The organism is Nocardia grenadensis NBRC 108939, assembly GCF_001613445.1.
Lineage (GTDB): Bacteria > Actinomycetota > Actinomycetes > Mycobacteriales > Mycobacteriaceae > Nocardia > Nocardia grenadensis.
This window is the reverse complement of the sequence record NZ_BDCJ01000003.1, coordinates 1-115,343: the sequence shown is the minus strand read 5'-3', so window position 1 is coordinate 115,343 and position 115,343 is coordinate 1. Positions and strand designations below refer to the sequence as shown.

The 115,343-nt window shown below is 68.0% G+C and carries 97 protein-coding genes and 6 pseudogenes (1 of these 103 running past the window's edge); 56 read left to right on the top strand and 47 right to left on the bottom strand.

The window, feature by feature from the left end; genetic code table 11:
- Positions 1 to 49 carry the 3' end of a cysteine--1-D-myo-inosityl 2-amino-2-deoxy-alpha-D-glucopyranoside ligase gene (gene mshC, locus NGR01S_RS02795; protein ID WP_063034588.1) on the top strand. The gene continues 1,193 nt to the left of window position 1, outside the view, so only the last 49 of its 1,242 coding nucleotides appear in the window; the start codon falls outside the window, past its left edge; it ends in the stop codon at positions 47 to 49.
- 164 nt (positions 50 to 213) lie between these two features.
- Complete coding sequence (locus NGR01S_RS02790) at positions 214 to 777, top strand: TetR/AcrR family transcriptional regulator (protein ID WP_063034587.1); 564 nt, start codon at positions 214 to 216, stop codon at positions 775 to 777.
- A gap of 34 nt (positions 778 to 811) precedes the next feature.
- Here the strand turns inward: NGR01S_RS02790 and NGR01S_RS02785 are convergent, their stop codons facing one another.
- A complete protein-coding gene (locus tag NGR01S_RS02785; RefSeq protein ID WP_063034586.1) occupies positions 812 to 1,390 on the bottom strand; it encodes a TetR/AcrR family transcriptional regulator in 579 nt (192 codons plus the stop codon).
- A gap of 184 nt (positions 1,391 to 1,574) precedes the next feature.
- Here NGR01S_RS02785 and NGR01S_RS02780 point away from each other — a divergent pair, with 184 nt between their 5' ends.
- The gene (locus NGR01S_RS02780) at positions 1,575 to 2,240 is read left to right on the top strand and encodes a class I SAM-dependent methyltransferase (protein ID WP_157107086.1); all 666 of its coding nucleotides are present in this window, start codon (positions 1,575 to 1,577) and stop codon (positions 2,238 to 2,240) included.
- A gap of 12 nt (positions 2,241 to 2,252) precedes the next feature.
- Here the strand turns inward: NGR01S_RS02780 and NGR01S_RS02775 are convergent, their stop codons facing one another.
- Both NGR01S_RS02775 and NGR01S_RS02770 read right to left on the bottom strand, forming a co-directional pair.
- Entirely contained in the window at positions 2,253 to 2,888 is a 636-nt protein-coding gene (locus NGR01S_RS02775) for a response regulator (protein ID WP_063034585.1), read from the bottom strand.
- A complete protein-coding gene (locus tag NGR01S_RS02770; protein WP_063034584.1) occupies positions 2,885 to 4,087 on the bottom strand; it encodes a sensor histidine kinase in 1,203 nt (400 codons plus the stop codon). The genes NGR01S_RS02775 and NGR01S_RS02770 overlap by 4 nt, the downstream gene beginning before the upstream one ends.
- A 213-nt stretch (positions 4,088 to 4,300) precedes the next feature.
- On the opposite strand from NGR01S_RS02770, the gene NGR01S_RS02765 reads away from it, so the two are divergent.
- Both NGR01S_RS02765 and NGR01S_RS02760 read left to right on the top strand, forming a co-directional pair.
- Positions 4,301 to 5,338 (top strand): ABC transporter permease, encoded by a 1,038-nt coding sequence (locus NGR01S_RS02765; protein WP_218020703.1) that lies wholly within the window; start codon positions 4,301 to 4,303, stop codon positions 5,336 to 5,338.
- Complete coding sequence (locus NGR01S_RS02760; RefSeq protein ID WP_063034582.1) at positions 5,335 to 6,021, top strand: ABC transporter ATP-binding protein; 687 nt, start codon at positions 5,335 to 5,337, stop codon at positions 6,019 to 6,021. The genes NGR01S_RS02765 and NGR01S_RS02760 overlap by 4 nt, the downstream gene beginning before the upstream one ends.
- 100 nt (positions 6,022 to 6,121) lie before the next feature.
- On the opposite strand, the gene NGR01S_RS02755 is transcribed toward NGR01S_RS02760, so the two are convergent.
- The 4 genes from NGR01S_RS02755 to NGR01S_RS02740 all read right to left on the bottom strand — a co-directional run bounded on the left by NGR01S_RS02755 (position 6,122) and on the right by NGR01S_RS02740 (position 9,928).
- Positions 6,122 to 7,723 (bottom strand): acyl-CoA synthetase, encoded by a 1,602-nt coding sequence (locus NGR01S_RS02755; RefSeq protein ID WP_063034581.1) that lies wholly within the window; start codon positions 7,721 to 7,723, stop codon positions 6,122 to 6,124.
- 41 nt (positions 7,724 to 7,764) lie between these two features.
- Positions 7,765 to 9,015, bottom strand: coding sequence for a hypothetical protein (locus NGR01S_RS02750; RefSeq protein WP_063034926.1), 1,251 nt, complete (start codon positions 9,013 to 9,015; stop codon positions 7,765 to 7,767).
- Between the two features lie 5 nt (positions 9,016 to 9,020).
- Positions 9,021 to 9,572 carry a nuclear transport factor 2-like protein gene (locus tag NGR01S_RS02745; RefSeq protein ID WP_063034580.1) on the bottom strand — a complete coding sequence of 184 codons (552 nt, stop codon included), beginning with the start codon at positions 9,570 to 9,572 and terminating at the stop codon, positions 9,021 to 9,023.
- 155 nt (positions 9,573 to 9,727) lie between these two features.
- Positions 9,728 to 9,928: a ferredoxin gene (locus NGR01S_RS02740; RefSeq protein WP_030519976.1), complete on the bottom strand. Its 201-nt coding sequence runs from the start codon at positions 9,926 to 9,928 to the stop codon at positions 9,728 to 9,730.
- Positions 9,929 to 10,104: 176 nt separating this feature from the next.
- Here NGR01S_RS02740 and NGR01S_RS30750 point away from each other — a divergent pair, with 176 nt between their 5' ends.
- The 6 genes from NGR01S_RS30750 to NGR01S_RS02715 all read left to right on the top strand — a co-directional run bounded on the left by NGR01S_RS30750 (position 10,105) and on the right by NGR01S_RS02715 (position 14,690).
- Entirely contained in the window at positions 10,105 to 10,311 is a 207-nt protein-coding gene (locus tag NGR01S_RS30750; RefSeq protein ID WP_157107085.1) for a hypothetical protein, read from the top strand.
- Entirely contained in the window at positions 10,308 to 10,709 is a 402-nt protein-coding gene (locus NGR01S_RS02735) for a carboxymuconolactone decarboxylase family protein (protein ID WP_063034579.1), read from the top strand. Before NGR01S_RS30750 ends, NGR01S_RS02735 begins: the two co-directional genes overlap by 4 nt.
- Positions 10,710 to 10,779: 70 nt before the next feature.
- Positions 10,780 to 11,664 (top strand): LLM class F420-dependent oxidoreductase, encoded by an 885-nt coding sequence (locus tag NGR01S_RS02730; protein WP_063034578.1) that lies wholly within the window; start codon positions 10,780 to 10,782, stop codon positions 11,662 to 11,664.
- Entirely contained in the window at positions 11,655 to 12,917 is a 1,263-nt protein-coding gene (locus NGR01S_RS02725; protein WP_063034577.1) for a glycosyltransferase family 4 protein, read from the top strand. Before NGR01S_RS02730 ends, NGR01S_RS02725 begins: the two co-directional genes overlap by 10 nt.
- The gene (locus NGR01S_RS02720) at positions 12,911 to 13,642 is read left to right on the top strand and encodes a class I SAM-dependent methyltransferase (RefSeq protein WP_063034576.1); all 732 of its coding nucleotides are present in this window, start codon (positions 12,911 to 12,913) and stop codon (positions 13,640 to 13,642) included. The genes NGR01S_RS02725 and NGR01S_RS02720 overlap by 7 nt, the downstream gene beginning before the upstream one ends.
- Positions 13,629 to 14,690: a glucosidase family protein gene (locus NGR01S_RS02715; RefSeq protein ID WP_063034575.1), complete on the top strand. Its 1,062-nt coding sequence runs from the start codon at positions 13,629 to 13,631 to the stop codon at positions 14,688 to 14,690. Before NGR01S_RS02720 ends, NGR01S_RS02715 begins: the two co-directional genes overlap by 14 nt.
- A gap of 21 nt (positions 14,691 to 14,711) precedes the next feature.
- Here NGR01S_RS02715 and NGR01S_RS02710 read toward each other — a convergent pair whose 3' ends face one another.
- A complete protein-coding gene (locus tag NGR01S_RS02710) occupies positions 14,712 to 15,578 on the bottom strand; it encodes an LLM class F420-dependent oxidoreductase (RefSeq protein WP_063034574.1) in 867 nt (288 codons plus the stop codon).
- Between the two features lie 366 nt (positions 15,579 to 15,944).
- Here NGR01S_RS02710 and NGR01S_RS02705 point away from each other — a divergent pair, with 366 nt between their 5' ends.
- From NGR01S_RS02705 to NGR01S_RS02680, 6 genes are read left to right on the top strand one after another with little or no spacing between them, the layout of a single operon-like run.
- Positions 15,945 to 16,727, top strand: coding sequence for a GntR family transcriptional regulator (locus NGR01S_RS02705; protein WP_063034573.1), 783 nt, complete (start codon positions 15,945 to 15,947; stop codon positions 16,725 to 16,727).
- Entirely contained in the window at positions 16,728 to 16,955 is a 228-nt protein-coding gene (locus NGR01S_RS02700) for a 4Fe-4S dicluster domain-containing protein (protein ID WP_033246130.1), read from the top strand.
- A 6-nt stretch (positions 16,956 to 16,961) separates the two neighbouring features.
- The gene (locus NGR01S_RS02695) at positions 16,962 to 18,338 is read left to right on the top strand and encodes an ABC transporter substrate-binding protein (protein WP_063034572.1); all 1,377 of its coding nucleotides are present in this window, start codon (positions 16,962 to 16,964) and stop codon (positions 18,336 to 18,338) included.
- Positions 18,335 to 19,186 carry an ABC transporter permease gene (locus NGR01S_RS02690; protein ID WP_063034571.1) on the top strand — a complete coding sequence of 284 codons (852 nt, stop codon included), beginning with the start codon at positions 18,335 to 18,337 and terminating at the stop codon, positions 19,184 to 19,186. The genes NGR01S_RS02695 and NGR01S_RS02690 overlap by 4 nt, the downstream gene beginning before the upstream one ends.
- On the top strand, positions 19,183 to 19,950 hold the full coding sequence (locus NGR01S_RS02685; protein WP_063034570.1) for an ABC transporter ATP-binding protein: 768 nt from the start codon (positions 19,183 to 19,185) through the stop codon (positions 19,948 to 19,950). Before NGR01S_RS02690 ends, NGR01S_RS02685 begins: the two co-directional genes overlap by 4 nt.
- A complete protein-coding gene (locus NGR01S_RS02680; protein ID WP_063034569.1) occupies positions 19,947 to 22,649 on the top strand; it encodes a fumarate reductase/succinate dehydrogenase flavoprotein subunit in 2,703 nt (900 codons plus the stop codon). Before NGR01S_RS02685 ends, NGR01S_RS02680 begins: the two co-directional genes overlap by 4 nt.
- Before the next feature lie 95 nt (positions 22,650 to 22,744).
- Here NGR01S_RS02680 and NGR01S_RS30745 read toward each other — a convergent pair whose 3' ends face one another.
- Both NGR01S_RS30745 and cyp51 read right to left on the bottom strand, forming a co-directional pair.
- Positions 22,745 to 22,912 carry a hypothetical protein gene (locus NGR01S_RS30745; RefSeq protein WP_174551650.1) on the bottom strand — a complete coding sequence of 56 codons (168 nt, stop codon included), beginning with the start codon at positions 22,910 to 22,912 and terminating at the stop codon, positions 22,745 to 22,747.
- Between the two features lie 123 nt (positions 22,913 to 23,035).
- On the bottom strand, positions 23,036 to 24,391 hold the full coding sequence (gene cyp51 / locus NGR01S_RS02675) for a lanosterol 14-alpha demethylase (protein WP_063034568.1): 1,356 nt from the start codon (positions 24,389 to 24,391) through the stop codon (positions 23,036 to 23,038).
- A 189-nt stretch (positions 24,392 to 24,580) separates the two neighbouring features.
- On the opposite strand from cyp51, the gene NGR01S_RS02670 reads away from it, so the two are divergent.
- The 11 genes from NGR01S_RS02670 (at position 24,581) to NGR01S_RS02620 (ending at position 35,683) form a co-directional block, all read left to right on the top strand.
- A complete protein-coding gene (locus NGR01S_RS02670) occupies positions 24,581 to 25,477 on the top strand; it encodes an SDR family NAD(P)-dependent oxidoreductase (RefSeq protein ID WP_063034567.1) in 897 nt (298 codons plus the stop codon).
- Entirely contained in the window at positions 25,474 to 26,559 is a 1,086-nt protein-coding gene (locus NGR01S_RS02665) for a TIGR03857 family LLM class F420-dependent oxidoreductase (RefSeq protein ID WP_063034566.1), read from the top strand. Before NGR01S_RS02670 ends, NGR01S_RS02665 begins: the two co-directional genes overlap by 4 nt.
- Positions 26,556 to 27,617 (top strand): phosphotransferase, encoded by a 1,062-nt coding sequence (locus tag NGR01S_RS02660; protein ID WP_063034565.1) that lies wholly within the window; start codon positions 26,556 to 26,558, stop codon positions 27,615 to 27,617. Before NGR01S_RS02665 ends, NGR01S_RS02660 begins: the two co-directional genes overlap by 4 nt.
- A 190-nt stretch (positions 27,618 to 27,807) precedes the next feature.
- Positions 27,808 to 28,983, top strand: a complete 1,176-nt coding sequence (locus NGR01S_RS02655) for an LLM class flavin-dependent oxidoreductase (RefSeq protein ID WP_063034564.1) — start codon at positions 27,808 to 27,810, stop codon at positions 28,981 to 28,983.
- The gene (locus NGR01S_RS02650; protein ID WP_063034563.1) at positions 28,980 to 29,432 is read left to right on the top strand and encodes a MarR family winged helix-turn-helix transcriptional regulator; all 453 of its coding nucleotides are present in this window, start codon (positions 28,980 to 28,982) and stop codon (positions 29,430 to 29,432) included. Before NGR01S_RS02655 ends, NGR01S_RS02650 begins: the two co-directional genes overlap by 4 nt.
- The gene (locus NGR01S_RS02645) at positions 29,429 to 30,133 is read left to right on the top strand and encodes a CE1759 family FMN reductase (protein ID WP_063034562.1); all 705 of its coding nucleotides are present in this window, start codon (positions 29,429 to 29,431) and stop codon (positions 30,131 to 30,133) included. Before NGR01S_RS02650 ends, NGR01S_RS02645 begins: the two co-directional genes overlap by 4 nt.
- Before the next feature lie 112 nt (positions 30,134 to 30,245).
- Positions 30,246 to 30,962, top strand: a complete 717-nt coding sequence (locus NGR01S_RS02640) for a trimeric intracellular cation channel family protein (protein WP_063034561.1) — start codon at positions 30,246 to 30,248, stop codon at positions 30,960 to 30,962.
- A 29-nt stretch (positions 30,963 to 30,991) separates the two neighbouring features.
- Positions 30,992 to 32,302, top strand: a complete 1,311-nt coding sequence (locus NGR01S_RS02635; protein WP_063034560.1) for an amidohydrolase — start codon at positions 30,992 to 30,994, stop codon at positions 32,300 to 32,302.
- Positions 32,299 to 32,748: a helix-turn-helix transcriptional regulator gene (locus NGR01S_RS02630; protein WP_063034559.1), complete on the top strand. Its 450-nt coding sequence runs from the start codon at positions 32,299 to 32,301 to the stop codon at positions 32,746 to 32,748. The genes NGR01S_RS02635 and NGR01S_RS02630 overlap by 4 nt, the downstream gene beginning before the upstream one ends.
- A gap of 5 nt (positions 32,749 to 32,753) precedes the next feature.
- Entirely contained in the window at positions 32,754 to 33,164 is a 411-nt protein-coding gene (locus NGR01S_RS02625; RefSeq protein WP_063034925.1) for a VOC family protein, read from the top strand.
- A gap of 128 nt (positions 33,165 to 33,292) precedes the next feature.
- Entirely contained in the window at positions 33,293 to 35,683 is a 2,391-nt protein-coding gene (locus NGR01S_RS02620) for an ATP-binding cassette domain-containing protein (RefSeq protein ID WP_063034558.1), read from the top strand.
- An 8-nt stretch (positions 35,684 to 35,691) separates the two neighbouring features.
- Here the strand turns inward: NGR01S_RS02620 and NGR01S_RS02615 are convergent, their stop codons facing one another.
- Complete coding sequence (locus tag NGR01S_RS02615; protein ID WP_063034557.1) at positions 35,692 to 37,290, bottom strand: serine hydrolase; 1,599 nt, start codon at positions 37,288 to 37,290, stop codon at positions 35,692 to 35,694.
- 1,035 nt (positions 37,291 to 38,325) lie between these two features.
- Between NGR01S_RS02615 and NGR01S_RS02610 the strand changes: the two genes are divergently transcribed.
- Positions 38,326 to 38,880, top strand: coding sequence for a dihydrofolate reductase family protein (locus NGR01S_RS02610; RefSeq protein WP_063034556.1), 555 nt, complete (start codon positions 38,326 to 38,328; stop codon positions 38,878 to 38,880).
- 66 nt (positions 38,881 to 38,946) lie between these two features.
- Here the strand turns inward: NGR01S_RS02610 and NGR01S_RS29905 are convergent, their stop codons facing one another.
- Together NGR01S_RS29905 and NGR01S_RS02605 are read right to left on the bottom strand one after the other, a co-directional pair.
- A complete protein-coding gene (locus NGR01S_RS29905; RefSeq protein WP_084480304.1) occupies positions 38,947 to 39,129 on the bottom strand; it encodes an RNHCP domain-containing protein in 183 nt (60 codons plus the stop codon).
- A 221-nt stretch (positions 39,130 to 39,350) separates the two neighbouring features.
- Positions 39,351 to 39,851: a hypothetical protein gene (locus NGR01S_RS02605; protein WP_063034555.1), complete on the bottom strand. Its 501-nt coding sequence runs from the start codon at positions 39,849 to 39,851 to the stop codon at positions 39,351 to 39,353.
- A gap of 115 nt (positions 39,852 to 39,966) precedes the next feature.
- On the opposite strand from NGR01S_RS02605, the pseudogene NGR01S_RS02600 reads away from it, so the two are divergent.
- Positions 39,967 to 40,245 (top strand): annotated as a pseudogene (locus NGR01S_RS02600) (Tn3 family transposase); the annotation flags it as partial.
- A gap of 9 nt (positions 40,246 to 40,254) precedes the next feature.
- Here NGR01S_RS02600 and NGR01S_RS02595 read toward each other — a convergent pair.
- Both NGR01S_RS02595 and NGR01S_RS02590 read right to left on the bottom strand, forming a co-directional pair.
- Positions 40,255 to 41,865, bottom strand: a complete 1,611-nt coding sequence (locus NGR01S_RS02595; RefSeq protein ID WP_169811854.1) for a hypothetical protein — start codon at positions 41,863 to 41,865, stop codon at positions 40,255 to 40,257.
- 143 nt (positions 41,866 to 42,008) lie between these two features.
- The gene (locus NGR01S_RS02590) at positions 42,009 to 42,272 is read right to left on the bottom strand and encodes a tyrosine-type recombinase/integrase (RefSeq protein ID WP_063034552.1); all 264 of its coding nucleotides are present in this window, start codon (positions 42,270 to 42,272) and stop codon (positions 42,009 to 42,011) included.
- A gap of 170 nt (positions 42,273 to 42,442) precedes the next feature.
- On the opposite strand from NGR01S_RS02590, the gene NGR01S_RS02585 reads away from it, so the two are divergent.
- Entirely contained in the window at positions 42,443 to 43,684 is a 1,242-nt protein-coding gene (locus NGR01S_RS02585; RefSeq protein WP_063034551.1) for a cytochrome P450, read from the top strand.
- On the opposite strand, the gene NGR01S_RS02580 is transcribed toward NGR01S_RS02585, so the two are convergent.
- The 6 genes from NGR01S_RS02580 to NGR01S_RS02555 all read right to left on the bottom strand — a co-directional run bounded on the left by NGR01S_RS02580 (position 43,674) and on the right by NGR01S_RS02555 (position 67,875).
- On the bottom strand, positions 43,674 to 44,951 hold the full coding sequence (locus NGR01S_RS02580; RefSeq protein WP_245664405.1) for a cytochrome P450 family protein: 1,278 nt from the start codon (positions 44,949 to 44,951) through the stop codon (positions 43,674 to 43,676). The genes NGR01S_RS02585 and NGR01S_RS02580 overlap by 11 nt on opposite strands.
- 297 nt (positions 44,952 to 45,248) lie before the next feature.
- The gene (locus NGR01S_RS02575; protein ID WP_063034550.1) at positions 45,249 to 47,033 is read right to left on the bottom strand and encodes an acyl-CoA dehydrogenase family protein; all 1,785 of its coding nucleotides are present in this window, start codon (positions 47,031 to 47,033) and stop codon (positions 45,249 to 45,251) included.
- A 631-nt stretch (positions 47,034 to 47,664) separates the two neighbouring features.
- Positions 47,665 to 65,859 carry a non-ribosomal peptide synthetase gene (locus tag NGR01S_RS02570; RefSeq protein WP_245664404.1) on the bottom strand — a complete coding sequence of 6,065 codons (18,195 nt, stop codon included), beginning with the start codon at positions 65,857 to 65,859 and terminating at the stop codon, positions 47,665 to 47,667.
- Between the two features lie 939 nt (positions 65,860 to 66,798).
- Positions 66,799 to 67,125 (bottom strand): hypothetical protein, encoded by a 327-nt coding sequence (locus NGR01S_RS02565; RefSeq protein ID WP_063034549.1) that lies wholly within the window; start codon positions 67,123 to 67,125, stop codon positions 66,799 to 66,801.
- Positions 67,118 to 67,417, bottom strand: a complete 300-nt coding sequence (locus tag NGR01S_RS02560) for a hypothetical protein (RefSeq protein ID WP_157107084.1) — start codon at positions 67,415 to 67,417, stop codon at positions 67,118 to 67,120. The genes NGR01S_RS02565 and NGR01S_RS02560 overlap by 8 nt, the downstream gene beginning before the upstream one ends.
- A 107-nt stretch (positions 67,418 to 67,524) precedes the next feature.
- On the bottom strand, positions 67,525 to 67,875 hold the full coding sequence (locus NGR01S_RS02555; RefSeq protein ID WP_063034922.1) for a hypothetical protein: 351 nt from the start codon (positions 67,873 to 67,875) through the stop codon (positions 67,525 to 67,527).
- A 174-nt stretch (positions 67,876 to 68,049) separates the two neighbouring features.
- Between NGR01S_RS02555 and NGR01S_RS02550 the strand changes: the two genes are divergently transcribed.
- Positions 68,050 to 68,457 (top strand): Fur family transcriptional regulator, encoded by a 408-nt coding sequence (locus NGR01S_RS02550; RefSeq protein WP_373861386.1) that lies wholly within the window; start codon positions 68,050 to 68,052, stop codon positions 68,455 to 68,457.
- 25 nt (positions 68,458 to 68,482) lie between these two features.
- On the top strand, positions 68,483 to 70,663 hold the full coding sequence (gene katG / locus NGR01S_RS02545; RefSeq protein WP_063034546.1) for a catalase/peroxidase HPI: 2,181 nt from the start codon (positions 68,483 to 68,485) through the stop codon (positions 70,661 to 70,663).
- A gap of 110 nt (positions 70,664 to 70,773) precedes the next feature.
- Here the strand turns inward: katG and NGR01S_RS02540 are convergent, their stop codons facing one another.
- The gene (locus NGR01S_RS02540) at positions 70,774 to 71,358 is read right to left on the bottom strand and encodes a TetR/AcrR family transcriptional regulator (protein ID WP_063034545.1); all 585 of its coding nucleotides are present in this window, start codon (positions 71,356 to 71,358) and stop codon (positions 70,774 to 70,776) included.
- Between the two features lie 105 nt (positions 71,359 to 71,463).
- Here NGR01S_RS02540 and NGR01S_RS02535 point away from each other — a divergent pair, with 105 nt between their 5' ends.
- The gene (locus NGR01S_RS02535; RefSeq protein ID WP_063034544.1) at positions 71,464 to 72,324 is read left to right on the top strand and encodes an SDR family NAD(P)-dependent oxidoreductase; all 861 of its coding nucleotides are present in this window, start codon (positions 71,464 to 71,466) and stop codon (positions 72,322 to 72,324) included.
- Positions 72,325 to 72,407: 83 nt separating this feature from the next.
- A pseudogene (locus NGR01S_RS33080) lies at positions 72,408 to 73,252 on the top strand (SCO6745 family protein).
- Between the two features lie 134 nt (positions 73,253 to 73,386).
- Here NGR01S_RS33080 and NGR01S_RS33075 read toward each other — a convergent pair.
- Positions 73,387 to 73,500: pseudogene (locus NGR01S_RS33075) on the bottom strand (CGNR zinc finger domain-containing protein); the annotation flags it as partial.
- Between the two features lie 71 nt (positions 73,501 to 73,571).
- Between NGR01S_RS33075 and NGR01S_RS29895 the strand changes: the two are divergent.
- Positions 73,572 to 73,829 carry a VOC family protein gene (locus NGR01S_RS29895; protein WP_307718760.1) on the top strand — a complete coding sequence of 86 codons (258 nt, stop codon included), beginning with the start codon at positions 73,572 to 73,574 and terminating at the stop codon, positions 73,827 to 73,829.
- Here the strand turns inward: NGR01S_RS29895 and NGR01S_RS02525 are convergent.
- The gene (locus tag NGR01S_RS02525) at positions 73,751 to 74,290 is read right to left on the bottom strand and encodes a hypothetical protein (protein ID WP_063034543.1); all 540 of its coding nucleotides are present in this window, start codon (positions 74,288 to 74,290) and stop codon (positions 73,751 to 73,753) included. The genes NGR01S_RS29895 and NGR01S_RS02525 overlap by 79 nt on opposite strands.
- Positions 74,291 to 74,328: 38 nt before the next feature.
- Positions 74,329 to 74,976, bottom strand: a complete 648-nt coding sequence (locus tag NGR01S_RS02520; RefSeq protein ID WP_063034542.1) for a DUF308 domain-containing protein — start codon at positions 74,974 to 74,976, stop codon at positions 74,329 to 74,331.
- Positions 74,977 to 75,503: 527 nt separating this feature from the next.
- On the opposite strand from NGR01S_RS02520, the gene NGR01S_RS02515 reads away from it, so the two are divergent.
- A complete protein-coding gene (locus NGR01S_RS02515) occupies positions 75,504 to 76,721 on the top strand; it encodes a TerC/Alx family metal homeostasis membrane protein (protein WP_063034541.1) in 1,218 nt (405 codons plus the stop codon).
- Positions 76,722 to 76,787: 66 nt separating this feature from the next.
- Here NGR01S_RS02515 and NGR01S_RS02510 read toward each other — a convergent pair whose 3' ends face one another.
- Positions 76,788 to 77,420, bottom strand: a complete 633-nt coding sequence (locus tag NGR01S_RS02510; protein ID WP_063034540.1) for a maltokinase N-terminal cap-like domain-containing protein — start codon at positions 77,418 to 77,420, stop codon at positions 76,788 to 76,790.
- 18 nt (positions 77,421 to 77,438) lie between these two features.
- Positions 77,439 to 78,395, bottom strand: a complete 957-nt coding sequence (locus NGR01S_RS02505) for a coiled-coil domain-containing protein (protein WP_084480303.1) — start codon at positions 78,393 to 78,395, stop codon at positions 77,439 to 77,441.
- A gap of 417 nt (positions 78,396 to 78,812) precedes the next feature.
- On the opposite strand from NGR01S_RS02505, the gene NGR01S_RS02500 reads away from it, so the two are divergent.
- Together NGR01S_RS02500 and NGR01S_RS29890 are read left to right on the top strand one after the other, a co-directional pair.
- The gene (locus tag NGR01S_RS02500) at positions 78,813 to 80,015 is read left to right on the top strand and encodes a tyrosine-type recombinase/integrase (protein WP_063034538.1); all 1,203 of its coding nucleotides are present in this window, start codon (positions 78,813 to 78,815) and stop codon (positions 80,013 to 80,015) included.
- 171 nt (positions 80,016 to 80,186) lie between these two features.
- Positions 80,187 to 80,804 (top strand): recombinase family protein, encoded by a 618-nt coding sequence (locus tag NGR01S_RS29890; RefSeq protein WP_373861378.1) that lies wholly within the window; start codon positions 80,187 to 80,189, stop codon positions 80,802 to 80,804.
- Between the two features lie 421 nt (positions 80,805 to 81,225).
- On the opposite strand, the gene NGR01S_RS32215 is transcribed toward NGR01S_RS29890, so the two are convergent.
- Both NGR01S_RS32215 and NGR01S_RS02490 read right to left on the bottom strand, forming a co-directional pair.
- Entirely contained in the window at positions 81,226 to 81,477 is a 252-nt protein-coding gene (locus NGR01S_RS32215; RefSeq protein WP_245664403.1) for a hypothetical protein, read from the bottom strand.
- A 104-nt stretch (positions 81,478 to 81,581) separates the two neighbouring features.
- On the bottom strand, positions 81,582 to 82,220 hold the full coding sequence (locus NGR01S_RS02490; RefSeq protein ID WP_245664402.1) for a TetR/AcrR family transcriptional regulator: 639 nt from the start codon (positions 82,218 to 82,220) through the stop codon (positions 81,582 to 81,584).
- Between the two features lie 67 nt (positions 82,221 to 82,287).
- Between NGR01S_RS02490 and NGR01S_RS02485 the strand changes: the two genes are divergently transcribed.
- A complete protein-coding gene (locus tag NGR01S_RS02485) occupies positions 82,288 to 83,685 on the top strand; it encodes an MFS transporter (protein ID WP_245664401.1) in 1,398 nt (465 codons plus the stop codon).
- A gap of 49 nt (positions 83,686 to 83,734) precedes the next feature.
- Here the strand turns inward: NGR01S_RS02485 and NGR01S_RS02480 are convergent, their stop codons facing one another.
- The 4 genes and pseudogenes from NGR01S_RS02480 to vph all read right to left on the bottom strand — a co-directional run bounded on the left by NGR01S_RS02480 (position 83,735) and on the right by vph (position 87,415).
- On the bottom strand, positions 83,735 to 84,142 hold the full coding sequence (locus NGR01S_RS02480; protein ID WP_063034537.1) for a MerR family transcriptional regulator: 408 nt from the start codon (positions 84,140 to 84,142) through the stop codon (positions 83,735 to 83,737).
- Between the two features lies 1 nt (position 84,143).
- Positions 84,144 to 84,808, bottom strand: a pseudogene (locus NGR01S_RS02475) (SulP family inorganic anion transporter); the annotation flags it as partial.
- A gap of 2 nt (positions 84,809 to 84,810) precedes the next feature.
- Positions 84,811 to 86,350 (bottom strand): annotated as a pseudogene (locus NGR01S_RS32975) (Tn3 family transposase); the annotation flags it as partial.
- Between the two features lie 210 nt (positions 86,351 to 86,560).
- Complete coding sequence (gene vph / locus NGR01S_RS02460) at positions 86,561 to 87,415, bottom strand: viomycin phosphotransferase (RefSeq protein ID WP_281179704.1); 855 nt, start codon at positions 87,413 to 87,415, stop codon at positions 86,561 to 86,563.
- Positions 87,416 to 88,257: 842 nt separating this feature from the next.
- On the opposite strand from vph, the gene NGR01S_RS02455 reads away from it, so the two are divergent.
- Positions 88,258 to 88,758, top strand: a complete 501-nt coding sequence (locus NGR01S_RS02455) for a hypothetical protein (RefSeq protein WP_063034533.1) — start codon at positions 88,258 to 88,260, stop codon at positions 88,756 to 88,758.
- A 169-nt stretch (positions 88,759 to 88,927) separates the two neighbouring features.
- Here the strand turns inward: NGR01S_RS02455 and NGR01S_RS02450 are convergent, their stop codons facing one another.
- The 5 genes and pseudogenes from NGR01S_RS02450 to NGR01S_RS02430 all read right to left on the bottom strand — a co-directional run bounded on the left by NGR01S_RS02450 (position 88,928) and on the right by NGR01S_RS02430 (position 92,771).
- Positions 88,928 to 90,547: a pyruvate, phosphate dikinase gene (locus tag NGR01S_RS02450; RefSeq protein WP_063034532.1), complete on the bottom strand. Its 1,620-nt coding sequence runs from the start codon at positions 90,545 to 90,547 to the stop codon at positions 88,928 to 88,930.
- A gap of 2 nt (positions 90,548 to 90,549) precedes the next feature.
- Positions 90,550 to 91,182, bottom strand: coding sequence for a helix-turn-helix domain-containing protein (locus NGR01S_RS02445; RefSeq protein ID WP_063034531.1), 633 nt, complete (start codon positions 91,180 to 91,182; stop codon positions 90,550 to 90,552).
- Positions 91,179 to 91,463 carry a hypothetical protein gene (locus NGR01S_RS02440; protein WP_063034530.1) on the bottom strand — a complete coding sequence of 95 codons (285 nt, stop codon included), beginning with the start codon at positions 91,461 to 91,463 and terminating at the stop codon, positions 91,179 to 91,181. Before NGR01S_RS02440 ends, NGR01S_RS02445 begins: the two co-directional genes overlap by 4 nt.
- 276 nt (positions 91,464 to 91,739) lie before the next feature.
- Positions 91,740 to 92,123: pseudogene (locus NGR01S_RS32970) on the bottom strand (Tn3 family transposase); the annotation flags it as partial.
- 159 nt (positions 92,124 to 92,282) lie between these two features.
- Positions 92,283 to 92,771 carry a GNAT family N-acetyltransferase gene (locus tag NGR01S_RS02430; RefSeq protein WP_063034528.1) on the bottom strand — a complete coding sequence of 163 codons (489 nt, stop codon included), beginning with the start codon at positions 92,769 to 92,771 and terminating at the stop codon, positions 92,283 to 92,285.
- Between the two features lie 281 nt (positions 92,772 to 93,052).
- Here NGR01S_RS02430 and NGR01S_RS02425 point away from each other — a divergent pair, with 281 nt between their 5' ends.
- The 3 genes from NGR01S_RS02425 (at position 93,053) to NGR01S_RS02415 (ending at position 94,975) form a co-directional block, all read left to right on the top strand.
- The gene (locus tag NGR01S_RS02425; RefSeq protein ID WP_157107083.1) at positions 93,053 to 93,433 is read left to right on the top strand and encodes a helix-turn-helix domain-containing protein; all 381 of its coding nucleotides are present in this window, start codon (positions 93,053 to 93,055) and stop codon (positions 93,431 to 93,433) included.
- 226 nt (positions 93,434 to 93,659) lie between these two features.
- The gene (locus NGR01S_RS02420; RefSeq protein WP_063034526.1) at positions 93,660 to 93,986 is read left to right on the top strand and encodes a hypothetical protein; all 327 of its coding nucleotides are present in this window, start codon (positions 93,660 to 93,662) and stop codon (positions 93,984 to 93,986) included.
- A 125-nt stretch (positions 93,987 to 94,111) separates the two neighbouring features.
- On the top strand, positions 94,112 to 94,975 hold the full coding sequence (locus NGR01S_RS02415; protein ID WP_169811852.1) for a protein kinase family protein: 864 nt from the start codon (positions 94,112 to 94,114) through the stop codon (positions 94,973 to 94,975).
- Between the two features lie 40 nt (positions 94,976 to 95,015).
- Here the strand turns inward: NGR01S_RS02415 and NGR01S_RS33070 are convergent, their stop codons facing one another.
- Positions 95,016 to 95,471 carry a hypothetical protein gene (locus NGR01S_RS33070; protein WP_373861385.1) on the bottom strand — a complete coding sequence of 152 codons (456 nt, stop codon included), beginning with the start codon at positions 95,469 to 95,471 and terminating at the stop codon, positions 95,016 to 95,018.
- Positions 95,472 to 95,877: 406 nt separating this feature from the next.
- Positions 95,878 to 96,315, bottom strand: coding sequence for a MarR family winged helix-turn-helix transcriptional regulator (locus tag NGR01S_RS02405; RefSeq protein ID WP_063034523.1), 438 nt, complete (start codon positions 96,313 to 96,315; stop codon positions 95,878 to 95,880).
- Between the two features lie 83 nt (positions 96,316 to 96,398).
- On the opposite strand from NGR01S_RS02405, the gene NGR01S_RS02400 reads away from it, so the two are divergent.
- Together NGR01S_RS02400 and NGR01S_RS02395 are read left to right on the top strand one after the other, a co-directional pair.
- On the top strand, positions 96,399 to 97,640 hold the full coding sequence (locus tag NGR01S_RS02400) for an epoxide hydrolase family protein (RefSeq protein WP_063034522.1): 1,242 nt from the start codon (positions 96,399 to 96,401) through the stop codon (positions 97,638 to 97,640).
- A gap of 452 nt (positions 97,641 to 98,092) precedes the next feature.
- Positions 98,093 to 99,418 carry a family 1 glycosylhydrolase gene (locus tag NGR01S_RS02395; protein WP_063034521.1) on the top strand — a complete coding sequence of 442 codons (1,326 nt, stop codon included), beginning with the start codon at positions 98,093 to 98,095 and terminating at the stop codon, positions 99,416 to 99,418.
- Positions 99,419 to 99,621: 203 nt separating this feature from the next.
- On the opposite strand, the gene NGR01S_RS02390 is transcribed toward NGR01S_RS02395, so the two are convergent.
- Positions 99,622 to 100,800 (bottom strand): serine hydrolase domain-containing protein, encoded by a 1,179-nt coding sequence (locus NGR01S_RS02390; protein ID WP_063034520.1) that lies wholly within the window; start codon positions 100,798 to 100,800, stop codon positions 99,622 to 99,624.
- Between the two features lie 297 nt (positions 100,801 to 101,097).
- On the opposite strand from NGR01S_RS02390, the gene NGR01S_RS32185 reads away from it, so the two are divergent.
- Genes NGR01S_RS32185 through NGR01S_RS02380 form a run of 3 tightly spaced genes read left to right on the top strand, consistent with a single transcriptional unit; the run spans position 101,098 to position 102,795 of the window.
- Complete coding sequence (locus NGR01S_RS32185; protein ID WP_245664397.1) at positions 101,098 to 101,331, top strand: FAD-binding protein; 234 nt, start codon at positions 101,098 to 101,100, stop codon at positions 101,329 to 101,331.
- Positions 101,226 to 101,531 (top strand): FAD-binding oxidoreductase, encoded by a 306-nt coding sequence (locus NGR01S_RS02385; RefSeq protein WP_063034519.1) that lies wholly within the window; start codon positions 101,226 to 101,228, stop codon positions 101,529 to 101,531. Before NGR01S_RS32185 ends, NGR01S_RS02385 begins: the two co-directional genes overlap by 106 nt.
- 58 nt (positions 101,532 to 101,589) lie before the next feature.
- Positions 101,590 to 102,795, top strand: a complete 1,206-nt coding sequence (locus NGR01S_RS02380) for an AI-2E family transporter (protein WP_063034919.1) — start codon at positions 101,590 to 101,592, stop codon at positions 102,793 to 102,795.
- Positions 102,796 to 102,825: 30 nt separating this feature from the next.
- Here NGR01S_RS02380 and NGR01S_RS02375 read toward each other — a convergent pair whose 3' ends face one another.
- Complete coding sequence (locus NGR01S_RS02375) at positions 102,826 to 103,521, bottom strand: TetR/AcrR family transcriptional regulator (protein WP_063034518.1); 696 nt, start codon at positions 103,519 to 103,521, stop codon at positions 102,826 to 102,828.
- 117 nt (positions 103,522 to 103,638) lie between these two features.
- Here NGR01S_RS02375 and NGR01S_RS02370 point away from each other — a divergent pair, with 117 nt between their 5' ends.
- Entirely contained in the window at positions 103,639 to 105,357 is a 1,719-nt protein-coding gene (locus NGR01S_RS02370) for a GMC family oxidoreductase N-terminal domain-containing protein (protein ID WP_063034517.1), read from the top strand.
- Between the two features lie 10 nt (positions 105,358 to 105,367).
- Here NGR01S_RS02370 and NGR01S_RS02365 read toward each other — a convergent pair whose 3' ends face one another.
- Positions 105,368 to 106,207, bottom strand: a complete 840-nt coding sequence (locus NGR01S_RS02365; RefSeq protein ID WP_063034516.1) for an acyl-CoA thioesterase — start codon at positions 106,205 to 106,207, stop codon at positions 105,368 to 105,370.
- Positions 106,208 to 106,297: 90 nt separating this feature from the next.
- On the opposite strand from NGR01S_RS02365, the gene NGR01S_RS02360 reads away from it, so the two are divergent.
- Positions 106,298 to 106,879, top strand: coding sequence for a TetR/AcrR family transcriptional regulator (locus NGR01S_RS02360; protein WP_063034515.1), 582 nt, complete (start codon positions 106,298 to 106,300; stop codon positions 106,877 to 106,879).
- 5 nt (positions 106,880 to 106,884) lie between these two features.
- Here the strand turns inward: NGR01S_RS02360 and NGR01S_RS02355 are convergent, their stop codons facing one another.
- On the bottom strand, positions 106,885 to 107,526 hold the full coding sequence (locus NGR01S_RS02355) for a hypothetical protein (protein WP_063034514.1): 642 nt from the start codon (positions 107,524 to 107,526) through the stop codon (positions 106,885 to 106,887).
- A 139-nt stretch (positions 107,527 to 107,665) separates the two neighbouring features.
- Here NGR01S_RS02355 and NGR01S_RS02350 point away from each other — a divergent pair, with 139 nt between their 5' ends.
- On the top strand, positions 107,666 to 109,252 hold the full coding sequence (locus NGR01S_RS02350) for a GMC family oxidoreductase (RefSeq protein WP_063034513.1): 1,587 nt from the start codon (positions 107,666 to 107,668) through the stop codon (positions 109,250 to 109,252).
- Positions 109,253 to 109,725: 473 nt separating this feature from the next.
- Here the strand turns inward: NGR01S_RS02350 and NGR01S_RS02345 are convergent, their stop codons facing one another.
- The 3 genes from NGR01S_RS02345 to NGR01S_RS02335 all read right to left on the bottom strand — a co-directional run bounded on the left by NGR01S_RS02345 (position 109,726) and on the right by NGR01S_RS02335 (position 112,975).
- Positions 109,726 to 110,763 (bottom strand): alpha/beta hydrolase, encoded by a 1,038-nt coding sequence (locus tag NGR01S_RS02345; protein ID WP_063034512.1) that lies wholly within the window; start codon positions 110,761 to 110,763, stop codon positions 109,726 to 109,728.
- A gap of 34 nt (positions 110,764 to 110,797) precedes the next feature.
- A complete protein-coding gene (locus NGR01S_RS02340; protein ID WP_063034511.1) occupies positions 110,798 to 111,820 on the bottom strand; it encodes an RsbRD N-terminal domain-containing protein in 1,023 nt (340 codons plus the stop codon).
- Between the two features lie 177 nt (positions 111,821 to 111,997).
- Positions 111,998 to 112,975 (bottom strand): Sco1979 family transcriptional regulator, encoded by a 978-nt coding sequence (locus tag NGR01S_RS02335; RefSeq protein WP_490885161.1) that lies wholly within the window; start codon positions 112,973 to 112,975, stop codon positions 111,998 to 112,000.
- A gap of 250 nt (positions 112,976 to 113,225) precedes the next feature.
- Here NGR01S_RS02335 and NGR01S_RS02330 point away from each other — a divergent pair, with 250 nt between their 5' ends.
- The 4 genes from NGR01S_RS02330 to NGR01S_RS32180 all read left to right on the top strand — a co-directional run bounded on the left by NGR01S_RS02330 (position 113,226) and on the right by NGR01S_RS32180 (position 115,324).
- Complete coding sequence (locus tag NGR01S_RS02330) at positions 113,226 to 113,519, top strand: hypothetical protein (RefSeq protein ID WP_245664396.1); 294 nt, start codon at positions 113,226 to 113,228, stop codon at positions 113,517 to 113,519.
- Positions 113,520 to 113,651: 132 nt separating this feature from the next.
- The gene (locus tag NGR01S_RS02325) at positions 113,652 to 114,158 is read left to right on the top strand and encodes a DUF2599 domain-containing protein (RefSeq protein ID WP_063034510.1); all 507 of its coding nucleotides are present in this window, start codon (positions 113,652 to 113,654) and stop codon (positions 114,156 to 114,158) included.
- Positions 114,159 to 114,176: 18 nt separating this feature from the next.
- Positions 114,177 to 114,836: an SDR family oxidoreductase gene (locus tag NGR01S_RS02320; protein ID WP_063034509.1), complete on the top strand. Its 660-nt coding sequence runs from the start codon at positions 114,177 to 114,179 to the stop codon at positions 114,834 to 114,836.
- Positions 114,837 to 114,958: 122 nt separating this feature from the next.
- Positions 114,959 to 115,324 (top strand): hypothetical protein, encoded by a 366-nt coding sequence (locus NGR01S_RS32180; protein ID WP_245664395.1) that lies wholly within the window; start codon positions 114,959 to 114,961, stop codon positions 115,322 to 115,324.
- Positions 115,325 to 115,343 lie beyond the last annotated feature (19 nt).

Below are 115,343 nucleotides of genomic sequence, written 5' to 3'. Positions count from 1 at the left end.
GGATATCGTCGCGGCGGTGGACGCGCTGCTCGGCATCCGCCTGCGCTGACCGGGCGCGGCGCGTCCTCGGCTTCGGGCACACGAGCTTTCGGACGACGGTGGTCCGGCCGCGTAGGTGGCGACGTTTCACCACTCCCGGCCGGACAGGGGCGCTCATGGGGTACTGTTCGATCCTCGAAATCCCCAACCGTTCACCGAAGAGATCGGCGCCGCATGTCTCGTATAGTCAGTAAGGACAACTATTTCGACACCGGCCTGGAGGTTCTGTCCGAGCTCGGTTTCCGGCACCTCAACATCGGCGTGCTGTGCCGGCGGCTCGGGGTGACCAGCGGATCGTTCTATCACCATTTCGGGAGCTGGCAATCGTATGTGGGTGCGCTGCTGGACCATTGGGAGAACCGGCAGGTGCTGATCCTGCGCACCTTGAATTTCGACCCGTCCACGCCCGATGAGGCGATCCGGGCCCTGTCGGATCTGACGCTGGGCCTGCACCATCGGGCGGAGGCAGCGATCCGGGCCTGGGCGGCAAACGACGAAGCGGTGGGTGTGGCGCTCAAGCGGGTCGACGAATCCAGGCGCCGCACCGTGCGCAAGACGATCACGGGTGTGGTGGGCGACGAGCGGATCGCCGCGGTCGATACCGAACTCGGGATGGCCCTGTTGATCGGGTACCAGCAGATGGTGGCCGCCGGTCAGCAGGTGTGCCTGGAGGAACTGCTCGGTGAGTACGCGCGGCTGGTCTACTCCCACGTCCGCCGGCCGGCCGTGAACGGCTAGCGCACCCCGGTACCGGTTTCCGGCTCGCCCGAGATCACTTCAGGACGAGCACTGCCGCCTTCTCCAACCGGTCGGCGATATCGGCGTAGGACTCGTAACCCATGCCCGCCCGCACCAGAGCCCCCGCGTACAGCAGTTCCAGCGATTCCACTGTTTCTGGATCGGCTTCGGGCGCCAGGGCCCGGGTGATGCGCTCCCGGATTTCCATACCGATCCGGGTCCGCAGATGCTGGACGTCGGGATCGCGGCCCAGCAGCGCGCTCGTCACCGCCCCCGACAGTTCTTGTTCGTCGGCCACCAGCAGGGCGATACCGCGCAGTTCGGCCAGAACCCGCACGGTGGGGTCGGCATCATGGCTGACCGGACTTTCCGAGGATCGGATCCGGCGCCAGAAGATCTCCGCGACCAGATGTTCCTTCGAGGAGAAATACGTGTAGGCGGTCGCGGTGCCCACACCGGCGGCGGTGGCGACCATGCGGATGGTGAGTCCGGCGAAACCTTCGCGGGACAGCACTTCCATCGCGGCTCTGGTGAGTCTGTCCACGGTGTCCGCCTGCTTGCCGCTCAAGCGCCGCCGAGTGGCCTCGAGAATTCTGGAATCGCCTTCGGACATGTGTCTAGATAGTAGTGTCGGTGTAGTGCCGGATCAACTTCCGCGCAGCCTGCAGCCCGTGAACTAATGTCGATCACCGCCGTACCCCGCGAACCGGAAGAGAGTCCCGACCTCCGATGATGCGAAATATTCGCCGATGCTCCGGCCTCCGCGGACCCTGTGTACCTGTATCGAAGGAGGCCTGATGGCCCTGTCGGCCCCCGCTCCGCAGCTGACCGACGAGCAACTGTTCGACCACGCCCGCCGGGCCACCGGTTTCATGCCGGAAGAGGAGGGCCGCGCGCTGCACGCAGCGGCCGTGAAGTACTGCCACGGCGGGGTGATCACCGAGATCGGCACCTACTGCGGGAAATCGACCATCCTGCTCGGCGCCGCCGCCCGCGCGCAGGACGGGGTCGTCTTCACTGTCGACCACCATCACGGTTCCGAGGAACACCAGCCCGGCTGGGAGTATCACGACACCTCCCTGGTCGACCCGGTCACCGGCCGGTTCGACACCCTGCCCCGGTTCCGGCACACCATCGACACCGCGGGCCTGTCCGATACCGTCATCGCGATAGTCGGCACCTCCGCGCGGGTGGCCGCCACCTGGCGGACCCCGATCGACTTCCTGTTCATCGACGGCGGCCACACCGAAGAGGCCGCCGACCGTGACTACCGCGGCTGGGCCAAATGGGTGATCCCCGGAGGCGGACTGGCCATCCACGATGTTTTTCCCGATCCGGCAGACGGCGGCCAGGCGCCCTACGGTATTTACCGGCGGGCGGTCGACAGCGGTGAATTCCGGGAAATATCGGTGACCGATTCGCTCCGTGTGCTGGAGCGGGTCCACCCGGGCACACCCTCCTGACGCCCGCGGCCTTCATCGCCGGATCAGGCCCGCTTCGGTGGCCGCCGCGACGGCGGCCGTGCGGGAATCTACACCGAGCTTGGTGTAGATCCGTGCCAGATGGGATTTGACGGTTCCCTCGGTGAGGTGAAGGTCCGCGCCGATCGCTCGGTTGGACAGGCCCGCGGCGACCAGGGTGAGGACCTCGGTTTCACGACGGGTCAGTGCGGCTCCCGGCGTGCGCAACCGGTTCAGCAGCCGGTCGGCGACAGCGGGGGCCAGTGCGGTGCGTCCGGCGGCGGCGGTCCGTACGGCGGCCGCCAGGTCTTCGGGCCGGGCGTCCTTGAGGACGTATCCGGTGGCTCCCGCTTCGATCGCCGGCAGGATATGGGCTTCGGAATCGAAGGTTGTCACGATGAGTACCCGCGGACTTCCGGGCCGTGCGGTGATCCGGGCGGTGGCCTCGGTGCCGTTCATGCCCGCACCGAACTGTAGGTCCATCAGCACCACATCGATGTCGCCGGCGCCCGCGCGGCCGACCGCCTCCTCGGCGGTGGCGGCCTCGGCCACCACCGTTACGCCGGGTTCGGTCTCGAGCACGGCGCGCAGCCCCGCCCGGACCACCGGGTGATCATCGGCAAGCAACAGCCGGATCCGGGTCCCGGTCACGCGGACGCCCCGACTCCGGCGTGTGGCGGACCGAGAGGTAGCCGGGCAGTCAGTGTGGTGCCTTCTCCCCGCGCGGATTCGACCGTCAGCTCCCCGCCGAGCGCGCGGACGCGATCGTTCATCGACGCGAGCCCGAAGCCACCGTCTCCGTTCGCGGTCGAGCCGGCGGGGTCGAACCCGCATCCGTCGTCGGCGATGGAGAGGACGACCCGGTCCCCGAGATATCGCAGGACGATATCGGCGCTCGCCGCGGCGGCGTGGCGGACCGTGTTCGACAGCGCGGACTGGGCGATTCGGAGCAAGGCGACCTCGTACGACGTCGGCATCGGGACCGGGTTCCCGTCGCGGTGGAAGCGGGCGGTGATCCCGTGGCGGGCGCCGGTGGCGGCGCAGAGGCGTTCGAGTGCATCGGCCAAGGAGGCTCCCTCCAGCGCGGGTGGGGTGAGGGCGGCCACGAACCGGCGTGCTTCGGCGAGGTCGTCGACCGCGGTCTGGCGCGCTTGGCCGACATAGCGCAGGGCGCTGTCCGGTGCCCCGGGCAGTACCCGCTCGGCGGCGCGTAAGAGCAGCTGGATACTTGTCAGGCCCTGAGCCAGGGTGTCGTGGATCTCGCGGGCCAGCCGCTCCCGCTCGGCCAGCACCCCGGCAGCGTGTTCCGCGGCCGCGAGCTCGGCGCGGGTGGCGGTGAGTTCCTCGATCAGCCGCCGTCGCCGTTCGCTTTCACGGTAGAGCGCCTGATACCCACGGACCACTGCGACGGCCACTGCCGCGCCGAGTGCGGGGCCGATGGCCATCGGCGCGCTGAACGTGGCCTGGTGGGCGGCGAAGCCGAGTGCGGCTACCACGGCGGTGACCGCGACGGCGGCGGTTCCGGCGCGTCGTGGCAGCAGATGCAGCTGGAGGAAGTACAGCGGGAAGGCGACCCAGACACCGTCGGCGGATATCACGAGCAAGGCAAGCCAGGCGCAGACGAGGACAGCCAGCCATACCGCCGCCGCCCGCCCGGAGCTGCGCACAGCGGGCAGTATCGATCCGCTCGCGTACACCAGCCCGCATGCCGTGGCCGTCGCCGCGACCGCACCGGCGTGCGGGTGGTGGCCGGCGACCGCCCGCCCTACCGCGAGTGCGAGCAGGGCCGGCACCAGCACGTGCAGTGGCCAGGCCAGGGCTCTGGGGGTGAAAGTGTGGGTGGTGTTCACGGTCCCCCCAGCCTAAGCAGCAGCGTGCGGGGCCGCCTCTGTCGAAAGTAGGAACCGTCGCTGTGCCTTCGGGCCGGTCGTTTTCCGTCCCGGGGCAGATGTGCGCGTGGTGCCGGGCGGCGAGGGTGGAGACACCACCCCCTCACGAAAGGGCTGCCGGCCGTGTTCGTCGCCTGGAGAGACCTGAAGTTCGCCCGCGGGAGATTCGCCCTCATGGGCATCGTTATCGTGCTGATCAGCCTGTTGATCGGAGTGCTGTCCGGCCTGACCGCCGGCTTGGCGCAGCAGAATATCTCCGCGATCACCGGTCTGCCCGCGAGCAAGATCGTATTCGGCGCGGACGGCACCGGCGCCGAGCTGTCGTACACCGAATCCCTCATCACCGAGGACCAGTGGCGGAGGTGGTCGGATACCCCCGGCGTCGACACCGCCGAACCGCTGGGGATCGGCATCGTCACCGCGAAAGCGGGAAGCAGGACCGCAGGCGTCAGCGTGTTCGGGGTCCGGCCCGGTTCGGCCCTTGCTCCCGCCGGTGAACTGATCGGTGCGGGGACAGCGGTACTGTCCGGCGCCGCGGCCGACGACCTCGGCGTCGAGCCCGGCGAAACCGTGACATTCGCCGGCCGGACACTGGTGGTCGCCGCGGTGCGCGGTGCCGCCTCGTTCGCGCACACTCCCGTTGTCTGGACCGGGCTGGACGCCTGGCGCCGTACCGTCCCCTCGGCCGAGGGCCAGGGTGCACCGATCGCGACCGTTATCGCGCTGAATACGGACGCGGGGGTGGACGTGCGGGCCGTCGACGAGGCGGCCGGGACGACGACTGTCTCGACGCGCGATTCGCTGGCCGCGATCGGGTCCTACACCTCCGAGAACAGTTCGCTACAGCTGATGCGCGGGCTCCTGTTCGTCATTTCCGCGCTGGTCGTCGGCGCGTTCTTCACCGTGTGGACTATTCAGCGCAGCCGTGACGTCGCCGTTCTGAAAGCGCTGGGCGCGTCGACCGCACGGTTGCTCGCGGACGCCCTGGGCCAGGCGACCGTCCTGCTGGCGGGCGGCACGCTGCTCGGTACCGGCTTGGCGATCGGGCTGGGTGCCGCCGTACGCGGCGCGTCCGTGCCGTTCCTGCTGACGCCCGCGGACGCCGCGGTGTCGGCCGCGTCGCTGATCGTGCTGGGCCTGCTCGGCTCTGCCCTGTCCATTCGACGCATCACCTCTGTCGACCCATTGACCGCTCTGGAGTCCGTGCGATGACCCTGAATCTGACCGCTGTCACCCTGTCCTATCCCGACGGGCCGGTGCGTACAACCGCATTGGACAACGTGGACCTGGACGTCTCCGCCGGCACGCTCACCGCCGTGGTGGGTCCCTCCGGATCCGGCAAATCCAGCCTGCTGGCCGTAGCGGCTACTCTCATCACTCCGGATTCGGGGACGGTGACCGTGGACGGTATCGAGACCACCGGCATGTCCCGGCGAGCGTTGGCCGCTCTCCGTCGGCAGCGGATCGGGATCGTCTTCCAGCAACCCAATCTGCTGCCCGCGCTCACCGCAGCCGAACAGTTGACGGTCGCGGCGCGCGTCACCGGCGGCAACACCCGGGGCGCGCACGACCGGGCCCTGCGGATACTCGATTCGGTCGGTCTGGCCGACGCGGCCGGACGGCGTCCGCACCAGCTCTCCGGCGGACAGCGTCAGCGGGTGAATATCGCCCGAGCGCTGATGAACGAACCCGCCGTCCTCCTGGTGGACGAGCCCACCAGTGCGCTGGACCGCGAGCGCGGCGCGGCCGTCGTCGATCTGATCGCTCGCTCCACCCACCGTCGCGGGATCGCTACCGTCATGGTCACGCATGACCCGACCCACCTCGCGGCGGTCGATCGAGTCGTGGAGGTACGCGACGGCCGACTGCACTCTCCGGCGGCCGTAGGGTCGTGACCGTGCCCCGGAGTGCATGCAGCGGGTTGGGCCGGCCGCGCCCGATCGACACCCGGAACGCGCCGGGATATCCCGCGGCCTGCGCCTGTATCGCAGGGTGTCAGTCCGCCCGATGGTCGGGCTCGCGCTCCGTGGCGTACTTCCTGGCCCAGGTGTAGTCCGGTTTACCGCTGGGGGACCGCACGAGCGTGTCCGTGATCCATACCGCGCGGGGCACCTTGTACCCGGCGAGGTGGCCGCGGACATGGGCGCGCAGCCCCTCGGCGTCCAGCGCGCCCCCGGTGAGGCTGACGACCACGGCGACCTGCTGGCCCCAGCGGTCGTGCGGCACCCCGATCACGGTGGCGTCGTAGATAGCGGGGTGCGCTTTCACCACGCCCTCGACCTCTTCGGCGAACACCTTCTCGCCGCCGGTGTTGATCACCATATTGCCGCGGCCGATGAGGCTGATGGTGCCGTCGTCCTCCAGCCGGGCCCGGTCGTCGGTGACCACGATCCGCTGCCCGTCCACTACCTTGAACAGTTTCTCGGTGCGCTCCGGGTCCTTGTAGTAGCCGAGCGGGACCGCGCCGGTCTTCGCCAGCCAGCCCTCGTCGCCCGGTTCCACCGGGTGCCCGTCGTCGTCGACGACCACCGCGCCGCGCCCGATCGACACCCGCGGCTTCCGGGCCGGGTCCTCGTCGCGTTGTGCGAAACCGATACCACCGAAGCCGGTTTCGGAGGAGCCGATGGAATCGGAGACGAACAGGTTCGGGATGAGGTCCAGCAGCGCGTTCTTGGTCGGCTGGGTGAGCAGGGCGGCGCCCGAGGCGATCATGAACAGTCCGGTGGCGTCGACGGGGTCGGCGCGGTAGGCGTCGATGAGCGGGCGGGCCATCGCGTCACCGGTGACGACCATGACGCCGGGACGTTCGGCGGCCACCGTGCGCCAGATGTGTGCGGGATCGAACCGGGGAACGAAGACCACGCAGTTACCGGACCACAGCGCGATGAAGGTCGGCATCATGGCCGCCAGATGCATGAGTGGCGGCAGGATCAGCCAGGTGGAGGGTTCACCCGCGGCGCCGGTGCGGGACTGCTGGTATTCGTCGGTGACGGGTTCGTTGCTGTAGAAGTCGATTCCGCCGCCCAGGACCCGCCACATGTCCTCCTGTCGCCACAGCACACCCTTGGGCATCCCAGTGGTGCCGCCGGTGTACATGACGAACAGATCGTCGGCTGTGCGCGGTACTTCCGGCCGGGTGGTGGGTGCGGCCGCGGTGACCTCGGCCAGACAGTCCACATCGGGATCGGCCGGAGTGCGGTCGTCGGCCGCGCACAGCAGGTATTTCAGTCGCGGTGACCGCTGTGCCGCGGCACGTACCGCCGCCCCGTAACAGGCGTGGTACACGAGATATTCGAGGTCGGCGTTGTCGTAGAGGTGGGCGAGTTCTTCGGGGCCGTACCGGAAATTGATGTTCACCGGTACGGCGGCCAGTTTGAAGCAGGCGATCAGCGTCTGCATCGTATCGATGCTGTTGTGCATCTGGAACCCGACGTGCGTGCCGCGGGTGACCCCTTGGGCCGTGAGGTGGTGGGCGAGCCGGTTGGCGCGTTCTTCCAGTTCGCGGTAGGTCACGCGCCAACCCTCCTCGATCAGCGCGGTCCGGTCGGGTACGGCGTCGACCGAGTGTTCGAACAGGTCGGCGAAATTATTGGCCATATCAGTCCTGCGATGGGCCGGGCACTGGGTGCCGGGTCGGGTCAGACAACGGTGAGGGGCAGTGCGATACCGCGGTCGGTGAATCGGAAGTCGACGCCCGTGCTGAAGCGGGTGATGGCCACCTCCGGTGCTTCGGCGAACGGTTCGTCGGCGCGCGAGATCTCGGCGGTCCAGCCGTCGGGTCCCTCGTCGACGACCCGGCTCCGCAGATGCGGGTCGACTCCGCGGACCAGGGCGTCCAGCGGGCCGAGCCGGTCGGGCTCGATCATCGACAGCCAGCCGCGGTCGGTGAGCGCGCCGCTGCTGCCGGGGAACCGGATCCGCAGGACACCGATGCCGGGCTCGACTTCGACATCGGTGTAGTGCCGCGGATTCAGCGCCGGGTGCGCGCATAGCACCTGGGCGAGTGCGTCCAGATCGGTGCCCAGTCCGAGACCGGCGCGGATCCGTTCCGAGGTCACTCCCGCGATCCCGGTGAACTGTTTGCGCCCGATCTCCAGCGCGGCGTCGTCATCGGTGCGTTCGTGCACCGCGATCATGAAGCCGAGCACCAGCAGATGCTGCTGCAGGCACACCTCCTCGGCGATCCGGACCAGGGCCGAATGGGAGAAGTCGGCGAACCGCAGATCGCTGAGCAGCGGTCCGCTGTAGTCGGCGCGGCCCTCGTCGCCCGGGTCGATATCGGCCAGCGGTAACCGCGCGGCCACCGATTCCGCCACCAGTGGCGCATTGCGCGGCACCTCCGGTGGGGTGTGCGATTCATCGATGACCACCGTCCACGCGCACATGGGGTGCCGGTCGGCGGGGACCCGGGGCGGGCGGTGGATGGGCCGCACCCGGGCGTACTTGTTGGTGGCCAGGGCCGTGGCGTCGAAGGTGGGGTCCTCGATGGCGTGGCACATGGCCGTCACATAGTCGGGGCCCATCGGTTCGACGTCGGCGAGGGCGCCGCAGTGGTCGAGCCAGAACTCGCCGTGACGGGCGTCGTCGACGCGGAACCGGAAGTCCATGAACTGTGGTGGCGCCCCGATATCGAGCTGTAATCCCTTGAAGATGGTGACCACGTCGTCGCCGGTGTAACCGAGGGCCCGCTGCATCCGCCGGGTATAGATCGGGCTGGACAGCTGCCATTCCTCGATCGCGACCTCGGCCATCCCCTCCCGGCCGAACGCGGAGATACAGTGCGCCATGCCGGACCGGTCGATCAGCTGCCCGCACAGCAGCAGTTCGGGCACCAGGACGGCCAGCTGCTCTCGGGTCAGCTCGTGAAACCTGCTGGTGGGTAGGGGCATCGGGGTCACCAGAGGGAGGCCGGCGAGGTGCCGATCCGGTACCACCCCGGCAGCCGGCCGGAGGTGGCCTTGGCGATCCGCGCGTTCATCCCGTCCGACATCGCCTTATCGGTCATCATCTCCAGGAACAGTGCCGAGACATTGCCGTAGTCGAAGAAGTCGCGCTGCCACGACCACTGGTAGTCGCCGCCGTAGCGGAACCAGCTGCCGCCGATGCCGTTCACCGTGTACTTGCTGCCGTCGGCGCGGGGCGTGGTGTCGTAGACCTGCTTCCAGAAGCCGATCACGTCGCCGCTGCGTTCATCGATGACGAACTGCTGGTAGGGATACTGCCAGCCCTCGAGGCCCTCCATTTCCTGGCCGAGGGCGAGATCGCGGATCTCCTCGCGGCCGACGGCCATGAATTCGTCCTTGGGGCCGTAGTTCCAGCCGTAGGTGGCGTCGGCGGTGTACATATCGGCGAGCGGCTTCCAGTCGCCGAGCTTCTCACATCGTTCGTTCTCCGCCACCCAGCGGCGCACCATCTCGTCGAGTTCGGCGCGGTCGAAACCTGTCATGGATGTGTCCCTTTCGAAAAGGATTCGTGGTCTGGATCCAGTCGGTAGCGGTGGTCGTCGCGCACGGGCGAGGCAGGTGATCGGTCGACGTGCCGGCCCGGAAGCCGAGGCGTGGGCGACGATGTCGCGCCCGCGTGCGTGCGGCCCTGATCCGCTCAGTCGGTGTCGGCGACGAGCAGCAGGGCCTGGGTGGGGCAGTAGCGGACGGCATTGTCGACGTCGGCTTTCAGTTCCGGGCCGGGGTTCGGGTCGAGGATCTCCACCTGGCCGCGTTTGGGTACGGAGAAGACGTCCGGCGCTTCGGCAGCGCAGACGGCGTGTCCCTGGCACAGGTCCAGATCGGCCACGATTTTCATAATGTGTGCTCCCTCGGCGTGGAGTGTGCGGGGCGGTTTCCCGGGGGCGGCGGGGCGCGGCGCTCCCGGGTCGGAACCTGCCCGGTCCGAGAACGAGTTCCTCCCGGGTGACGGGCCGGCGACCCGTAGGGAAGACACATAGCTGGACATGTGTCTGGACGCTACCATCGGCAGGTGTGCCCGACAACGATTCAGCAATTTTCCCAGAATCGGCGCCGGGATCGAGGTGGTTCGCCGATATCGCCGGACATGCTTTCCTGACTGCTTCCCGCGGCTCGAACGAGAACGTGTTCTTGCGTGCCGGTGAGCGTCCCAATTATATTCCGTACACCTGTCCAGACACTCCCGGCGGAACGGATCCGGCGGAGAAGGAGCAGCCATGAGCGACCCGACCCCCGAGCCCACCGTGCGTGAACGCGGGCTGGCCAAGATGGCGGAGGTCTACGGATGGGAATTCAAGGACGGCCCCGGCGACCATTTCGCCGTCACCGCCGACCACCTGTTCGCCGATATCTGGTCGCGTCCTGGCCTCACCCTGCGCGACCGCAGACTGCTGCTGCTCGGGGCGCTCACCGCCCAGGGCCTGTTCGATGTCGCCGGGATCCAGATCGGCGCCGCCCTGCAGAACGAGGAACTCGACGAAACCCAGCTGCGCGAGATCGCGCTGTTCCTCTGCCACTACGTGGGCTGGCCGGCCGGCACCTCACTGGACCATGTGATCGGCGCCCAGCTCGACCAGCACGCCAAGAAAGCGAAAAAAGCCGCCGAGACCGGCCGCTGACGACCACGATCCTCCACCCGCCGGGACGCGCCACGGCCCGCCGGCCCCACCACAGACAAGGCACACGAGTATGCGTTTCGGCATCGTCCTGTTCACCAGTGACCGCGGGATAGCCCCTGCCGCCGCGGCCCGGGCCGCCGAGGACCACGGATTTTCCTCGTTCTACGTCCCCGAACACACCCATATCCCGGTGAAACGCGAAGCCGCGCACCCCCAGACCGGCGACGCGTCGCTGCCCGACGACCGCTATATGCGCACCCTCGACCCGTGGGTCGCGCTCGCCACCGCCGCCGCGGTCACCGAACGGATCGAACTGGCCACCGCGGTCGCGCTGCCGGTCGAACACGATCCGATCACTCTCGCCAAGACCATCGCCTCGCTCGACCACCTCTCCGGCGGCCGGGTCACCCTGGGCGCGGGCTTCGGCTGGAACACCGATGAGCTGGCCGATCATGGCATACCCGGCAACAAGCGGCGCACGGCGCTGCGGGAGTACCTGGAGGCCATGCGGGCGCTGTGGCGCGAGGACGAGGCCGCCTACGACGGCGACTTCGTGAAGTTCGGGCCCAGCTGGGCCTGGCCCAAGCCGGTCGACCGCACCGTTCCCGTCCTGGTCGGCGCGGCCGGAACCGAACGGACCTGCGCCTGGATCGCGAGACACGCCGACGGCTGGATCACCACCCCGGGGGAGAACGATATCTCCGGCAGCCTGGCGACGCTGAAGAAGGCGTGGGCAGACGCCGGCCGCGCGGGCGCGCCGCGGGTGGTGGCCCTGGATTTCAAACCCGACGCCGAACGGCTGGCGTCCTGGGCCGCCGACGGTGTCACCGATGTGCTGTACGGCTTGCCGGACAAGGGCGAACCGGAGGTGCGTGCCTATCTCGAACGGCTGGCTGGCACACTGCGGAGCATGAATTCGATCACCGAGACGGGCGAGGACAGCCAGTGCGGATAGCCCTGTTGTCCTACCGCAGCAAGCCTCATTGCGGTGGGCAGGGGGTCTACGTGCGCCGCCTCAGCGCCGGACTGGCCGAACTCGGCCACGACGTGGAGGTCTTCTCCGGTCAGCCCTATCCCGCCGACCTGGACCCGCGCGTAACCCTCACCGAGGTGCCCAGCCTGGACCTCTATCGCGACGACGACCCCTTCCGCACGCCGCATCCCCGCGAGATCCGGGACCGGATCGATCTGCTGGAACTGGCCACCATGTGGACCGCCGGTTTCCCGGAACCGCGCACTTTCAGCATGCGCGCCGCCCGGCTGCTGCGCGGACGGGTCCACGATTTCGACGTCGTGCACGACAACCAGTGCCTGGGTAGCGGGCTGCTCGATATCGCGAAACGGCTGCCGCTGGTCGCCACCGTGCACCACCCCATCACCAAGGACCGGGAGGTGGACCTGGCGGCCGCCGCCTGGCGGCGCAAACCCCTGGTGCGCCGCTGGTACGGCTTCCTGGGTATGCAGGAGCGCATCGCCCGGCGGATCCCCGATCTGCTCACCGTCTCCTCGTCGTCGGCCACCGATATCGCCGACGATTTCGGTGTCGATCCCGGGCAGCTCAATGTCGTGCCGCTGGGTGTGGACACCGAACTGTTCGCGCCGCGCGGTCCCCGGGTGCCCGGCCGCATCGTCGCTGTCGCCAGCGCCGACAAACCCCTCAAGGGCATCACACATCTGCTGCAGGCGCTGACCCGGTTGCGGATCACCCACCCGGTGGAACTGCAGCTGGTGGCGAAACTGGAGCCCAACGGGCCGACCGAGAAGCAGATCGCGGAACTGGGCCTCTCCGATATCGTCACGGTCCGCGCCGGGCTCACCGATACCGAACTCGCCGAGGTGCTGGCGTCGGCGGAGATCGCCTGCATCCCGTCCCTCTACGAGGGATTCTCGCTGCCCGCGGTGGAGGCCATGGCGTCGGGAACCCCGCTGGTGGTCAGCCGCACCGGTGCGCTGCCGGAGGTCGTCGGCGAGCCGGGCGTCTGCGCCGAGCTCACCGAACCCGGCGATTCCGCCGAACTGGCCCGGGTGATCGGGCAGCTGCTGGATTCCCCGCAGACCCGGCAGCGGATGCGGGCCGCCGCCCGGGACCGCGCCGTCTCGGTGTTCAGCTGGGAGTCGGTGGCCGCACAGACCGTGCAGGTGTACGAGCGGGCCATCTCCCGGCACACCGGATCGCCGGAATTCATCACAGGAGGCACCTCGTGCTGACCGTCGACTTCGACCGCGCCGGGATCGGCCCGGGCACCCGGGTCATCGATGTGGGCTGCGGCGCCGGCCGACATTCGTTCGAGGCCTACCGTCGCGGCGCCGATGTGGTCGCCTTCGACCAGGACGCTCCCGAACTCGCCGGGGTCGCCACCATGTTCGAGGCCATGGCCCAGGTCGGGGAAGCGCCCGCCGGAGCGAAAGCCGAAGCCGTCCACGGTGACGCGCTCGACCTGCCCTACGGCGCCGGGGAATTCGACGTCGTGATCGCCTCGGAGATCCTGGAGCATGTGCCCGCCGACGACGCCGCCATCGCCGAACTCGTGCGCGTACTGCGCCCGGGCGGGCAGCTGGTGGTGACCGTGCCACGGTGGCTGCCCGAGCGGGTCTGCTGGGCGCTGTCGGACGAGTACCACGCGAACGAGGGCGGGCATATCCGCATCTACAAGGCGGACGAACTGCGGGACAAGATCACCGCGCGCGGCCTGCGGCACACCCACCGCACCCATGTGCACGCCCTGCACTCGCCGTACTGGTGGATCAAATGCGCGGTGGGCGTCCACAAGACCGAACATCCGCTGGTACGTGCCTACCATCGGATGCTGGTGTGGGACATGATGAAACAACCGGTGCTGACCCGGACGGCGGAACGCCTGCTCGACCCGCTGGTGGGCAAGAGCGTGGCGTTGTACTTCAGCAAGCCGGCGGTGACCCGTGCCGGCGGGTGAACTCCCCTCGGTCCCTTCGGTTCTCACCCGCCGCCAGATCCTGCAGACCGCGCAGTCCATCGCCGCCGCGCAGGAACCCGACGGCGCGATCCCGTGGTTCCCGGGCGGGCACACCGACCCCTGGGATCACATCGAATCGGCGATGGCGCTCACCGTCGCGGGCCTGCGCGACGAGGCCGTCGCCGCCTACACCTGGTCGGCGCGCACCCAGCGACCCGACGGGTCGTGGCCCCGGCAGTTCCGCGCCGGTGAGATCGAGGATCCGGCCACCGATGTGAATTTCTGCGCCTATCTCGCCACCGGTGTCTGGCACCATCTCGCGGTCACCGGTGATACCGGGTTCGCGGCCGATCTGTGGCCGGTGGTGGCCGCCGCGATCGATCTGGTCGTCGCGAGCCAGGGCGAGCACGGTGAGATCTATTGGCTACGCGACGGCGACAAGGTCCTGCCCGAGGCGCTGGTGACCGGTTCGGCCAGTATGTATCACAGCATCGGTGCCGCCCTGGCCCTCGCGCGCCGGCTCGGCGACCCCCACCCGGAGTGGGAGACCGCCCGCGACCGGCTCGGCACCGCGCTGCGCGATCACCCGGAGACATTCACCCGCAAGGACCGCTATTCCATGGACTGGTACTACCCGGTCCTGGGCGGGGCGCTGCGCGGACGCGCCGGCCACGACCGTATCGCCGAACGCTGGAACACCTTCGTGGTCGGCAATATCGGGATCCGCTGTGTCAGCGACCGGCCCTGGGTCACCGGCGCCGAAACCTGTGAACTCGTGCTGTCCCTCGACGCGCTGGGCGACCGGGACCGCGCGCTGGCCCTGCTGGCCAGCATCCAGCATCTGCGGGAAACCGACGGCTCCTACTGGACCGGGCTGGTGTACGCGGACGGGAAACGCTGGCCGGTGGAACGCACCACCTGGACAGGTGCCGCGGTGATCCTGGCCGCGGACGCCCTGTCCCGGACCAGCGCCGGCAACGGGATCTTCCGCGATCTCGCCGCCGACGCCGTCCCGGGGCGGGCGGTGCCCGTGCGCGTCACCGGCTGACGCGCGGGACGGCGCAGCCGCTCAGAGTTCGGCGAGCTTGGGCACCACGGGGGCGAGTGTGTCCACCCAGCCGGCCGGGGAGCCGCCGGGCGGCATGACGATCGCGGTGTGCACGCCGAGTGCGGCGTACCCCGCCATCTGACGGACGAAATCGTCGTGGGCAGTGGGGTCCGGGCTGCCTGCCAGGACAGTTTTGCGGATCCGGTCGTAATCGGTGCCCAGATCGTCGCAGTGTCGGCGCAGCACATCGAGTTTGTGTGCTACGTCCTCGGTGCTCGAGGCGAACAGATTGCAGGCGTCGCCGTAGCGGGCCACCAGCCGCAGTGTGCGCTTCTCCCCGCCGCCGCCGATCAGCACCGTGGGCCGGTGCAGTGGCTGCGGCGAACACAGGGTTTCCGCGAGCTGATAGTGCTTGCCCTCGAACGGCCCGTTGTTCTGCGGATCCCACATCTGCGCGCAGATCCGCAGCGTTTCCTCCAACCGGTCGAATCGTTCCCGGAGCGGCGGATACGGCACCCCGAGTCCGTGGTGTTCGCGGTCGAACCAGGCGGCTCCGATGCCGAGCGCGGCGCGGCCGCCGGAGAGCACATCGAGGGTGGTGACGATCTTGGCGAGCAGACCGGGGTGCCGGTAAGTCACGCCGGTCACCAGCAGGCCGAGTTCGAGCGTGGAGGTGTGCGCGGCCATGTACCCGAGGCTGGTGTAGCCCTCCAGCATGTTCGCCTCGGCGGGTAGCCCGGTCGGTTCGATCTGGAAGAAATGATCCATGAACGACAGCCAGGTCGCTCCGGCCGCCTCCGCTGCCGCGCCGACGAGTGCCAGTTCACCGGCGATGGCGGCGGTACCGCCGTCTACCTCGAATATCGGAATGTGCAACCCGAGTTCCATCGGATTCGTCTCCCCTTGCCGTGGTGGATTATCCGTCGCACACACGCTACGACCTGGAGAGCGCTCCAGGTCAAGCCGTGGCGGGCGGGTCGGGAGGATGTATCCGGCCCGATACCGCGGCGTCGCGGCACAGGTTCCGTCGCGTCACCCGGGCACTCTGCCGCTACGGTTCCCGGGCGCGCGGTCGATCATTCGAATCGCCCTGATCTCAACCCCCGTGGCCCGCGCGCGGGTGGCGTATTGGCGGGATCGGCCCGGATCCGCGCAGGTCGCGCCCGTCGATGCCCGGCGAATTGCGCCGGCCCGTCCAGCGGCCGCCGGACGGCGGGCCGGTATGGCCCCAAAACGGCGCTATCGTCAGCGTTCATGCAGGTCAGCGATACGAACACCGAGCGGGCAGGCGGTACGGCCGGTGTCCGCCGGCTCCGGGCCGACCAGGCCCGGCGCATTGCCGATATCCTGCGCCACCAGATCTACGCCGGCACTCTGGGCGATGCCCTGCCCAGCGAACAGCGGCTGGCCGCCGAACACGACACCTCCCGCAACACCATTCGCGACGCCCTGGGGCTGCTGCGCGATGAAGGTCTGATCGACCGCGCGCCCCGCGTGGGCACCCGGGTGACCGCCCGCAAATACGACCACGGATTGGACGCGCTGCTGGGCCTGCAGGAAACCCTGGAGGGCCGCGGCACCGTCCGTAACGAGGTGCGGGCCGGGCAACTCATCACTGCGCCGCCGGCGGTGGCCCGGCGGCTCGGCGTGGCCCCCGGCGAGCAGGTCGTCTACCTGGAGCGGCTGCGGTATCTCGGCGAGCAGCCGCTGAGCCTGGATCTCACCTACCTCGCGCCCGAGATCGGTGTGCGCGTCCTCGACCACGACCTCGCGCACACCGATGTCTTCGTGCTGCTCGAACAGCTCAGCGGCCGGTCCCTGGGCTCGGCGGACCTCACCGTGGAGGCGATACCCGCCGACCGGCACACCGCCGCCACCCTCGACGTCCCCGACGGAGCGCCGCTGCTCATGCTCGAACGTCTCACCCGGCTCGACGACGGAACCCCCGTCGACCTGGAATACGTCCGGATGCGCGGCGACCGGATCACGCTGCGCGGCAGCCTCTCCCGCGGCATCCCCGAATGGAAGGTCCTCTAGATGGCATTGGCGAACCAGCGCACCGATATCCCCGTGACCATCGACGAATCGCTGTGTATCGAAGGGTGCACGTTGTGTGTCGAGATCTGCCCGCTCGACTCCCTGGCCATCAACCCGGACAACGGGAAGGCCTTCATGCACGTCGACGAATGCTGGTACTGCGGGCCCTGCGCCGCCCGCTGTCCCACCGGTGCCGTCACTGTCAACATGCCGTATCTCCTGAGGTAGACCTTCATGCCCACTCTGAAACGCCTGGCGGTCCTGGCCGCCGCGGCGCTGGCCCTCACCGGGTGCTCGCTGGAAGAAGCCGCCACCGGCGATACCGTCACCGTCGTCGTCGGCTACCAGTCGAAGACCATCAACACCGTCACCGCGGGCACGCTGCTGCGCGCCCAGGGATATCTGGAACAGCGGCTGCGGCAGATCACCGAGAACGGCGGCCCCGCCTACAAGGTCGACTGGCAGGACTACGACACCGGCGCCCCGATCACCGCCCAGATGGTGGCCGAGAAGATCGATATCGGCTCCATGGGCGACTATCCGCTGCTGATCAACGGATCCCGCACCCAGGCCGGGGACCGGTCCCGCACCGAATTCCTGTCCGTTACCGGCTACAACCCCAAGGGTGCGCTGAACATGGTGGTCGTACCGCCGGACTCGCCGCTCACCGGAGTCGGCGAGCTGGCCGGGAAGAAGGTGTCTGCCAGTGTCGGGTCCGCGGGGCACGGCACCCTGGTGCAGGCCCTCACCCGCGCCGGCGTCGATCCGGTCGCCGGTGTGGAGGTGCTGAACCAGCAGCCGCAGGTGGGTGCCTCGGCGCTGGAATCGGGCCAGGTCGCCGCCCTATCCCAGTTCGTGGCGTGGCCGGGACTGCTGGTGTTCCAGGACAAAGCGAGACTGCTCTACGACGGTGCCGAACTGAATGTGCCGACTTTCCACGGCGTGGTCGCCCGTGAGCACTACACCGCCGAACATCCCGAGGTGGTGGACGCCTTCCTGCAGGCCCAGCTCGACGCCACGGAATTCCTGTGGCAGCAGCCGCTGGAGGCGGCCCGGATCGTGGCCGAGGAGTCGGATCTGCCGCAGGAGGTCGTGTATCTCTACAACGGCCCGGGCGGCACCTCGTTCGACACCACCCTGAAGCCGAGCCTGGTCTCGGCCGTCAAAGACGATGTGCGGTACCTGAAGTCGATCGGCGATTTCGCCGACCTCGATATCGACGGGTTCGTCGCCGACCAGCGCCTGCGCGCGGCCTTCGCCGCCCGCGGCCAGGACTACGAGAAGGCGCTCGCCGATACCGCCAACCACACCGCCGGTTCCGGTACCGAACTGTGGCTCGACGGCCAGGACACCACTCGTCCCGCCGGTGATCCCACCGAGCTGTTGCGTGCCGTCGCGGCCGCTCGCGCCGCGGGTTCGACGGTGCGCGCCGCCTATATCGTCGACACCGAACTCGGTACCCGCTGGTTCGCGGACAAGGCGGTCTGGCTGCGCGACGGGAACACCTTTCTGCCGTTCACCACCGAGGCGGCCGCGCTTCGCCACCGCCACGCCCATCCCACCGCCGTCCCGGTGACCTACGACCAGGCCGTCGCCGAGGTCCGGTCATGACCGCGGCCACGACCCTCGCTCCCGCCCCGGCCGCCGCGCCGGCCGTCCCGTCGCGCCGGCCCGGGCGCACGGTGTGGCCGGGCCGGCTGCTGCGGCTCGGTTCCGTACTGGCCGCGATCCTGCTCTGGCAGGTCCTGACCACCGCCGATATCCGGCTGTGGCTGCGGTTCGACACCCTGCCCTCGGTGACCGAGGTGCTCACCGCGTTCGGTCGCCAACTCGGCACCGATGTCTACTACCTGGACCTGGCGCAATCCCTGATCCGCATCCTCACCGGGTTTGGTATTGCCACCGTGCTCGGCGTGGCCAGCGGTATCGCCCTGGGCCGGTCCCGCCTGTTCGCCGGAATCCTGGGCCCGCTCACCGAGCTGGCCCGGCCTGTCCCGGCCATCGCGGTGGTCCCGATCGCCATCCTGCTGTTCCCCGACGACGAAGCCGGCATCGTGTTCATCACCGGCCTGGCCGCCTATTTCCCGATCATGGTCAGTACCCGTCACGCGGTCCGCGCGCTGCCGACCCTGTGGGAGGACTCGGTGCGCACGCTCGGCGGCACCCGGTGGGATGTGCTGCTGCGGGTGGTGTTCCCCGGTGCGCTGCCGGGGATCTTCGGTGGACTGTCGGTCGGGATCGGGGTCGCCTGGATCTGCCTGGTATCCGCGGAGATGATCTCCGGCCGCCTCGGTGTCGGCTACCGCACGTGGCAGGCCTACACCATTGTCGACTATCCGGGTGTCTTCGTCGGGATCGTCACCATCGGCGTCCTCGGATTCGGTACCTCCGCCGCGATCGAACTACTCGGCCGCCGGGTCACCCGCTGGCTGCCGCGGGGAGAGGAGAACACCCGATGACCATCACCCTCACCACCGAAACCCCCACGTCCGGCACCGACGCACCGGGCATGAGCCTGCGGCTCGACGAGACCTCGCTGTCCTACACCGGCGACCCGGTGATAGACCGGCTGTCGCTGGATGTGCGGCCCGGCGAAATCCTGGTGCTGACCGGCCCCTCGGGTTGCGGCAAGTCCACGGTCCTGCGCGCCTTGGCCGGGCTGCTGCCCCCGGATTCCGGTCGCGTTCTCGCCGACGGCGAACCCGTCACCACCACCTCCCGGGACCGCGCGGTGGTGTTCCAGGACAATGCCTTGCTGCCATGGCGCAGTGTCCGCGCCAATATCGAACTGGCACTGCGGCTGCGGGGCGAACCCAAGGCCGGGCGCCGTGCCGCGGCCGACCGCTGGATCGAGGAGGTCGGCCTCACCGGGTTCGCCGAGTTCCTGCCCAAGAGCCTGTCCGGGGGTATGCGGCAACGCGTGCAACTCGCCCGCGGTCTCGCCGGTGCCCCGCGCGCGGTGATGATGGACGAACCGTTCGGCGCGCTGGACACCCAGACCCGCGCCACCATGCAACGGCTGCTCATCGAGACCTGGCGCACCCACCCCGCGACGATCGTCTTCGTGACCCACGATGTGGACGAGGCGCTGCTGCTCGGTGACCGGATCGCTGTGCTGGGTCGTGCCGGGAAACCGCTGCGCGCCCTGATCGATGTTCCGAATCCACGTGCGGCCGCCGATCGGCAGCCGCAACGCGACCAACTCGTGGAGGCCCTCTCGTGACCGCACCCACTCTGTTCGCGGCTCCGGATCTCGCCGACACCGTGCGCCTGGACTGCGATGTGCTGGTGATCGGCGGCGGTACGGCCGGCACCATGGCCGCGCTGACCGCCGCCGAACAGGGCGCGAACGTGCTACTGCTGGAAAAAGCGCATGTCCGGCATTCCGGTGCGCTGGCCATGGGTATGGACGGCGTCAACAATGCCGTTATCCCGGGGAAGGCCGAACCGGAGGACTACGTCGCCGAGATCACCCGCGCCAACGACGGCATCGTCGACCAGCGCACCGTGTACCAGACCGCGACCCGCGGTTTCGCCATGGTGCAGCGGCTGGAGAAGTACGGCGTCAAATTCGAGAAGGACGAATACGGGGAGTACGCGGTCCGCCGGGTGCACCGCTCGGGCTCGTACGTGCTACCCATGCCCGAGGGCAAGGATGTGAAGAAGGCCCTCTACCGGGTGCTGCGGCAACGGAAGATGCGGGAGAAGATCCGGATCGAGAACCGGCTGATGCCGGTGCGGGTGCTCACCGACAGTGGCCGGGCGGTCGGGGCGGCGGCACTGAACACCCGCACCGGCGAGTTCGTCACGGTCGGCGCGAAAGCGGTGATCCTCGCGACGGGCCCGTGCGGCCGGCTGGGCCTGCCGGCGTCGGGCTACCTGTACGGCACGTACGAGAATCCCACCAATGCCGGCGACGGCTATTCGATGGCCTACCACGCGGGCGCCGAGCTCAGCGGGATCGAATGCTTTCAGATCAATCCGCTGATCAAGGACTACAACGGTCCCGCCTGCGCCTATGTCGCCAACCCGTTCGGTGGGTATCAGGTCAATGCGCAGGGGGAGCGGTTCGTCGATTCCGACTACTGGTCGGGGCAGATGATCGCCGAGGTCAAACGGGAGATCGACTCCGCGCGCGGACCCATTTACCTGAAGGTGTCCCATCTGCCAAACGAGACGCTGACCGCGCTCGAAGACATCCTGCACACCACCGAACGCCCCACCCGCGGCACCTTCCACACCAACCGTGGCCACGACTACCGCACCCACGATATCGAGATGCACATCTCCGAGATCGGTTTGTGCGGCGGGCATTCCGCCTCCGGGGTCTGGGTGGACGAGAACGCCCGCACCACGGTGCCCGGCCTGTACGCGGCCGGTGACCTGGCCTGCGTGCCACACAACTACATGATCGGGGCGTTCGTATTCGGCGAACTCGCCGGCGCGCATGCCGCCGCCACCCTGGCCGAGACCGCGGCACCCGCCGAACTGCCCGCCGACCAGATCACCGCCGCGCACGAACTGGTGTACCGGCCGCTGCGGCACCCCGACGGCCCACCGCAACCACAGGTCGAATACAAGCTGCGCCGGTTCGTCAACGACTATGTGGCGCCGCCGAAAACCGCGGCGAAACTGTCGCTGGCGGTGGAGACCTTCGAACGGATGCGCGGCGATCTCGCCGAGATGGGCGCTCGCACCCCGCACGAACTCATGCGTGCCGCCGAGGTGTCCTTCATCCGTGACTGCGCGGAAATGGCCGCGCGCAGTTCGCTGACCCGTACCGAATCCCGGTGGGGTCTCTACCACGAGCGCGCCGACCTCCCGGCACGCGACGACGACACCTGGCGTTACCACCTGAACCTGCGCAAGGCCGCCGACGGCGGCATGGAGTTCCTCAAACGGCCGGTCGCCCCGTATCTGGTGCCCGTGCCCGGGCTGGACGACCTGCCATCCCAGGGGGAGCCGGTACCCGTAGAACAGCCCGAACTCGTCGGTCACCGCCGCGCCCCGAGCGTCGCGGCCCCCGCACCCCGGGCCGCGGTCCCGGAGCCGGCCCCGGTCGCCTCACCCCGGTTGCTCGCATTGCTGGCCCTGGACGCGCCCACGGCCGGGCAACTGTCGGCCTACCTGTCCGATACCGACGAACGGGTCCGGGTCGCCGCGATCGCGGCACTCACCGAGAACATCCCGGACGGTTTCGCGGCACTGCTGGTCAGTGCCCTCGACGATGGCGCGGCGCCGGTGCGGGCCGCCGCCACGGCGGCGCTGCGCGAACTGGTAGAGGTGTTGCCGTCCGTCGAGGGTCTCGCCGAACGGCTGACTTCGCCGGATCCGGTCGTACGGGCGGTGGTTCTCGACCTGCTGCGCGCGGCACGCGCCGGTGCGGCCGCCGACTACCGGGCAGCATTGGCCGACCCCGACCACCGGGTGCGGATCGCCGCGGTGCGGGCGCTGGTCTCGCTCGACGAGTGCGACGCCTTGGCGGCCGCGGCCGCCGACAGCAACCGTGAGGTGCGGATCGCGGCCGCGCAAGGCCTGGCCACCATCGGCACCGGCGGCGCGGACACCGTCCGTGGGCTGGTGACCGATCGTGACCCGCTGGTCCGGGCGGCGGCGCTGGCCGCTTTCGCCGATATCGGTGCCGCCGAATCCGATATCGGGTCGTGTGCCGCGGCGCTGCGGGACACCGCCTGGCAGGTGCGGGTGGGCGCGGCCAAAGGTCTGGCCGGTGCCGAACCCGGCGCGGCCGTCACCGAACTGGCCGGTGCGCTCACCGATCCGCATCTGGATGTGCGCAAGGCCGCGGTCCTCGCGCTGGCCTCCTGGCCAAACCACGAACCGGCCCGGGACCTGCTTCGGCAGGCCGTCGACGACCCGGACGCCGATGTCCGTGCCTACGCCCGCCGCGCCGTGACGGACTGAACCCGGCCGGCCCGCGCACTCTCTCGACTCGGCGCGGGCCGGCCGGGTTCAGCCGCGGCGTGCCGTGGCGAGCAGTTCGGCCACGGTCGCCAGCTTCACCCGGGGCCGTCCCGCCGCCGCGCCCGCGGCGCGTTCGGTCCGGTCCACGCGGTGCGGTCGACCACATCGGGTTGCCGGTCGCGCACCAGATCCGACAGCGCCGCCCGGTCCCGCACCGGGGTGGGCAGCACACCGGCCCGGAAATCGTCGAGGGTCGCGGCCACCGTATCTCCGCGGACGCGAACTGCGGATCGCCCGGGTGGGGCCGGATGCAGACCACCGGGCATTCGGCCACGCACTGGCGCGTCGTTGCTCAGTGCTGGGTGATGACGTAGGTCATCGGAACCTCACGCCTTCTGCCGACGGCGGTACCGGACTCGGCACGGCTGCTGCAGCTGAACGACCATCTTGGAGTGGTCGTTGCGGTAGGAGTCCGACGGTTGCACCCTCTCGAATTCCCAGTCCCGCAGCAGTACCGAGAAGATGGCCTTGAGCTGCATGAGCGCGAACGCGGCGCCGACGCAGCGATGGCGTCCGGCCCCGAACGGGATCCAGGTCCAGCGGTTGACCAGATCTTCCTGGTTGGGGTCGATATAGCGGCCGGGATCGAAACTGTCCGGGTTCGGGAAGTCCTCGGGCAGCCGGTTGGAGATCGCCGGGGTCGCGGCCACATGATCGCCGGGCTCGATCCGGTTCCCGCACACCTCGAACTCACCCTGGGCGACCCGCATCAGGATGATGAGCGGCGGGTGCAGCCGCAGCGTTTCCTTGAGTACCGCTTCCAGTTGCGGGATCTGGCGCAGCGCGTGAAAACTCACTTCCTGGCCGTCGGCGTAGAGCTCGTCGAGTTCCTTCACGACTCCGGAGAGCACCTCCGGATGCCGCAGCATTTCGATCACCGACCAGGCGGCGGTACCCGAGGTGGTGTGGTGGCCGGCGAACATCATCGAGATGAAGATGCCGGTGACCTCGCTGGCGCTGAAGTGCGGGGTGCCATCCTCTTTCTTCACCGAGACCAGCACATCGAGCAGGTCGCGGTCCTCCTTGTCGGCGGGCGGGTTCGCGATCCGCCCGTTCATGATCTCCTGGACGAGTTCGACCAGCGCGGCCCGGGATTCGTCGCGGATCCGGAAGCTCTCGATCGGCATGTAGGGATCCACATACGCCAGCGCGTCGGTGCCGCGTTCCAGATTGTGGTAGAGGTGCGCGAACCGGCTGTCGAGTTCCTCGCGGAATTTCGTCCCGATCAGGCAGGCCGAGGAGGTGTAGATGGTGAGTTCGGCGAAGAAGTCGAGCAGATCGATTTCGCCTTCCTCGCCCCAGCCCGCCAGCATCCGGTCGACCTCTTTTTCGATGGTCGCCGCGTGTCCGCGCATCTGGTCGCCGCGCAGCGCGGAGTTGTGCAACATCTCCTTACGGCGTTCCGGGCTGGCGTCGAATACCACACCTTCGCCGAAGATCGGCTTCATGAAGGGGTAGGCGGCGGCCTGGTCGAGGTCCTCGTCGGCGGCACGGAAGAAGAATTCGTTCGCTTCGGCGCCGGTGAGCAGGACGACGTGGCGTCCGGCGAGCTCGAACCGGCCGACGTCACCGCATTCCGCCCGGACCCGGCGCATCAGCGCGATCGGGTCGGTACGGAACTCCTCCAGGTGGCCGTGTTCGTGTTCGCCTCCGGACACCCGCGGCGGTTTCACCGAAGTCATGTGGAAATCCTTCCCCAGATTACTGTCCAGGATCTATGGTAGACACCTGTCTGGACAGTACTACGGGGTGTTGTGCGCAAGCAAGGCGTGCGACCTCTCTCCACCCCCGGCGCGCTGTCGGGATGCCATCATGTCCGGACATCTGTACGGAATAGTGTTCGGCCGAGACAAGTGAGCGAGAACAGATCCATGAGCGGAAACCAGACCCTGTGGGGACGCGGCGCCGTGGTCGTCGGCGCCACCAGCGGCATCGGCTACGCCGTCGCGCACGCCCTGGCCGGACACGGCGCCGGAGTGGTGGTCAACGGACGCAACACCCCCGCCGTCGAACGCACCGTCAACTCCCTGGCCCTCGCCGGCCACCGAGCGATCGGCGTCGCCGGCAGCGCCGCCGACGAATCGACCGCAACCGAACTCGTCGACACCTGTGTACGCACCTTCGGCGCCGTCGACGTCCTCATCAACTGTGCCGGGATCGCCGAACCCGCCGACTCCTCCATTCTCGACGTCAGCACCCGCGACTGGCGGGCACTGCTCGACTCCCACCTCACCACCACGTTCAACACCTGCCGCGCCGCCGCCCCGAAAATGGTCGCCCAGGGCCGCGGCAGCATCATCAACACCAGTTCCTTCGCCTACCTCGGCGACTACGGCGGAACCGGATACGCCGCCGGGAAGGGCGCGGTCAACTCCCTCACCCTCGCCATCGCCGCCGAACTGGCCGAACACAAGGTCTGCGCGAATGTCGTCTGCCCCGGCGCCAAGACCCGGCTCTCCAGTGGGTTCGCCTACGAAGCCAAGATCATGGAGCTGTACCGGCGCGGCATGCTCGACGAGATCAGCAAGGACGCCGCCCTCGACGCCCCACCCGCCGACTACGTCGCCCAGCTGTACCTCTACCTCGCGGGGACGGCCACCGAACGGGTCACCGGCCAGATCTTCGTCGCCGCGGGCGGATTCGTCGGCCGTTACGACCGCCCGACCCCCACCATCCTCGGCTTCCGCGACCACAACGACACCCCGCCCTGGACCCAGGACGAACTGCACCGCATGATCGGCGGCCACGACACCGAGGCCGGGCAGTGACCGAATTCCCCGAACTCGGCTGCTACGGCCTCGCCGGTCACGCCACCGACCCGCACATCCTGCTCGACGAGGCCCGCGGCGCCGAACGACTCGGCCTCGGCGCGATTTTCCTGTCCGAACGGTTCAACACCAAAGAAGCCTTCGCCCTCGCCGCCGCCGCGGGCGCGGTCACCACCGACCTCGGCATCTGCACCGCCGCCACCAACCACAACACCCGCCACCCTCTGATCACCGCGGCGGGCGCCGTCACCCTGCACCGGCTCACCCGCGGCCGCTATAGCCTCGGCCTCGGGCGCGGATTCGGCGCCCTCTTCGACGTCATCGGCCTACCCCGGATCACCTCCGCGCAACTCCGCGACGTCACCGAGCTCTACCGGCGCCTCTGGCACGGCGATACCGTCGTCGGCCACGACGGGCCCGCCGGGAAATACCCGGTTCTGCACCTCGACGCCACCTACGACGAAGCCATCCCTGTCATGTTCACCGCGATCGGCGCCAACACCCTGCGTCTGGCCGGGCAGATCGCCGACGCCGTCGTCCTGCACACCTTCTTCACCGACGACACCACCGCGCACGCCGTCCGCACGATCCGCGCCGCCGCGGCGGACGCCGGCCGCGATCCGGCGGCCATCCGCATCTGGTCGGTGCTGGCGGTGGTCGACGACACCCAAGGCGAATCCGCCCGGCTGCGCAAACTCGTCGGCCGTCTCGGCACCTACCTGCAGGGTTACGGCGACATCCTGGTCCGGGTCAACGGCTGGGACCCGCAGGTCCTCGCCGACTTCCGCGCGCACCCCCTGGTCGCCGGCGCCGGAGGTGCCCTCGACGCTGTAGCCGACGACACCACCCTCGCCGCCGTCGAAGAACTGCTCCCCGCGGAATGGACGTCCGCCTCCGCCACCGGCACCCCGGCACACTGCGCGAGCCGGATCGCCGACCAGTTCAACGCCGGCGCCGACGGTGTGATCCTGCACGGCAACGCCCCCACCGAACTCGCACCCGTTCTCGACGCGTGGCGGTGCCGCCGCGACACCGGCCGGTTCGCCCACCTGCCGGCCAACCCCGGCAGGAGCCACCGATGACCAGCCCCACCGATATCGCCGGCCTCACCCCCGAATGGCTCACGGCCGCACTCGGCCGTCCCGTCACCGCCGTGACCGCCGAACCCGTCGGTACCGGGCAGATCGGCACCGTACACCGGCTGCACCTCACCGGCGACGGGGTGCCGACACGACTCCTGGCGAAGCTCCCCGCCGCCGACCCCGGCGTCCGCGCCATGCTGGCCGGCGCCTACCGCCAGGAAGTCCGCTTCTACACCGAGATCGCCACCACGGTCGCCGTCCGCACTCCGCGCTGCCACCACGCCGAAATACACGGCGACGGCGCCGAATTCGTACTCCTGCTGGAAGACCTGGCCCCCGCCCGCCCAGGCGACCAGATCGGCGGCTGCCCCATCGCCCACGCCCGCCCCGCCGTGGCCAACCTGGCGGGCCTGCACGCCCCCCGCTGGTGTGACGACACGCTGCTCGATATCGAGGGATTCAGCCGCAACGGTCCGGAGGAAGCCGGCACGCTGCGCGAGCTCTACGGCCCCACCACCGACATCGTCCTCGACCGCCTCGGCGACCGGCTCCCTGCCGAGGACCACGAGACCGTACGGGCCTGCGGTGTGGTCATCGCCGACTGGCTGGTCGCCCGCCCCGAACGGTTCGGTCTCGTGCACGGCGACTACCGTCTGGACAATCTGCTGTTCGACGACGCCGACCCACCGCAGGTGACCGCCGTCGACTGGCAGACCGTCAACCTGGGACTCCCGGCCCGCGACCTGGCCTACTTCATCACCACCAGCCTGGATCCGGAGCCCCGGCGGGCCGTCGAACAAGATCTGGTGGTCACCTACCACCGGCGGCTCACCGAACTCGGCGTCACCGGCTACACCATCGAGGACTGCTGGCAGGACTACTGCTTCGCCGCCCTGCAGGGCCCGCTGGTCGCGGTATTCGGCGCCGCCTACGGCACCCCCTCCGAGCGCGGCGCCGCCATGTTCGCCGCCATGATCCGCCGCAGCTGCGCCGCCATCCGCGACCTGGACTCACTCACCCGGCAACCGGCCCCACCGCGGCCACCGGCTGCCGGGTAGCCGCGCGGTGTCCCCGCTGTCTCGGGTGGCGGAGACGCGGGCGATGGCAGTGGACAGGGGAGTGGAGCGCCGTGATCCGCTGCACGGTTCCCCGCACTCCGCGGCTTGTGAGAGCACGAGGAATAACCCCGCCGCCCCCGCCGTTCAGGTAGATGCAAACGCATAGAACCTACGGTGGGAGTGACACACGATGCAGTTCGGAATCTTCTCGGTCAGCGATATCACCCGCGACCCGGTAACCGGCGTGACGCCCAGCGAGGCCGAACGGATCGACGCGATCGTGCAGATCGCCCGCAAAACCGAAGAGGTAGGCCTCGACGTCTTCGCCATCGGCGAGCACCACAACCCACCCTTCTTCTCGTCCTCACCCACCACCCTGCTCGGCCATATCGCCGCCACCACCGAACGACTGATCCTCACCACGGCGACCACCCTGATCACCACCAACGACCCGGTGAAGATCGCCGAGGACTACGCCATGCTGCAACACCTGTCCAAGGGCCGCATGGACCTCATGCTCGGCCGTGGCAACACCGGCCCCGTCTACCCGTGGTTCGGTAAGGACATCCGCGCGGGCCTACCGCTGGCACTGGAGAACTACAACCTGCTGCACCGGCTCTGGCGCGAAGACGTCGTCGACTGGGAAGGTACCTACCGCACCCCGCTGCAGGGCTTCACCGCCACCCCACGCCCGCTCGACGGTGTGCCACCGTTCGTCTGGCACGGCTCCATCCGCACCCCGGAAATCGCCGAACAGGCCGCCTACTACGGCAACGGTTTCTTCGCCAACCACATCTTCTGGCCCACCGCGCACTCGCTGCAACTCATCGAGTTCTACCGGCAGCGTTTCGAACACTACGGGCACGGCACCAAGAAGCAGGCCATCGTCGGACTGGGCGGACAAGCCTATATCGCCAAGAAATCCCAGGACGCCTGGAACGAATTCCGCCCCTACTTCAACGAAGCCCCCGTCTACGGTCACGGCCCCTCCCTCGAGGACTTCGCCGAAATGACCCCGCTGTCGGTCGGCAGCCCACAGGAGATCATCGACAAAACCCTCACCTTCCACGACACCTTCGGTGACTACCAGCGCCAGCTGTGGCTCATGGACCACGCCGGGCTGCCCCTGAAAACCGTGCTGAACCAGCTCGACCTGCTCGGCGAGGAAGTCGTGCCGCTCCTGCGCAAGGAACTGGAAGCCCGCCGCGACCCCGAATCGGCCCCGGCACCCACCCATCGGGCCCGCGTCACCGCCGAATACGGTGGCGAGCCCGCCCGGCAGGCCCGCCCCAACGCCAACCAGGGAGACAATCTGGCCGGCGCCAGCCCCTACCAGGACACCGCGAAAACCCTGGCCGACAAGTGACCAGAACCAGCGGAAGGCTCGCCAACGACGCCTGGGAAGCAGTACTCACCGCCCACGCGGTGCTGATGAAACAGTTCGCGGCCGAAGACGTGTGGCACGGACTCACCATGCGCGAATACGACGTCCTCTACACCCTGTCCAAATGCCCCGAACCCATCCGCCCCGCCGAACTCAACCGGCACGTCCTGCTCACCCAGCCCGCGCTGTCCCGGATGGTGGATCGGCTCGTCGACCGCGGCCTCGTGCAACGCACTCCCGACCCGCACGACGGCCGCGGGGTCCGGCTCTCGCTCACCGACGAGGGCCGGACCCGGCAACGCCGCATCGGCGGCCGCCACGCCGTCGGCGTCGCCCGCGCACTCACCGGCGCACTCACCGACGACGAACTACGCACCCTCGAACAGCTCTGCGGCAAACTCGCCGACACCACCCAAAGGAACGAGATATGAACACCACCAACGGCCAGGGCACGACCCCCTACCGACTGGTCGTGGTCAGCGGCGGCACCAGCAACCCGTCCTCGACCCGCATGCTCGCCGACCGGGTCGCCGCCCGCGTCGGCACCCTCGCCCGCCACCGCGGCGCCACCGCCACCGTGCACGTCATCGACCTCCGCGAACTCGCCACCGAGATCACCACCGCGCTGGTCTCCCAGCTCATGGGCCCCAAGATGACCGCCGCCGTCGAAACACTCGCCGCCGCCGACGGCCTGATCGTCGCCGCCCCCGTCTACAAGGCCGCACCCAGCGGACTGCTCACCTCCTTCTTCCACGTCCTCGACAACGACCTGCTCATCGCCAAACCGGTGATCCTGGCCGCCACCGCCGGCACCTCCCGGCACGCCCTGGTCGTCGACGAACAGATGCGCGCCCTGTTCGCCTTCCTGCGCACCATGACCGTGCCCACCTCCCTGTTCGCCGCCTCCGAGGACTGGAGCGACACCGACCTTGACAGACGCATCGACCGCGCCGCCCTGGAACTGGTACTGCTGATGGAGAGCGGGTTCGCGCACAAGGTCAAAGACGAATCGTGGCACAGCTACCAGCACAGCTTCGGCAGCGGCGGCGGGAGCGTTACCACCGTCGACCTCGACACCGACCTCATGCGGCTCGCGGCCGGCGGGGGAGCGCCGGTGCAACCCCGGGCCTGACCACAACTGGCCGCGCCGCGGACTCCCACCAGCCCGCGGCGCCGGGAGCGGCAGGCCCACCCGGCACACCTCACCGCCGAGAACCCGCGCTCACGCGTGTTAGTTTGCTGCGGTGACCGCACCCGCCGAAACTATCGACCAGGTCACCCGGTATCTCGACCTCGCAGGCGTCTTCGCCTGCGCGATGCTCGGCGGCGCCGTATCCCGCACCGAAAAACTCGACCTCTTCGGATTCCTCGTCGTCGGTATCGTCTCCGGCCTCGGCGGCGGCATCATCCGCGACACCCTGCTCCAGCAAGGCCCCCCGGTAGCGCTCACCGACTACGCCTACCTCCCCACCGCCGTGGTCGGCACCCTCCTCTCGTTCCTCATCCACCTCAGCGAACACGCCTGGGACCGCCTCTTCACCGCCCTCGACGCCGCCGTCATCGGATTCTGGGCCGTCACCGGCGCACAGAAAACCCTCGCCGCCGGCCTCGGCTGGCTGCCCGCCGTACTTCTCGGCATCACCACCGCCGTCGGCGGCGGCGCCACCCGCGACGTCCTCCTGCGCCGGGTCCCGGCCGTCTTCGGCGGCAACGGCCTCTACGCCACCGTCGCCGCCGTCGTCGCCGGCACCATGGTCGTCTGCACCTACCTCGGCGCACCCGCGATCGGCATCGTCGCCGGCATCGTCTTCTCCCTCGCACTCCGCCTCGCCGCCGTCCGCTACGGCTGGGGCCTGCCCAACGGCCTGGACTGGCAACCGCACACCCGCCTGGCCGCCGCCGTCCGCGGCGTCCGCACCACCCGCCGCGGCCGCGGCCCCAGCACCGAGGACAGCAGCTGACACCGACCCCGAGCAGAGAGGCACTACCGATGAATCGTGACGCCGCCACTGTTCTGACCGGCCTGGACGCCGCCCGCGACGAAATCGAGAACCGCTACCGCGACCTGCACGCCCACCCCGAACTCGGCATGAGCGAACACCGCACCGCCGCGCTCGCCGTCACCGCCCTCCGCGACTACGGCTACGACATCACCACCGGCATCGGCGGCACCGGAGTCACCGGCGTCCTCCACAACGGCCCCGGCCCCACCGTGCTGCTGCGCGCCGATATGGACGCTCTCCCGGTAAAAGAAGCCACCGGCCTGCCCTACGCCTCCACCGCCACCGTCGACCGCGACGGCGACCCGCAACCGGTCATGCACGCCTGCGGACACGACGTCCACATCGCCTGCCTCCTCGGCTGCGCCCGCCTGATGGCCGAGGCCCGCCACGCCTGGCACGGCACGATCATCGCGCTGCTCCAGCCCTCCGAAGAGAACGGCGACGGCGCCCGCGCCATGGTCGCCGACGGACTCACCGAAAAAATCCCCGCCCCCGACGTCGTCCTCGGCCAGCACGTCCTGCCCTATCCCGCGGGCACCGTCGGCACCTGCCCCGGACCGTTCCTGTCCGCCGCCGACAGCCTCCGCGTCACCCTGCACGGCCGCGGCGCCCACGGCTCCCAACCCCAGGCCTCCGTCGACCCCGTCGTCATGGCAGCGATGTGCATACTGCGACTCCAGACAGTGGTATCCCGGGAACTCGCACCCACCACCCGAGCCGTCGTCACCGTCGGCAGTATCCACGCCGGCACCGGACCCAACCTCATCCCCGACGACGCCGTCCTCGAAATCAATATCCGCACCTACGAGCCGCAGGTCCGCGAACACATCCTGAACGCCATCGAACGGATAGTGCGCGCCGAAGCCACCGGCGCCGGTGCCCCACGCGAACCCGAATTCGAGCGGATCACAACCTTCCCGGCGACCGTCAACGACCCCGAAACCACCCGCCGGGTCGCCGCGGCCTTCACCACCGCCTTTGGCGCCGCCGCCCACACCATCGAGCCACAGACCGCCAGCGAGGACATCAGCGAAATCCCCGCCGCCTTCGGGGTCCCGTTCACCTACTGGGGACTCGGCGGCACCGACCCGGCCGCCTTCGCCGAAGCCGTCGAAAGAGGCACCCTGTTCCAGGACATCCCGGTCAACCACAGCTCCCGCTTCGCGCCAGTCCCACAACCCACCCTCGACACCGGAGTCACCGCCCTCGTCGTCGCCGCGCTCGCCTGGCTCGGCACCGGCAACCCACCACCGGGAACTGGGCAACCCCGGCACGATATGGGACGATCGGCCACGTGACCAGCAGACCCACCGCGGACCAACACCTCCGCGACCTCGCGCTGTTACGCCGCGTCCGCGACCGGATGGACCGCGAATACGCGCAACCACTGGATGTCGAAGCACTCGCTCGCGGCGTCAACATGTCCGCCGGACATCTCAGCCGCCAGTTCCGGCTCGCCTACGGCGAATCCCCGTACGGCTACCTGATGACCCGCCGCATCGAACGCGCGATGGCCCTGCTGCGCCGCGGTGACCTCACCGTCACCGAAGTATGCTTCGCCGTCGGCTGCTCCTCACTGGGCACCTTCAGCACCCGCTTCACCGAACTCGTCGGCATGCCACCCAGCGCCTACCGGCGCCGGCACACCGACGCCACCGCCGGCATCCCGTCGTGCACCGCCAAACAGGTGACCAGACCGATCAGGAATCGAGAAGCCCCGGTAACCACCCCGCAGCTAGCGTGATCGGCATGGACATCACCATTCACGCCAGCTACCTACCCCAGGACGATCCCGAAGCCGCCATCGGGTTCTACCGCGACACCCTCGGCTTCGAAATCCGCAACGACGTCGGCTACAACGGCCTGCGCTGGATCACCGTCGGCCCCGCCGGCCAGCCCGGAACCTCCATCGTCCTGCACCCGCCGGCCGCCGACCCCGGCATCACCGACGCCGAACGCACCACCATCACCGAAATGATGGCCAAGGGCACCTACGCCGGAATCAACCTCGCCACCGAAGACCTCGACGGCACCTTCGAACGGCTCCAGGCCGGTGACGTGGAAGTGGTCCAGGAACCCACCGATCAGCCCTACGGCATCCGCGACTGCGCCGTCCGCGACCCCGCGGGCAATATGATCCGCATCCAGCAACTGCGCTGACCGGAGTCCCACCCACCGACCCGCCACGCACACCGGCCCGCCCATCGGACGGGCCGGCCGGTAACACTCGACCGCCAGGAACCGAACAGGCCGATGTCGACGACCGCGACCACCGCAGAGGGAGACAGATGACCACCGCCACGAAGACCGGTACGCGGGCGTCCGCGACACACGCCGCCGACAGCCACGACCTCATCCGGGTCCAGGGCGCACGCGTCAACAACCTCAAAGACGTCAGCCTGGAGATCCCGAAACGGCGGCTCACCGTATTCACCGGCGTCTCCGGCTCCGGCAAGAGCTCCCTGGTCTTCGCCACCATCGCCGCCGAATCCCAGCGGATGATCAACGAAACCTACAGCGCCTTCGTCCAAGGTTTCATGCCCACCCTGTCGCGCCCCGACGTCGACCTACTCGAAGGCCTCACCACCGCCATCATCGTCGACCAGGAACGCATGGGCTCCAACCCCCGCTCCACCGTCGGCACCGCCACCGACGCCAACGCCATGCTGCGCATCCTGTTCAGCCGGCTCGGCGACCCCCATATCGGCTCACCCAACGCCTACTCCTTCAATATGCCGTCGGTGACCGCCAGCGGCGCCATCACCGTCCAACGCGGCAGCAAAACGGTCGCCGAGAAAGCCACCTTCAGCCGCCTCGGCGGCATGTGCCCCCGCTGCGAAGGCATGGGCTCGGTCACCGACTTCGACCTCACCGCCCTCTACGACGACAGCCTCTCCCTCAACGAGGGCGCCCTCACCATCCCCGGCTACAGCATGGACGGCTGGTACGGCCGTATCTTCCGCGGCTGCGGCTACTTCGACCCCGACAAGCCCATCAAGAAGTTCACCAAGAAACAACTGCACGACCTGCTCTACAAAGAACCCACCAGGATCAAGGTCGAAGGCATCAACGTCACCTACGAAGGCCTCATCCCGCGCATCCAGAAATCGTTCCTGTCCAAGGACGTCGACGCCATGCAACCCCATATCCGGGCCTTCGTCGAACGCGCCGTCACCTTCACCACCTGCCCCGAATGCGGGGGCACCCGCCTCACCAAGGAAGCCCTCGCCTCCAAGATCAACGGCAAGAACATCGCCGACCTGTGCGCCATGCAGATCAGCGATCTCGCCGACTGGGTCCGTGAACTCGACGAACCCTCGGTCGCCCCACTCCTCAAAGGCCTGCAGCACCTGCTCGACTCGTTCACCGATATCGGGCTCGGCTACCTCTCCCTGGAACGCCCCTCCGGCACCCTGTCCGGGGGAGAGGCCCAACGCACCAAGATGATCCGCCACCTCGGCTCCTCGCTCACCGATGTCACCTACGTCTTCGACGAACCCACCATCGGCCTGCACCCGCACGATATCCAGCGGATGAACGACCTGCTGCGCCAGCTCCGCGACAAGGGCAACACCGTCCTCGTCGTCGAACACAAACCCGAAGCCATCGAAATCGCCGACCACATCGTCGATATCGGCCCCCGCGCCGGCAGCGACGGCGGCCGGATCGTCTTCGAGGGCACCGTCGACGGCCTCCGCGCCAGCGACACCCTCACCGGACGCCACCTCGACGACCGCGCCGCCCTCAAGAAATCCGTGCGCACCCCGTCGGGCGCCCTCGAAGTCCGCGGTGCCGACTCCCACAACCTGCGCGATATCGACGTCGACATACCGCTCGGCGCCCTCGTCGTCGTCACCGGCGTCGCCGGCTCCGGCAAGAGCTCACTCATCACCGGCTCGGTCTCCGGACGCGACGGCGTCGTCACCATCGACCAAGGCGCCATCCGCGGCTCCCGCCGCAGTAACCCCGCCACCTACACCGGCCTCCTCGACCCCATCCGCAAAGCCTTCGCCAAAGCCAACAGCGTCAAACCCGCCCTGTTCAGCTCCAACTCCGAAGGCGCCTGCCCCACCTGCAACGGTGCCGGTGTGATCTACACCGACCTCGGCGTCATGGCCACCGTCGAATCCACCTGCGAGGAATGCGAAGGCAAACGCTTCCAGGCCGCGGTACTCGAATACACCCTCGGCGGCCGCAATATCGCCGAAGTGCTCGACATGTCGGTGGCCGAAGCCGAAGCGTTCTTCGGCTCCGGCGACGCCCGCATCCCCGCCGCACACAAGATCCTCGACCGGCTCGCCGACGTCGGGCTCGGCTACCTGCGCCTCGGCCAGCAACTCACCACCCTCTCCGGTGGTGAACGGCAGCGCATCAAACTCGCCACCCAGATGGCCGAGAAAGGCGGGATCTACATCCTCGACGAACCCACCACCGGCCTGCATCTCGCCGATGTCGAACAACTGCTCGGACTCCTCGACCGGCTCGTCGACTCCGGAAAATCGGTGATCGTCATCGAACACCACCAAGCCGTGATGGCGCACGCCGACTGGATCATCGACCTCGGCCCCGGCGCCGGACACGACGGCGGCCGCATCGTCTTCGAAGGCACCCCCGCCGACCTGGTCGCCGCCCGCTCCACCCTCACCGGCGAACACCTCGCCGCCTACGTCCGCGCCTGACGCCGAGATCAGCGCACGAACGTACCGCACCCGTCGGAGTCGTAGAACTCCAGCCACAACCGATCCCCGTCGAACCGGGCCTGCGAAACACTGCCCGGATTCGCGCTCTCACCCACCGGGGAGAAGACGAACGTGTCACCGTCGCGATGCCGCAATGGCATCGCGACGTGGCGCGGCCCCATCATCAACAGCAGTGCGTCACCGTCCACCGCGACCGACGCCGGACCGAAATAGTCGTTGCCGTACTCACCCGCGTAATCCTCCAGCGGTCGTGCGGGCGCCGGATTCGGCGGTGGCGGGGCCCCGACCAGCTCACCGACCGGCGCATTCAACTGCTCGAACGCCTTCGAATACAGCTCCCACCAGTTCTGCCGCACCTCCCCGAACTGCACCAGATCGGCGAACTCGGCGTTCAATGTCTCCGGCACCCCGATCGGTGCGGCATTGGTCAGCGTCACGATCCCCACATTCGCCGACGGAATCATCGTCATCGCGGTCGCCGCACCCTGGTCGAACGCTCCCGAATGACTCAGCACCACCCGGCCCGCCGGCGAGTTACCCACATTGAAACCGAACCCGTACTGACCCGCCCGGGCGTCCGCCTCGGCCGGCGGCGCCGACACGGACTGCGGTGTCAGCGCGGGCAGCAGCGCCTCGGGCGCCACCACCTGCGCACCGCCGTGCTTCCCGTTCGCCAGCACCATCATCATCCACTGCGCCATATCCGTCACCGACGAACTGACACCTCCGGCGGGGGACAGGGCGTCCGGCTGGCGTCCCGGCCGCGCCGGACGGTACTTTCCGTCCACCAGCACATGCCCGGATGCGCGGTCGCCCGCCGCGACGAAATCGGCGTACCGGGAACTGGTCGAGGACATACCCAGCGGACGATAGATAGCCTGTTCCGATAACGCCGACCAGCGCTGCTTCGACGCATCCGCGATCGCGATCGCCGCCGCGGTGAGACCGAAATTCGTGTACGCGTACGAATCGCGGAACGGCGCCAACGGCAGCATCCGCAATCGCTGGAGAACGGCGGTCCGATCGAACCCCAGATCCTCCAGCTTGTCCCCGGCGTGCTCGGGCAACCCCGAACGATGCGCGTACAGGTCGCCGATGGTCACATGGTCGCTCACATACGGGTCCTTCAAAGCGAACCACGGTGCCGGTTCACGGATCGGCGTATCCCACGTCGCCACCCCTTCCTGCACCTGCCGCGCGATCACCGTAGCCCCCACCGGTTTGGACAGCGACGCCAACTGGAACACCGTCCCCGGGTTCACCGGCTGCCGACCGTCGACGTCCCGTACCCCGAAACCCTTCTGGAACACCACCTCACCGTCATAGACGACGGCGACCGCCATACCCGGAATATCGGTGTCGCGCATCAACTCCTCGGCGCGATACTCGAGCGTGCCCAGAATATGGTCGACCCGGCCGCCCGGTATGGCGACCCCGGCCGCCTGCTCGGGTCGCGGATCCGACGGTGAGGTCGAGGGCGCGGCCGCCCCGGGGACCGGGGTCGGTTCCCGGTCCCCGCACCCCGGTACCAGTCCCGCGGCGGTCACCACGGAGACACAGAGAACTACCAGCCGACGTCTGCGCATAGCTCGCCTCCGGGAGGTCGTCGCTGACACGAGTTCAGTCCGTCCCGAGCCTAACGCCCGTCTGCGACCGTGCCCGGTACGTGGCCGGCTGTGTTTTCGGTGGCCGCGGGACAGGGGAGGGGAGTGTCGCTTGCGGCGGGAGGGGAAGCAGGAGCGGGTTAGCGGTCGGTACGCGCTCCGCCATATCGCATCAGTGAAACCGTGAACCCGGCTTCATCCATATAGAGCAGGCATAGAGTTAAATCATATCAGTACGGCGATATGCGCATCTACTAATAAGATACTTCTTCTCGTTGCACTCCAGATGATCGGCCAATCGTAGAAAGAACAACGGAAGAGGCTTCATACATAAGGAATATGGACTGTAGGCATCGCATTCGATGCATGCGAGGGGAGGGGGCCGGTTCTGTTGTCGCGCCAACGGATTCGGTCGAAAATCGAAGCAGCCCGGAGATCGTCGGCGGATCGGGCCGCGAACGCAAATGTAGTGCGGCCAGCGAGCTGTGTGCACCTGCAAGTAACGACAGTGCCGTCAACGCTCACTTTGTAGGTGGCGGCCCACCGGCCCTTGCTCGGCACCTATCGGGCTGCCCTGAAACCGGACACGCGCGGGCCTCCCTGCGTCACATTACGTCATGTGACGAATTGCAAACTGGGGGATCGCAAAGCCACGGGAGGGCAAAATGGCAAGGCCGACAGAAGAAAATACCCGCCATCGCATATGTGGTGAACACTCTCCCGAGCTCGGCTCCTGCGGTCGACGGACGACAAGGCGGCGCGCATCCGCACACGCAAACCTCAGCGGTAGGGCGCCGCTACACCGCTGGATCTGCCCGCCCAAGAACGCCGATAATCTACATTATGTCAACTAGCTGACGGCGCAGTCTCCCCTTCCCTCGTCGTCGTCCCTCGCGTGCCCGTCGAGAAGATCAGCGACCAACTTCGGGAAACCGGCCGACCGGCCCGGCCCGGGGTGGGAACAGAAGATGCGGTGCGCACCGATGAGTTCCGAGTGCGTAGCGGGTCTACCCGGTTATGAGGAAACTGATCTACGGGTTCAGCGTGTCTGTGGACGGCTATATCAACGACCGCGCCGGCAGTATCGACTGGACCGACCCGGACGAGGAGTTGCACCAGTTCCACAACGACCGCTTCCGCGAGGTCGAGGTCTCGCTGCACGGCCGTCGACTGTACGAGCTGATGGCCGAGTACTGGCCGCGGGTGCCCGAGGACGCGTCGCCTATCGAGCGCGAGTTCGCCACGCTGTGGACGGAGAAGCCGAAAGTCGTCTTCTCTCGGACGCTCACCGAGGTGCACTGGAACAGCACGCTGGTCGGCGAGAACGCGGTCGAGGAGGTCCGCAGGCTCAAGGCGGGCGGTGAGGGCATCATGGAGGTCGGGGGCGCGAGTCTCGCGGCCTCGCTGATGCCGCACGGGCTGATCGATGAGTATCAGCTGTTCCTGTCGCCCGTGGCGCTCGGTGGCGGCACACCGATGTTCCCCGCACTCCCCGAGCGCCTCCGGCTCCGATTGGCCGAGACGAGGCAATTCAACACCGCGGTGATGCTGCGCTATCTCGCCGAGGTATGAAGACCTTCGCGGACCGAGGTGAATGGGTCTCTCGATCCACATCGTCCGCGGAGGTCTTCGCTCACCTCACCCTGCTGCGAGATCCCCTACAACCACCGGCCGCACCGCGATGCGGACGAGCGCGAGAGGGTTGTCGTCGCCTGCCGAGCGGTTGGCGCCCATCGCGCTACATGCGGAGCACCGATGGATGATCACCCACTCGCCGGTCTCCCCTGGTTTGCCGCATGTCGGGGGTAGGGCGCAAACGATGAGTAGCCGCCCGGCTCGGACAAGGCGGTGGGTTGGGGCGAGGCCGCGGATCGCGTCGCGCGAACGAGGTGTTGTCCGACCTGCTTCGCTCAGGGCACGAGCCTGGTCATCTCGGCATGCGGCAAGGTCGGATTGGCTGCCGTTGCTTCCACTACCTGCGGGTCTTCGTCGTCGAGCAGTTCAACGATGATCGAGGGCGGCAGGGCACGGTGGCCGGCGGCCTATGGTCTGGCCTGGCAATCGGTGAGGCACGCGAGCAGAGCCACGGCCGTCGCGTTGGGGTGGCGGGCGATCTCACGGAACGCCTTTTGCACCGGCGGCCGATGTTCTACCAGGTCCTCCAGCAGGGACGACGTGGCGTCAGGATTTGCTGCGACTTTCGCTATCACCCGGACACCGTGAAGCGCGACCATCGCACGCAACTGGGCTTCCGACAGGCCTGGGTGCGGCGCGATGGACTTGAGCACCTTCGCATCCGGGTCACGGGCGAGCGCATTACGCATCCCGGCCGGCAGATCGCGTCGCTGGGCGATGAGCAGCCGCAGGGCCGGGTTCGGTGACGCGGCCAGTTCCTCGGCCTCGGCCGTCGAGGCCGAGCTGGTACGCGGTAGCAGAGTTGAGCCGATCCGGGTGGCCTCGGCAAGGTGGGAGAGGATATCGAGTGGTAGGCGCGGATGGTAGGCCAGGCGGCGCTGGACATCGTGGCCACGGTCGAAGGCCAAGACACGGATCGCGCCTTCGTCGATGGCGGGGTTGTCCGCGAGCTGCGCGCGGACCCACGGAACAGGGTCCTCGCAGAGCCTCGCGTAGACGTACTGCGGCAGTCACGGCCGCAAAGGCGAAATGACCCCGGTCTATTACGAGGGCATGGACGACCAGCTCTCCGCACTCGGCCTGGTGCTGAACTGTGTGGTGCTGTGGAACACCGTCTACATGGACCGGGCACTGGCCGAGCTCCACGTCCAGGACTACCCGCTCGACGATGCGGATGTGGCCCGGTTGTCACCGTCCGTGCGCAGTCATATCGGAATCGATGGGCACTACAGTTTCCATCTGCCCGGTCTCGGCGGAGCGCACCGTCCACTACGTGATCCGGAAGCCCCTGACAGCGAGTGAGTTTCCTGCTCAGGATTCGTCGATGACCTCGACACGATGGTTGTCGAGAATATGCCCGTTCTCGTCTTCGATGCGGATGGCCTCGATACGGGACTTCACCGTGGGGTTCACGCCGTTCATGAAGTGCATCTTCAGCTCCGGCGGCTTGCCGTCGACCCAGTACTCGCGGTTCATGTGGGAGATGGCGAGCTGTTTGCGGGCTTGCGCTTCGAGATCCTTCTGGCTCGATCGCTGAGCGTCGGGATCATTGGTTTTCACTTCATGCCAGGTGCGGCCCTGGTCGGTGACGATATCGACCTCACTGGCCATCCGGGTGCCGGTGGGGGTGCTCACGTCGACCAGCGGGCCGAGATCGTGGATGTTGTCGAGCTTCGCGGCCATCCGTATTTCGCCTTCGTATCCATGGACATTGGCTTCGGGGCCCTGCAGAGCGGCGTCGTTGATCGCCCGCCGGGTGACGGTTTCACCTCCCGCGGTTCCGGCGCGCACCGTCTCGGAGAGGCGCGAGATTCTTTCGCGGGTGGTGTCGATTCCTTCCTGCCAGCGGTCAGCACCCTTGCCTGCCAGTTCCGGTGACCTCTCCAGCAGTGTGTTCAGCTGGTGTTGAGTGGTATCGAGGTCGGACTGCATGGCATCGAGACGATCGGCGGCTGCGCGGAGTTCGGGCTCGGGCACCGGCTGATGTTCGTACCGGTGGATATCAGCGAGCCGGTCGGCGATATCGACGCCGTCACGGTCGGCGGCGCCGCGCATCTTCTCGAACCACTGGTTGGTGTTGTTCGCCGCGACGCTGTCGATCATCCTTTGTGCCTTCGGGGTTTGGGTGAAGGCTTCGGTGTCGCGTTGAGCGAGGCGGTCGGCGACGTGCGTGGGAAAACCGTCGCGCGTGAACTCGGCCCGCCGCTCGAGCAGGGTCTCACGGTAGGTGTTGGCCATGGGTTGCTGCCGATACTCGTGGTAGCGGTCGTGCAGCAATCTCGTAGCCCGGTCGACGGCACGGGGATCGGCGTTGCTGTTCTCCAGCCGGGTGAGGGCCTGTCTCAGGCCCTTGGGCAGCGAAGAGCTCCCTTCGGAACGTGCCAGCCGGGCCAGTGTGTCATCGACCGATTCCAGCCTTGTTCGTGGTGAGGTCGCGATCTCGCGGAGGACGGGGGCGAGTCCGATGTTGTCTGCCCATTCAGTGGTGCGCCCTGCGGCGTCGCGGGTGATCAGCTGCTGGGCGCGTCCCCCACGCAGATAATCGTCGACTTCGTTTCTCGCGATGGTTTTGGCCGCGTCCGCGGACTCGCCTCGGTCGCGCAGGGCGCGGGATCTGTTATTGAGGAACTCTTGCCGCAAGTTCCGCTCCCGCACCTGTACTTGCTGCTGATATCTGTCCAGCACCGCACGCTCGACCCGAGTCGCGGTCCCAGGATCCACCCCGCTCGCCTGCACGCTGGCCAGCAACGCCGCCACATTATCGGGAACCCGATCACCTTCACCGCCCCGACCTTCGCGCGCTGTCGGCGGATCCGGTCGACGCATGCCGGCTTCCACCAGTTCACGGCCGTCGTGTTCGGCGTCGCTGATCCTTCGTGTCCCACGGACCTCTTCGGCCAGGTCACCCAGTGTGCGATGCAAGTGGGGACTGGCTCGGTGAGTGAGTACCTCGACCATGTCGTCGCGCATGCGCTGGAGCAAATCTCGTCCCGCACCGCTCAGAGGCGCCCCACTCACGACGCCCACCACCTGATGGCACCTGGCACGACACTCACCGCCTCAGGTCATGGCCGCTGCGCAGCAGGGTCGCTGCCTGCCTGATACCGGCGTACCCCCTCGTCGGAGCTCCGCGCGTATTTGACCAGACTCCGTACCGAGGTATGCCCCGACAATTTCATCAGCACCGGAGTGGACGCGCCGTCCTCCGCAGCATGAGTCAGCCGGGAATGCCGCAGCTGATCCTGCGTATACGAGCCATCATCAAAGCCCGCGGTATGGTTCTCGAACAGCTCCGCCGCACGGCGGTAGGACAGCCGCGCCCGCCCCATTCCCGCCTCCGAACCCCACTACCGCAGATAGTTTCCCGGATCGCCCCGCCCCGCAACGCCTATAGCGCCCGGACAGCCGAACAACTATCGCGTATAGTACGCCCCTATCTGCGGCAACTGCTTAGCGTGACTTTTCTCGTCGATGTTTCCGGGCCCCCGTCCTGAAGGCGGTGCTGTCCGGTTCCGAGGTTTCCAAGGACCCGTATCAGCATTGGCCGGCGTTCCGGGATGGGGAGATCGGTAACGACTTCCCGCTCCTGAATTGGGTGAATACGCGCTCGATGTTCACCGCCTACGGATCCGAACATCGTCGGCTCCGTAATTTCGTGGCGCCGGCTTTCACCAACAGGCGCACCGCGGCGCTGGAGCCCCGGATCCGGTCGATCGCCGATGAGCTGGTGGCGGCCCTGGATGTTGTGCCGGTCGGCGACGCCGTGGATCTCCGCGAGCGTTTCGCCTACCCCCTACCGCTGCGTGTGATCAACGAGTTGATGGGAGTCCCCGAGCATTTGATCGGGCCGTTGCGGTCGTGTGTGGACGGTATTTTTGATATCGCGTTGGGCGAGGAGGCTGCTGTTGCCAACTATGAGGAGATGATCGGGCTCTTGCAGGCCTTGGTCGGGTATCGGCGCGAGAACCCTGCCGACGATATGACCAGCACGCTGATTTCCCACGCCGATGATCCCGCGAAGGATTTCGGTGTCGAGGAACTCGTCGGGACGCTCTATTTGACGATCAATGCCGGACACGAGACCACGGTCGACCTCATCGATCAGGCGATCTTCCTGCTGCTCACCAATCCGGAGCAGTTGGCCGCCGCACTCGACGGAAGTGTGGACTGGGCGGATGTGATCGAGGAGGTGCTGCGATTCGAGCCGTCCATCGCGCACGCTCCGCTGCGTTACGCGGTGCGGGATCTCGTCGTCGGCGGTGTGGCGATCGCCGAGGGGGATCCGATTCTTTCCTGCCCCGCCGGTGCCGACCGGGATCCCGCGGTATACGGCGACAGTGCGGACGAGTTCGACCCGGCCCGGAGCAATAAGGAGCATATGGCGTTCGGGTACGGTGCCCACCGGTGTCCGGGTGCGCCTTTGGCGCGGCTGGAGGCGCTGGTGGCCCTTCCGGCGGTTTCCGCGGATGGAGCTCGCCGTCTCCCCCGAGGAACTCGGCACGGTGCCCGGTTTCATCGTCAACGGGCACGATCGTCTGCCGGTGTTCCTGGAATAGGCGGTGGTGGATTCGGGGAGGATTCGAGCCGGCTGTGGTGGCGGGCGGGCACAATGTTTCCGGGTGACCTCCGTGGTGTCCGGTTGCCGCACCGCCCGCGTCCCAGCCTTCAGTTCTCGGTGTTGTTCACCGCTTCGTGGCGCTTTTCGAATATTTCGCCGGGGGTTGTTGTTTTCAGGCGCTGAGCGGTGGCGAAGGGGGAAATACGACCGGCAATGCTGTCAATGCGCGGTGGAACGGGCCGGGCCGCCATACGAGGCGTTCCGGGGGTACTTCCAGCTGCAATTCCGGAAGGGCGTCCAGAAGTTGGTCGATGATCTCCTGCGCGAGGAGAAGCGAGAACGGCCGGGCGTGTGCGGGGCAGGCGTGCGGGCCGGTGCTCCATGCCAGGTTCCACCCGTTGTCGATGAATTCGCCGGTGTTCTTCTGGGGGTCGGTATTGCAGGCGGCCATACTGATGATCACCGGTTGATTGGCCGGCAGGAACTGGCCTTCGACGTAGATGGGCTGGCGGGGGTAGGTGATGCAGTAGTTCGCCATCGGGGGGTCGGTGGCAAGCCGCTCCTCCAGTGCGGTCTTCGTGGTCAGGTGGCCGTCGCCGCCGTAGCTGGTGTACCGCTCGTCGGTGAGCATCAGTACCAGGGTGTTGGCGATCAGGTTGACGGGTGGCTCGACTCCGGCGGCGAACAGCAGGACGAGCTGGCTGACCACTTCCTCGTCGGTCAGGCCGGCCGGGTCCTGGATCATCTTGGTGGTGACGTCGTCGCCGGGGTGTACACGTTTGAGGAGCGTGAGTTCGAGCAGGGCCTGACCGAAGGCCGCGTTGACTTGCGCGGTGTCGACGCTGTCGAACATTTGGGCGCTGGCTGCGGCGACCCGCTGGCCGATGTCCTCGGGACAGCCGAGGACCTGGCACAGGACCGAGAAGACCAGCGGAAGGGCGTACTGGTTCAGTACGTCGGCGCGGCCGGTTTCGCAGAAGGTGTTGATGAGCGGGAAGGCGGATCGTTCCACCATGGGGCGGACCGTGTTCAGGTCGATCCCCTGCTCCAGTGCTTCGACGACGTTTTTGCGGAGCCGCCGGTGCTGTTCACCGCTGGTGCGGATGGCGTTGGGCCGGTATTCGACCATCGGCGTGATGGGGCAGTTCTCGGGAAGGTCGCGCTGCCAGATACTCGGGTCGGCGGGAAAGCGGTCGCCGTCGCTGAGTATGCCTTTGGCGGTGTCGTAGTTGATGACGAGGGTGGCGGGTACTCCGGGCCAGATTTCGACCGGGACGAGCGCTCCGTAGGCTTCGCGCATCTGGCGGTAGGCCCGATGGGGGTCGGCGGCGAACTCTTCGCTGTAGATCGGGACCCGGGGGCCGTTCTCGATGCTGTAGATCGGGGTTCGAGTACCGTCCGCGATCGGTGAGCCGGTGACAGCACCCTGTCGGGTGTACTGCGGATACACGTAGATCTCCTTGATATCGGTTTGCGGAGGAATACTAACCGAGGCGTGGGCCGGGCTACGGTGGCCAGGTGGTTATGTTGTTCTCCGCCAACGGATTTGTGGCTTATTGCGGGTAATCCGAACATATTTCGCGGGTCGGTGTATCGGTCGATACCGCCCGTATTCGACCGACGGCCGCGCCGACGCGCTTCGGACACCGTCGCATTCGCCACATCGGTGGAGTCGTGCGGGGTGCGACGAACGCCCCGGGCAGGGCGCCCCGCCTGAGGTGCCCTGCCCGGGTGTGTGTGCGGAGGGTCAGCGCCGGGGCCGGTCGTGGCAGCGCGAGTCCCAGGCGGCGGCCAGGTCGTCGGCCAGTACCGGGGCGCCGAGCATTTCGTCGTCGAATTCGAAGGCGGCCAGCAGGGCGGGGAGGTTGTCGGCGAGGGTGTCGATGGCCTCGTAGAGCAGTCCGCTGCGGAGTTGCTGTTTGACCGCTTTCACGGCGGCGACGTCGAGGAGACCGTGGGTGAGGTACCAGGACGCGTGCTTGTCGATCTGGTCGAGGGCGAAGACGTCACGGACGGCGGCGATCTCGGGATGGGCGGCGTGTTCGTCGAGTATGCGCAGGGCCTGTTCGACGCAGTAGGCTTCCGCGAGTTCCAGGGCGTCCGGGATGACTTCCAGGCGGGCTTCGAGGGTCGGGGTGCTCAGTTGTGGTTGTGCTTCCTGGGCGATGGTGCGGGTGCGGGCGCTGAACAGGCGTGCGCGGTCCGCCGGGTCGGCGGGGTTGTGGAGGACGGGTTCGGGTGGCCGGGTGCCGGCGAATTGTTTGGCCAGTACGCGACCGGCGACCGATCCCATGACGGAGACGTCGCCTTCGCCGGTCATCGCGGCGTGGCAGACTCCGAGGTAGCTGGCGACCCGGTTGGCGCTGAACATGCCTTGGGCGGCCATTTTCACGCGGCAGTCGGTGACCGTCTGGAGTGCGTGCCGTTGGATGAAGTCCTTGGCCAGCATGACCGATACGACGGTGTCGCGGGCGGTGAGGTCGCTGCCCGCGAGTTGGGTTTTCACGGCGTTGCCGTAGAGGGTGCGGGCGACGGTGCCGGCCAGGTCGGTGAGTAGTGTGTCACGGACGTGGGGGATGTCGAGCATGTACGGCTTGTCGGTCGGTGTCATCGGAACGACTCGCCTACTCGCGTAGTTGAGGGCGATGTAGAGCGCGGCGCGGGCTTCGGCGTTCAGGCAGGAGGAGAGCGCCAGGCGTCCGACGGTGAGCTGGCTGATTGCGGAGGCGAAGGCGCGTTTGCGGCTGGTTTCGTCGCGCCAGGTGAGTACGCCGTTGTCGTCGATGGTGGCGAGGTCGTTGCTCAGCCAGGCGTCGCGTTCGATCCGTAGGTTGTCGAAGCTGATGACGGAGTTGTCCATGATGACCAGCGGCTGGTGGTCGAGTTGGGTGATGTTCACTCCGGGGGCGGGGGCTCCGTCGGCGCCGCGCAGGCGTGCGGTGAACAGGTGGACGCCTTGGTCGATGCCGGCGGCGTCGATGAACCGGGCGCCGATGACGCAGACCCGGGCTACTTCGATTCCGACGCTGGGCATGAATTTTCGTGCCCTCGGGTCGGGGGTGTTGAGCACGAATCCGTCACCGTCCCAGGTGGCGGTGGTTCGCATGAACTGGATGTTGGAGCCGCATTCGTATTCGGTGAGCAGCATGACTCCGACGCTGGAGGCGTCGTCGAGGTCGAGGAGGTAGGGCGCGGCGGAGTCGGAGTCGGTGAGGGTGGCGAGGCTGCCCGAGGCCAGGTTGTAGTGGCCGGAGATGAGTGGGATGAGGTCGGTCGCCAATATCGCGCACTGGTCGAATACGGCGAACAGTTTGGGTAGGTCGGTGGCGACGGCGCGGGTGCCGATCTGTCTGACGAGGTCACCCAACTGGTCGTAGGCGTTGAGACGCCGCTGCTCCTGGCTCTGCTGCTCCGTGACGTCGTAGTCCGGGTTGCTGAGGATCTTCTGCAGCTGCTGATGGAACTCCGGACTGCCGTGCCGAATGATGTCGGCCAGCGAATTCTGTTGTTCCAGATACGCGTCGGTAGCCATAACCGCCTCCTACTTATTTCCGGTCCCAGCGGTTCACTCGTTCACCGTTGGGCATACTGGGCCATCGCTACCGGGCACCGGCGCAGGACGCCGGCGGTTACCGCGCTGTCGCACGGGCACCGCCGGCGCCGGAGCGCTGGTGCCGGACGATCACCTGTCAAGAACTCGATGCACCACACACCTTCAGGTGGGGCGTCTCGCCGCGGCCCGGCCGACGGGAGTCGCGTACCGTGCGCCGGTGTGGGCGGGGTGCGGTCGTCCGATGCGTTGCGGGGATTGCGGCGATGGTGCCGGCGGTCGCCGGCGCCCCACCGGGGAGTGGCGGGTGGTCTGCCCGTATCGGCCGGGCGGTGGCGTGAGTGCGCCGCCGGACCGATTTTGCGGTCGCGTCAGCCTGCGACATCATCGTTGCCGCAGAGTTGCCGTTGACCGACCGAGACACGGAAAGTATTGTGCCACAATCGTTCTTCGGTCTCATGGGGAAGAATCACAACGATTGGTCTAGGCCGATGACCTGCTGTTCTGTGGACTATGGGCTGAACTGGCCGTATGCGGAGACGGCGACGCCTTTCTCCTGGCTGAAAATTCGCCAGAAAATTACCCTACGTAACGGTCGGTATTGTCTACGGGTTCACCCGTCCAACCGTTCGTCGAGGATCCTGGCGATCTGCTCGACCGCGGCCGGGTCGGTCATGGCGAGGTGGGGCGCATCGATATCGATATTCACGATCCGCCCGCCGACGACCGGCGCCCATCCCGCCCAGCCGGTGGCATCGGGCCGGCGGTCCACCGTCGCGGTGAAGTACAGCAGGTCACCGTCGAGAACCCGGGGCCGCCAGATACTCGCCGCCCGCATGGACTGGTTGTAGGCGTCGGTCATCCGCTGGATCATGCCGGCGTCGACCGGGAATCCTTCGCCGAGATGGCGCCTGATGAGATCGGCCGCCTCCTGCGCGGTCGCGTCCTGATCGACGAAATCGATACCCAGGACCGGGCCGAGATTGCTGATCAGTTCCCCGGCGGTGACCGTGACGACCTGGGCGGGATCGATATTGGCGGCTTCGGCGTCCAACAGCGCCAGCAGCGCCACCTCCTCCCCCGCTGCCCGCATCTCGACGGCGATCGCGTACGCGATCTGACCGCCCAGCGACCAGCCGAGCAGATGGTAGGGGCCGTGCGGCTGCACGGTCCGGATCTCGGCGAAGTACCGGCGCGCCGTTTCCTCGATAGTGGCCGGCCCAGGGACCTCGCCGCCGATCTGGGGTGCCTGGATGCCGTAGATCGGCCGGCCGGGTGCCAGGTACTCGGCGAACGGACGGTAGCTCCAGGCCAGACCCGAGGCGGGATGGACACAGAACAGTGGCGGCCGGTCACCGTCGGCCCGGATCGGCAGCAGGACATCGAAACCGAAGGCGGCGGCCGGGTCGGTGTGGGTGTGCCCGGAGCGCATACCCGATTCGATACGTCTGGCCAGATCGGCCGGACTCGGATCGGACAGGATCCAGCTGACCGGCACGTCGTAGTCGAGTTCCTTCTTCAGCTCGCTGACCACCTGCACCGACCGTAGCGAGTTACCGCCGAGGGCGTAGAAATCGTCGTCCGCTCCGACGCGGTCCACGCCGAGCACGTGCCCGTAGGCGCGGACCACTTCGCTTTCCAGCCAGGACGCCGGTTCCCGGTATTCACCGACCGCGAACTCCGGTTCGGGCAGTCGCGCGCGGTCGAGTTTGCCCGAGGCCGTGAAAGGTACGGTGTCGAGCACCATGACGGTGTCGGGCACCATGTAGCCGGGCAGTTCGGTGCCGGCGTGGTCGAGGACCGCGGCGGTGTCGACAGTGGTGCCGGTCGTGGGAACGAGATAGGCGACGAGCTGGTCGCCGGTCGCGGCGGTATGCACCGTCACGATCGCGCGGGCGACGCTGTCGTGTTCGGCGAGTACTGCTTCGATTTCGCCGAGCTCGATACGCAGGCCGCGCAGTTTCACCTGGGAGTCGGTGCGGCCGAGATACTCCAGTTCTCCGTTGGGGAGGCGGCGCGCCAGGTCACCGGTGCGGTAGAGCCGCGCGCCCGCGGTGAAGGGGTCGGCGACGAATCGTTCCGCGGTGAGCCCGGGACGGTCCTGGTAGCCGCGGGCGACCTGGTTACCGGCCAGGTACAGGTCCCCGGCGACTCCGGGCGGGGCGGGTTGCAGCCGGCTGTCGAGGACGTAGGCGCGGACGTTCCAGACCGGTGTGCCCATGGGTACGTTGCCGTGGTCGGCGTCGGTGACCAGGTGTTCGGTGGCGTGCAAGGTGAATTCGGTGGGCCCGTACAGGTTGTGCAGTTCGGTGCCGGGCATCACCCGGCGGGCGGCGGATACGACGTCCTGGCCGAATGCCTCACCACCGACGAGCAGCGCCCGCAGCGAGGTCAGCGACGCGGCGGGGGCCGTGTCGGCGAACACCGCCAGCATCGAGGGCACGAAGGAGGTGAGCGTGACCTGGTGGGCGGCGATGGTGTCGGCGAGGTAGGCGGGGTCGGTGTGCCCGTCCGGTTCCGCGATGATCATCCGGGCGCCGGCCACCAGGGTGGCGAACAGTTCCCATACCGAGACGTCGAAGGTGGCGGGGGTCTTCTGCAGTACCACGTCGTCCGGTGTCAGGGAATGCGCTCCCTTGATCCAGTACAGCTGGTTGAGTACCGCACGGTGCGAGACCGCCACGCCTTTGGGGCGCCCGGTGGAGCCGGAGGTGAACAGGACGTAGGCGATGTTCTCCGGCCGCAGCGGGGTGCGGCGTTCGCGGTCGGTGACTGGTCCGTCGTCGAAGCCGGCGAGGTCGAGGTCGTCGAGGGTCGACAGTACGACGACGGGTTTCGCGGTGGCCAGCATGTAGTCGATGCGTTCGGCCGGGTGGTCGGGATCGATCGGCACGTATCCGCCGCCGGCGGCGTGGACCGCGTACATCGCGGTGACCTGGTCCAGTGAGCGCGGCATCCGCAGCGCCACCAGGGTTTCGGGGCCGACACCGCGACTGATCAACAGCCGGGCGAGGCGGTTGACGCGGGACGCGAACTGCGCGTAGGTGAGTGTCTCGCCGGCTGTGGTCACCGCGGGCAGATCGGCGTGTCTGCCTACCGAGGCGGTGAACGCGGAGGCGAGTGTTTCGTTCTGTGCGAGGTGGTAGGCGGTGGTGTTGCACCAGATCAGTTCGGCGTCGCGTTCGGTGGGGTCGAGCAGGTCGACGTCGTGGACGGGCCGGGCGGGATCGGTGGCCATCGCGTCGAGGATGCGCAGCAGGCGGTCGACGACGGCGGTGGCGGTCGCTTTGTCGAACAGGTCGGTGGCATAGGTGATTCCGCCGCTGATACCGGTCGGTGCGCCGGTGTCGTCATAGGTGTCGGAAACGGTGACCTGTAGATCGAACAGGGAGGTGCCGGTGTCGGCTTCGACGGCCGAGACCGACAGTCCGGGGAGTTCGAAGTCGGTGGTGGTGAGGTTCTGGAAGGCCAGCATCACCTGGAACAGTGGGTGGTGTGCGGGGGTGCGTACCGGGTTGAGTTCCTGGACGAGCCGTTCGAAGGGGACGTCGGCGTGCCCGAACGCGGCCAGGTCGGTGCCGCGGACGTGTTCGAGCAGTTGGGTGAATGTCATTCCGGGGGTGAGCCGGGTGCGTAGGACGAGGGTGTTGACGAACATGCCGACGAGGTCGTCGAGTTCGGGTTCGCCGCGGCCCGCGTACGGGGTGCCGATCGCGATGTCGTCGGTGTGCGCGAGCCGGGCCAGGGTGGCGGCCAGAGCCGCGTGGAACACCATGAACAGTGTGGTGTTGTGGGCCCGGGCGACGCGTTCCAGTTTCGCGTGGAGTTCGGCGTCGAGTTCGATCGGCATGTTGGCGCCCGCGTAGGTCGGGGCGGGCGGGCGCGGCCGATCGGTGGGTAGTTCCAGCAGGGCGGGCAGGTCGGCGAGCTGCCCGGTCCAGTAGTCGATCTGGGCGCGCAGCAGTGAATCGCTGTCGTGCTCGGTGCCCAGTACGGTGTGCTGCCAGATCGCGTAGTCGGCGTACTGCACGGCCAGAGGCGGCCAGGCCGGGGGTTCGTGGTGCAGGCGGGCCGAGTAGGCGGCCATCATGTCGCGGGCGAGCGGGCCCAATGACGATCCGTCGCCGGATATGTGATGCAACACCACGGCCAGGATCCACTCGTCGTGGTCGAGCTCGTACAGCCGCACTCGGAACGGTATCTCGGTGGTGAGGTCGAACACCGCGGAGACGAAGGCGGAGAGCCGGTCCACCAGTTCGGATCGGTCGACGCGGGCGACGGCCATGGGCGGTACGGCGTCGGTGGCGGACAGGACGACCTGCGCGGGTTCGCCGTCGTGGTGCGGGTAGACGGTGCGCAGCACTTCGTGACGGGTCATGACGTCGTCGACCGCGGCGTGCAGGGCGTCGATGTCGAGCTGCCCGGTGAGCCGGATGACGATCGGGATGCTGTAGGCGGCGGAGTCGGGTTCGAACCGGTTCAGGAACCACATCCGCTGCTGTGCGTAGGACAGCGGGACGTGTTCGGGGCGAGGCTGGGCGGTGAGCGAGATACGGCCGGTGTCGGCGTGCGATTCGGCGCGTACGGCGAGTTTCGCGACGGTGGGCGCTTCGAAGATCATCGCGACGGGCACGGACGCGTCGAGTGCGGCACCGATGCGGGCGGCGACGCGGGTGGCGATCAGGCTGTTGCCGCCCAGTTCGAAGAAGTCGTCGTCGGCGCCGACCGGCCCGTCGGTGCCGAGCACTTCGGCGTACACCCCGGCCACGATCTCCTCGACCGGTGAGGACGGCGCCCGGAACTGCCGGGCCTGCAGGACCGGCGCCGGGAGGGCTTTGCGGTCGAGTTTCCCGTTCGGTGACAGCGGTATCGCGTCGAGCACCATCACCGCGGCGGGCACCATATAGGACGGCAGTGCCGTGGCGGCCGCGGGGACGAGTTCCTCGCTGGAGATACTCGCGCCCGGCGCGGGCACCACATACGACACCAGCAGTACGGGGCCCGTACCGTCGCGGCGTGGCACGGTGATCGCGAACGATACATCCGCGCGGGCGCTGAGGACGGCGTCGATTTCGCCGAGTTCCACCCGGAAGCCGCGGACCTTGATCTGGAAGTCGTTGCGGCCGACGAATTCGAGGTCGCGGTCGGCGTTCCAGCGGACGACGTCGCCGGTGCGGTACATGCGTTGCCCGGGTTCGCCGTAGGGGCAGGCGATGAATCGGGCGGCGCTGGTCGCGGCCCGGTTGAGGTAGCCGCGGGCCAGGCCGGGGCCGGCCAGGTACAGTTCCGCGGGTACGCCGACCGGTACCGGTTGCAGCCGGGAGTCCAGGACCAGGGCTCGCATACCGGCGCGGGGGGCGCCGATCCGAACCCGGTCGCCGGGAAGCATATGGGGGGCGGCGGTGGCCACGACCGAGGTTTCGGTCGGCCCGTACAGGACCCGGAATTCGCGGGTGCCGGCGCGGTCGGTGCCGGCCCACCGGTTCACCAGCTCCGAGGGCACTTCCTCACCACCGGCCATGACGACCTGCAGGTCGTCGAGTCCGGTGGGGTCGACGGAGGCCAGCGCGACCGGTGTCACGAAGGCGTGGGTGATGCGCTGGGTGCGCAGCAGGTCGGCGAGTTCGCTGCCGCCGTACATTCCGGCCGGGGCCAGGACGAGGGTGGAGGCGCCGCCGGTGGCGAGCATGATCTCCAGCAGGGAGGCGTCGAAGGACGGGGAGGCGAAATGCAGGACGCGGGAGGTGTGACCGGTGCGGTGGGCGCTGTGCTGGGCGGCGAGGAAGTCGGCGATGGCGCGGTGCTCGACGGCGACGCCCTTGGGTACGCCGGTGGAGCCGGAGGTGAAGATGATGTAGGCGGTGTTTGTGGCCCGTAGCGGTGCGCGCCGGTCGTCGTCGGTGACGGGGTCGCCGGGCAGGGTGTCGATCTGCGCGGTGACGGTGTCGTCGTCGAGGACGAGCCAGTTCAGGGAGTCGGGGAGATCGGGGCGCGCCGCGGCGACCGTGACACCGAGTGCGGCGCCGGAGTCGGCCACCATCTGTTCGATGCGGCTCGCCGGATAGCGGGGGTCGACGGGCACGTAGGTGGCGCCGGATTTCACGACCGCCCACCACATGATCACCGAGGTCACGGACCGGGTGGCGGCGACGAGCACCGGGCTCTCCGGGGCGGCGCCGTGCCGGATGAGGGCGCGGGCCAGCCGGTTGGATCGGAGGTCGAGTTCGGTGTAGGTGAGTGCGGTGTCGTCGGCGACGAGGGCGAGACCGTCGCCGTTGTCGCGGACGGCGGCGGCGAACGCGTCCGGTAGCAGGGCGGGTGCGCCTTCGAGGCGCGGACCGACGCGGGAGACGAGCGCGGTGTGTTCGTCGGTGTCCAGCCAGTCGAGATCACCGACCGGTGTCGCCGGATCGTCGGCGAGGGCTTCCAGGACCCGGATCAGTCGTTGGGCGAACCCGGCGACCGTCGGTTCGTCGAACAGGTCACGGGCGAACATCAGCATGCCGGAGATACCCTGCGCCGCGCCGCCTCGACCGTAGTTTTCGGAGACGACGAGTTGCAGGTCGAATTGGCACATGCCGGTGTCGACGTCGGCACGGGACACGGTGACGTCGGGCAGCACCACGTCGACCGACGACAGGTTCTGGAACGCCAGCGCGATCTGGAACAGCGGATGCCGGTCGGCGGTGCGTTCCGGTTTCAGCTCTTCCACGACCCGTTCGAACGGGACATCGGCGTGTTCGAAGGCCTGCAGGTCGGTTTCTTTCGTGCGTGTCAGCAGTTCGGTGAAGGGTTCGCCGGGGTGGATGGGGGTGCGCAGGACGAGGGTGTTGACGAACATGCCGACGAGGTCGTCGAGTCCGGGTTCGCCGCGGCCGGCGACGGGCGTGCCGATGACCACGTCGTCGCTGCCGCTCAGCCGGCTCAGTACTGTCGCGAGGGCCGCGTGCAGGACCATGAACAGGGAGGTGCCGCGGGAGCGGGCCAGTTCGGCGAGTTTGCTGTGCAGGTCGGCGCCGATATCGAGTGGGACGCGACCACCGGTCAGGGACGCGACGGCGGGGCGGGGCCGGTCGGCCGGGAGGTCGAGCCGGTCGGGTGCACCGGCCAGTGTGGTGCGCCAGTACTCCAGTTGGGCGGACATGAGCGAGTCGGGGTCCTGCGCGGAGCCCAGGGTGCGGCGCTGCCACAGCGCGAAGTCGGCGTACTGCACCGGCAGCGGTTCCCACAGCGGTGGATGTCCGGCGGTGCGGGCGGCGTAGGCGCGCATGACGTCGCGGGCCAGTGGGCCCATGGACTGGCCGTCGCCGGCTATATGGTGCACCACCAGGATCAGCAGGTATTCGGTGGTGTGACCGTCGGTGTCGAGAGCGAACAGTTCGACGCGCATCGGCACCTGCACGGTGACGTCGAAGCCGCGGCGCATGAATTCGGCGACCACGTCGGGGATCGCGGACGGTGCGACGTGCACGGGGTCCAGGGTGATCTCGGGTTCGTCGAGGATCACCTGTTCGGGTTCGCCGGCGGTCTCGGGGTAGATGGTGCGCAGTACTTCGTGGCGTCCGGCGACATCGCGCAGTGCGGTGGCGAGGGCCGCGGTGTCGAGGTCGCCGGTCAGTCGCAGCATGACCGGGATGTTGTAGGCGGCGGAGTCGGGTTCGAAACGGTTGAGGAACCACATCCGCTGCTGTGCCAGCGACAGCGGGACGGGGTCGGGGCGTACTCCGGCGGTGAGGGGTACCCGGTCGCCGCCGGTGAGGGTTTCGGCGTGCGCGGCGAGACCGGCGACGGTGGGTGTCTCGAACATGGACCGCACCGGGACCCGCACGTTCAGGGTGGCGCCGACGCGCGCCACGACCAGCGAGGCGCTGAGCGAGTCGCCGCCGAGTTCGAAGAAGTTGTCGTCGGCACCCACCCGGGTGATGCCGAGCACGTGACAGAAGGCTTCGGCGACCACGGATTCCACGGGTGTGGACGGTGCCCGGTACTCGCGGGTGGCGAATACCGGGTCCGGGAGCCGGGAGCGGTCCAGTTTTCCGCTGGAATTCAGTGGGAGTTCGTCGAGGACGAGGACCGCGGCGGGCACCATATAGGCGGGCAGGGCTTCGGTCAGGGCGGCGGTCAGTTCGGTACCGGAGACGGTGTGGCCGGGGGCGGGCACCACATAGGACACCAGGACCGCGGGCCGGTCTTCGGCGATGCGCGGCACGGTCACCGTGAACGCCACATCCGGGCGCGCGCCGAGGACGGCGTCGATCTCGCCCAGTTCGACCCGGTTACCGCGGATCTTGACCTGGAAGTCGTTGCGTCCCACGAATTCCAGGTCGTCGGTGTCGGTGCGGCGCACGATATCGCCGGTGCGGTACATGCGGTGGCCGGGTTCGCCGAACGGGCAGGCCACGAAGCGGGCGGCGCTGAGCCCGGCGCGGCCGATGTAGGCGTCGGCCAGACCGGCCCCGAAAAGGTACATCTCGCCCGCTACCCCGGCCGGTACCGGCCGCAGCCAGGTGTCGAGGACCACGGCCGCGACAGGGCCGACCGGGCCGCCGATGGTGATGGGTTCGCCGGGGGTGAGTGCGGCGTTGGCGGTGGCCCAGATCGTGGTCTCGCTGGGACCGTAGAGGTTGACCATGGCGCGGTCGGGCGCCCACCGCTCGACCAGTTCGGGGCCGACCGGTTCGCCGGCGCTGGCGAGCACCCGCAGTTCGCCGAGGCCCTCGTGCGGGAGGGTCGCCAGTGCGGAGGGGGTCAGCAGGGTGTGGGTGATGTGTTCGCGCCGGATCAGGGCGGCCAGTTCCGGGCCGCCGTACACATCCGGTGGCGCGATGACCAGTCGGCCGCCGGAGCCGTGCGCCATCAGTAGTTCGTACACCGAGGCGTCGAAATTGGGTGAGGCGACCTGCAGGACGGTGGCGGCGGGACCGACTCCCAGTATCCGGCGTTGCGCCGCCACCACATCGGGCAGGGCGCGGTGGGCCACCAGGACACCCTTGGGGGTTCCGGTGGATCCGGAGGTGTAGATCACGTAGGCCGGATGCGCCGGCCGGATCGGGCCGCCGCGGTCGGCGTCGGTGACCGGCGCGGACAGTGCCGGATCGCTGGCGGTGGCCGCGGTTTCGGTGTCCACGATCAGCCAGTCGACATTGTCGGGTACGCGCGGCCGGGAGGCGGCGTCGGTGATACCCAGGGTGACGCCGGAGTCCGACAGCAGGAATTCGATGCGGTCGGCGGGCAGGTTCGGGTCCATCGGCAGGAACGCGGCCCCCGCCTTCGCCGCAGCCCACACGGTGACGATCGCGTCGAGGGATCGGGGCAGCGCGGCGGCGACCAGGGTGCCCGGGCGGCCGCCGCGGCTCAGCAGCAGCCGGGCGAGGCGGTTCGCGCGGGCGTCGAGCTGCCGGTAGGTCAGGGTGACCGGACCGGAGACGGCGGCGGTGGCGTCGGGGTCGGCGGCCACGGTCGCGGCGAGCAGGTCGCCGAGGGTGCTCGCGGTGAGGTGCCGGGTGCGGGGGGCGGGCAGGACCGGGTCCTGCCGGTCGGGCAGGGTGAGCTCGCCGAGCCGGGTGGCGGGGGCGTCGGCGATGCGGTGCAGCAGTTCGACGAAGCGGTCGAGGATCCTGTGTGCCTGTGCGGTGTCGAAGGCATCGTCGAGGAACCGCAGGGTGATGTGCAGGCCTTGCGCGGTCTCGTGCTCGGCCTGTTGCGGCGCGACGACCAGGCTCAGCGGGTACGGGGTGGCGTCGACGCCGGTGATCTCGTCCACGCGCAGTCCCGCGGAGTCGACGAGTTGCTGCAGGGCCGGGCGGTCCACCGGGAAGGATTGGAAGGCGATCGCGGTGTCGAACAGTTCGGTCGTGCCGGCGCTGCGATGGATATCGGGCAGCCCGACGTAGTGGTGGTCGAGCATGCGGGCGTGCTGGTCCTGCAACTGTGTCAGTAAGTCGCGCAGGGAGTTCGCCGGGTCGAGGCGGACCCGGACCGGGATCGTGTTGAGGAACATGCCGAGGGTCTGATCGACGCGGGGCAGTTCGGGTGGGCGGCCGGAGACCGCGGAACCGAAGATCACGTCGGTTTCGCCGGTGAGGGTGCGCAGGTTCAGCGCCCACGCGGCGGCGACCGCGGTGTTGACTGTGACGGCGGTGTCGGCGGCCACGGTGCGCAGGCTCGCGAAATGGTCGGCCGATAGTTCGGCGGTGACCTCGGCGGCGGTGGCGTCGGTCGGTCCGGTGCCGCGGGCGACGCGGGTGGGTGAATCCACGTCCGCGTAGGCCTGCGCCCAAGCGGCTTTGGAGGCGGTGAGGTCCTGGCGGGTGAGCCAGGTCAGGTAGTCGCGGTAGGAGGGGGCGGCGCCGGCGGCGCCGATGTGTTCGGGGGCGCCGTAGTAGTCGAGTAGTTCTCTGAGCAGCAGCGGCATCGACCAGCCGTCCAGGATCACATGATGGTTGGTGATCAGCAGCCGGGCCGCACCGGATTCGGCGCGGATGAGGGTGAACCGGATCAGCGGCGGGGCCGACAGGTCGAACCCGGCGGCCGCGTCGGCGGCGGCGATCCGGTCCCATTCGGCGGTGAGATCGTCACCACGGACGGCGAGATCGACCTCCTGGTACCGGACCTCGGCGTGGTCGAGCACGATCTGGCACGGTCCGCCGGCGGTTTCCACGAACGCGGCACGCAGGATGTCGTGCCGGTCGACCACCGCCTGCGCGGCCCGCCGCAGGCGTTCGCCGTCGACGCTGCCGGTGAAGCCGATCACCGTCTGCACGGTGTAGTTGTCGCCGGCGTCGGGATCGAAGGTGGAGTGGAAGTGGATCCCGGATTGCATCGGCGACAGCGGCCACACATCGGCCAGGGTGTCGTAGCGCTGTTCCAGTTGCTCGATATCGGGCCGGGTGAGGGTGACGAGTGGAAAGTCCGCCGGCCGGTAGGGGCGGTCCTCGATACGGTGGGCGCCGCGCGGCAGGTCCTCGGCGGTGACGGCGTCTGTTTCGTGACGGGCCGTCGCGGCGAGAGCGGCAACAGTTTTGCCTTCGAACACATCGCGCGGGGTGAGGGTCAGCCCGGCCGCGCGCGCCAGCGCCACCAGCCGCATCGAGACGATGCTGTCGCCGCCGAGGGCGAAGAAGTTGCTGTCGGCGGAAACGGTGTCGAGGTGCAGGACTTCGGTGAACAGTTGCGCGATGACCCGTTCGGTGGGCGTGGCGGGCGGGCGGCCGGGGGTTTCCTCGGCGCGGAAGGCGCGTTCGCGCAGCGCCCCGCGGTCGATTTTGCCGACCGGGGTGAGGGGCATGGTGTCGAGTTCCACGATCGCGGCGGGATTCATGTAGTGGGCGAGTGATCCGGCGAGGTCGTCGCGTAGTGCCGTCACATCCAGGGTGGTTCCCGGGGCCGGTACGACATAGGAAACCAGCACCGGTTCTCCGGCCGGGCCGTCCTGGGCGACCGTGGCCGCCCGTGCCACGGCCGGGTGCCGGGTGAGGTGGGCGTCGACCTCGCCCGGCTCGATACGCAGGCCGTGGATCTTGACCTGCTGGTCGCCGCGGCCCAGGTATTCCAGTTCCGGGCCGGTGCGGCCGCGCACCCACCGCGCCGAGTCGCCGGTGCGGTACATGCGGTCGCCGTGGGGTGAGTACGGGTCCGCGACGAACCGGGAGGCGGTGGTGGCCGGGCGGTCGTAATAGCCGTGGGCCAGGCCGGGCCCGCCCAGATACAGTTCCCCGGCGACTCCGGCCGGTACCGGCCGCAACCACATATCGAGCACCGTGGCGGTCACGCCGCGGATCGGGCCGCCGATGGTGACCGGTTCGCCGGGGCGCAGCGCCTCGGATCCGGTGGCCCAGATGGTGCATTCGGTCGGTCCGTAGTGGTTCATGAGCCGGCGTCCGGGTGCCCACCGGTTCACCAGATCGGATCCGGTGGCCTCGCCGACGACCGCGATCGTGTCCAGCGCGGGCAGCCCGGCGGAATCCATGGTGCCCAGCACCGACGGGGTGATGATGGCGTGGGTGACCCGCTGCTCGCGCAAGAGGTCTTCGAGGTCGCTGCCGCCGTACACCTCTGGTGGCGCCACCAGTAGGCAGGCGCCGCTGCTGTGGGCCAGCAGCAGTTCCGAGACACAGGCATCGAAGCCCGGTGAGGCGACCTGCAGCACCATCGAATCGGTGGTCGCGGCGAACGCTTCGGCTTGGGCGGCAACGACATCGGCCAGGCCCCGGTGGGCGATGTGTACCGCTTTCGGTTTACCGGTCGACCCGGAGGTGTAGATGAGGTAGGCGGCGTTGCCGGGATGCAGGTGCGTGGGGGTGACCGGTTCGGCGACGGGATCGGGTGCGGTGGCGGGGTCGGCGATCAGCCAGTCCATCGTGGTCGGGAGATGTGGGATGACGGGGTCGACGGTGACGCCGAGCGTGCTGTGGGAATCGGCCAGCAGTTCCGCGAGGCGTTCGGGCGGGTTGGCGGGATCGAGGGGTACGAACGCCGCGCCGGTGCGGGCCACCGCCCAGATCGCGACCGCCAGTTCGGCGGAGCGCGGGAGGGCCAGCGCTACGAAGGTTTCGGGGGCGGCGCCGCGTTCGGTGAGCCGGCGGGCCAGGGCGTCGGCGCGCTGTTCCAGTTCGCGGTAGGTCAGGGTGATGTCACCGGCGCGGACGGCCGTCGCGTCGGGGTAGCGGCGCGCGGTGGCCGACAGGATGTCGTGCAGGGTGCGTTCGCCGGCCGGCGGCGCGCCGTGTACCTGTGGTTCCGCGCGTTCGGTGTCGCGGGCCGCGGATACGGCGGCGACGCGGCGACCCGGGTGGGTGACGATTTGGGTCAGCAGCAGTTCGAATCGTTCGAGCAGTGTGTCGGCGGTGCCGGTGTCGAAGCGGTCGGTGGCGAACCGCAACGTCACCGTGTAGGTGCTGTTCTCCTCGGTATCGGAGGCGTCCCGTGACGGCGGGGTCACCTGCAGACTCAGCGGATACGGGGTGGCGTCCCGGGCGTCGATATCGATGAGCCGCAGTCCGGCGGCACCGAGATCACGTGCCAGTCCTTCGCGGTCCAGCGGGTAGGACTCCAGCACGGTCACCGTATCGAACATGTCGGCGATGCCGGTGGCGCGTTGGAGTTCGGCCAGGCCGATGTGCCGGTGCCCGAGCATCGAGGCCTGCTCGGATTGGACGCGGGTGAGCAGGTCGGCGACGGTTTCGTGGGGGTCGGTGCGGACCCGCACCGGCAGGGTGTTGATGAACAGTCCCACCATGTATTCGACGCCTTGGATATGGGGCGGACGCTCCGAAACAGTGTTGCCGAACACCACATCGGGGCGGCCGGTGAGGGTCGTGAGCAGGAGCGCCCACGCCACCTGGATGGCGGTGTTCGCGGTGACCCCGTGGGTGCGGCCGAGGTCGAGGACCGCGGCGGTGGTCGCGGCGTCGAGCGCGCGGCCGGTTTCGCCGCTGTCCGCGCCGGCCGTGCGGTCGGCGCGGCCGGTGACGTGTGTCGGACTCTCCACGCCGGCGAGCACCCGCTGCCACGCCTCGGTCGCCGCGTCACTGTCCTGGGCGTGCAGCCACTGCAGGTAGTCCCGGTAGGAGCGGGGTGGGGCGAGTTCGGCCGTTTCGGTACCGGACGCGTACAGCGCGAGCAGTTCGTGGATCAGCAGCGGCATCGACCAGCCGTCGAGCACGAGGTGGTGGTTGGTGACCAGCAGCCGGTGTTCGTCGGTGCCGGTGCGCACCAGATGGAACCGCAGCAGCGGCGGACGAGCCGGGTCGAATGGTGCCGTGGCCGCCGTTGCGAGTTCCTGGAAGGCGCGGTCGTGTGCCTCGGTGTCGAGGAGGTCGGCGAGATCGGAGTACTGCCAGTCGGCCCGGGTGTCGCCGAGTACGAGCTGGCGGGGGCCGCCGGCGCTTTCGACGAACGCGGTGCGCAGGCTGTCGTGGCGGTCGACGAGGGACTGGGCGGCGCGGTGCATCCGGTCCGCGTCGACGTCCCCGGCGAAGGTGAGTGCCGCCTGCACCGTGTACCCATCGGTGGTGTCACGGTCGTAGATGGCATGGAACAGCAACCCGGCCTGCAGGGCGGTCAGCGGCCATACATCGGTCAGCGACGGATAGTCGCGCAGCCACTGATCGATCTCGTCCTGCGACACAGTGACCAGCGGGAAATCGGAAGGAGTGAAGCCGCCCGCGGATTCGGAGCGGATATGCCCGGCCAGGGCGCGTAGCGCCCGCACCCACAGGCCGGCGAGTTCGTCGACCTCCGCGGCGTCGAGCACCTGCGCGGCGAACTCCCAGGTCGCATCGAGTTCGAGGCCGTCGGGTCCGGGTTCGGCGATCGTGTTGATATCGAGCAGGGCGGGCAGCGCCATCCGGGGATCGCTCGTCGCGGTCAACGAGGTGAACTCACGGGTGGGTGTCCACGCCCCCGAGTGTTCGCGGACACCCACCCGCCCCAGATAGTTGAAACTGATCTGGGGGTCCGGTGAGTTCCCCAGCTCGGTGCTGCCCTGCGGGTCGAGGCAGCGCAGCATGCCGTAGCCGATACCGTTGTCGGGCACCGCACGCAGCTGCTCTTTCACCTGCTCGACGGCGCGTCCCGCGGCCGCTCCGCCGGCGAACGCCTCTTCCGGGTCGATATCGCGCAATTCGAGCCGGATCGGGAACCGGGTGGTGAACCAGCCCACCGTGGCGCTGAGGTCGGCACCCGGCACCGCCTGCTCCTCGCGGCCGTGCCCTTCCAGCGAGATCAGTTCCGCGCCGGCGGCCATACCGCGGCGGCGCCGCCACTCGCCCAGCGCCAGCGCGAGTGCCGCCAGCAGCGGGTCGTTGGCGTTGCCGTGGTAGCGGGCCGGGACGGTGGTGAGTACCGCCTCGGTGATATCGGCGGGGATCCGGATCCGGACACGGCCCGCCGTCGCCACGACATCGCGTTGTGGGTCCAGACGGCGTGGTCCGAGCAGCCGGTCACCCCGTTCGTGGATACCGCGCCACAGGTCCAGTTCCGTCGCGCGCCGGGTGGGCGCCTGTTCGATCAGTCCGTGCGCCCAGCGTCGCACCGAGGTGCTGGGCGGCGGGAACTGTGGTTCGCCGCCTTCGGTGACTTGCGTCCAGGCCTGCGCGAGATCGGTGAGCAGCAGACGCCAGGACACCGCGTCGACGGCGAGATGGTGGATCACCAGCCACAGCAGGTCGGGGCCGGTGGTGTCCTGCAGCCGGACGGCCTGCAGCAGAACGCCGTCGGTGGGGTCCAGTCGGTCCGCGGCCGCCTGGAGGTGACCGTCGACCTCGGCGGCGTCCCGCCGGGTCAAGGTGACCGTGGTCAGCGCGGTGTCGGCGTCGACCGTCCCGCGGTCGAGGACGTCGACGAACCGGTCCACCGATTCGGCGCCGCGCAGGACGGCGCGCAGCATGTCGTGCCGGTCCAGTACGGCCTGCAGGGCCCGGACCAGATGCGCGTGTTCGACGCGGTCCGGGAGCTGCACGAGGGTGGCCTGTGCGAACCGGCTGTAGTGACCGCGGCCGAGCATGGCGTGCATGATCGGCGACAGCGGCATCGGCCCGACGCCGCCGCCGGGGAGTTCGGCCAGCCGCGGCGCGTCCCCGATGTCGGTCGCCACGGCGGCCAGCCCGGCGACGGTCTTGGCATCGAATACATCCTGGGTGGAGAAACTCAACCCGACTGCCTTGGCGCGCGCCACCAGCTGGATCGACAGGATGCTGTCACCGCCGAGCGCGAAGAAGCTGTCGTCGGCGCCGGCGCGCGCGACTCCGAGAATCTCGGTGAACAGGCCGGCCAGCAGATTCTCCCGGGGTGTGGCCGGGGCGCGTCCGGCCGGGGCGGTCCCGAAATCCGGTTCGGGGAGCGCTTTGCGATCCAGTTTGCCGAACGCGTTCACCGGCAGACTGTCCAGCGGCAGGATCACCGCGGGAACCATATGCGGGGGCAGGGTTTCGCGGGCGTAACGCTGCAGTGCGCCGGTGTCGATCCGGCGGCCGTGCACGGGAACGACATAGGTGGCGAGTACAGTCGCGTCGGTCTTGTTCCGCACCGGCACGGTGACCGACAGGTCCACGTCGGCGTGTCCAGTGAGCGCGGCGTCGATCTCCCCCGGTTCGATCCGGTAGCCGCGGATCTTGACCTGGAAATCGCTGCGGCCCATCAGTTCCAGCGTCATCTCGTCACCGGCACCGGACCAGCGCGCGAGGTCGCCGGTGCGATACATGCGGTCCCCTGGTTCGCTGTAGGGGTCGGCGACGAAACGTGCCGCGGTTTCACCGAAACGGTGACTGTAACCGCGCGCCAGACCCGGTCCGGCCAGATACAGTTCACCGGCGGTGCCTTTGGGGACCGGTTGCAGGGCACGGTCGAGCACCATGGCCGCGACACCGCGGATCGGGCCGCCGACGGTGAGATCGCGATCGGGTTCGATGGGTGCTCCGGCGGCGGTGATGGTGGTCTCGGTGGGGCCGTATTCGTTGTACATCGACCAGGACCCGGTCCACCGTTCGATGACGTGCGGCGGGCACACGTCGCCCCCGACCACCACGACACGCAGATCGGTGAGCGGCCCGGGGTCGACGGTTGCCAGCACGGCGGGGGTCAGCGTCAGGTGCGTGATCCGTTCTTCGGCGAGCAGCCGGGTCAGTGGTTCGCCGCCGATGACCTCCGGCGGCACGATCACCAGGGTGGCGCCGGAGGCGAAGCAGGTGAGGAACTGCTCCTGGGAGGCATCGAAACTGGGTGAGAGAGCGTAGGACACGCGCGCGGCCGCGTCGATACCGTAGGTGTCGCTGCGGTCGGTGACGAGGTTCGCCAGCCCGGTATGGGTGACCTGCACACCTTTCGGGAGTCCGGTGGACCCGGAGGTGTAGGTCAGATAGGCGAGGTCGGCGGGCCGCAGCGGGCGTATCCGGTCGGTATCGGTGACCGGATCGGACGGATAGGACTCGTATTCCCGCTGGAGGCCGGGATCGTCGAGCACGACCCGGCGCACCTGCTGCGGCAGCCGTTCGGTGTGGCCGGCGACGGTGATCGCGACGGAGGCGCCGCTGTCGGTCACCATGTGCTCGATTCGGGCGGGCGGATACTCGGGGTCGATCTGCACGATGGCGGCACCCGTTTTGGCGACCGCCCAGGCCGCGACCACCGATTCCACCGAGCGCCGCAGCAGGATCGCTACCGCGGTTTCCGGTCCGGCGCCCAACGCGATGAGATGGCGGGCCAGCCGGGAGGATCTGGTGTCCAGCTCGGCATAGGTCACGGTGCGGCCGGGCGTGGAGATCGCGCTGCCGGAACCGTGGTGGCGGGCGGTCTCGGCCAGGATGTCGGGTAGCAGCCGGGTGCCGGTGCCGTGTGGACCCCGCACGGGCAGCAGCGCGGCCCGCTCCCGCGCTTCGAGCAGCGGTAGCGCGCCGACAGCGTTCGCTGTTCCGCCGGCGAGGAACTCGTGCAGGAACATGAGGAAACGCCGGTGGTGCCCGGCGAGTTCGGCGGCACTGTAGACATTCGGGTTGCCCTGGAAATCGATATGGGTGCTGTCGCGGCCCGCCCCCGGATAGATATTGACGAACAGGTCGGCGGTCGGGCCGGAGGTGAGCACGTGGAGCCGGCCGGTCGTCTCCCCCAGCACGATCTCGTTGTCCACCATCATGAGGTTCACGGCCGGGCCGAACGAGGCCGCCTCGTCCCGGGCAATCCCCATATCGTGGAAGATGTCCTCCTGTCGGTAGCGTTGCCGGCGCAGCGCGCTGGTCAGTTCGCTCTGGGTCGCCGCGATCAGTTCCCCGACCGTGCGGTCGGCGATCTGCACACGCAGCGGCACCACATTGGCGACCATGCCGCCCGAACGGCGCAGCACCGCCGAATGCCGGCCCGACACCGGCAGACTCAACAGGACCTCGTCGCTTCCGGTCATCCGGCCCAGGTAGGCGGCGAACGCCGCGACGATGATCGGAGTGACGCTGGTGCCGCGTTCGGTGACCACACTGTCGAGCAGGTGTGCGGTGTCCTCGGGTAGGGACACACTCACCAGTTCCGGGTGGATGGTGGGTTTGCTGACGCGTCCGGCCAGGCTGACTACGGGTGGTGCGCCCGCGAGGTGTTCGGTCCAGTACTTGCGGTCGTTGTCGAAGCGTTCCGATCCCCGATAGGCGAGGTCTTGTTCGATGATCTCGCCCAGATATTTCGCGGTGGCCGGGGGCGCGTCCGCGCCCCGCACCCACGCGTTGTACAGCTCGGTGATGCGGTGCACCATGGTTACCGCGGCGAACCCGTCCAGGGCGATATGGTGCGCACGCTGATACCACAGGTAGTGGTTGTCGCCCACCTGGTACACGATGCACTTCATGAGGTAGTCGCCGAGCAGGTCCAGTGGCGCCGAATAGTCCTCCACCATGAGACGGTGCGCGGTCGCCACCGGATCGGTACGGCGCCGCAGATCCACCACCGTGGCCGGTGATCCGGCGGTCTCGTCGACGTACTGGCACGGTTCGCCGTCGACCTCGACGAGATGCAGGTGCCCGGGACCGAATTCGCGATCGGCGGCCTGGCAGGCCTCCAGAAGCAGCTCCGGCTGAAGTTCACCCACGATCTCGACGTACTGGGCCACCGAGATCGGTGACGAACCCGCGAGATGCTGTGCGAACCAGATCCCTCGCTGGGCGGCCGACAGCGGCAGGACATCGTGGCGGGGCGGGCCGGTGAATGTGACGGCGCCAGGCCGCGCACCCGAACCGTTACCCGACGCCGTCTGGCCTGTGGTCGTGGACGAGCCGATCTCCGCTGAATCCGATCGGCCCCGGCCGTCTATGTTGCGCTTGGACTGGGTCACCTGTCCTCCATTTTCCCGGCATCGGGGGGAAACCGGCCGATTGAGCCGGTTCACTGCTCCTGAAATGCGCAGGGGATATCATTGGAACAACAATTCATGTCGTCGAATCGAGACTTTTGCCCATCAGCGATGATGGACGGCGATCCCATCGGGGCGCCGAATTCGATCCCGAAAGGAAATAAAGCGAGTTGATCTATACCCGGTGGTTATAAAAATCGGGGCTCATCCACCGGTCGGCCGCATCTGCCCGAAATCCGCTGGAAAGCACCGTGTTCTGGGCCGTTCTTCGACGGGCCGGGTGGCTGAGCAACCGCCACCCGGCGGGCCCGTCGGGTGCAGAGTCCGCACTGTGTGTGCACGCATCGATACCGTCCCAGGGTTGGGATACATGCAGGTCACGGATGTGGCTCGGAGTCATGTCGGGGCCGTCGAGCGGGAAGTTGACATTGTCGGTATTCATAGGCTGCACCAAATCGCCTTCTGGCCGTGGCTTAACCTTTGCGCCTGTTGTCCCGGTCGATTCTCCGCAACCCCGACAATCGGGAGAATCCTTTGCCATGCCGATCTGCCCACAATTCGGGCAATCGGACCGGCAGTCGTCGAAGTGGATTCTCGATAATCTCGACGACCAGCTTCGGAACGCCATAATAAGCGAGTTCGAGTGAGCTCCGCAAACGTCGGTTCCGGAAGCGTGCGGAAGGCCGCTCCGAAGGGGAGCGACAGGCAAAAAGATACTTCGGCGTGCTAAGTGATTCGGGCGGGTGGTCCGAAATCGGACGGTTCGTCCGGATCGGTAGGAGGCGGCCGGGAATGGCGCCGCTCCGCCGGGCGGCCAGGGAGGCATCGGAGGGGCGGGCGAGGACGCGCACGAGAGTCCGGTGGGCCGGGCGACAGGACGTGCGAGATCGCCGCACGCCTACCGGTGGCGGCGGGTGGGGTTCAGGCGGTGGGCCGGAGGCTGGACAGCACCCGGATGGCGTCCGACAACGGGATCATGCGCTCCGGCTGTTCGCTGGACAGGCCCAGTTCGATGTACTGGCGGATCAGCATCGACGGGGTGAGGCAGTGCGCCGCGGCGACCTCGCGTATGCGCTCGCGCATATCCTGCGGGAGTTTGAGCGAGGTCGTGACCATCCCGCGTTCGACCTCGTCGGTGGTCGGCGGGAGCGGCGGCACCTGCGCGGCGTCGTCGAAGGCCAGCCCGTCGAGGAACTGTTCGGCTTCGGCGGCGCTACGCGGAAAGCCGGGGTCGTGTTCGTTATTCATCTCGGGTCGCCTCCCATGCGGTGAATTCGGCGAGCTGACGGCCCCCCATGGGTGCCGCCATGAGGATCTGCCACCGGTCGGGGTGTGAACGCGGTCGCAGGACCACCACCAGTGGCCGCCCGTCCTCGGTACGGCCCCATACGGTGAGCACCGCCAGTCCCTGAGCGGTGGTCGCCGGACGCGACCACCGCCGCGGCGAGTACAGCACCTCCACCACTTCCCAGGCCGCGACCTCGAAGTGCCGAAGGAACGGTTCGCTGGACGCGTGCCATTCGTACTCCACGACTGCCACGATAATACCTCGGTATTACCGCGGTGACGGCGCGATCCCACCGGGCGGGGTGGGCGCCCGCCGGGCTCGGGTGGTTTCGCCGGCGGATGCGGGCCGTCCGGGTGGCGTCAGCGCCAGTGGGCGGCGTCGGGAACCCCGGTGGCGAAGATGCTGTAGAAGAACTGGCCGGGGGCGAGTTCGTTCATATCGTGCCAGGCGCCGGAGGGGTCGCGCTGGTAGTAGTCCGCGACCCCGGTCCCGTTGTCGTAGCAGACGATTCCGGTACTGCCGAACGGGCTCCAGTACACCGCGGCTCCCGGCCTCGGTGCTTCCAGCGGGGTCCGGAACAGATGGTCGCAGTGGCTGATCTCGGGGTCGTAGTAGGTGGGTTGCGCGGCGGCTGTCGCCGCTGTGCCGGCGCAGCCGAAGGCGGCCGTACCGATTGCGGCGATAACCCTGCGGCGGACCGTGGAACGCATATATCCTCCGGGCGGATCGGCGTTGTTCGCGAAGTGTGGGGGCATCGTATCCCGGGTCACCTGGAAAACCTGGGCTTACCAGGTGAGCTCAAATCTTGATTAGAACTAATACTTGATTGATTCAAGAAAAACGGTAAGCTCCGAATCGTGACCACGACCGCGGAGTTCGAGAACATGTTGCGCGAGGCCGCGCTCCGTGTGACCGCACCCCGTCTGGCGGTGCTGAGCGTGGTACACGAGAGCCCGCACTCCGATACCGACTCGATCATCGGCCGGGTGCGCGAATCCCTCGGCGCGGTGTCACACCAGGCCGTGTACGACGTACTGCGCGCGCTCACCTCCGCCGGCCTGCTGCGCCGCATCCAGCCCACCGGGTCGGTGGCCCGGTACGAGACCCGGGTCGCCGACAACCACCACCATCTCGTGTGCCGGAGCTGCGGCGCGATCGCCGACGTCGACTGCGCCACCGGCCCCGCCCCATGCCTGACCGCCGCCGACGACCACGGTTTCACCATCGAGGAGGCCGAAGTCGTCTACTGGGGCCTGTGCCCCGACTGTTCCGTATCGCCCAGCCCGAAATGACCCCTGTTTCACCGGAAGGAACGCAGTGTCCGACAGCACCACAGGCCAGTGCCCGTTCACGGCCAAACACCCGACCACGGGTGCCGGCAACCGTGACTGGTGGCCGAACCAGCTCAACCTGAAAATACTGCGCAAGAACGCGCCCGCCTCGGATCCGATGGAACCCGACTTCGACTACGCGCGGGAGTTCCAGACCCTCGACCTGAACGAGGTCCGCCGCGATATCACCGAGATCCTGACCAACTCCCAGGACTGGTGGCCCGCCGACTTCGGTCACTACGGCCCGTTGATGGTCCGGATGGCCTGGCACAGCGCCGGCACCTACCGCACCATCGACGGCCGCGGCGGCGGTGGTGGTGGGATGCAGCGTTTCGCGCCGCTGAACAGCTGGCCCGACAACGGCAACCTGGACAAGGCCCGCCGGCTGCTGTGGCCGGTCAAGAAGAAGTACGGCAAGAAGCTGTCCTGGGCCGACCTCATGATATTCGCCGGTAACGTCGCCCTGGAGTCCATGGGATTCCAGACCTTCGGCTTCGCCGGCGGGCGCGCCGATCTATGGGAACCGGACGAGGACGTCTACTGGGGTCCGGAATCGGTATGGCTCGAAGACGAGCGCTACAGCGGTGACCGCGATCTGGAGAGCCCGCTGGGTGCGGTCCAGATGGGCCTGATCTATGTGAACCCCGAAGGCCCGAACGGTAATCCGGACCCGCTGGCCTCGGCCGTGGACATCAAGGAAACCTTCGGCCGGATGGCAATGGACCACGAGGAGACCGTCGCGCTGATCGCCGGCGGCCACACCTTCGGCAAGACCCACGGCGCCGGCGATGCCGCGCTGGTCGGCGCCGAACCCGAGGGCGGGCTCATCGAGCAGCAGGGTCTGGGCTGGAAGAGCACCCACGGCACCGGTAAGGCCGGCGACGCGATCACCAGTGGTCTGGAGGTCACCTGGACCACCAAGCCGACCCAGTGGACCAACGAGTTCTTCGAGATCCTGTTCGGTTACGAATGGGAACTCACCCAGAGCCCGGCCGGCGCCAACCAGTGGGTGGCCAAGGACGCCGACGCGATCATCCCGGACGCGCATTCGGATACCCGCAAGAAGCCGACGATGCTGACCACCGATCTGGCCCTGCGCTTCGATCCCGAGTTCGAGGTCATCTCGCGGCGCTTCCTGGAGAACCCGGATCAGTTCGCGGACGCCTTCGCCCGCGCCTGGTACAAGCTGACCCACCGCGATATGGGCCCGGTCGAGCGGTACCTCGGCGCGGAGGTGCCCGCCGAGGTGCTGCTCTGGCAGGACCCGATCCCGGCCGTGGATTTCGAGGTGATCGACGAGGCCGATATCGCCGCCCTCAAGGAGCAGGTGCTGGCCGCGGGCCTGACCGTGCCGCAGCTGGTGTCCACGGCGTGGGCGTCGGCGTCGACGTTCCGGTCCAGTGACAAGCGCGGCGGCGCCAACGGCGCCCGGATTCGGCTGGAACCGCAGAAGAGCTGGGATATCAACGAACCCGAGCAGCTGGCGACCGTGCTGAACGCGCTGGAGAAGATCCAGGAATCGTTCAACGGTGCCCAGACCGGCGGCAAGAAGGTATCGCTGGCCGATCTGATCGTGATCGCCGGTGCCGCCGGTGTGGAGCAGGCCGCGAAGGCGGCGGGCGTGCAGGTCACCGTGCCGGTTGCGCCGGGCCGTAACGACGCGCTGCAGGAGCAGACCGATGTCGATTCCTTCGGTGTGCTCGAACCGCGCGCCGACGGATTCCGTAACTACATCGGCAAGGGCCACCGGTTGCCGTCGGAGCATCTGCTGATCGACCGCGCGAACCTGCTCGATCTGACCGCGCCGGAGATGACCGTACTCATCGGTGGTCTGCGGGTGCTGGGCGCGAACTACCGGCAGTCGCAGCAGGGTGTGTTCACCGAGAACGTCGGGACGCTGACCAACGACTTCTTCGTGAACCTGCTCGATATGGGTATCGAGTGGAAGCCGACCGACGAATCCCAGGAGACCTTCGAGGCCCGTGATACCGCGACCGGCGAGGTCAAGTGGACGGGTACCCGCTACGACCTGCTGTTCGGTTCGAACTCCGAGCTGCGCGCGGTGGCCGAGGTATACGCGGCCGACGACGCGAAGGAGAAGTTCGTACGCGACTTCGTCTCCGCCTGGAACAAGGTCATGAACGCGGATCGGTTCGATCTGGCCTGATCCGGCCGGTGTGACCGCACCGCGGTCGCGGATCGCCCGGGAGTCTTCGGATTCCCGGGCGATCCGTCGTTTCCTGGGTGAGTTCGTCGACCGCGGCGGTCGCCGAGAGTTCAGGGGCGCAGACAAGTGAGGGTGGCGGCCAGAACGGTGTCGGCGTAGTCGGGGGTCAGGCCGCCCAGCCCGAGTGACCACCGGGTCTGGACCGGGCCGAGCAGGAGGTCGATGGCGACCTCGATATCGAGATCGGGCCGCACCTGTCCTGCCGTGATCGCGGCGGTCAGCCGGGTGCCGACGGCGGCACGCTGGGGTAACAGCAGTCGCTCCCGGTAGGTGGCGGCGAGTTCGGCGTCCTGCTGTATCTCGACCGATATCGCCCGCAGGAAGGCCTCGCCGCGGGGATCGGTGAGCGCCGCGATCGCCCCGTGCAGCAGGGTGCGCAGGTCGGTGGCGATATCACCGGTATCGGGCAGCACGAGCCCGTCGGGGCCGGAGTCGGATTCGAGCATTGCCTCGAAGACCACCGCCCCCTTGGAGGGCCACCACCGGTAGATCGTCTGCTTACCGACACCCGCCCGCGCCGCGATGGCCTCGATGGTGAGTTTGGCGTAGGGCATCTCGCCGATCAGTTCGGTGGTGGCGGCGAGGATGGCGCTGCGGGAGCGGTGGCTGCGGCGGGTGGCCGGGGTATCTGCCATGCGGCGACTCTAGCATCGACGAGACGGAACGTCTCGTCTTGACAGCATCGCCACCGGCTGACACTCTTGCCGAGACGCAACGTCTCGTTCCGAAAGGGGTCTTAGTTGACCAGAACATGGTTCATCACCGGCGCCAACCGCGGCCTCGGACGTGCCTTCACCGAAGCCGCCCTCGCCCACGGCGACCACGTGGTCGGCACTGCCCGGGATCCGCACGCCCTGGACGACCTCGCTCGGGAACGGCTCACCGTACTGCCGCTCGATGTGCGCGACCGCGATCAGGTGCAGGTCACCGTGCAGCGGGCCGTCGAGGTCACCGGCGGTCTCGACATCATCGTCAACAACGCCGGATACGGTCTCGTCGGCGCAGTCGAGGAACTCACCGAAGCCGAGATCCGCGACCAACTGGACACCAATTTCTACGGCGCCGTCTGGGTCTGCCAGGCCGCGCTCCCCCACCTACGGGCCCGGGGTAGCGGCCATATCGTGCAGATCTCCACTGTCGGCGCGGTCGGCAGCATGCCACTGTTCGGCATGTACAACGCCGGGAAATGGGCGCTGGAAGGATTCAGCGCGGCACTCGCCGACGAACTCCGCCCCTTCGGGGTTGCCGTCACCATCGCGCAACTGGGCGGGTTCGCCACCGACTGGGCCGGCTCCAGTATGCGTTTCGGCACCGCGCACCCCGCCTACGCCGGACTGCGCACCGCGATACTGGGCATCCCCGACTATCCCGATCCGCACGCCGCGCCCACCGGTTCGGCCGAACCCGAGCCGGCCGAGAAGTCCGAATGGGTGGACGCCGACCCGGCAGTGGCCGCCGCCGCCGTGCTGGAACTCGTGGGCCTACCCGACCCCCCGCTGCGCGCGATCATCGGCCCGGGAGCCCGGCAGATGGTGGCCATGGCACTGGACCGGCGGCGCCTGGACTACAGCCGGGACCCCGACTTCCAATGGCCCGCATGAACGCTCGCTTCCACGGGGGTCGGGCGCAGTAGCGTGACGGCATGAGCACCGAACTCCCCGCCTTCGCACGGTAGGCCTGGCGCCTGCTCGAACCGCTGCACGCCGTCACCTATTTCTCACCCGAACCGCTGCAGGCACTGAAAACAGCGGGTTCTGGATGGTTACTTCGCCGGCCGCGCCGCCCCGCTCGGCGCGGCCGGGTCCGACCTGGTGCACGCGCTCTTCTGCAACTTCACCATCGAGCGCGTGCACGCGGCCATACCCGCCGCATGGGAATTCGCGGGCCCGGGCGCGGCGCTGACCGCCCGGAAGCAGGGTGCGACCGCGGCGCTGCGCCGCCAGCTCGGGGACCTCGCCGACGGTCCCGAGGTCGCGGTGGCGGCCGAACTGGCGGCCGCCGCGGCACCGGCGGAGGGTCGGACGCTGTTCGCCGCCAACCGGGCACTACCCGAACCGCGTGACCCGGTGGCGCGGTTGTGGCACGCGGCGACCCTGCTGCGGGAGCATCGGGGCGACGGGCATATCGCCGCGATGGTCGCCGCCGGAATCGACGGGCGCGAATCGCATGTGCTGCAGGCCCTGGCGAACCGGGTGCCGCGCGAGACCTACACCGTGCCCAGAGATTTCGACGGCGCGGAATGGGCGGACCGGCTCGACACGCTGCGCGGCAAAGGACTCGCCGGCGACGGCGGCGTTACCGAGCAGGGCCGGGCGGTGAAGGCCGCGATCGAGACGCGCACCGACGCGGCGGCCGCGCCGGCGTACACGGTGCTGGCCCCCCGGCGACCGCGCGGAACTGCTCTGGGCACTGCGCCCACTGGCCCGCGCGGTCATGGCGTCCGGGGAGATCCCGGCGATCACCCCGATCGGATTGGATCTGCGGGAAACGTACGCGGGACCGGCAGCCGGCCGCGCTGGGGCAGCGTAGGAGAGACGCCGATCTGCCGGCCCGCGTCCGCGGTGAGCCCGGTGGGCATAGTGATCACCCTTCTTTCTCGGGGTGCGGGCGCGGTGCGCGCGTACTTTGTTGCGGTTGCCGCAGTGCTCCATCGAGCACCGCCGGCGACGGCCGGGCCGCGAGGTATCGACGTGGAGGAGCTGACAGTCCGCAGCCGAGCATGTTCGGATACGGCCGGCGTGCGCCCCGGTGAAAAGGTCGATCGCATCGCGGGCCACGGTGTACAGCAGCGCGGTGCTATCGGCCAGGCCACCGATTGTTGTTCCAGGACGTCCCCGAAACCAAAACCGTGAAGAACCGGCTGCACATCGATATCCACAGCACCCCGGGCGGACTCGACGAGCTGGTGGCCTGTCTCGTACAGCTCGGGGCGACCCGCGTCCGGGAAGTGGATCAGGGGCCCGCCGGACACTGGTGGGTCATGCTCGATCCCGAAGGCAACGAATTCTGCGTCTCCCGACGCCGCCGCTACCAGACCAGCGTGAAATCCGGGATACGCACCCGGCCGAAGAAGCGTTTGGCGATATCACTGCCGTCGCAGTTGTAACCGTTCATGATGTCGGCCAGTTCGGTCGCCAGCTCCTGCAACTGCGGGCTCACGCATTCGATACCGTCCTCGATCACCCAGCCCCAATCCCGGGGCACATTGTCGATGGTGATGTCGATGCACCCGTGGTGCGGCAGATCCACGGTGATCACGATCTGTACCGGCGCGTCACCGAGCGGATCCCGGACCGCCGGTTCACCGAACCGCGTCTGCGGAGCGAACATGATGCGGCCCAACGCGATATCGGCCCGGATCATCTCCGCCACCGACGGCAGATCGGCATGTTTACCGACCCGGTGATGGCGATCACCGTAGGTGCGATCACCGGTCGCCGAATAGCCGGAGCGGTCCAGCATCCGGTCCAGCATGCGCTGCGCGGTCGCGCGCTCGTCGGCGCCGGTATTGGGGTGCTCGATAAGAGCCCGCAGGCGCATGATCCGATGGCTCGCAATGATCGCCATACCGGGAAGAGTATCGAAACCGGAGTCCGTCCGGCGTCTCAGTCGCGGGTGCGTCCCCTGGAACCGCCGGCGCTCGCGATCACCGTCGTCAGATGCTCGTCCGGGGTCGGCGAGTCCGCGGCCGGGACGCGTACCGCCGCCGGTGAACGGACCGCCGTCCACACCTCCAATACACCGAAGACGGTGATGCAGCACCCCGCGACCAGCGCCAGTGTCGCGATATCGTCGAACGGCGCGATCGCGACCACCAGACCCGCGGTGAGCGTCACCAAACCGAACACTTCCTGCTTTCCGCTGCCGGTGATCTCGTCGTCGTCCCACACCCCCGCCACCGCGTGCGCGATCCCCCGCACCGCCCACGCCAGGCCCAGCCACATGGCCAGCAGCAGCGTCCAGTCACCCGCCCGGAAACACAGGGTCGCGGTCACCAGCGATGCCAGCGCCGCCACCAGCAGCAGCACCCGCGGAAACCGTCCCAACCGGCTACCGAACGCCACCGCGGCCAGGGTCACCGCGCTGCACAGTAGCGAGAACATGAACAGGTTGCCGACCGTACCCAGGGATTTGTCCGGCCAGACCACCGTGGCCACCCCGATCACCACCGAACAGACCCCCATTGCCAGCACCGTCTGGCGGACACCGCGACCGAACACCGGAGCGGCGTCCGCTTCCTCGTAGGTCGGCATAGCAAAATGATATGGGTCCGGGGCCCGGATTGCCGCACGGTTGCCGGAAGTGTTCGTTCAGCCCCCTGACGTCAGTACTACACAGCACCGCCGGCAACCCGCATACCATCCCGTCATGGGAGCCGCGTGGGCGATGACACTGCCCGGCCGGTGTACCTGCTCATCGCCGAAGTGGTCGCCAACCGCCTCACCGGCGGGCGATTGCTGCCCTGGACCCGGCGGCGCGGTTCCCGCACCGTGGCGGCCACCGGGCTGGATACAGGTGCCGGCCATGTTCCAGGGGATCCGACACATCGAATTCGAACAGCGCGGGAACAGGCTGATGCACCCGGAGGAGGAGAGGGCCGCCGCTGCTCACCTTCGACTCCGTCGCCAATCGGGTCACCCTCCGTCCAGTGGCACACACCGGCGTCGCACCCCGCCGGGGTAGATCGACCGCCCCGACGCCACCTGCACCGGCCCGCCGGCCCGCGGATCCGGAGATAGGGTCGCCCCAGCCCCACCACGCGACCCGTCAGGAGGCCGAGGTGACCGTTCCCGCGCTCGCATGGGCGTGCGCCCTCACACTGATCGCGGGCCTGTTGCTGTTCGACTTCTTCTTCCACGTCCGCACCGCGCACACACCGTCGCTGACCGAGGCCGCGACCTGGTCGGCCGCTTACGTGGGTACCGCCGTCCTGTTCGGCCTCGGCGTATGGGGGTTCGGCGGACCGACCATGGGCGTCGAATACTTCGCCGGATACATCACCGAAAAAGCCCTGTCGGTGGACAACCTGTTCGTATTCCTCATCATCTTGACCACCTTCCGGGTACCCGGCGCGGCGCAACAGAAAGTGCTGCTGGTCGGCATCGTGTTCTCGCTGGCGGTCCGCACCGGATTCATCTTCGTCGGCGCCACGCTCATCAACCGCTTCGCCTGGGTGTTCTATTTATTCGGTGCCGCGCTACTGATCACCGCCGGGAACATGCTGAAACCGGAGAGCGAGGACAGCCATTCCGGGGACACGGTCGTGCTGCGCCTGGCCCGCCGACTCCTGCACACCACCGACAGCTACGACGGCGACAAACTGGTCACCGTCGTAGCTGGCCGCCGCCGGCTCACCCCGATGCTGCTGGCCATGATCGCCATCGGCGGCACCGACGTCCTGTTCGCCCTGGACTCGATTCCCGCCATCTTCGGCCTCACTCAGAACGTTTTCCTCGTCTTCACCGCCACCGCGTTCTCGCTGCTCGGGCTGCGTCAACTGTTCTTCCTGCTCGAAGGACTGCTGGACCGCCTGATCTACCTCGGTTTCGGCCTGGCCGCCATCCTCACCTTCATCGGGGCCAAACTCATTCTGCACGCGCTGCACCAGAACACTGTGCCGTTCATCAACCACGGCGAACCGGTGCCGGTGACCGAGATATCCACCGCCGCCTCGCTGGTGGCGATCGTCGTCGTGCTACTCGTAACTGTGGCGGCCTCGCTGCTCAGCCCGGCCGGCCGCGCCCAGACCGCGATCGCAGGCGCCCGCCGGCACGCCACCCGCTACCTCGATCTCGGCTACGAAGCCGACCAGACGCTGCGTGAACGCATCTACGCGAAAATGATCGCCGAAGAGAACACGATCGCCGCGCTGCCGCGCAAATACACGCGGCGGATCCGGGAGGGCGAAGCCGAACTCATCGCACTGCTCGAACGCGCGCATACCGTCCACGCCGATCGGGTGGCGCGCACGGAGGCCGGTTTACCGCTGCGCATGTGAGGTGGCGGGGAGGGCGGTCGGAGCGCTTCCGCCCGCCCTCGGCCGTCCCGAGTGTCAGCGCACCGGTCAGCGCAGTTCCGACAGAACCACACTGCGCACGGTGCTGCCGTCGGGGGCGGTCCACGGTACGATCACCTGTCCCGAACGCAGGACCGGCTCCGAGCGGCCCAGGACACGATGCACCCGCAGCTGCCCATCGGCGACAGTGATATCGGTGCCCACGGGATTCTCCGCGGCCGATATCGGCGCCGAGCCGGCCGCGGGGAGGTCGGCGGCGGCGGCGACCAGCACGCTCAGGTCGGGGGTCTCGCTCTCGGTGCCGTGCTGGGCCCGCGCACCACCGGCCAATAACGCCACCATCCGGTCGACGGCCACCGGGTCCCGGGTGCCGTCGTAAACCCAGCGGGTTCCCAGTACCCCGTGTTCCGCGGTACCTAGCAGCGCGTCGGCGTCAGCGTCGAATTCCGCATCCCGATAGCTCAGGGGCACGAAGTACGTGATCGGCTCGGTACCCCCGGTATCGGTGACCACCAGGCACTCGATACCCACCGACCCGGCCGGATCGTCGAGCCGGAACCCGCCCACCCGCTGTAGCTCCTCCGCTCTCCCCGGACCCGAATACCACGGGCGACTCGGGAACCAGCGGCCGAGCAACTCCAATTTCGACGGTGCCATGGTGGTGCGGTGGATGAGAGCCATACCGGAGATTGTGCTACGTCAGACGGCGTCGCCGGCGGATACCGGCGCCGCCGACCGTCGGTTGCCGCGTTCGGCGAGCAGATCGTCGAGCTGACGTTCGGCGCGTTCGGCACGTGCCAGGGTCTGGGTGCGGGCGTGCTCCAGGGCCTCCATCTGCTGCGCGGCCTCCGCGCGCGCCTTCTCCAGCCGATCACTCGCTTCGGCACGGGCGGCCGCGAGATCGGCCGCCGCGCTCCGGCGCGCCTCGGCGAGTTCGGTGCGCAGGGTGTCGGTGTCTCCGCGCAGGCGTTGCAGTTCGGACCGCATCTCCTGGGCGGTCTGAGCCCGTTCGGCGGCGGACTGTTCCGCACGCTCCAGGGCGCGCTCGATATCGGCGGCGCGCTGGACGGCCAGATCACGTTCAGCCGCCGCGGCCGATTCACGCTGGGCACACTCCCGTCGCATCCGCTCGATCTCGGCGTCGGCGGCACGCTGGGCCCGAGTGATCTCCTGGTCGCACCGGTCGCGGAGATATTGCTGCTGCTGTTCGGATTCCGCGCGGACGGCGCGTATCTCGTCCTCGGCCGCGCTGCGCGCCGCGAAGACATCGTCGGCGGCGCGGGTGGTGACCTTCTCGACTTCACGCAGGGCTTCGTCGCGGTCCCGTACGGCCGCACTGGTGCGGGTTTCCGATTCGGCGATGCGCGCTTCGGCGTCTTCGGCTGCTCGCGCGGCGTCTTCGGCGGCTTCTTCGGCCCGGGTGCGGGCGTCGTAGGCGTCGCGTCGGGACTGTTCGGCTGCGGCGGCAGCCATATCGGCTTCGGCGATACGGCGAGCAGCTTCGGCTTGTACCGCCTGGACCTGCGCCTCGGCCGCGGCCGGGTCGGCGAGGGTGTTCATTTCGGTGACCGCGGCGGAAAGAGTCGCACCGAGTTGGTCGGCGAGGGTGCGGAATTGGGTGAGTAGTTCGTCGGCACGGAGTCTCGCGGTGGTCACCGGCCCCTTATTAGGTGTCACAGTGACGTTTTCGGCGGGGGCCTCCCCTTCCTGTTGTAGGCGTTGACGTTCGCGCCATGCACGCCAGCGAGTGTGGTCCGGGAGGTCGCAGTATTCCGAGGGACGTCCGGGGCCGGCGGGCTTGGCGAGGGGGCGGGTGCAGCCAGGGTAGTTGCATATGGTGGGCACCGGGGAATCGTAGCGTTATTTCGTTGGTAGACTACGTATTTACACGAAACGGAATGAAACGAGTCGTCGGCAAGGCCCAAAAAGGCCCAGCGGTCCTAACCTCCGATAAGTGAACATTATCGGAGGTTATAACTGTAGACTGCGGCCAGACCATCCGGCGCACAATACGTTTCGTTTCGTAATCTCAAACCAAACGGAATTTGTTACGTAATTACCGAGGGGATCACCATGACCGAATACGACACCGATCTCGCGCTACCCGACACCGTCCGCACCGAACTCCGGCGCGGCGTCACCAGCGTCCTCGTCGACACCGCCGCACTGCGGCAGGTCCGGGAACGCTTCGACAGCGAACAGGCCACCGCGCTCGGCCGCTACCTCACCGCCTCCCAGTCCCCGAACACATTGCGCGCCTACCGCACCGACTGGATCGCTTGGGCCGCCTGGTGCGCCACCGAGAACCGGTGCGCACTCCCCGCGGACCCCCTCGATATCGCCGTCTACCTCGCCGCCGCCGCGGACGCCCGCACACCCGACGGCCGCCACGCGTACAGCCCGGCCACGCTGGAACGCAAATCCGCCGCCATCGCCGCCGTGCACGCCGCCAACGGGCTGGCCGCACCCACCCGCAGCGACGTCGTCCGCCTCACCCTGCGCGGTATCCGCCGCACCCGCCGCAGCCGCCCCAACCGCAAACGACCGATCCTGCTGCACACCCTCGGCGAACTTCTCGACGGACTCCCCGAACCCGGCTGGCCCGGTGAACCCGCCCGCCGCCGGGACACACTGCTGCTGCTCCTCGGCTTCGCCGGAGCCCTGCGCCGCAGCGAACTCGCCGGGCTGCGGCTCGCCGACATCCACTTCGGTACCGACCACGGCACCGGGGAACCGCTGCTGCTGATCCACCTGCCCACCACCAAAACCGACCCCACCGGCATCACCGAACAACACGTCGCACTCCCGCGTGGCCGCCAGGCCCACACCTGCCCAGTCTGCGCCTGCGCCGACTGGATGCGAATGCTGGCCGTGCACACCGAGAACCCGGCGAACCTGCGCCCATGGGTCGAACAACTACCCGCCGCGGACCCGCGGATCCACCGCTGCCACGGCTACCACGCTGATCCGCGGCTGCGGCCCGACCAACCCCTGTTCCCCGCGATCAACCGGCACGGCGGCCTCGGCGCCACCGCGCTGTCCGGGCGTGCGGTCGCCGAGCTCGTCAAACGCTACGCGGCACGCGCGGGCCTGGATCCCGCGCTGTTCTCCGGCCATTCGCTGCGCGCCGGGTTCGCCACCCAGGCCGCCCTCGGTGGCGCCGCCGACCGCGAGATCATGCGGCAGGGCCGCTGGAGCAACCCGCGCACCGTACACCGCTACATCCGCACGGCCGATCCGCTGGCCGACAACGCGGTCACCAAACTCGGACTCTGACAACGGATTCGGGCTGTCGGAGACGGACGTCTGGCTTGCGACTCGGGATGATCAGCTTGCCTGTCGTTCCCGACGTCGTTCCGCTGGACATGGCCCAGAAATCCTGGAGCTGTCACAAGCCGCAAAGTAGGGGTGCCGTTAAGGATCATGTCACCAGGTACATGAGGACCGATGTGGTGTCACCGGTGGCATCCGGGGACCCTGGGCGAAGCGGCAATGCCCCGGCAGACCGTGACCTCGGCGTCCGTTGGCCGAACCTTCAACGGACACGGGGAAACCTTTGTCTGGATGTGCCGACCGGGCGAGATGCCGTCTCATTCAGCGTGTCCCCTGATCTGTCCGCTGAGGGGAGGCCCACGTGACCGCAACTCTCATCGGCTATGCTCGCTGCTCCGCCAACGAGCAGGACCTTATTGCCCAGCGGCATACGCTGTGTGGCCTCGGAGTCGCAGAAGAAGGATCTACCTCGACCACGGCTTCACCGGCATTCGCCGCACCAGGCCAAATCTCGACCAAGCTCTCGCGGCCGTCCGCGTCGGCGACACCCTGCTCGCCCCCGAACTCGACCGGCTCGCCCGTTCGGTGCCCGACGCCCGCGAGATCGGTGACTCCCTGGTCGCACGCGGGGTGAAGCTGTCGTTGGGTGGCGCCATCTACGATCCGCGTTGGTGGCGGTGGCGGCGTCGAGTAGATCGCGGGCCTGGTCGTAGGACAGCCGTGCGAGTCCGGTGTCGGGGCACAGGTCGCGGTCGGCGAGGTACTTGCCGGGCCCGGGGCGGCGGTGGGTGAGAAACACCGGTCCGTGGGTGCGGCCGCGGATCAGTCTCGGCAGTAGCCGGGCCGTGCCGGCGTCCCAGTAGACGGTTTCGAGGACGTGTTCGTGGTGGCTGGCGCCGCGTCGGCGGGTGCGGGGTTTGGCGCCTTTGGATTTCACGCGGGCGCACCGGCCCGCCAGGTCGAGGTCCTCGATGTTGATTTGAAGCAGTTCCTCTGCGCGGGCGCAGGTTTCATACAGCATCCGCCACAGCGTCTTCTCGCGCAGGTGGATGTCACGGCGGGAGATGAGCCGGTCGATCGCGGTCCGCGAGCGCACCGGTGTCTCGGAGTCCGGCGGGGTCGATCGCGCGGCCGAAGTCGGGATTGCTGGTGCGTTCCAGCCTTGCTCACGGCACCAGGCCAGCCATTTCGCGACTGCGGCGCGGCGCGCGTTTTAGGTGTTGACCGCCGCTTGGCCCCAGAGAGATTCAAGAGCCGCGCCGATCTCGTCGTCGGAGACCGAGTCCAGGCCACGACCGGAGCCGGGCAGTCCGTCGCAGGCGTCGAGTTGGTCGACGGTCTTGACGATCGCGATGCCGTAGGCGCGGCGGGTGTTGCCGGACCCGAGGGTGTCCAGGAACGCCTCGGCGGATCCGCGCAGAGTGCGGGGCGCGGCGGTGTGGATCCGGGTCACGGTCGCCGACATCGGCCCACCTCTCCGCCTTGCCCCGGATAACAGGGTCGCTTCGTGTCGCCGTCGCGGCGGGATCGCCGCAGGCCGGATCCGATGATACTTCGGATAACAGCCCGTTATCCGGGGTACGGAGAGTTGGGCCCAGTGGTGGTGTCGAAGAGTCGGTCGAGGTGGTCGGTCAGCACGGCAAGGGCGGCCTCGGGGCTGTGCTGGCCGGTCAGCACGCTGGTGCCCAGACCGTGGGTGAGCATGACCAGCCGGATCGCCTCGGTCGTGACGTCGAGGTCGCCGGGGATCTCCCGGTGGGCCTGTGCGCGTGCGAGTGCTTGGGCGAGTTGGTGTTCGAGCCGGTCGATGCCTGCGACGAAGGGGTGCTGGGCCAGGTCGGGGTCGGTCATGGCCAGCACCGCATAGGAGGTGGCGACGAGGTGGAAGGCGCGGCTGGCGGGGTCGGTGGGCAGGGCTTCGGCGCAAAAGGCCTCGATCAGCGCGCGGGCCGGGGGCGGATCGGGCAGATCGGCCAGGCGTCGGTTCCAGCGGAGGTGGCTGAGGGTTTCCAGGTGGTTGAGGGTGCCGACGAGCAGTTCGGCTTTGGTCGGGAAGTAGTACTGCACGAATCGCAGTGAAACCCCGGCCTCGGCGGCCACGGCGCGGATGGTGGCCGCGTGCAGTCCCGCGCGGGCGGCGACGGCCACTACGGCGTCGGCGAGCTGGGCGCGGCGTTGGGCGTGGTCCACGGTTCGGGGCACGGTCACCTCTCTCGGCATCACTACGAAGTCAGTGATACAGATGTATCGGATACAAATGTATCAATATTTGGAGGTGAGCGTGCAGCGGTTCGGCACAGGTGAGAAGACCGTGGTGGCCCCGGCGCGGGCGGGCGCGCTGCTGGCGGTGGTGTGTGCGGCGCAGTTCATGGTGGTGCTCGACGTCTCGGTGGTGAACGTGGCGTTGCCGTCGATGCGATCCTCGCTGGGGTTCAGCGACTCCGGGCTCGCGTGGGTGGTCAACGCCTATGCGCTGGTGTTCGCGGGCCTGCTGCTGGTCGGTGGACGCCTGGCCGATGTGTTCGGCCGCAAGCGGGTCTTCCTCGCCGGGCTGCTGGTGTTCACCGTCGCGAGTGTGGTCGGCGGGCTGGCGGCGACGCCGGGCTGGTTGATCGGCGCCCGTGCTGTCCAAGGGGTGGGGGCGGCGGTGCTGGCGCCGGCGACGCTGACGATTCTGACCACGAGCTTCGCGGAGGGGCCGAGGCGGACGAAGGCCTTGGCGGTGTGGACCGCGCTCGGCTTGGCCGGTGGGACGGCGGGCAATCTGCTCGGCGGTGTCCTCGCCGAACTCGCGTCGTGGCGGGCTACCCTGCTGATCAACCTGCCCGTCGGTGTGCTCGTGCTCGTGGTCGCAGCCGGTGTCATCGCCGCGGACTCCCCACCTCGCTCGCGGGCCCGCCTGGATGTGATGGGGGCGGTGCTGGTGACGTGCGGGCTCGCCGCGATCGCCTACGGGTTCGGCGAGGCCGCGGCGCGCGGATGGTCCGCACCGGTGACCGTGTCGGCGCTCGCGATCGGGGTGGGGCTGGTGACCGCGTTCGTCATCGCTGAGACGCGATGGGTGCGGGTGCCGCTGATTCCGTTGTCGTTGTTGCGGATCCGGTCGGTGGCGGTCGGTAATGTCGCGATGTTGCTGGCCGGTGCGTGCCTGAATCCGATGTGGTTCTTTCTGACCTTGTCGATGCAGAACGTGCTGGGCTACACCCCGATACAGACGGGGCTGGCGTTCCTGCCGCACACGCTGGTCACCATTGCGGTCGGCACGCAGGTGACCCCGTGGCTGATGCGCCGGGTCGATGCCCGTGTGCTCATTGCCGCCGGGGCGCTGCTGGCCGCCGTCGGTTTCGGCTGGCAAGCCCAGCTCGGCCCAGACAGCACCTACCTGACCGGCATCTTCGGTCCCGCCATCGTGTTCAGCATCGGCGCGGGGCTGATGAACACCCCGCTCACCGCCGCCGTCACCGCTGGAGTACCCCTCCCCGATGCCGGCGCGGCATCGGGGCTGATGAACACCACCAAGCAAGTCGGCGCATCCTTGGGGCTGGGGGCACTGGTCACGGCAACGGCGGGCTCGGCCGTCGGCTACGACCGGGCCTTCTGGCTGATCGCTGCGGCCATGATCGCCGTCGCGGGGATCGCGGTGGGGCTACCTGCCCACCGCGACCGGCGATGAACGAGCGCCCACCCCGTAGTACCGGCCGTCCGCCCGGCGAGGAGTCGGATCAAGCCGGGGATTCCGAGGCGCGTGTGGTGAGCAATCCGGTGAACTCCTCGGCATAGGCCAGATGCCGGCGGAGACGGTCCGCGCTGTCGGCGGCCTTGTCGCGGAACGCGAGCAGATCCGCCTGCGCCGCCGCCCGCGCGCCAGGATCGGCCGAGGCGTCGTCGAGGACGTCGATCGCGTCGAGCAACTGTTTCATCTCCGCGAGCGTGAACCCGAGCGGTTTCATGCGGCGGATCACCAGCATCCGGGCGACATCTGCCTCGGTGTAGAGCCGGAACCCGCCTGCCGAGCGGGCCGAGGGCTGCACCAGCCCGACCTCGTCCCAGTGCCGGATCGACTTGAGCGAGAGCTCGGTGCGCTCGGCGACCTGCCCGATCTGCAGGTAACCGCTTGTGTCGGCGCCCATGTCAGTGTCCGCCGACCAGGTGCCCGGACAACCGGTCGTGGCGGGCTTCGGAGGCCAGGTTGAGGCCGATGATCTCCACCGTCTTGCCCTTGGCGGCATATTTGGTGGTGATCGCGTCGAGAGTCGCCACGGTCGAGGCGTCCCAGATGTGTGCATCCGACATGTCGATTACGATATTGGCCGGATCGCCGGTGTAGTCGAACTGGTAGACCAGGTCGTTGCTGGAGGCGAAGAACAGCTCGCCGCGGACCGTGTAGACGCGGGTGTCGATCGCGCCGTCGTGGTCGGTGTCGGACTCGGAGACCTTGTCCACCTCGGTGAAATGCGCGACGCGGTGGGCGAAGGCGACCATCGCGGTCAGCACACCGGCGATCACGCCGTAGGCCAGATTGTGCGTCGCGACCGTGACAGCGACAGTGACCGCCATGACCGTGGTTTCGGCGATCGGCATGCGGCGCAGGATCTTCGGTGCGATCGAATGCCAGTCCATCGTGCCCACCGAGACCATGATCATGACCGCGACCAGCGCCGCCATCGGGATCAACGCGACGACATCGCCGAGGCCGACGACCAGGATCAGCAGGATGCTCCGGCCAGGAAGGTCGAGATGCGGGTGCGGGCGCCGGAGGATTTCACGTTGATCATGGTCTGGCCGATCATGGCGCAACGATGATCGCCAGATTCGCCGCACGCAGTGTCTCTTCCCGCACATACCATTCCGCCGTCCACGCGAGGATGTCGTAGGAGATGCCGCACGCCTCCGCCATCCGGGTCAGCCCCAGGTTCGTCGAATACGCCAGCAGTACCGCGATGAGGTTGCGTTTGAGCTCCGGGGTGCGGGCCTGTTTGCCCGAGGCGTGAGTGAAGCAGTCCAGGTAGCCGGTGCGTTTGTCCAGCTCGATCAGCAGCGACACGATCGGCGCGAACGGCAGCATCTCGGTCAACTCGGCCTTGAGCGAGACCGCCTCCGCGGGCACATCTTCAGCGGTCAACGGCGAGATCACCAGATCCCCGCCCTCATCCACACGCACCGGGCCGTCCCCGCCGGCCAGCACCGCCTCCAGCTCACCGACCGCCTTACACAGCTCGTCGGTCACCGCGGCCAACGCCGCGCCGGGATCGGCGGGTTTGCCGACCAGGCGGCAGAACTCGACGCGCTGCGGCGCCCATTGCTGCGGGTCGAGCAGGTACGCGGCCGGATCGGCGTAGCGGCGCGAGCCCGCCACGTACACGTCTCCACTGCGCAGCCCATCGCGCAGCCCCAGCAGCACACACAACTCCCAGTAGTGCCGATATGCGGTGACACTGCCAGACTTCCGGGCCTCCTCGAGATAGCCACGCCACTTCGTCGGCACGAACCCCGCCGGCGCCTCGTCGAACACCTTCCGGCGGCCGGTCGCGTTCAACTCGCGCAGCATGTCCACCGCGATCAGCAACTCCCTCGCCGCAGTCCCGCCGGCGAACCGCACCACCGACAACACCGCCGGAGTGAACTGCCGCAGATAGTTGTATGACAAATCCAGCGCGGCCAGATGCCCGTGATCACGCGGCAGACGGGGTCTGGCCTGCGCCATCGCCGCCCGCAACCGCTCCCACCCGATCGCATCGCCCCGAATCAGACCACCGATCTCCTCGTCGCCGATCTGCGGATCGCAGACGATAGCCAGCAGCTCGTCCAACAGCGCTTGCCGATCCTCACCGGATTTCCGCGTTCGGCCAACTGCTGCTGCATGCGCCGCTCCGCCTGCCCGAACTTCGCCGAGATCGCCTGATCGAACAGCGCCACCACCTCATCGAACACATCAGTGCCCGACTGCGCCAGCACCGTCAACAGAATCGGATACCGGCGCTGCGGGTCACGACGTTGCAGGGCCTGCGGCGTCAGACGGCGGCCCATCGTGGCCAGGAGCCGGCGCCGCTCGGCAGGCAGCACCGACATATCTTGGCGCGCCTGCCATACGAACCGATCTCCACCGGATCCACCCGAAGCTGCTCGGCGAGCCGGGCCACCGCCACCGGCGGCGCCGTCGTCAACCGGTCCGGCACGAACCCCAGCCACGACAGCGTGCACAACGCGACCGCCAGCCCCAACCGATCCGCCGGGCCCCGGCCACGGCCCGGATCCACGAACGCCAGATCAGCCGGGGGCAGCGTGAAATACCGGAACAACTCCTCCCGGCTGATCTCCGCGAACACCCTCGTCGCCACGAACCCCGACCTCCAGCACACCGATCAACCTCATCGGCAGCCAAGCCAAGCACCAACCACCCGACTCCGCACCCCGAACACGAGAACCCTGCCTTACCAGGGTCACCGGTCTCACGGACTGGCTCCCGCCCGAGGCTCGAGCCGTCGGTTGACCGAGCGTCCTTTGTGGGGCCCGATGGTGCCGATTTCGCGGCACTACGGTGACCCGATTCAGCGGTAGACCGTCAGACCGTCCGCCAATTCCGCTTCGTCACCGTCGCGGTAGGCGGCGAGGGCCTGCTGCAGGGCGAAGGTTCCGGCGATCGCGGTGATACGGGCGGTCGTTTCGTGATCCGCCCAACCACCGAGTGTGAGCACCCTCCGCAACAGGGAATCGCCGTAGCCGGCTCCGAGGGCTGCAAGGTCCTCGGCGGGGTCACCGAGACAGACCTCGTCCCAGTCGACCACCCCGCTCAAGCGCGGGAGCCCGTCGATGTTCTCCCACAACACGTTCTCGGGCCCGAGGTCACCATGCACCACCGCCGCAGTGAGGTGAGGAAGGGCTTCGATGGCGACGAGTTCCTGTTCGGCACGCCGACGCCCACCGGCGGACATGAGCTCGAACAGCTCGGCGCGGACATCGGCCGCGAACCGCGGCCACCGGTCTTCCAGAGCCGGTAGGGCCGCCCGTATCCTATCGTCGCTGCCGGCTCTGGCCAGATCGGCCAGCAGTCCGACGTACTGGCCTGCGACCACATCGGCCACTTGCGGGTCGTCGAGTACCTCAGCGGCCAACGGAGCTCCAGGAACACGGCTCAACACCAGGAACGGCTGCTCACTGATGCCGTCCGCGCCGCCATCCTCCAGCGGAACCGGCACACGGAAACCCAGGTCGAATCCGGCCATGACACGCAAAACAGCCGCTCGCCGCGGCAGCCGTACCGCCGCCGCCTCGGTGCGAGGCAGACACACGACACGATCCGGGCCGACCACCACCAAATGGAACTGCCCCTCATGGACAGTGAAATCCCCCCGTCCGGCATCCGGCAGCAACTTGCTCAACACAGCCCGATGCTGTCCAATCACCGTCTCCACGACACAACCCACTCTCGCCACAGTTTGGTTCAGCTTCACACGTTGATGACACGAATCGCAGTCACCAGCATTCCAGAGCTCAGCAGAGACACTGTCCGGGAATGAAGGCCGAAACCTCGGACACATGCAACCGCCGAGAACGAACTGCTCTAGCGACCCGCCCACCTTCGCGCCGTCGAACAAACAGAGCCTCGTCTGGCGGTCAAATGCGCGCAACCGCATTTCCGTGATGAGGGAGAGACTGTCTTCCGCGAGGTCGAAGGTCTATACGAAATCGCTGATAACGGCGGACCCAGGATCCTGCCCGCGTCGTCGAAACGCAGGAGTAGCTGAGCATTTATGACCAGCCCCTGCTACGAAGGCATCTTCGAACAAAACCCCATGGACGCAGAAAACGGGCCGTTCACCGTCAGGGTGAGCTGGCCTGGTGGAGTTCCGTAGCGTCGATCCGAGGACGCAGGCGCGAGCATAAGGCAAGCACCCGAACGGATCTTCGATACGATCGGCAGGCGCCGATGGACCGCGCCGCTGCACCAATGGGACTGGTCTGTTCCGTGGGAGTGGCCGTCGGCCGGCCGCACCCCGGACTCGGACAACGGCCCCGGTTCCGGTGACGGAGAGGTCTCGGTATGGCATCTACCGATGTCGCGGGCGCGGTTATCGGCCGGGGTCACACGGGGGTCGCGTCCGATAACCGCGATATACCGTCCGAGCTGGGCTTTCTCGCCAATTTTTCTCCGAACGTGGGCTCTGGTCCCGTGCCCGACTGTGCGAGGATATGAGCGCTCCACGAGTCAGTCCGTTTCAAACACCCCCTTTGGAAGGATGCTCAGATGGCGCAAGAAACCAGCACTGCCACCCGTTCCAGCAACGGCAGCAGTCAGCAGGAAATCCAGAGCCTGGACATGCTGCGCATGGGCCTGGATGAGATCCGGCAGGAATGCCAGAACGCGCGGCAGTACGCGCAGCAGGCACAGAACATAGCCCGGCAGGTGCAACAGCAGGCCCGCCAGGTCCAGCACCAGTCGCAGATCGCGCAGAACCAGGCCAACCAGGCCAACAACCAGGCGCAGCAGGCCCGCCAGCAGGCGATCCAGGCGCAGAACCAGGCGCAGCAGGCGCTGAGCGAGGCCGACCGGGCCCAGGCCCAGGCCCAGCAGGCCCAGAGCGAGGCCAACCAGGCCGCCCAGCGCTGCCAGTCGGCCCAGGACCAGTCGGACCAGGCCGCCCAGCTCGCGCAGCAGGCCGAAGATCAGTCCAGCCGCTCCCAGGATCGCGCCATGCAGTGGGAGCTGCAGTTCCACCAGATTCGTCAGCAGATGCGCCAGTTCTGACGGAGCCGGGTCTCCGGCCGGGCGATCGCCCGCTGACCGGGGCCGGCCGGGCGGGGTCCGGTGAACTGGTTGGTTCACCGGACCCCGTACTCGTATACGGCCGCGGTGGAACCGGCAGGTAATCGATTTCATGGAGCGCGGTGTTCGTCGTAGCCGGGCGGCGGCCGGCTCACCGGCCGAGGAGAACGGAGCGCGCGGCGGCGAGGCGGTCGGTGTCCTCACGGGGCGTGTGGTCGCCGGAGATCCGGTCGGCCCATTCGAGTAACCGACGCAGGTGGGGTTCGGTGGTGGGGGTGTGGATACGCGGGTTTCCGGCAGTGACCGCACCGGTGGTCCCGTCGATGGCGATCAGGGTGCCTTCGGGGAAGGTGTTCCCCGGTGTTCGTATCGACGTGGCGTCCACCGACAGATCGGTCACTCGCACAACGGCGGGTTTGCCCATGGCCCGGGCGACGACGGCGGCATGGCAGGCGGGCCCGCCGCGGCTGGTGAGGACTCCGGTGGCGGCCGAGAGGCCGTGCATATCGAGTGGGGACGTATCGGGCCGCACCAGAATGACCGGACCGGCGGCGGCCATGCGGACCGCCGCGTCGGAGGTCGTCGCTATGCGACCGACCGCGACACCCGGGCAGGCGCCCAACCCCCGGGCGAGAACGTCGTGCGGGCCGTCGAGGACCAAACGCGGGATGCGGGCGTGCCGAAGCTGTTGCGGGGTGACGCGCAACAGCGCCTCCCGGGATCCGATGAGTCCTTCGTCGGTGAGGTCCACCGCGGTACGGACAGCCGCGGCAGCGGCCATTTTGCCGCGATGGACCTGCAGGAGCCAGAATTCGCCGGCTTCGAAGGTGAATTCGAGGCAGCAGGAGTCGCGGAAGTGTGCTTCGATCCGGGCCAGCGCCGCCACGAGGCGAGACCACACGGCCGGTTCCCGCCCGGCCAGTTCGTGCAGCGGCAGCGTCGGCGATCGCCCGGATACGACGTCGTCGCCCTGAGCGCCGAACAGAACGTCACCAAAAGGCACGGGTTCGCCGGTATTGGGGTTACGGCTGAACGCGACACCGGTGCCGCTGTGCTCGTCGCGATTCCCGTACACCATCGCCTGCACGGTCACCGCAGTCCCGCGGTCGGGCGGCAGGTCGTGGATCGCGCGGAATGTACGCGCACGCGGTGTGTCCCACGAGCGGCAGACCGCGGCGATCGCAAGCTCCAACTGCTGGAACGGACTGTGCAGGACCTGCGGCCCGGCGTGCTGTGTGATGACGTCCTCGGCAGCTCGGATCGCGTGGTGGAGGGCTGTGTTCCCCTCGGCGGCGTCCTGCTGGAGCACCGCGGCCACGTCGGGGTTCGTGGCGACCGCACCGCCGGCAACGGACGCGAAGCCGGACAAGAACCGCAGCCGGGTGACCAGGGCGAAGCGGGAATCGCCGGTCTCGGCGGCCAATCCGCGTGCGGCCCCGGCGGTGAGCCCGAGGTTGAGCACGGTGTCCATCATGCCGGGCATCGACACCGCCGCACCGGAGCGGACGGACACCATCAGCGGCTTCTCGGAGTCGCCGAGCCTGCGATGAGTCGCGGCTTCGAGGTCGGTGAGGGCCGCGGCGAGCTGTGCGGTGAAGCCGCCGGGGAAGTGCCCGTCACGCAGGAAGGCACGGCAGACCTCAGTGCCGACGACGAAGCCGGCGGGGACGGGGAGACCCAGACGGCGCAACTCGATGAGCCCGTATGCCTTGGCGCCCAGGACGTCCACCGGCTGGTCGGTCGCCGCGGCGAGCGGGTGGATGTATCGCATGGTCAGAATCTCGGGATGCCCAGGGTCACCAGGAGATCTTCATGCAGCTGGAACCACACCGTGTGATAAGACGCGGTGTCGGTCGCCACGTAATCCGGGTCGCCCGCCCGGACGCGCCCGAGCGCGCCGGCGAGGCGGAGGCGATATCGCCGGAATCTGGGCAGTGCCGCCGACAGGTGGGTGCAGATGGTTTGCGCGCGCAGGTCCACGTCGGACAGACGATCGAGAATGCGGGTGTCGTACCCGGGATCGGTGTGGTCGTTCGCGGTCACGATCCCGTCGACGGATCGCAGCTGCCATGCCGTACACAGGTCGAGCACTTCAGGGTTGAGCGTGAGAAAGCGGTGGTACGCTGCGGTGACGGCGGTACCCGCCTGCGCAGTGTCCAGTTCGTCGGCGATCTGTTCCGCGTTCAGCGCGCGCCCGGCGTCGGTGAGACCCCACCCTCCGAAATCACCGCTCGGATAGGTAACAAGCCCCTCCGCGGCCAAGACGATCAGATCCGCTTCGGCCGCAGATTCTGGTGTCCCGGTCGCTTCCGCCAACCGGGCGACGCCGGCATGACCGATACAGCGCAGGGAATGCAGCACGAGTCGGCCGGTGTCGTCCGGACCTGGCGATATCGGTGACATCATGATCGGGCTCCGTGCGCCGGCCCGGCGGTTGCGGTTCGCCTCCCGATACGTGTGGCGAACCGCTGCTGCGCCGCTTGCCGGGAAACACCGAGGTGGGCGCCGATCTCGGCCCAGTACAGGCCTGCTTGCCGCGGTCGGCCCACGAAATAGTCGAGCAGGCGGTTCACCTGTAACCAGTCCGCCCCGATCGACGCCGCTTCGAACAGCCGGCTCGGGGAGTCGCCGGGATAGGCATGCTCGATCGCAGCGATAACCGTGCGTAGCGGCAGTTGACGATCCATTCGTCAACTGTAAGTTGACGGCCCCGTCATCGTCAATGTGCGGTTGACGAGCCGCGGATTCCGTCATCAGCAATCGAAAGAACTCACAATTTCTAATTTGATAATCGCGGCGTGTCGCGGCGCGGGTTGTGGATCGCACAGCACGCCTGCACCACCTTCCGGACATCCGCCCTGGTCGCCGAACACAGTGTCACTGCCGGGGCAACGCGGCGCACCGCCCACGACGAATTCACCACGCGACGAGCCAGCACATGCCGGGCCGACCCACCCGGCGCCTCCTGCGGCCGAGAGCTTGCCGACCAGCAGGGATGCGGTGGCGTGCCCGAACTTCAGCGATCCGGCCAACCGCAGCAGGTCGTCGTAGTGCTCGGCGATCAGGTCCAGGTTCAGCTTGCGGGTCAGCAGCGGTCCCGCGTGCGGGAACCGCGCCTCGGCGTCGGCGCGCGGCGCCGGACGATAGAGGGTGATCTTGCCCAGGTCCCGGATGCGTGGGGACAGCTGCATGCCGAGCAGATCGAACAGCACGAAGTTCACCAGGGTGACCCCGTGGGTGTCGGTGGCGTGTTCGGTGATCGGCAGATCGGTGGCGTTGCCCAGGAGTTCGTCCAGGACGTAGTGGGCTTCGCGGCGGGTGGTGACTATCACCTTGGTGCCGTAGGTGGTGGTGGCGGTGATTTCGCGTTGTCGGGTGGCGCACCGATGGAGGGTCGCCGGAGTCGAAGCGGTGCGGAAACCCACAGGTTCGAGAATGCGCTGGTCGCGCGCTGGCGTGTGTCATTTCGGTCGGCATCACCGGTTACGTCGGAAAGTGGATCAGTGCTAAGGGGGGAGGGTTTTGTCCAGGTACATCGAGGACACCGTGTAGCCGCGGCTGCGGTAGAGCGCGATGGCCGCGGTGTTGTCGCCGACGACGTTCAAGCCCAGCCGGGTCGTGCCTTGTTCGGTGACGAGTCGTTCCGCGGCGTCGAGGATGGCGGATCCGTATCCGAGCCGGCGGAAGGGCTTGAATACGTAGATGTCGTACAACCAGGCCGAACGGCCGGTGCTGGTCGCCTCGCGTGGGTCGGGACCGATCCAGAGGTCACCGACGGTCTGTCCCACGGTGTTCTGCGCGACCAGTAGCTGATGGCCCTGGGTGTCGGGACCGTCCGGGAGATAGAGTTCGGCACCCGCTCGGACTTTCTCGCGCGCCGAGTTCTCGGACATGAACTTGGCGAGTTCGCGGACCGACTCGATTTCACGATGTGTGGTCGCCGCACGGAACTGCGCGGGCGTCATCTTCCTCAGCGTGACGTGGTGCGGGTCCATACCGCCATCATGACCCGGCGGAGCCGACGCCGGTATCGAATTTCGCTCAGGTCGATAGAGATCCGGCGCGTACCCGTGGTGCAGAGTTGCGTCGTGTGTGTCTCTTGAACGATCGTTCGTGAGACACCCTGTGGTTGTGGATTTTCGAAGTTGACTGCACGAGTGACCTGCCGGTTCGGGGTCGTGTGCGCGGGACTTCGAACATCGGCGTGTCGTGTACTGGTGTGCACTACCGTGCATCCGGCTCGTACTTCGTGTGCACGGCGGTGGAGATTCGGTCAATGGTCGACGATTCGGTGGTGGTGGAACGCGGCGTGGTCGCTGCGGACAGGGATCGATGGCGGGTGGCCGTCGACCGGGCGGAGGTGATCGGGCGTCTGGCCGAGAGGGACCGGATCAGTGTGACCTGTGCGGACCAGGCCGCTGCTCGGTTGGGGTTGAAGCGCCGCCAGGTATACGAGCTGGTGAAGCGCTGGCGGGCCGGGGCGGGTTTGGCGTCGGATCTGCTCCCGGGCAAGTCCAGCGGCGGCCGGGGTGGTGAGCGGTTGCCTGATGATGTGGAGGCGATCGTGCGCACAGTGTTGCGGGCGCGGTACATGAGCAGGGAGCGGCGGCCGGTGGCGGTGATCTGCCGCCAGGCCAAATGTAAGAATGGACTTTAAGAACCTACCGGACATGTGTCAAGAAATTCGGATAGATACCCTAATCTGACGCAATTCATGCGAGCTCATGGGCGTGGTGTTGGGGTACACCCCACCTGGACATATGTCGATCACTGCTGAATTTGCGTGCGTATAGCATCGCAAGAGCAAACTCTGAACCTGACGCCGATCGGTTCAGGCCCGAGCTCAGGTATCCGCCCTTCACGGGGGAACCCATAACCTCGCCGTGGAGGTGATCGTGTCGAACATGGCGCCGACCACTGTGGTCGCGATCTACGACATCGGATTTCCGGAATCACGAAAAGTTGCCGAGTTCCGGTTGGCCGCCGACGGGGCGGTTGCGCTCACGGTCACCGATCCTGATGGTTGCCTCGTGGCCGAGCAATGGCACGAGCGAGGTATCAAGGTCTATAACCCCCTCGACCGGATCCGGCCGGCACAAGGCGCGCGGTTTCTTCGCGCCCTGCTGGACCTGCCTGCCATGAGCTACTACCGCGTCGTGGACGAAAGCCCACACCAGCCACCTGGTCTGCCACAACAACCACGACCATGAGAGACAGCGTCACCCCAGTTCTCATCAACATCGTGCGCCGGTTGACCAGAACGCTGGACCTGGGTACCCGCTCGGTGTCGAGCAGCTATCGCCGCACCAGCAGTACCGCGAGCGACGGTGCCCAAGTGCTGAACAACGCCAACGCGCGCGGTGCGCAACATCTGCTCGAAGAAACCCGTACAGTGCGTCAACCGCACCCGATGCAGGTGCCGACACCAACACGCAATCCGAACTACCGCCCCAGCAATACCGAGTCGGCAATGGCAGCGCGACGGTTGACCACCGATGTCGAGTTCACCGGGGATATGCGCGAGGCTGTCGCACGCAGTTCCACGGAAGTGCGCAAAATGCGGTCCACCGACGGCGAGCTCAACGTCTACAAACCCATCCACGGCGAGAAATACGACGCCGGCCTCCCATTCATCCACGCACCCGGTTCCCTCACCAGCAGGGAGATCGCCGCGTACCGGGTCGACGAGATCCTAGGATTCGGCCGTATCCCCCCAACCGCACGAACCGACGGCATCACAGGCCCCGACGGGAACCCCACCGGCCCCGGCATGATCCAGCAATTCGTCGACTCCACAGCATCCAGACCAGTCACCGCCTACCCCAAGATCCAGCAACAACAAGTCGCCGTCCTCGACTACATCATCGGCTCGATGGACCGCCACCCCGGGAACTACCGCACCGTCGACCGCGGTGACCACCTCGACCTCGTCGCCATCGACCACGGCCGATCCTTCCCCATGGCCCGCAAGCCCCTCGAGATCGAGATCGACTCCGACTTCGTCACCGCCCACAAAGGCCAACAACTCGATCCAGAAGTCCTGGACGCCCTACACAACGCCGATACCGACCGCTTACGTGCAGCACTCGAAGACGCGGGAAACATACATCCCAACGCCATCGACGGCGCATTGGCCCGACTCGAGAAAGTACGAGAACTGGGCCATATACCCGCCGATGTCAAAGTTCTACCCCCCTGACCCCAACCGCCGGAAAGGCACGGGCCGCGCCGCAGACAGTTCAACAACGCAGCCGATTCCGCAGTTCAGAGCGCGGAGTCAGGGAGAACCCGTCGCCTGCTACTGACACTTTCGTGTCGCCTCTCACCCCGTTGCATACGACTTCGAACATCAGCGCAGTCGACTTCAAACATCGACAGTGGTCCAGCGGGTCTCCGCTGGTGGGGTTTGTAACGGTTGCCGTGTACGCATCAATGTCAACCTGTCGGGGGTTTGCGATACGTCGCCGGGCGTGAGAATCGGCTACGGGCGTGTATCCACCACCGAACAGAACCCCCAAGCTCAACACGACGCGCTCGCCGCGTCCGGCTGCGAGCAGATCTACTCGACCTGCTGCTGGTCCAGGTCGCCACACCGCGGGTCGTGCACCGCGACGGCATGGATCTTCGATCCCGAGCTGCTCAGCCAAATACCCGACCAGCTCGAACGGGACGTCCAGCGGGTCGGTCAGGAACATGCCCAAGTTGCGCACCGTTACCACCTGGATGGCGAAACCAGTCTGGTGCCATCGCGACGCCGGCCCGCGATCACCTCCCCTGGTTCTTTGTTGTTCTTCGCGATGTGAGAGGTGGTGATCGATGAGCAAGATTTAACATATATAGATGCGCATATCTCCGTATTCATATTGTTATTTCTGAGGGTCGAACTGATCGTGTCGGTCCCTGTCCGTACCGACGGCTCTACATTTAGGATGGGCTACCCCCACAATCGGTTATCGTCGATGAGTTGAGGCACCGTCGGGGTTGCGTAGCTACCACTCCCCTGCCCATCGCGACCGAGACCGGGCCGGACCATCCCCCGGCGCACACCGGGCCCGCGGCAGACATGAGAGCGAGGGTGGGACGGAGAACAAGGCCCATGTGTCAGTGCTCCCGCTCCAGCCGGGCGAGCCGGGTGAGGGCGGGCAATGCGGCGGCGAGTGCCCGGCTGTCCGCGGGGCTCAGCGCGGAGATCATCGGAGCCAGGTACCGCACACGGTCGTCGTGGCGGGTTTGCCGCACCTGCCGACCCGCCTCGGTGAGGTGCACGATCACGGCCCGGCCATCACCGGGGTCACGGCGGCGCAATACCAGCCCGTCACGCTCCAGGCGCGCGATGAGTTGCGTGACGCCCGGCTGCGTCATCTGTTCGGTCCGGGTCAGATCGGTCAGCCGCGCCGGGCCGCCGTGCGCCAGGGTGTCGAGCACCGACAGCGTGGTGAACGGCAGCTTCTCCCGGACCGGGATGCGGATGTAGACGCGGTTGAAATCCTCGATTGCCGCCGCGAAAGCGCCCACGTCGAAAGCGTCCGAATCGTCCATCCCAGGGACTATATCCGAAATTTATATAAGTTGCTTAAATACACTGCTTATGCAAAGCTGGGCCACACGGCGTAGGAGGCCAGATGAACGACAGCACCCCCGGTACCCGGCCGTTCCCCCTCACACCGACGAAGATTCACGTCCCCGACAGGGTGCTCACCGACCTGCGGCAGCGCCTGAATCTCACCCGTCTACCCGACGATGCCGGCAACGACGACTGGTATTACGGCGTGCCTCGTGGCTACCTCCTAGAACTCGTCGACTACTGGCGTGACGGATACGACTGGCGCGCAGCCGAAGCCGAGATCAACAACTACCGGCACTACCGGGTCGAAATCGAGGAGGTGCCCGTACATTTCATGCGCAGGCCCGGCGTCGGGCCGAATCCGACACCGCTACTCCTGACACACGGCTGGCCCTGGACGTTCTGGCACTGGTCCAAGGTCGCCGACCTCCTGGCAGATCCGGCGGCGCACGGCGGCGATCCGGCCGAGGCGTTCGAGGTGATCATGCCCTCGTTTCCCGGTATCGGGTTCTCCAGCCCGCTGACCAACCGCCCGGATATGAACTTCTGGAAGGTCGCCGATCTCTGGCACACACTCATGACCGAGGTCCTGGGCCACGAGAAATACGGGGCCGCCGGCTGCGACGTCGGTGCGCTGGTCACCGCCCAGCTCGGCCACAAGTACGCCGACGAGTTGTATGCCCTCCACATCGGATCCGGGCTGAAACTCACTCTCTTCAACGGCGATCGCGCCTGGGACTTCAGCGGCGGGATACCGATCCCCGACGACATCTCCGACGAGATACGCGCCCGAATCGTGGAGCTGGACAGCCGTTTCGCCGTCCATCTTGCCGCCCACCTCCTGGCCCCCAGCACCCTCGCTCACGGCCTGTCCGATTCCCCGGCGGGCATGCTGGCATGGATCCTGGAACGCTGGTGCAAATGGAGCGACAACGGCGGCGACATCGAGACCGTATTCAGTAGGGACGACCTGCTCACGCACGCCACGATCTACTGGGCCACCAACACCATCGGCACCTCGATACGGCTCTACGCCAACCACAACCGCTACCCCTGGACGCCTTCCCACGACCGCCGCCCTGTCGTGCAGGCCCCCACCGGGATCACGTTCGTCGGCTACGAGAACCCGCCCGGCGTGGGCACCGCGCAACGCGTCGAACACTTCCGTGCCAGTGACCGCGCCGAGTGGTACAACCACGTCAACCTCACCGTCCACGACCACGGAGGCCACTTCATTCCCTGGGAGATCCCGGACGAATGGGTCAGCGATCTACGCCGCACCTTCCGGGGACGCCGCTGACCCGCGGCCGCCGGAATCCACTCGAGCCCCGCCGGTTCGGTGGGAGTGCACGGATTCGGCGCAGGTGCCAACGTAAGGCCAGATCCTCCCCCTCATTGCGGGGCTCCCCACCGAGGTTCGGTTTGGGATGGTGCGATAGATGTTTTAATGCGCATATCTAGATACCGACAATTCTTGCGATTTGTGGCTGTAGGCAGGTGCGGGCGAAGCATCGGAGAACAGTTCTCGGTTCCAGAAGCTGGAGTGCGCCACCGAGACCCGATCCGTTCGGTGACCACCGCACACACGCCTTCCGGGGAGATACGGGCCCGGCCACCTCCCGACTCCCGCACTGCACTACATCCGGCCACGGCGGCGGGATACATACGGTACGGCCCGGATCCGATGCCGCGCCGCTACTCTGGTGCGAACGCCGCGAGACGGAGACGAACAGAGGACAGGAGACCGATCCGATGGGTCCGGTGAACCGTCGCTTATTTCTGACCACCAGCGCGGTTGCTGCCGGCGCCGTCGTCCTGGGAACGGGATCGGCCGGCGCGCGCCCCACTCCCCCGGTCGAGGTCGCCCCACTGGGTGACGATTTCCTGTGGGGTGTCGCCTCCTCGGGATTCCAGTCCGAAGGGCATGCGCCGGACAGCAACTGGACCCGCTATATCGCGGCCGGAAAAACCGAGGACCTGTATCTCGACTCGGTCGACTTCTACTCGCGCTACCGGTCCGATATCGCACTGGCCGCGCAACTCGGGGTGCGTGTCTACCGGATCGGGATCGAATGGGCCCGGGTACAACCGCGTCCGGGCGAATGGAACGAGGACGGTTTCCGGTTCTACGACGAGGTCGTCCAGGCCATTCGCGCCGCGGGTATGCGCGCCATGCTCACCCTGGACCATTGGGTCTATCCAGGCTGGCAGGCCGATCGGGGTGGGTGGCGGCGCGCCGGAATGGTCGAGGACTGGCTCACCAACGCCCGCCGGGTGGTCGACCGGTACGCCCGGGACGAACCGCTGTGGATCACCTTCAACGAACCCGCCACATACCTCATGAACGAGGTACGCCACGGCGGGATCGGCGTCCCGGATATCCCGGCGGTGCAGGACCGGTTGGCCGACGCCCACAACGCGATCTACGACCACATCCACCGAGTACAGCCGGGGGCGATGGTGAGCAGCAACGCCGCCTATATCCCCACCGCCGAAGACGCCGTGAACGGTGCGTTCATCAGCCGGGTCGGCGCAAAACTGGACTACATCGGCATCGACTACTACTACGGGTTCTCCCCCGTCGACGTCTTCACCCGGGTGCCCGACCCCAGCAAGATGTGGACACTGTCGCTGCAATCCGAGGGTATCTACTACGCGCTCGACCACTACGCGCGGCGATTTCCGGGCAAACCCCTCTACATCGTGGAAAACGGGATGCCTACCGAGAACGGGCGCCCGCGGGCGGACGGCTACCGCCGCGACGACCTGCTACGCGACACCGTGTACTGGATACAGCGCGCGGTGGCCGACGGCATGAACGTCATGGGCTACAACTACTGGAGTCTCACCGACAACTACGAATGGGGTTCCTACACACCGAGGTTCGGGCTGTACACCGTCGACGTCCTCGGCGACCCCGGCCTGATCCGCCGGCCCACCGGCGCCGTGGCCGCCTATACGGCCATCACCCGGCGCGGCGGAGTCCCTGGCGATTACCGGCCGACCCGGGCACCGGCCACCTGTTCGATCGTGGACGGAATCACCAGCTGCACCGATCAGGTCACCGTGCCGCGCTGATCCGCGAACGGTCACCTGATCGGCCGAACCTCACCGGATTGGTCAGTCGACCTCGACTGGACGCGCCGCGGTGCCGTCCGGCTTCGCGACCGGTTCGGGCGCGTCGGTGCCCAGCGAGCGCCAGCGCGAGACCGCAAACGCGATCACCGCCGGCCACCCCGGCCGGCCGGAATGATCTCGATTGCGGTATGGCCGAGTCCCGCTCACGGGATGCTGCGGGATCCGACGCACAGTGCGTGGTCGATCAGGGCGCTGGCCGCGTTCTCCTGGTCCAGGATGTGCTCCGGGGTGTCGCCGCGTGCCCCGGACATGGCAACTACGGCGCTTCGCCGGCCGTCGTCGGTTACGCCGTTGAGGGTGATGTAGCCGCCGTCCCCACCCTCGTGACTCCAGTAGGTTCCTCCGCAACTCAGAGGTCGTTGAACCAGGCCGAGCCCGTATCGACCGCCGGGCCACATATGTTGGACCTCCCTGCTCACGGGGACGGTCTGCTTCATCTCGGCCAGTTGCTGTGGTGGTAGCAGGCGGCCACCGAGTAACGCGCGGAAGAATTCATTCTCGTCCTGGGTGGTCGTGACCCACGAAAGGTTCTGGTCCACTGGTATCTGGTCGGTGACATCCACTACGGAACCGGGGCCGAAGTACTGGTAGGCCCGCGCGTGCGGTGAGGGCAGGGTAGGTGAGGCGCCCATCCACAGAGTCCGGTCGAGGCCGAGAGGGACCACGATGCGGTCTTCGATCTCCTGGTGGGCGGGCCGACCGGTGGCCTGCTGGATGATCATATCGAGCAGAATATAGCCGGTGTTGGAATATTCCCAGCCCTCTCCGGGCGGGAAAACCGGTGCATGGGCCATCGCGCGGGCCACCAGCCGCTCGGGGCTGTGGACCTCGTGGCGCTGCTGGTAGTACTCGTCCGGCGTGGTATATCCGGGCAGGTCATCGCGGATTCCGCTGGTGTGCTGAAGCAGGTGGCGGATCGTGATGCGGTTGCCGTCGTGGCCGTGACCCTGCACCACTTGCGGCAGCCAGTGGTCGACCGTGTCATTCAGGGACAGCGTGGCCTCGGCCGCCAGTTGGAGAATCACGGTGGCGACGAGTGTCTTCGATGTGCTGGCCATACGGAAGTAGCCGTCGGGAGAGACCGGGCGGCCGGTGGTCAAGTCGGTGGTGCCGCTGGTGGCGACCGCCTGCCGACCATCAGGCCCGATCATGCGGGCTTGCACACCGCTCACACCGAGGGCGTGGATCGCCTCGGCGTCCCGAAGCAACTGCTCTTCGGAGAAGGGGTCGGCCGGCTCGGCACACGCGGTGACCACCCCCACTGCGAGCAGCGTAACGGCACCGAACGCCACGGCGAGGCGCATTCGCACAGTCGAAGTCATGACCGAACGCTAGTTTCGTCCCCAACGGGCCACATCCGGCGTCACCCTGAAATCCGGATAGGGGGTTTACCCCCGCATGCGGACAGGGTGGGACCATCCTCGACCCAACCGACACCGCCGGGGGCACCACGCACCGGATGACAGCGCATGCGGGTCTGCCACAGAAACGGAGCGGAATCTCAGGACCGCGGCGGATCCGCCGACATCATCGCCGAACATTTTGAGATTCGCCACGAATACCACGACTCCACAGTAGACGCGGCTGATCACCGGTGATGCCTGGTTCGGCCTGCGGTGATGACCGGGGACCTACGGGCGGCGGTCGCCGTACAGGGACTGCTGTATCCGCCGGATCCCAGGTCGGTGGCCTTCTGCAGGCTCGGCGGCAATGTCGCCACGGGGGCCGGCGGAATGTGCTGTGAAATATGGGGATCTGCTGTTTCGTGGCGGCGCTGGAGGTCGTGTTCGCCGACGGGCGAGTCCTGCGGACCGGCACCCGCACCGTCGAGGGTGTCTCGGGGTACGACCTGACGAGGCTGTTCGTGGGGTCGGAGGGGACGTTGGGGTGGTCACCGAGATCACGGTCGCGGCTCGTACCGGCGCCCGATCCGGCCGCGACCGTCGTGGTGTCCTTCGCCGATCCGGCCGCCGCCGGGACCACCTCGATCCAGCGGGAACTGCGCTGGACCTTCGACCCCCGCGCCGTCCTGAACCCCGGCGTGGTGCTGTGACCTGTTCGGCCGGGGCCGGTGCGATGCCGGGGTGGGCCGGGCGTGCGAGACTGGCCGGGTGAACGGGGAGAAGGAAGTCCGCGCCGACCGTACTCGCTCCACCGGCGCCACGCGGCCGCCGGATCGGGGGGACGTTTTCGGTTCCGGCGTGTTGTGGGTGGCCAAATGGGCGGTATGCGTCGTCGCCATCGCGGCCGGGGCCTGGGTCCTGGGCTTCCTGGCGGCCCGGCTGTGGGTGGTGCTGCTGCCGGTGCTGCTCGCGATCGTGGTCTCCACGGTGCTCTGGCCGCCCACCCGCGTGCTGGTGAAAGCCGGGTTGCCGCCTTCCGCGGCGGCCTCGCTCACGCTCATCGGTTTCATCGGCGTGCTGGCGGGCGGTATCGCGTTGATCGTGCCCTCGGTGGTGGATCAGGTGCCCGAACTCTCCGACAAGGCCACTACGGGTATCAACACGGTCCGGGACTGGTTACAGGGCCCGCCGCTGAATATCCGGGACGAACAGCTGAACTCGGCCGTCGATGCAGTGGTCTCACGCGTGCAGTCCAGCGCCGAACAGATCGCCTCCGGTGTTTTCACCGGAGTCAGCACCGCCACGTCCGTGCTGGTCACCATATTCCTGGTGCTGATCCTCAGCTTCTTCTTCGTCAAGGACGGGCCGAAATTCATCCCGTGGATGCACAAGTTCACCGGCGGGCGCAGCGGCCGGCATTTCGAGGAAGTGCTGGTGCGGGTCTGGGATGTGCTCGGCGGGTTCATCCGCACTCAGGCGCTGGTCAGTTTTATCGACGCGTTCTTCATCGGGCTCGGGCTGGTACTGCTCGGTGTGCCGCTGTGGGGTGTGCTCACCGCACTGACATTCCTGGGCGGCTTCATCCCCATGGTGGGCGCGTTCGTCGCCGGCGCGCTGGCGGTGCTGGTGGCGCTGGTCGGCAAAGGATTCACCACCGCGCTCATCGTGCTCATCATTATCATCGCGGTCCAGCAGCTCGAGGGCAATGTGCTGCAACCGGTGCTGCAGAGCCGCACCATGAAATTGCACGCGGTCGTGGTCCTGCTCGCGGTCACCGGGGGTGGGACCCTGTACGGCATCACGGGAGCGTTCCTGGCGGTACCGGTGGTCGCCGTGGTGGCGGTCGTGGTGCGCTACATCAGCGAACAGATCGATGTGGCCGTGACCGAAGCCGATCCGGCCGGGGAGGCCGCGGCGGCGGACCCGGCGACGAACGATGTGGATACCGAGAAGGCCGCGGAGCCCGGCCGGTAGCGCCGGCCCCAGGCCGCCCCGGGATCCGGTTCAGGCCACACCGAGCAGGGTTTCCAGGCCGGCGATATGGGTCTCGAAGACCTGCGTGCGATCGGTGAACGTATCCGCACCGTACATATCGAAGACTTCGAAGCTCACGGCACCGAACAGCGCGCACCAGACGGTGAGTCCGCGGGCGAGCACCCAGTCCGGCACCTCCAGCCCGAATTCGGCGCGGATCCGGACGAAATCGTCGGCGAGCGGCCCGGCGAGCGATGGCCCGTCCGCCGCCGGGGGCACAAGCAGTCCGCGGCCGTGAGCCGCGGCGAATAAGCCCATCAGTGTCACGATGACCCGGGTGCCCGGGGTGACCGTGCGATCGGCCGGGGCGGCGTATCCGGGAACCGGGGTACCGAACAGCAGGCCGTACCAGGCCGGTTCGGTGAGCGCCCAGGCGCGGACGGTACGCGCGGTGACCCGGAACTGTTCGATCGGATCATCGGGTGCGGCGGCGAGCGCCGCGTCCACGGCATCGCCCAGCGCGTCGTACCCGTCGACCACCAGCAGGGTCAGCAATTCATCCCGGCTGCGGACATAGCGGTAGACCGCGGAGGAGACCACCCCCAGGTCGCGGGCCACCGCGCGTAACGACAGGGCGGCGGCGCCGTCGGTGGCAAGATGTTCGCGCGCGATCCGCTTGATATCGATCATTGTCTGGGCCCGGGCCCGGGCACGGGGGGTGGTCATACGACCACCCTGACCAATTTGGAGAGCACTGTCAACAGTAGTGAGCATTGCTCCACCCCAGCTGTGTTAATGTTACCGCAAGTCACTGCTGGCCATCCGAACCCAAGGAGAAGTCCCATGTCCGAGGCGGCCACGGATTTCGATGTCCTCATCGTCGGCTCCGGGTTCGGTGGCAGTGTCACCGCCCTGCGGCTGATCGAGAAGGGCTATACCGTCGGCGTCCTGGAAGCCGGCCGCCGTTACGCCGACGACGAGCTACCCAAGACCAGCTGGGATCTGCGCAAGTTCCTGTGGGCGCCGAAACTCGGCTGCTACGGCATCCAGCGCATCCATCCGCTGCGCAATGTGCTGATCCTCGGCGGCGCCGGGGTCGGCGGCGGATCACTCAATTACGCCAACACCCTCTATGTACCGCCGGAGCCGTTCTTCCAGGACCCGCAGTGGCGTGCGATCACCGACTGGCGCAGCGAACTCACACCCTACTACGAGCAGGCGAAACGCATGCTCGGCGTGGTGCAGAACCCGCATATGACACCGGCCGACGAGGTCTTCAAACAGGTGGCCGAGGATATGGGCGTCGGCGACACCTTCGTCCGGACCCCGGTCGGCGTCTTCTTCGGCGAACCCGGCGAAACCGTGGCCGACCCCTACTTCGGCGGCGTGGGCCCGGCCCGCACCGGCTGCCTGGAATGCGGTGACTGCATGGTCGGTTGCAAGTTCGGTGCGAAGAACACCCTCGTCAAGAACTACCTGTATCTGGCCGAACAGGCCGGGGCGCAGGTGGTGCCGATGACGACGGTGACCGAACTGCGGCCGCAATCCGACGGCAGCTGGGTGGTCTCGGCCCAGCGCACCGGCGCCTGGGTGCGCAAACAGCGCACCACCTACACCGCCCGTCAGGTCGTGGTCGCCGCGGGCACGCTCGGCACCCAGCGCCTGTTGCACGACATGCGGGACCGGCGGGTACTCCCGAACCTGTCCGACCGCCTCGGCCTGCTCACCCGCACCAACTCCGAATCGATCGTCGGCGCCGCCACCAAGAAGCTCGCGCCGGGCCAGGACTTCACCCGAGGCGTCGCGATCACCTCGTCGATCCACCCCACTCCCGACACCCATATCGAGCCGGTGCGATACGGCCGCGGTTCCAACGCGATGGGGTTGCTGCAGACGCTGATGGTCGACGGCGGCGGTCGCGTTCCGCGGTGGCTGCGGTTCCTGGGCACCGCGCTGCGTCATCCCCTGCTGCTGCTCAGCTTCCTGAGTGTCCGCAACTGGAGCGAACGGACCATCATCTCGCTGGTGATGCAACATCTCGACAACTCCATCACCACCTACACCACCCGCGGGCTCTTCGGTCGCAAACTGACCAGCAAGCAAGGTCACGGCGAACCCAACCCGACCTGGATCCCGGCCGGCAACGAGGCCACCCGCCGGGTCGCCGAACAGATCGGCGGGACCGCGGGTGGCACCTGGGGCGAAGTGTTCAATATTCCACTCACCGCCCATTTCCTCGGCGGGGCCGCGATCGGCGCCGACCGCGACACCGGGGTGATCGACGCCTACCACCGAGTCTTCGGCTACCCGACGCTGAGCGTGGTGGACGGCGCCGCGGTCTCGGCGAACCTCGGCGTCAATCCGTCCCTGACCATCACCGCACAGGCCGAGCGCGCCGCTGCGTACTGGCCGAACAAGGGCGAACAGGATCCCCGGCCCTCGCAGGACGCGCCGTACCACCGGATCACCCCGGTGGCGCCGAAATCCCCGGTGGTCCCCGAATCGGCACCGGGCGCACTGCGGTTGCCGATCACGCCGGTGACCGACCCGGCCGCGAGCTGAACCGACGGTCTCAGTCCTTGAAGTAGACCAGTTGATGGCTGGTCGCCAGCAAGGTGCCGTCGTGGCCCCACAGGTGCGCCATCTGATCGAAGTGGCCGTGCCCGAAGCGGTTCGCGCGGGCACGGCCCAGCAGATATTCGGTGCCCTGGGCGGCCAACTCTTCGGCGGTCGCGTGGAAGTAGACGGTGAGCGAGATCGTACCGGCCGGCAGATAGCGCCCGCGCCGCAGGAACACGCGGGGGTAGAACGCGTCCGACATGGCGGTGAGCGAAGCGAAATCCACCGGGCGGGCCGGGGCGTCACGTAGCCACAGGGTGCTCACCGAATCGGGATTCTCCGGGAGCTCGGCGGTGGGCTCGACATCGGGAATGGCGCCGGCGACGAACCGCAGATCATAGTTGCGGCCCCAGGCGATGAAATCCGGGAAGATCTGCGGCACCACCTCCTCGGCGTCCGGGCCCGGCACCGTCGGCATGCTCAGCTCGAGATCCGACCAGGTGTCGCGACGGATACCGAATACTGCGGTCGCGGTGGTGGTGACCGTGCCGCCCTGGGTCAGTTCGAGCTGCCAGTGCTGGTTAGTGCGATTAGTGCGGACGGGCCGCGCGGTGATCTCGAAGGGCCCGTCGGCGATCGGTCCCGCGTAGTTCACCGTCAGCGACAGCGGATCACCGACCCGTTCAGGATGCCGTTCGATCGCGCGCAACAGCGCCGCCGCGGTGACGCCGCCGAACGGGCCCACCATATTGGCGTAATCGGGGCAGGTCCGACCGGCCAGCCGATGCGCGTCGGTGTATTCCACGGCGATCGCCGTATCGAAGGGATGGGTCGGCGCGTCGATCCCGGTCACGAATCCTCCAGAAAATAGTGCCGCTGGCACGGCGAGACGATCATAAGTATGACAACATACATAGTTACCACGGGCAAGAGGGAGCAGCGCATGCCACGACCGAAGGATCCCGCCGGACCCCGGGCGGCCATGATCGACAGCGCGATATCGCTGATCCGGCGGCGCGGCGTCGCGGCTGTCTCGTTCACCGATGTACTACAGGCCAGTGGCGCACCGCGCGGATCGGTGTACCACCACTTCCCCGGCGGCCGAGCACAGCTGATGACGGAGGCCACCGAGGCCGCGGGCAGCCGGGTGGCCACCGGAGTCACCAAAGCGCTGGCGGCGCCACAGGCCTCGGCCGCCCTGCGCGCACTCGCCGATATGCTGGCTCACGGACTGGACAAGTACGACTACGCGCTCGGGTGCCCGATCGCCGCCGCCGCACTCGGCAACGAACCCGGCGCCGTCGCCGCCGCCGGATCGGCATTCGAGACCCTGCGCGAACTCGTCGCCGCCAAACTCGTCGAGGACGGGGCCCGGCCAGAACGGGCCCGCTCCATCGCGCTACTGGTGATCAGCGCGCTGGAGGGCGCGCTGATCGTCGCCCGCACCGAACGCGGACCGGCCGCGCTGGACACGGTGGTCGAGGAGTTGAGCGAGATCTGCCGAACCGCGGTCGAGGGCAGGTAGGGCGCTCACTCCACCGCGCGGGTCTTGATGGCGTCACGCGAGATGAACACGTCGTATTCGCCGGGGGTCGCGATTACCGCGTTGCCGTAGGCCGACCGGACGAAGGGCGAGGTGAACCAGCGGCTTTCGGTCATATCCTCGAAGAAGTCGCGATCCCCGCCATTGAGGAAGATGTGGTTCTGCCGGGTGGCCACCCCGTCGAGCCGCTGCCCGTACAGGCGCGACACCTTGTATCCGGAATGGAAGCCGAGGGCGTTGACCCACGGTTCCAGTTCCACCAACTGCGCCTGCAGTACCCACATATCGCCCTCGACCCGGTGCGTACTGCGCTCGGTGGTGCCACCGTCGGCATCGAACAGCGTCAGCTCCACCTCGAGTTGATGCTCCGCCTCGGAGACCGGTGCCACCACCACATGCGCCGCCCGCATCTCCCCCGTCAGGCCGAGGTAGGTCTGCACGAGGGTGGCGATCCACAGCACCAGCGCCGCGGCGACCAGCAGTAGCGCACCACCGGCACCCCGGGCGATCAGGGCCCGCGGCCCCCTCTTGCGCAATGCGAACAACGCCGAAACCAGCAGGGCCACACCGAGGATGATCGCGAGGATCGAACCCGCTTGCAGCACCCCGAAATCCACCGGGTAACTCATGCGCCGGTTATACCCCGGCGGCGCACGACGTCACCCGCGAACGAGCTTTTCCGAACAACTCCTGCACTGCGGCGAAGACGCCTCGCGTCCGGCTCCGCTCTCGTATGTTTACGGATACACGAGATCGAGAGGTGCGAAGGTGACAGCAGTCAGTGCGGACTATGTGATCATCGGGTCGGGATCGGCGGGAGCCGTCCTCGCAAACCGGCTCAGCACGGACCCGGGCCGTTCGGTGATCCTGATCGAGGCCGGCCCGGCCGACAAGGACAAGTTCATCCACATACCGGCCGCCTTCGCCAAACTCTTCCGCACCCCCTATGACTGGGACTACCTCACCGAACCCCAGCCCCAGCTCGACGATCGGCGGATCTACTGGCCCCGCGGCAAGACCTTCGGTGGCTCGTCCTCACTCAACGCCCAGATGTGGGTGCGCGGCTTCCGCGCCGACTACGAGGAATGGTCGGTCGCCGGGGGCCCGGAATGGGGCTTCGACCGGGCGGTCGAGCAGTTCCGTTCGATCGAGAACGTCGAGGGCGCGGCCGCCCCCGACCACGGCACCGGCGGCCCCCTGCACATTTCCCGCCAGCGCAGCCCGCGCCCGTCGACCGCCGCCTATCTGCGGGCCGTGGCCGAACGCGGTTTCCCCGTCGAGGAACCGAACCTACCCGAACCGCAAGGGTTCACCCAGACCATGGTCACCCAGTACCGGGGACGGCGCTGGAGCACCGCCGACGCGTATCTGCGCCCGGCGCTGAAGCGGCGCAATCTCGAGGTGTACCCGGAGGCGACCGCCACCCGGGTGCTCTTCGACGGGGACCGTGCCGTCGGTGTCGAATACTCGCGTGCCGGCCGGACCGACACGGTGACGGCCCGTACCGAGGTCGTACTCTGCGGCGGCGCGATCAACAGCCCGCAGCTGCTCATGCTCTCCGGAATCGGCGATCGCGCCCAACTCGAACGCCATGGAATCACGGTCCGCCACCACGCGCCCGAGGTCGGCGCCAACCTGCAGGATCATCTCGTCACCGGACTCGGCTACGGAGTGGACAACGACTCACTGTTCGACGCCGAGAAACCGGCCCAGCTGATCAACTACCTGCTGCGCCATCGCGGCATGCTCACCTCGAACGTCGGTGAGGCGTACGGCTTCGTGCGCAGCCGTCCCGAACTGGAGCACCCCGACCTCGAACTGGTCTACGCACCCGCGCCCTTCTACCACGAGGGCCTCATCGAGCCGACCGCCCACGGCGTCATCCTGGCGGCCGTCCTGGTGCGCCCGCACAGTCGCGGCACGATCACTCTGGCCTCCGGCGATCCGCTGGCCAAACCGGTGATCGATCCGAAGTACCTCTCCGACGAACAGGGTCTGGACCGGACCGCGTTGATGACCGGCCTGCGGTACTGCGCCGAGATCGCCGATACCGCCGCCATGCGAGAGGTGCTCGGCCCGCTCTGCTATCCACCGGACGCACCCGCCGACGGAGCGTCGGAAGCCACGCACGCGCTGACACTCAACGGCTATTCACACACTCTGTACCATCCGGCCGGCACCTGCCGGATGGGCTCGGACGAGAACAGTGTGGTGGACCCGCAACTGCGCGTACGCGGTGTGCGGGGCCTGCGGGTCGCCGACGCCTCGATCATGCCGGTGCTGGTGCGCGGGCACACCCACGCGCCCAGTATGTTCATCGGGGCCCAGGCGGCCGACTTCCTCACCCGCGCATAGGCCACGGTGCCACCGGCCCGGACGCGGTACGGGGCCGGTGGCAACCGGCTCGGCCGCGCCCACCGAGTGACCTGAGCGGTGGCCACCCGGTGGGCGTACTGCCGCCGCGCGCGGACGAGGGGACGCGGGCTGTGAGGCGGACGGCCCGTGCGAATCCGCGGCGACCGGTGTGTGCTGGAGCCGGCCGGTGGAGTCGGGCCGGCCGGGCTCCGCGCACACCCGTCTACGCGCCGGTCACAATGCGGCGAGATCCTGTTCGGTCGGCGCCGCCGCGGGCTCTGCCCGGGCACCGGTACCGACGAGTCCACGAACGAGCACCGGGGCGGCCGGCGAATACCGCCGACCGCGCCCGGGCCGGGTTCGGTTCCGTCATAGAGAGCCTCCTGGAGAACTTCACTGTCCGATTCGCCCGGCGCGGTGCCGTTTCCCGGCCGGCGAAGGGTGCCGACAGTTCGGGCACCGCGCCGGGTATGTCACGAATTCTGCGGTAATTCCAGCGCGGCGCGCAGGGTCGGCCAGCTGCGATGCAACTGCACTTCGAAATCCGGCCAGGAATGCATTCCCTCGGGCAGATAATCCACCATCGCGGGAATGCCGAGTTCGGTGAGACGGGTGGCGAATCGTTGCGTGCACAGGTGGGCACCCGATTCCAGCAGCGAGCCACCGCCGAGCAGCACCGCCAGAATTTCCGGGCTGTCGCCGATCGACATCAGTGCCGTGTTGCTGGGAGAACCGTTGGCCACCGACACGTAGATCCGGGTCCCCCGCAATTTGTCGGCGCCCAGCAGACTGTCGTGGGCGAGCCATTCCGGCGAAGCGGGCGGGCCGAACAGGTTCTCCGGATTACCGCCGCGCGAGGCCACCGTCATGGTCGTCACTGCGCGGCCGAGTTGGTCGGAGGTGGAGTAACAACCGCTCATCCCGGCGACGCCCCGGTAGAACCCCTGATGCCGCTGCGTCAGCATCATCGCCGCCTGCGCGCCCATGGACACCCCGGCGATCGCCCGGGTTCCGTTGGATCCCAGATACTTCTCGACAATCGGTGGTAGCTCCTCGGTGAGAAAGGTCTCCCAGCGGTTCAGGCCCAGCGCGGCGTCCACCCGGACCCAGTCGGCGTACATACTCGCCGTACCACCGGTGGTCAGCACCACATCGACCGGTTTGTCGGCGAAGAACTCGGCCGCGCCGCCCTTGGTCAGCCAGCCCGAGGTCGCGCCGCCGTCCACACCGTCGAGCAGGTACAACGTGGGCCGGGGCGCCGGGCCGGAGCCGATCAGGGTATCGATCGCGATCTCGCGGCCCATGGCGGCCGAACGGATGTGTAGCCGGATTCGCTGATCGTCGAGTACCTGCACGCGCAGCAACCGGCCGCCGGACTCCCGCGCGCTCGTGGCCGGTGCGGCCGGGGCCGGCGGCGGGTGTCCCCCGGGGTCCGCGACGGCCGGTGCCGTCGCGGTGGCGACCGCGACCAATACGGCCAGGGCGGCCAGGACCGAAACCCGTGATCTCATCTCGTACCTCGCAGCAACACTCGCGACTCACCCATCACGCGGCTCCCGGTGTGCCCGGACGGGCGCGCGGGCCGGTGGCGGCGACCGGACGCGGCAGCCGGTGCACTCGCATCGCATCCGCCATCGCGTCCTGTTCGGTGGTCGCGTCATCGCTTATCCGGTACAGGCCGGGGGGTTGTCCGCTGGCACGGAGCCGGTTCAGGACGTCGTGGGTGCGCCCCGCCAGCTCCGGCACTTCCGCCGTGGTACCCGCGGCGACCGTCGCCGTCGGCCGTACCTCCGCAGCCTCGGCCACCAGCTGCAGCACCTCGGCGCTCATCAGCCCCGCCGCGGTGCGACCGCCCGGTCCCCACCGATCGGTTTCCAGCGGGATCAGCACAGTTCCGCCGTCGGCACGCAACAGCGACAGCGACCGCGACCCCAGCGGAGTGCCGAGCGCGGCCTGCACCCTGCGCAGTTTCCGGCGCGCCGCCGACACCGCCTCCGGGCCGCCCGCCCGCTCCTCGGCGTGCGGCGGGAGCGCCAGCGCCACCACCTGATAGGCCGGCGCCACCCGGAACCCGGACCGTTTCGCCAGTGCGGCCACCCCGTGCCCACTCAGCAGGGCGGCCACCATGGTCTGCGCCGAGGTCTGGTGTTCGCGCGCGACGACCCGGTGCTCGTCCAGATACGCCGCCGCGGCGGCGGTGGTCACCACCTCCACCACCCGGACCAGGAGCCGGGCTCCGTCCACCATCGCCTCGGCCCGCAATGCCGCGGCGGCGATCCTCTCCGCGAGGAATTCCACAGCGTCCCGGGCACATTCGTGGCATGCGGTGAGCACCGTTTCCAGCGCCACCCCCTCTTGGGCCCAGCGCACCGCCGCGGTCACGACCGCCGGCGGCGCGGCGGCGGGAGCGGCGGGCTCGGGTGCGAGAACTTCGGCGATATCGGCGAGACACCGCCGCACCGTCGCGCCCACATCCGCGGTTCCGCCGAATCGATCGGGGCGCCGGAGATGCGCCACGAGTTCGGTTTCCAGGTCCGTGCTCCCGGAATCGGCTCTGCTGCCCACCATAACTACCGGACAGTAACCTCTCTCGCGGCCGGTAGATACGATCTAGCGGTACTCCCGAGAGTTCATCAGTGACCGGCCTCGCGGTTTGGGTTCGGTCACAAGACGGTAACGAGTTCCCCCGAGGAGTTCAATACTCGGGCAATTCGGCGCGACGGCCGGCGACCCCGGGCCAGGCGGTCAGCGACCGGCACCACTCTGTTCCCGGCGGGCCGGCTGATCCATGATCCGTGGCTGGCGCCGGCGCAGTGCCGTCAACAGGCCGGGTGTGTACTCCGGCGGCGCCGCGTGTACCGACAGTTGATTGGCGACCGCGCGGTAAGCGTCCAGGTCCGCCTGCTTGTCGAGATACAGAGCGCCCGTGAGCTGCTGGAGATAGACAATATCGGGTAGGTCCGCCTCGGCGAACCGGAGATAGGTGAACGCGCCGTCGGCCAACGCCGGACCGCCCACATGATCGGCCAGGACTTGCACCGTGATGTGCGGCTGCCGAGCCGCGGACAACATCCGGTCGATCTGCGCGCCCCAAACCCTCGAACCACCGATCCGGCGGGTCAGGGCGGCCTCCTCCACGATCAGCCACAGATGCGGCGGATGCGGCCGGTCGAGAATGTGCTGGCGACGCATCCGCAGCGCCACCCGGCGTTCGATCGCGTCCTCCGGCTCCCCCGGATGGGCCAGCGTCAGCAGGGCGCGCGCATAGTCCGCGGTCTGCAGTAGCTCCGGCACGGTGCGCGGTTCGTAACAGCGGATCACCTGGGCGGCCTGCTCGAGACCCAGGTACATATCGAACCATTTCGGCAGCCAGTCGTTGTCCCGATGCCACCACCCGGAAGTATTGGCCTGCCGCGCGAGTTCCTGGAACGCGTCGAGTTCTTCGGTATCGGTGACCCCGTACAGCGCGAGCAGATCCACCAGATCACGTTCACGGATACTGGTGCGCCCGAGTTCGAGCCGGCTGATCTTCGAATCCGAACCACGGATGTGGTCACCGGCCTGTTCCCGGGACAACCCGCTGGCCTCACGCAGCCGCCGTAACCGGCCACCGAGCACCATCCGCAGTACTGTCGGCCCGCCGTCGGCCGCGGCTCGCGCGGTGAATCCCGGGCCGGCCGAGGTCTCCGCCTCCACCGCCGATCGCATTCCAGAAGCACCCATCATTCGAGTTTCGCATGGGAGCGGCACCGGAGACCAAACGAAACACTCGTGGCGTGAACGACATTCGCCGGAGGTGAGCCGTGGAATCGCACCCGGCGGGCCGGGCCCCTGCGACACGGTTCATACCCACGGCCCCCGCCGCTGAGCGGGTATCCACCGGTGTGAACCGCCCCGAGCTCTTTCTGCGTCGTGCTGTGAATTCCCCAGACCCACTTCCGGAACATGTTCTCAGCAATGGTGCGAACTTACTGTGACACACAACGGCGCCGTCGGGGACGCCTGGAAGGAGACGCGGATCTTGGACGCCACGACACCGGCCACTGCCGGACGCGACGACGCCGCCCGCGACCACCTCAACCGGCGTGTCACCGTCTACTTCGACGGCACCGCCGCGGGCAGCGCCCTCGTCCTGGAGTACGCGGCGACCAACGCCGAAGCCTGGGAATTCACTTCCGCCGCACTGCACGCGGGCCTCACCGTGACGGTGGACAGCAAGATCAGGCCAGGTCTGCGCCGGCTACCCTGCCACAGCCTGTGGCGGTGAGCAGCCGACCGGGCGCGGTGAGCCCCCGGCGCGCGCCACACACCGGCAGATCCGCACCGTAGCGGCGCGACCCTCTAGGCTCGGAAGCAGCCGGCGCGACGGGCGGGCCGGCCCCGAGGCGCAGGAGCGAGTATGCCGATCGAATCCGCGGTCCGCGCGGCCGGCGTATCGACGATTCTCTCGGCGCTGGCCCTCACCGGATGCGCGAGTTCGAACTCCGATATCGGGCCCGGCAGCGCACCCGCGGTCACCGCGACGACCACGGTCACGGTTCCGGCGAGCGCCACCACCCGTACCCTGCGCCCGACTCCCACGGTGGATCCGTACGCCGGGCAACCCCTGATCGACCACCTGGAATGGACCGAGAATGCCGCCGGTCCACGACTGATGGTCCACCCGACCCGGGCGGGCCGCGACACCACCTATCCCGGAGCCGATATCCGTGCCTGGCAGGAGATCCGCACCGCCGATCCGGCCGCCGACACCCCGGGCATGTGGGACCAGTTCCGCTGCCACTGGGAGTGGGCACGCCTCGTCGCCCCGGACAAACCCACCTGGAATCTCGAACCCTGGCGGCCGTCGGTGGGCTACGACGCGACCGTCGATGCCGCCTGCAATCCCGGCGGCCCCGAACGCTGACCACGAAAGGACCCCCGTATGCGCATCGTCATCGCCGGTGGACACGGCAAGATCGCCCTCCTGCTCGCCGAACTTCTCACCGGCCGGGGCCACAGCGTCATCGCGTTGATCCGCAACGCGGCCCATGCGCCGGAGGTGTACGCGACCGGCGCCGAATCCGTTGTCCTGGATCTGGAGCAGGCGGTGGTGACCGACCTGGCCGCGACGGTCCAGGGTGCGGACGCGGTGGTTTTCGCCGCCGGCGCCGGCCCGGGCAGCGGGGTGGCCCGCAAGTACACCGTCGATCGCGACGGCTCGGTCCTGCTGGCCGAAGCGGCCGAACGCGTCGGCACCCGTCGCTTCCTGCAAATCTCGACGATGGGCGCGGGCCTGGCCCCGGCCGCCGGCACCGACGAAGTATGGGCTGCCTATATGGACGCCAAAACCCAGGCCGAGGACGATCTGCGCAGTCGTGACCTCGACTGGACCATCCTGCGGCCCGGTCGCCTGCTCGACTCCCCCGGCACCGGTTCGGTCACCCTTGCGCCGCCGCGGCTCGACCGGGGGGATATCCCCCGCGCGGATGTGGCCGCGGTATCCGGCGCACTGCTGGAGGCCGACCATACCGCCGGTCTCACCCTGGAACTGGTTACCGGCAGCACACCGATCGAGGCCGCGGTCGCCGCCTTGGCACGTTGATTCCGATATCGAAAACCGTTCGCACACAAAGAATCGATCGTGCAGATGTACTTGCATTTGAAAGCACCAGCGACCTAGACTCTTCCCACACCGCTATACAGGGGAGAACAAGGGGAGGCCGCGTGAGTGAGCCGACGACACCATTCGCCAGTGGTTTACTGCCGCACCTGCGGGAGAGTCCGGCGGATCCGACCCGATTCGCAACTGCTCCAGCGAGAATCGATCCCGCCCCGATCGGCAAGCCGGCGAACGGTATTGATATGACAACATTCGGCCTCCACAGCGGCCACCCGCTCAGCGATTCCACGCGCCAAACCGCCGTGGAATTCGTTATTGATGCAATTGAATCCACGGGTGCGGCGACTCGGGACGATTTCGATATCGACCAGATCGTCACCACCGCGCACGCCCTGGCGGACGATTGGGACTTCCGATCGTTGCGGCCGGACACCTTCTGGCGTGTCGCTTCGGCCTTCATCCGGGCCTGATAAGCATCAGCCCGGGTCA

What these genes read in the sequence shown, in the direction of transcription:
- NGR01S_RS02790 (WP_063034587.1), top strand. Translation starts at nt 214, where the DNA reads ATGTCTCGTATAGTCAGTAAGGACAACTATTTCGACACCGGCCTGGAG.
- NGR01S_RS02785 (WP_063034586.1), bottom strand. Translation starts at nt 1,390, where the DNA reads ATGTCCGAAGGCGATTCCAGAATTCTCGAGGCCACTCGGCGGCGCTTG.
- NGR01S_RS02780 (WP_157107086.1), top strand. Translation starts at nt 1,575, where the DNA reads ATGGCCCTGTCGGCCCCCGCTCCGCAGCTGACCGACGAGCAACTGTTC.
- NGR01S_RS02765 (WP_218020703.1), top strand. Translation starts at nt 4,301, where the DNA reads ATGGGCATCGTTATCGTGCTGATCAGCCTGTTGATCGGAGTGCTGTCC.
- NGR01S_RS02760 (WP_063034582.1), top strand. Translation starts at nt 5,335, where the DNA reads ATGACCCTGAATCTGACCGCTGTCACCCTGTCCTATCCCGACGGGCCG.
- NGR01S_RS02755 (WP_063034581.1), bottom strand. Translation starts at nt 7,723, where the DNA reads ATGGCCAATAATTTCGCCGACCTGTTCGAACACTCGGTCGACGCCGTA.
- NGR01S_RS02750 (WP_063034926.1), bottom strand. Translation starts at nt 9,015, where the DNA reads ATGCCCCTACCCACCAGCAGGTTTCACGAGCTGACCCGAGAGCAGCTG.
- NGR01S_RS02745 (WP_063034580.1), bottom strand. Translation starts at nt 9,572, where the DNA reads ATGACAGGTTTCGACCGCGCCGAACTCGACGAGATGGTGCGCCGCTGG.
- NGR01S_RS02740 (WP_030519976.1), bottom strand. Translation starts at nt 9,928, where the DNA reads ATGAAAATCGTGGCCGATCTGGACCTGTGCCAGGGACACGCCGTCTGC.
- NGR01S_RS02735 (WP_063034579.1), top strand. Translation starts at nt 10,308, where the DNA reads ATGAGCGACCCGACCCCCGAGCCCACCGTGCGTGAACGCGGGCTGGCC.
- NGR01S_RS02730 (WP_063034578.1), top strand. Translation starts at nt 10,780, where the DNA reads ATGCGTTTCGGCATCGTCCTGTTCACCAGTGACCGCGGGATAGCCCCT.
- NGR01S_RS02710 (WP_063034574.1), bottom strand. Translation starts at nt 15,578, where the DNA reads ATGGAACTCGGGTTGCACATTCCGATATTCGAGGTAGACGGCGGTACC.
- NGR01S_RS02705 (WP_063034573.1), top strand. Translation starts at nt 15,945, where the DNA reads ATGCAGGTCAGCGATACGAACACCGAGCGGGCAGGCGGTACGGCCGGT.
- NGR01S_RS02700 (WP_033246130.1), top strand. Translation starts at nt 16,728, where the DNA reads ATGGCATTGGCGAACCAGCGCACCGATATCCCCGTGACCATCGACGAA.
- NGR01S_RS02695 (WP_063034572.1), top strand. Translation starts at nt 16,962, where the DNA reads ATGCCCACTCTGAAACGCCTGGCGGTCCTGGCCGCCGCGGCGCTGGCC.
- NGR01S_RS02690 (WP_063034571.1), top strand. Translation starts at nt 18,335, where the DNA reads ATGACCGCGGCCACGACCCTCGCTCCCGCCCCGGCCGCCGCGCCGGCC.
- NGR01S_RS02685 (WP_063034570.1), top strand. Translation starts at nt 19,183, where the DNA reads ATGACCATCACCCTCACCACCGAAACCCCCACGTCCGGCACCGACGCA.
- cyp51 (WP_063034568.1), bottom strand. Translation starts at nt 24,391, where the DNA reads ATGACTTCGGTGAAACCGCCGCGGGTGTCCGGAGGCGAACACGAACAC.
- NGR01S_RS02670 (WP_063034567.1), top strand. Translation starts at nt 24,581, where the DNA reads ATGAGCGGAAACCAGACCCTGTGGGGACGCGGCGCCGTGGTCGTCGGC.
- NGR01S_RS02660 (WP_063034565.1), top strand. Translation starts at nt 26,556, where the DNA reads ATGACCAGCCCCACCGATATCGCCGGCCTCACCCCCGAATGGCTCACG.
- NGR01S_RS02655 (WP_063034564.1), top strand. Translation starts at nt 27,808, where the DNA reads ATGCAGTTCGGAATCTTCTCGGTCAGCGATATCACCCGCGACCCGGTA.
- NGR01S_RS02645 (WP_063034562.1), top strand. Translation starts at nt 29,429, where the DNA reads ATGAACACCACCAACGGCCAGGGCACGACCCCCTACCGACTGGTCGTG.
- NGR01S_RS02635 (WP_063034560.1), top strand. Translation starts at nt 30,992, where the DNA reads ATGAATCGTGACGCCGCCACTGTTCTGACCGGCCTGGACGCCGCCCGC.
- NGR01S_RS02625 (WP_063034925.1), top strand. Translation starts at nt 32,754, where the DNA reads ATGGACATCACCATTCACGCCAGCTACCTACCCCAGGACGATCCCGAA.
- NGR01S_RS02620 (WP_063034558.1), top strand. Translation starts at nt 33,293, where the DNA reads ATGACCACCGCCACGAAGACCGGTACGCGGGCGTCCGCGACACACGCC.
- NGR01S_RS02615 (WP_063034557.1), bottom strand. Translation starts at nt 37,290, where the DNA reads ATGCGCAGACGTCGGCTGGTAGTTCTCTGTGTCTCCGTGGTGACCGCC.
- NGR01S_RS02610 (WP_063034556.1), top strand. Translation starts at nt 38,326, where the DNA reads ATGAGGAAACTGATCTACGGGTTCAGCGTGTCTGTGGACGGCTATATC.
- NGR01S_RS02590 (WP_063034552.1), bottom strand. Translation starts at nt 42,272, where the DNA reads ATGGGGCGGGCGCGGCTGTCCTACCGCCGTGCGGCGGAGCTGTTCGAG.
- NGR01S_RS02575 (WP_063034550.1), bottom strand. Translation starts at nt 47,033, where the DNA reads ATGGCTACCGACGCGTATCTGGAACAACAGAATTCGCTGGCCGACATC.
- NGR01S_RS02565 (WP_063034549.1), bottom strand. Translation starts at nt 67,125, where the DNA reads ATGAATAACGAACACGACCCCGGCTTTCCGCGTAGCGCCGCCGAAGCC.
- NGR01S_RS02555 (WP_063034922.1), bottom strand. Translation starts at nt 67,875, where the DNA reads ATGCGTTCCACGGTCCGCCGCAGGGTTATCGCCGCAATCGGTACGGCC.
- NGR01S_RS02550 (WP_373861386.1), top strand. Translation starts at nt 68,050, where the DNA reads ATGTTGCGCGAGGCCGCGCTCCGTGTGACCGCACCCCGTCTGGCGGTG.
- NGR01S_RS02540 (WP_063034545.1), bottom strand. Translation starts at nt 71,358, where the DNA reads ATGGCAGATACCCCGGCCACCCGCCGCAGCCACCGCTCCCGCAGCGCC.
- NGR01S_RS02525 (WP_063034543.1), bottom strand. Translation starts at nt 74,290, where the DNA reads ATGGCGATCATTGCGAGCCATCGGATCATGCGCCTGCGGGCTCTTATC.
- NGR01S_RS02520 (WP_063034542.1), bottom strand. Translation starts at nt 74,976, where the DNA reads ATGCCGACCTACGAGGAAGCGGACGCCGCTCCGGTGTTCGGTCGCGGT.
- NGR01S_RS02510 (WP_063034540.1), bottom strand. Translation starts at nt 77,420, where the DNA reads ATGGCTCTCATCCACCGCACCACCATGGCACCGTCGAAATTGGAGTTG.
- NGR01S_RS02500 (WP_063034538.1), top strand. Translation starts at nt 78,813, where the DNA reads ATGACCGAATACGACACCGATCTCGCGCTACCCGACACCGTCCGCACC.
- NGR01S_RS29890 (WP_373861378.1), top strand. Translation starts at nt 80,187, where the DNA reads ATGTGGTGTCACCGGTGGCATCCGGGGACCCTGGGCGAAGCGGCAATG.
- NGR01S_RS32215 (WP_245664403.1), bottom strand. Translation starts at nt 81,477, where the DNA reads ATGTCGGCGACCGTGACCCGGATCCACACCGCCGCGCCCCGCACTCTG.
- NGR01S_RS02480 (WP_063034537.1), bottom strand. Translation starts at nt 84,142, where the DNA reads ATGGGCGCCGACACAAGCGGTTACCTGCAGATCGGGCAGGTCGCCGAG.
- NGR01S_RS02455 (WP_063034533.1), top strand. Translation starts at nt 88,258, where the DNA reads ATGGCGCAAGAAACCAGCACTGCCACCCGTTCCAGCAACGGCAGCAGT.
- NGR01S_RS02450 (WP_063034532.1), bottom strand. Translation starts at nt 90,547, where the DNA reads ATGCGATACATCCACCCGCTCGCCGCGGCGACCGACCAGCCGGTGGAC.
- NGR01S_RS02445 (WP_063034531.1), bottom strand. Translation starts at nt 91,182, where the DNA reads ATGATGTCACCGATATCGCCAGGTCCGGACGACACCGGCCGACTCGTG.
- NGR01S_RS02440 (WP_063034530.1), bottom strand. Translation starts at nt 91,463, where the DNA reads ATGGATCGTCAACTGCCGCTACGCACGGTTATCGCTGCGATCGAGCAT.
- NGR01S_RS02430 (WP_063034528.1), bottom strand. Translation starts at nt 92,771, where the DNA reads ATGGACCCGCACCACGTCACGCTGAGGAAGATGACGCCCGCGCAGTTC.
- NGR01S_RS02425 (WP_157107083.1), top strand. Translation starts at nt 93,053, where the DNA reads ATGGTCGACGATTCGGTGGTGGTGGAACGCGGCGTGGTCGCTGCGGAC.
- NGR01S_RS33070 (WP_373861385.1), bottom strand. Translation starts at nt 95,471, where the DNA reads ATGTTCCTGACCGACCCGCTGGACGTCCCGTTCGAGCTGGTCGGGTAT.
- NGR01S_RS02405 (WP_063034523.1), bottom strand. Translation starts at nt 96,315, where the DNA reads ATGGACGATTCGGACGCTTTCGACGTGGGCGCTTTCGCGGCGGCAATC.
- NGR01S_RS02400 (WP_063034522.1), top strand. Translation starts at nt 96,399, where the DNA reads ATGAACGACAGCACCCCCGGTACCCGGCCGTTCCCCCTCACACCGACG.
- NGR01S_RS02395 (WP_063034521.1), top strand. Translation starts at nt 98,093, where the DNA reads ATGGGTCCGGTGAACCGTCGCTTATTTCTGACCACCAGCGCGGTTGCT.
- NGR01S_RS02390 (WP_063034520.1), bottom strand. Translation starts at nt 100,800, where the DNA reads ATGACTTCGACTGTGCGAATGCGCCTCGCCGTGGCGTTCGGTGCCGTT.
- NGR01S_RS32185 (WP_245664397.1), top strand. Translation starts at nt 101,098, where the DNA reads ATGACCGGGGACCTACGGGCGGCGGTCGCCGTACAGGGACTGCTGTAT.
- NGR01S_RS02385 (WP_063034519.1), top strand. Translation starts at nt 101,226, where the DNA reads ATGGGGATCTGCTGTTTCGTGGCGGCGCTGGAGGTCGTGTTCGCCGAC.
- NGR01S_RS02375 (WP_063034518.1), bottom strand. Translation starts at nt 103,521, where the DNA reads ATGACCACCCCCCGTGCCCGGGCCCGGGCCCAGACAATGATCGATATC.
- NGR01S_RS02370 (WP_063034517.1), top strand. Translation starts at nt 103,639, where the DNA reads ATGTCCGAGGCGGCCACGGATTTCGATGTCCTCATCGTCGGCTCCGGG.
- NGR01S_RS02360 (WP_063034515.1), top strand. Translation starts at nt 106,298, where the DNA reads ATGCCACGACCGAAGGATCCCGCCGGACCCCGGGCGGCCATGATCGAC.
- NGR01S_RS02355 (WP_063034514.1), bottom strand. Translation starts at nt 107,526, where the DNA reads ATGAGTTACCCGGTGGATTTCGGGGTGCTGCAAGCGGGTTCGATCCTC.
- NGR01S_RS02345 (WP_063034512.1), bottom strand. Translation starts at nt 110,763, where the DNA reads ATGAGATCACGGGTTTCGGTCCTGGCCGCCCTGGCCGTATTGGTCGCG.
- NGR01S_RS02340 (WP_063034511.1), bottom strand. Translation starts at nt 111,820, where the DNA reads ATGGTGGGCAGCAGAGCCGATTCCGGGAGCACGGACCTGGAAACCGAA.
- NGR01S_RS02335 (WP_490885161.1), bottom strand. Translation starts at nt 112,975, where the DNA reads ATGGGTGCTTCTGGAATGCGATCGGCGGTGGAGGCGGAGACCTCGGCC.
- NGR01S_RS02325 (WP_063034510.1), top strand. Translation starts at nt 113,652, where the DNA reads ATGCCGATCGAATCCGCGGTCCGCGCGGCCGGCGTATCGACGATTCTC.
- NGR01S_RS02320 (WP_063034509.1), top strand. Translation starts at nt 114,177, where the DNA reads ATGCGCATCGTCATCGCCGGTGGACACGGCAAGATCGCCCTCCTGCTC.